83 protein-coding genes are annotated in these 98,932 nt (G+C 71.1%); 35 read left to right on the top strand and 48 right to left on the bottom strand.

Going from position 1 to position 98,932, the window contains the following annotated elements:
- Positions 1-20: 20 nt before the first annotated feature.
- Positions 21-245: a hypothetical protein gene (locus GVN67_RS01370; protein ID WP_159992464.1), complete on the bottom strand. Its 225-nt coding sequence runs from the start codon at positions 243-245 to the stop codon at positions 21-23.
- Between the two features lie 180 nt (positions 246-425).
- Between GVN67_RS01370 and GVN67_RS01365 the strand changes: the two genes are divergently transcribed.
- Complete coding sequence (locus GVN67_RS01365; RefSeq protein ID WP_159992463.1) at positions 426-1,394, top strand: tripartite tricarboxylate transporter substrate binding protein; 969 nt, start codon at positions 426-428, stop codon at positions 1,392-1,394.
- A gap of 7 nt (positions 1,395-1,401) precedes the next feature.
- Here the strand turns inward: GVN67_RS01365 and GVN67_RS01360 are convergent, their stop codons facing one another.
- The 7 genes from GVN67_RS01360 to GVN67_RS01330 form a co-directional block, all read right to left on the bottom strand.
- On the bottom strand, positions 1,402-2,154 hold the full coding sequence (locus GVN67_RS01360; RefSeq protein ID WP_159992462.1) for an HpcH/HpaI aldolase/citrate lyase family protein: 753 nt from the start codon (positions 2,152-2,154) through the stop codon (positions 1,402-1,404).
- Between the two features lie 107 nt (positions 2,155-2,261).
- A complete protein-coding gene (locus GVN67_RS01355) occupies positions 2,262-3,203 on the bottom strand; it encodes a 3-keto-5-aminohexanoate cleavage protein (protein WP_159992461.1) in 942 nt (313 codons plus the stop codon).
- A 73-nt stretch (positions 3,204-3,276) separates the two neighbouring features.
- Positions 3,277-4,221 carry a LysR substrate-binding domain-containing protein gene (locus GVN67_RS01350; RefSeq protein WP_159992460.1) on the bottom strand — a complete coding sequence of 315 codons (945 nt, stop codon included), beginning with the start codon at positions 4,219-4,221 and terminating at the stop codon, positions 3,277-3,279.
- Between the two features lie 13 nt (positions 4,222-4,234).
- Entirely contained in the window at positions 4,235-4,852 is a 618-nt protein-coding gene (locus tag GVN67_RS01345) for a glutathione S-transferase family protein (protein ID WP_200845072.1), read from the bottom strand.
- On the bottom strand, positions 4,845-5,951 hold the full coding sequence (locus tag GVN67_RS01340; RefSeq protein WP_159992459.1) for an ABC transporter ATP-binding protein: 1,107 nt from the start codon (positions 5,949-5,951) through the stop codon (positions 4,845-4,847). The genes GVN67_RS01345 and GVN67_RS01340 overlap by 8 nt, the downstream gene beginning before the upstream one ends.
- 11 nt (positions 5,952-5,962) lie before the next feature.
- On the bottom strand, positions 5,963-7,741 hold the full coding sequence (locus tag GVN67_RS01335; protein WP_159992458.1) for an iron ABC transporter permease: 1,779 nt from the start codon (positions 7,739-7,741) through the stop codon (positions 5,963-5,965).
- Positions 7,741-8,781 (bottom strand): ABC transporter substrate-binding protein, encoded by a 1,041-nt coding sequence (locus GVN67_RS01330; RefSeq protein ID WP_159992457.1) that lies wholly within the window; start codon positions 8,779-8,781, stop codon positions 7,741-7,743. Before GVN67_RS01330 ends, GVN67_RS01335 begins: the two co-directional genes overlap by 1 nt.
- 230 nt (positions 8,782-9,011) lie before the next feature.
- Here GVN67_RS01330 and GVN67_RS01325 point away from each other — a divergent pair, with 230 nt between their 5' ends.
- The 4 genes from GVN67_RS01325 (at position 9,012) to GVN67_RS01310 (ending at position 13,174) form a co-directional block, all read left to right on the top strand.
- Positions 9,012-10,022, top strand: coding sequence for a tripartite tricarboxylate transporter substrate binding protein (locus GVN67_RS01325; protein ID WP_159992456.1), 1,011 nt, complete (start codon positions 9,012-9,014; stop codon positions 10,020-10,022).
- Positions 10,023-10,038: 16 nt separating this feature from the next.
- Positions 10,039-10,818 carry an alpha/beta fold hydrolase gene (locus tag GVN67_RS01320; protein ID WP_159992455.1) on the top strand — a complete coding sequence of 260 codons (780 nt, stop codon included), beginning with the start codon at positions 10,039-10,041 and terminating at the stop codon, positions 10,816-10,818.
- A 29-nt stretch (positions 10,819-10,847) separates the two neighbouring features.
- Complete coding sequence (locus tag GVN67_RS01315) at positions 10,848-11,912, top strand: ABC transporter substrate-binding protein (protein ID WP_159992454.1); 1,065 nt, start codon at positions 10,848-10,850, stop codon at positions 11,910-11,912.
- A 62-nt stretch (positions 11,913-11,974) separates the two neighbouring features.
- Positions 11,975-13,174 carry an MFS transporter gene (locus GVN67_RS01310; protein WP_159992453.1) on the top strand — a complete coding sequence of 400 codons (1,200 nt, stop codon included), beginning with the start codon at positions 11,975-11,977 and terminating at the stop codon, positions 13,172-13,174.
- A gap of 7 nt (positions 13,175-13,181) precedes the next feature.
- On the opposite strand, the gene GVN67_RS01305 is transcribed toward GVN67_RS01310, so the two are convergent.
- Complete coding sequence (locus GVN67_RS01305) at positions 13,182-13,892, bottom strand: DJ-1/PfpI family protein (protein WP_200845071.1); 711 nt, start codon at positions 13,890-13,892, stop codon at positions 13,182-13,184.
- A gap of 295 nt (positions 13,893-14,187) precedes the next feature.
- On the opposite strand from GVN67_RS01305, the gene paoA reads away from it, so the two are divergent.
- From paoA to GVN67_RS01285, 4 genes are all read left to right on the top strand, one after another.
- Positions 14,188-14,838, top strand: a complete 651-nt coding sequence (gene paoA, locus GVN67_RS01300; protein WP_159992452.1) for an aldehyde dehydrogenase iron-sulfur subunit PaoA — start codon at positions 14,188-14,190, stop codon at positions 14,836-14,838.
- Complete coding sequence (locus tag GVN67_RS01295; protein ID WP_159992451.1) at positions 14,835-15,785, top strand: xanthine dehydrogenase family protein subunit M; 951 nt, start codon at positions 14,835-14,837, stop codon at positions 15,783-15,785. The genes paoA and GVN67_RS01295 overlap by 4 nt, the downstream gene beginning before the upstream one ends.
- Before the next feature lie 4 nt (positions 15,786-15,789).
- Positions 15,790-17,982 (top strand): aldehyde oxidoreductase molybdenum-binding subunit PaoC, encoded by a 2,193-nt coding sequence (gene paoC / locus GVN67_RS01290; RefSeq protein ID WP_159992450.1) that lies wholly within the window; start codon positions 15,790-15,792, stop codon positions 17,980-17,982.
- 138 nt (positions 17,983-18,120) lie between these two features.
- Positions 18,121-19,695, top strand: coding sequence for an ABC transporter substrate-binding protein (locus GVN67_RS01285; RefSeq protein ID WP_159992449.1), 1,575 nt, complete (start codon positions 18,121-18,123; stop codon positions 19,693-19,695).
- Positions 19,696-19,738: 43 nt separating this feature from the next.
- Here the strand turns inward: GVN67_RS01285 and GVN67_RS01280 are convergent, their stop codons facing one another.
- Positions 19,739-22,066, bottom strand: a complete 2,328-nt coding sequence (locus GVN67_RS01280; protein WP_159992448.1) for a molybdopterin guanine dinucleotide-containing S/N-oxide reductase — start codon at positions 22,064-22,066, stop codon at positions 19,739-19,741.
- A 98-nt stretch (positions 22,067-22,164) separates the two neighbouring features.
- Positions 22,165-23,052 carry a LysR family transcriptional regulator gene (locus GVN67_RS01275; RefSeq protein WP_159992447.1) on the bottom strand — a complete coding sequence of 296 codons (888 nt, stop codon included), beginning with the start codon at positions 23,050-23,052 and terminating at the stop codon, positions 22,165-22,167.
- A 97-nt stretch (positions 23,053-23,149) separates the two neighbouring features.
- Between GVN67_RS01275 and GVN67_RS01270 the strand changes: the two genes are divergently transcribed.
- Positions 23,150-24,253 (top strand): aldo/keto reductase, encoded by a 1,104-nt coding sequence (locus GVN67_RS01270; protein ID WP_159992446.1) that lies wholly within the window; start codon positions 23,150-23,152, stop codon positions 24,251-24,253.
- Positions 24,254-24,270: 17 nt separating this feature from the next.
- Here the strand turns inward: GVN67_RS01270 and GVN67_RS01265 are convergent, their stop codons facing one another.
- Together GVN67_RS01265 and GVN67_RS01260 are read right to left on the bottom strand one after the other, a co-directional pair.
- Entirely contained in the window at positions 24,271-24,876 is a 606-nt protein-coding gene (locus GVN67_RS01265; protein ID WP_159992445.1) for an FMN-binding negative transcriptional regulator, read from the bottom strand.
- Between the two features lie 83 nt (positions 24,877-24,959).
- Positions 24,960-26,144: an MFS transporter gene (locus tag GVN67_RS01260; RefSeq protein WP_159992444.1), complete on the bottom strand. Its 1,185-nt coding sequence runs from the start codon at positions 26,142-26,144 to the stop codon at positions 24,960-24,962.
- 285 nt (positions 26,145-26,429) lie between these two features.
- Between GVN67_RS01260 and GVN67_RS01255 the strand changes: the two genes are divergently transcribed.
- Complete coding sequence (locus tag GVN67_RS01255) at positions 26,430-26,579, top strand: hypothetical protein (RefSeq protein ID WP_159992443.1); 150 nt, start codon at positions 26,430-26,432, stop codon at positions 26,577-26,579.
- Positions 26,580-26,682: 103 nt separating this feature from the next.
- Here the strand turns inward: GVN67_RS01255 and GVN67_RS01250 are convergent, their stop codons facing one another.
- The 12 genes from GVN67_RS01250 to GVN67_RS01195 all read right to left on the bottom strand — a co-directional run bounded on the left by GVN67_RS01250 (position 26,683) and on the right by GVN67_RS01195 (position 40,082).
- Entirely contained in the window at positions 26,683-27,090 is a 408-nt protein-coding gene (locus tag GVN67_RS01250) for a hypothetical protein (protein ID WP_159992442.1), read from the bottom strand.
- Positions 27,091-27,210: 120 nt separating this feature from the next.
- Complete coding sequence (locus GVN67_RS01245; protein WP_159992441.1) at positions 27,211-28,167, bottom strand: PLP-dependent cysteine synthase family protein; 957 nt, start codon at positions 28,165-28,167, stop codon at positions 27,211-27,213.
- A 28-nt stretch (positions 28,168-28,195) separates the two neighbouring features.
- On the bottom strand, positions 28,196-29,788 hold the full coding sequence (locus tag GVN67_RS01240) for an ABC transporter ATP-binding protein (RefSeq protein ID WP_159992440.1): 1,593 nt from the start codon (positions 29,786-29,788) through the stop codon (positions 28,196-28,198).
- Complete coding sequence (locus tag GVN67_RS01235; RefSeq protein ID WP_159992439.1) at positions 29,788-30,642, bottom strand: ABC transporter permease; 855 nt, start codon at positions 30,640-30,642, stop codon at positions 29,788-29,790. Before GVN67_RS01235 ends, GVN67_RS01240 begins: the two co-directional genes overlap by 1 nt.
- A gap of 1 nt (position 30,643) precedes the next feature.
- Positions 30,644-31,612 carry an ABC transporter permease gene (locus GVN67_RS01230; protein WP_159992438.1) on the bottom strand — a complete coding sequence of 323 codons (969 nt, stop codon included), beginning with the start codon at positions 31,610-31,612 and terminating at the stop codon, positions 30,644-30,646.
- A gap of 5 nt (positions 31,613-31,617) precedes the next feature.
- The gene (locus GVN67_RS01225) at positions 31,618-33,186 is read right to left on the bottom strand and encodes an ABC transporter substrate-binding protein (protein WP_159992437.1); all 1,569 of its coding nucleotides are present in this window, start codon (positions 33,184-33,186) and stop codon (positions 31,618-31,620) included.
- Positions 33,187-33,300: 114 nt separating this feature from the next.
- Complete coding sequence (locus tag GVN67_RS01220) at positions 33,301-34,647, bottom strand: LLM class flavin-dependent oxidoreductase (RefSeq protein WP_159992436.1); 1,347 nt, start codon at positions 34,645-34,647, stop codon at positions 33,301-33,303.
- A 24-nt stretch (positions 34,648-34,671) separates the two neighbouring features.
- Positions 34,672-35,550 (bottom strand): ABC transporter ATP-binding protein, encoded by an 879-nt coding sequence (locus tag GVN67_RS01215; RefSeq protein ID WP_159992435.1) that lies wholly within the window; start codon positions 35,548-35,550, stop codon positions 34,672-34,674.
- On the bottom strand, positions 35,547-36,578 hold the full coding sequence (locus GVN67_RS01210) for an ABC transporter ATP-binding protein (RefSeq protein ID WP_159992434.1): 1,032 nt from the start codon (positions 36,576-36,578) through the stop codon (positions 35,547-35,549). Before GVN67_RS01210 ends, GVN67_RS01215 begins: the two co-directional genes overlap by 4 nt.
- On the bottom strand, positions 36,578-37,444 hold the full coding sequence (locus GVN67_RS01205; RefSeq protein ID WP_159992433.1) for an ABC transporter permease: 867 nt from the start codon (positions 37,442-37,444) through the stop codon (positions 36,578-36,580). Before GVN67_RS01205 ends, GVN67_RS01210 begins: the two co-directional genes overlap by 1 nt.
- Positions 37,441-38,409 (bottom strand): ABC transporter permease, encoded by a 969-nt coding sequence (locus GVN67_RS01200; RefSeq protein WP_235034894.1) that lies wholly within the window; start codon positions 38,407-38,409, stop codon positions 37,441-37,443. The genes GVN67_RS01205 and GVN67_RS01200 overlap by 4 nt, the downstream gene beginning before the upstream one ends.
- Positions 38,391-40,082: a peptide ABC transporter substrate-binding protein gene (locus GVN67_RS01195; RefSeq protein ID WP_159992432.1), complete on the bottom strand. Its 1,692-nt coding sequence runs from the start codon at positions 40,080-40,082 to the stop codon at positions 38,391-38,393. Before GVN67_RS01195 ends, GVN67_RS01200 begins: the two co-directional genes overlap by 19 nt.
- Positions 40,083-40,599: 517 nt before the next feature.
- On the opposite strand from GVN67_RS01195, the gene GVN67_RS01190 reads away from it, so the two are divergent.
- The 3 genes from GVN67_RS01190 to GVN67_RS01180 are packed head-to-tail and all read left to right on the top strand — an operon-like array spanning position 40,600 to position 44,802.
- On the top strand, positions 40,600-41,766 hold the full coding sequence (locus GVN67_RS01190) for an aminotransferase class V-fold PLP-dependent enzyme (RefSeq protein ID WP_159992431.1): 1,167 nt from the start codon (positions 40,600-40,602) through the stop codon (positions 41,764-41,766).
- A gap of 2 nt (positions 41,767-41,768) precedes the next feature.
- Positions 41,769-42,806, top strand: coding sequence for an amino acid ABC transporter substrate-binding protein (locus tag GVN67_RS01185; protein ID WP_159992430.1), 1,038 nt, complete (start codon positions 41,769-41,771; stop codon positions 42,804-42,806).
- A gap of 4 nt (positions 42,807-42,810) precedes the next feature.
- Positions 42,811-44,802 (top strand): ABC transporter permease subunit, encoded by a 1,992-nt coding sequence (locus GVN67_RS01180; protein WP_159992429.1) that lies wholly within the window; start codon positions 42,811-42,813, stop codon positions 44,800-44,802.
- A 46-nt stretch (positions 44,803-44,848) separates the two neighbouring features.
- Here the strand turns inward: GVN67_RS01180 and GVN67_RS01175 are convergent, their stop codons facing one another.
- Complete coding sequence (locus GVN67_RS01175) at positions 44,849-46,141, bottom strand: O-acetylhomoserine aminocarboxypropyltransferase/cysteine synthase family protein (protein WP_159992428.1); 1,293 nt, start codon at positions 46,139-46,141, stop codon at positions 44,849-44,851.
- Between the two features lie 29 nt (positions 46,142-46,170).
- Positions 46,171-47,841, bottom strand: coding sequence for a carboxylesterase/lipase family protein (locus GVN67_RS01170; protein WP_159992427.1), 1,671 nt, complete (start codon positions 47,839-47,841; stop codon positions 46,171-46,173).
- A 454-nt stretch (positions 47,842-48,295) separates the two neighbouring features.
- Here GVN67_RS01170 and GVN67_RS01165 point away from each other — a divergent pair, with 454 nt between their 5' ends.
- From GVN67_RS01165 to GVN67_RS01135, 7 genes are all read left to right on the top strand, one after another.
- On the top strand, positions 48,296-49,255 hold the full coding sequence (locus GVN67_RS01165) for a sulfurtransferase (protein ID WP_159992426.1): 960 nt from the start codon (positions 48,296-48,298) through the stop codon (positions 49,253-49,255).
- On the top strand, positions 49,245-50,420 hold the full coding sequence (locus tag GVN67_RS01160) for a YeeE/YedE family protein (RefSeq protein ID WP_200845070.1): 1,176 nt from the start codon (positions 49,245-49,247) through the stop codon (positions 50,418-50,420). The genes GVN67_RS01165 and GVN67_RS01160 overlap by 11 nt, the downstream gene beginning before the upstream one ends.
- 84 nt (positions 50,421-50,504) lie before the next feature.
- Entirely contained in the window at positions 50,505-51,080 is a 576-nt protein-coding gene (locus GVN67_RS01155) for a DUF1349 domain-containing protein (RefSeq protein ID WP_159992425.1), read from the top strand.
- Between the two features lie 87 nt (positions 51,081-51,167).
- Entirely contained in the window at positions 51,168-52,277 is a 1,110-nt protein-coding gene (locus GVN67_RS01150; RefSeq protein ID WP_159992424.1) for an acyl-CoA dehydrogenase family protein, read from the top strand.
- The gene (locus tag GVN67_RS01145; protein WP_235034893.1) at positions 52,271-52,993 is read left to right on the top strand and encodes a PIG-L deacetylase family protein; all 723 of its coding nucleotides are present in this window, start codon (positions 52,271-52,273) and stop codon (positions 52,991-52,993) included. Before GVN67_RS01150 ends, GVN67_RS01145 begins: the two co-directional genes overlap by 7 nt.
- 142 nt (positions 52,994-53,135) lie before the next feature.
- On the top strand, positions 53,136-53,576 hold the full coding sequence (locus GVN67_RS01140) for a ferritin-like domain-containing protein (protein ID WP_159992423.1): 441 nt from the start codon (positions 53,136-53,138) through the stop codon (positions 53,574-53,576).
- A 58-nt stretch (positions 53,577-53,634) separates the two neighbouring features.
- Positions 53,635-54,558 (top strand): manganese catalase family protein, encoded by a 924-nt coding sequence (locus GVN67_RS01135; RefSeq protein WP_159992422.1) that lies wholly within the window; start codon positions 53,635-53,637, stop codon positions 54,556-54,558.
- 7 nt (positions 54,559-54,565) lie between these two features.
- Here the strand turns inward: GVN67_RS01135 and GVN67_RS01130 are convergent, their stop codons facing one another.
- The 10 genes from GVN67_RS01130 to GVN67_RS01085 form a co-directional block, all read right to left on the bottom strand.
- Entirely contained in the window at positions 54,566-56,041 is a 1,476-nt protein-coding gene (locus tag GVN67_RS01130) for an AMP nucleosidase (RefSeq protein ID WP_159992421.1), read from the bottom strand.
- Between the two features lie 53 nt (positions 56,042-56,094).
- Positions 56,095-57,399, bottom strand: a complete 1,305-nt coding sequence (locus tag GVN67_RS01125; RefSeq protein ID WP_159992420.1) for an NtaA/DmoA family FMN-dependent monooxygenase — start codon at positions 57,397-57,399, stop codon at positions 56,095-56,097.
- Complete coding sequence (locus GVN67_RS01120; RefSeq protein WP_159992419.1) at positions 57,399-59,039, bottom strand: ABC transporter ATP-binding protein; 1,641 nt, start codon at positions 59,037-59,039, stop codon at positions 57,399-57,401. Before GVN67_RS01120 ends, GVN67_RS01125 begins: the two co-directional genes overlap by 1 nt.
- 16 nt (positions 59,040-59,055) lie before the next feature.
- Entirely contained in the window at positions 59,056-59,889 is an 834-nt protein-coding gene (locus tag GVN67_RS01115; protein ID WP_159992418.1) for an ABC transporter permease, read from the bottom strand.
- Positions 59,886-60,869, bottom strand: a complete 984-nt coding sequence (locus GVN67_RS01110; RefSeq protein WP_159992417.1) for an ABC transporter permease — start codon at positions 60,867-60,869, stop codon at positions 59,886-59,888. The genes GVN67_RS01115 and GVN67_RS01110 overlap by 4 nt, the downstream gene beginning before the upstream one ends.
- Positions 60,870-60,882: 13 nt before the next feature.
- Complete coding sequence (locus tag GVN67_RS01105) at positions 60,883-62,499, bottom strand: ABC transporter substrate-binding protein (RefSeq protein ID WP_159992416.1); 1,617 nt, start codon at positions 62,497-62,499, stop codon at positions 60,883-60,885.
- Positions 62,500-62,650: 151 nt separating this feature from the next.
- Positions 62,651-63,496, bottom strand: coding sequence for an ABC transporter permease (locus GVN67_RS01100; protein WP_235034892.1), 846 nt, complete (start codon positions 63,494-63,496; stop codon positions 62,651-62,653).
- Positions 63,493-64,512 carry an ABC transporter permease gene (locus GVN67_RS01095; RefSeq protein WP_235034891.1) on the bottom strand — a complete coding sequence of 340 codons (1,020 nt, stop codon included), beginning with the start codon at positions 64,510-64,512 and terminating at the stop codon, positions 63,493-63,495. The genes GVN67_RS01100 and GVN67_RS01095 overlap by 4 nt, the downstream gene beginning before the upstream one ends.
- On the bottom strand, positions 64,491-66,095 hold the full coding sequence (locus GVN67_RS01090; RefSeq protein ID WP_159992415.1) for an ABC transporter substrate-binding protein: 1,605 nt from the start codon (positions 66,093-66,095) through the stop codon (positions 64,491-64,493). Before GVN67_RS01090 ends, GVN67_RS01095 begins: the two co-directional genes overlap by 22 nt.
- A gap of 66 nt (positions 66,096-66,161) precedes the next feature.
- On the bottom strand, positions 66,162-66,707 hold the full coding sequence (locus GVN67_RS01085; RefSeq protein ID WP_159992414.1) for an OsmC family protein: 546 nt from the start codon (positions 66,705-66,707) through the stop codon (positions 66,162-66,164).
- Positions 66,708-67,129: 422 nt separating this feature from the next.
- Between GVN67_RS01085 and GVN67_RS01080 the strand changes: the two genes are divergently transcribed.
- The 8 genes from GVN67_RS01080 to cysE all read left to right on the top strand — a co-directional run bounded on the left by GVN67_RS01080 (position 67,130) and on the right by cysE (position 76,379).
- Positions 67,130-68,116: an MsnO8 family LLM class oxidoreductase gene (locus tag GVN67_RS01080; protein ID WP_159992413.1), complete on the top strand. Its 987-nt coding sequence runs from the start codon at positions 67,130-67,132 to the stop codon at positions 68,114-68,116.
- 16 nt (positions 68,117-68,132) lie between these two features.
- Positions 68,133-69,473, top strand: a complete 1,341-nt coding sequence (locus GVN67_RS01075) for an LLM class flavin-dependent oxidoreductase (protein WP_159992412.1) — start codon at positions 68,133-68,135, stop codon at positions 69,471-69,473.
- Entirely contained in the window at positions 69,470-70,651 is a 1,182-nt protein-coding gene (locus GVN67_RS01070; protein WP_159992411.1) for a M20 aminoacylase family protein, read from the top strand. The genes GVN67_RS01075 and GVN67_RS01070 overlap by 4 nt, the downstream gene beginning before the upstream one ends.
- Positions 70,652-70,665: 14 nt before the next feature.
- Positions 70,666-71,172, top strand: coding sequence for a GNAT family N-acetyltransferase (locus GVN67_RS01065; protein WP_159992410.1), 507 nt, complete (start codon positions 70,666-70,668; stop codon positions 71,170-71,172).
- 80 nt (positions 71,173-71,252) lie between these two features.
- On the top strand, positions 71,253-72,854 hold the full coding sequence (locus tag GVN67_RS01060) for an ABC transporter substrate-binding protein (RefSeq protein ID WP_159992409.1): 1,602 nt from the start codon (positions 71,253-71,255) through the stop codon (positions 72,852-72,854).
- Positions 72,855-73,042: 188 nt separating this feature from the next.
- A complete protein-coding gene (locus tag GVN67_RS01055; RefSeq protein WP_159992408.1) occupies positions 73,043-74,599 on the top strand; it encodes an ABC transporter substrate-binding protein in 1,557 nt (518 codons plus the stop codon).
- 114 nt (positions 74,600-74,713) lie between these two features.
- Positions 74,714-75,529 carry an ABC transporter substrate-binding protein gene (locus tag GVN67_RS29855; protein WP_159992407.1) on the top strand — a complete coding sequence of 272 codons (816 nt, stop codon included), beginning with the start codon at positions 74,714-74,716 and terminating at the stop codon, positions 75,527-75,529.
- 10 nt (positions 75,530-75,539) lie between these two features.
- Positions 75,540-76,379: a serine O-acetyltransferase gene (gene cysE / locus GVN67_RS01045; protein WP_200845069.1), complete on the top strand. Its 840-nt coding sequence runs from the start codon at positions 75,540-75,542 to the stop codon at positions 76,377-76,379.
- Between the two features lie 9 nt (positions 76,380-76,388).
- Here cysE and cysK read toward each other — a convergent pair whose 3' ends face one another.
- From cysK to GVN67_RS01020, 5 genes are all read right to left on the bottom strand, one after another.
- Positions 76,389-77,303 (bottom strand): cysteine synthase A, encoded by a 915-nt coding sequence (gene cysK, locus GVN67_RS01040; RefSeq protein ID WP_159992405.1) that lies wholly within the window; start codon positions 77,301-77,303, stop codon positions 76,389-76,391.
- Positions 77,304-77,453: 150 nt separating this feature from the next.
- Entirely contained in the window at positions 77,454-78,602 is a 1,149-nt protein-coding gene (locus tag GVN67_RS01035; protein WP_159992404.1) for an alpha/beta fold hydrolase, read from the bottom strand.
- A 175-nt stretch (positions 78,603-78,777) separates the two neighbouring features.
- The gene (locus tag GVN67_RS01030; protein WP_159992403.1) at positions 78,778-80,964 is read right to left on the bottom strand and encodes a N,N-dimethylformamidase beta subunit family domain-containing protein; all 2,187 of its coding nucleotides are present in this window, start codon (positions 80,962-80,964) and stop codon (positions 78,778-78,780) included.
- A gap of 12 nt (positions 80,965-80,976) precedes the next feature.
- Entirely contained in the window at positions 80,977-82,584 is a 1,608-nt protein-coding gene (locus GVN67_RS01025; protein ID WP_159992402.1) for an ABC transporter substrate-binding protein, read from the bottom strand.
- A 62-nt stretch (positions 82,585-82,646) separates the two neighbouring features.
- Entirely contained in the window at positions 82,647-84,041 is a 1,395-nt protein-coding gene (locus tag GVN67_RS01020) for an aminotransferase (protein WP_159992401.1), read from the bottom strand.
- A gap of 120 nt (positions 84,042-84,161) precedes the next feature.
- On the opposite strand from GVN67_RS01020, the gene GVN67_RS01015 reads away from it, so the two are divergent.
- The 4 genes from GVN67_RS01015 (at position 84,162) to GVN67_RS01000 (ending at position 88,338) form a co-directional block, all read left to right on the top strand.
- Entirely contained in the window at positions 84,162-84,884 is a 723-nt protein-coding gene (locus tag GVN67_RS01015; RefSeq protein ID WP_159992400.1) for a FadR/GntR family transcriptional regulator, read from the top strand.
- Positions 84,885-84,967: 83 nt separating this feature from the next.
- Entirely contained in the window at positions 84,968-86,557 is a 1,590-nt protein-coding gene (locus GVN67_RS01010) for an ABC transporter substrate-binding protein (RefSeq protein ID WP_235034890.1), read from the top strand.
- A complete protein-coding gene (locus GVN67_RS01005) occupies positions 86,554-87,546 on the top strand; it encodes a hypothetical protein (protein WP_159992399.1) in 993 nt (330 codons plus the stop codon). Before GVN67_RS01010 ends, GVN67_RS01005 begins: the two co-directional genes overlap by 4 nt.
- A 12-nt stretch (positions 87,547-87,558) precedes the next feature.
- Positions 87,559-88,338 carry an SDR family NAD(P)-dependent oxidoreductase gene (locus GVN67_RS01000; protein ID WP_159992398.1) on the top strand — a complete coding sequence of 260 codons (780 nt, stop codon included), beginning with the start codon at positions 87,559-87,561 and terminating at the stop codon, positions 88,336-88,338.
- Positions 88,339-88,507: 169 nt separating this feature from the next.
- Here GVN67_RS01000 and GVN67_RS00995 read toward each other — a convergent pair whose 3' ends face one another.
- Positions 88,508-89,353: an HpcH/HpaI aldolase/citrate lyase family protein gene (locus GVN67_RS00995; RefSeq protein ID WP_159992397.1), complete on the bottom strand. Its 846-nt coding sequence runs from the start codon at positions 89,351-89,353 to the stop codon at positions 88,508-88,510.
- Positions 89,354-89,722: 369 nt separating this feature from the next.
- Between GVN67_RS00995 and GVN67_RS00990 the strand changes: the two genes are divergently transcribed.
- Positions 89,723-92,146, top strand: coding sequence for a membrane-bound PQQ-dependent dehydrogenase, glucose/quinate/shikimate family (locus GVN67_RS00990; RefSeq protein WP_159992396.1), 2,424 nt, complete (start codon positions 89,723-89,725; stop codon positions 92,144-92,146).
- A gap of 132 nt (positions 92,147-92,278) precedes the next feature.
- On the top strand, positions 92,279-93,340 hold the full coding sequence (locus GVN67_RS00985; RefSeq protein WP_159992395.1) for an LLM class flavin-dependent oxidoreductase: 1,062 nt from the start codon (positions 92,279-92,281) through the stop codon (positions 93,338-93,340).
- 3 nt (positions 93,341-93,343) lie between these two features.
- On the opposite strand, the gene GVN67_RS00980 is transcribed toward GVN67_RS00985, so the two are convergent.
- From GVN67_RS00980 to GVN67_RS00960, 5 genes are read right to left on the bottom strand one after another with little or no spacing between them, the layout of a single operon-like run.
- Positions 93,344-94,141 (bottom strand): ABC transporter permease, encoded by a 798-nt coding sequence (locus tag GVN67_RS00980; RefSeq protein WP_235034889.1) that lies wholly within the window; start codon positions 94,139-94,141, stop codon positions 93,344-93,346.
- Entirely contained in the window at positions 94,138-95,043 is a 906-nt protein-coding gene (locus tag GVN67_RS00975) for an ABC transporter permease (RefSeq protein ID WP_200845068.1), read from the bottom strand. The genes GVN67_RS00980 and GVN67_RS00975 overlap by 4 nt, the downstream gene beginning before the upstream one ends.
- Positions 95,036-96,139 (bottom strand): ABC transporter ATP-binding protein, encoded by a 1,104-nt coding sequence (locus GVN67_RS00970; RefSeq protein ID WP_159992394.1) that lies wholly within the window; start codon positions 96,137-96,139, stop codon positions 95,036-95,038. Before GVN67_RS00970 ends, GVN67_RS00975 begins: the two co-directional genes overlap by 8 nt.
- Positions 96,140-96,144: 5 nt before the next feature.
- Complete coding sequence (locus GVN67_RS00965; protein WP_159992393.1) at positions 96,145-97,284, bottom strand: ABC transporter substrate-binding protein; 1,140 nt, start codon at positions 97,282-97,284, stop codon at positions 96,145-96,147.
- A gap of 40 nt (positions 97,285-97,324) precedes the next feature.
- Positions 97,325-98,638, bottom strand: coding sequence for an NtaA/DmoA family FMN-dependent monooxygenase (locus GVN67_RS00960; protein ID WP_159992392.1), 1,314 nt, complete (start codon positions 98,636-98,638; stop codon positions 97,325-97,327).
- Positions 98,639-98,932 lie beyond the last annotated feature (294 nt).

The raw sequence follows: 98,932 nt of genomic DNA, 5'->3' as shown, positions 1-98,932 counted from the left end.
GCGCTGGGGCGGGGCATGGCTCAGCCCGGCGTCGGCGGCAGGGGCGCGGTGGCCAGGTCGGCCGCGAAGACCGAGAGCAGCTGGTTGACCTGGCGGATGGTGGCGTCGGGCACCTCCTGCCCGGCGGTCAGCAGGAAGGTCATGAAGCTGCTGGTGGCGCGCAGGTCGTCGAGGAAGCGGGCATCGGCGGCGAGATCGGCCTCGCTCACCAGCGCCGCGTCCGACAGCTCGAATTCCTCGCCCATTTCCGCACCCTCCACCGGCAGACTAGGACAAAACATTCCAGGCGCGACCGCATATCCCTGTGAGCCGCGGCATCGGCGCGGCGCTTGCCGGCCGCGCGGGCTTCGTGATCTGCTGGCGGCAAGCCGGGACCCCGCCTGCCTGCCGCGGGACAGCACCGGAAAGAACGAGAGGAACCGACCATGCGCATTCCCTTCGGCCGCCGCCTGCTGCTCGGCGGGCTGCCGCTGGCCGCCCTGCCGTCGCAGGCCCAGGAAAGCTTCCCCGCGCGCGCCATCACCATCGTCAACGCCTATGCCGCCGGCGGCCAGACCGACATCGCCACGCGGCTGACCGCCGACCGGCTGGGCGCCGCCATCGGCCAGCGCGTGGTGGTGGAGAACCGTGTCGGCGGCGCGACCTCGATCGCGTCGACCGCCGTCGCCCAGGCGCGGCCGGATGGCTACACGCTGCTGGCCGGCACCAGCTCGCTGGCGATCAACCCGACGCTGCAGCCGAAGCTGACGCCGCGCGACCCGCAGGCGGAGCTGGCGCCGGTCGGCATGATCTACAGCGGCGCCTTCGTGCTGCATGTCTATCCGGGCCTGCCGGCGCGCACGCTCGCCGAGTTCATCGCCTATGCCAAGGCGCATCCGGGCCAGCTGAACTATGGCGGCGTCGCCGGCACGGTGGTGCATCTGGCGACCGAGATGCTGTGCCAGCGCGCCGGCATCGAGATGACGGCGGTGCCCAATCGCGGCGGGGTGGAAGGGCTGCTGGACCTGCAGGCCGGCCGCATCCACTGCAACTTCCAGTCGCCCGTGGAGGCGATGCCGTCGCTGCAGGAGGGCAAGACCCGGGCGCTGGCGATTTCCGCGCGCCAGCGCCTGGCCAACCTGCCGGATGTGCCGACCGTCGCCGAGACCCTGCCGGGCTTCGAGGCGGTGCTGTGGATGGCGCTGTTCGCGCCGGTCGGCACGCCGGCCCCGGCGATCGCCCGCATCGCCGAGGCGCTGGCCCGGGTGACGGGCGATGCCGACTACCAGGCGCGCATGGCGCAGATCGGGCTGACGGCGCAGGCCGGGGGCGCGCCAGAGGTGCGCGCCCTGCTCGCCGCCGACACGATCAACTGGCGCCGCGTCATCACCGAGGCCGGCATCCCGACGAACTGAGCGAGGATCAGGAAAGTTCCGCCTTCAGCGCCAGCATCGCGCCGGCCAGCATGGCGCTGGTGTTGAAGCAGACCATGCCGATGCCCGCCGCCTGCAGCCGGCGGACATCGGCGGCCGTGCGCCCGACGGTCGCGACGGGGAGGCCGGCGCGGCGCGCGGCGGCGGCGATGTCGCTGACCGCCGCCTGCACCGACGGATGCTCCGGCGCGCCCGGATGGCCGAGCGAGGCGGAGAGGTCGCCCGGGCCGATGAAGACCGCGTCGATGCCGGGCACGGCGAGGATTTCATCCAATACCGGCAGCGCCTCGGCATCCTCGATCATGACGATGACCACGGTGTGCTGGTTGCGCGTGGCGTAATAGGCCTTGGCGTCGCCGACGCCATAGGCGGAGGAGCGCGCCAGCGCCACGCCGCGCCGCCCCTGCGGCGTGAACAGCGCGCGGTCGACGACGTCGCGGGCGATGGCGGCGCTGGCGACATGCGGCACCAGGATGCCGTCGGCCCCGGCATCGAGCACGCGCTGGATGCTGGCGACGCTGCTGTCGGGCACGCGCACCAGGCCTGCCATGCCGTGCATCGCCGCGGCCCGCAGCATGTTCTCCACCGTCTCGAGGCCCGCCGGGCCATGCTCGGTGTCGATGATGGCGAAGTCGTAGCCGCAGAAGCCGGCGATCTCGACCGTGGCGGCGGAGGGCGTGCCGATGAAGAAGCCGAGCAGCCGCTCGGCCGCCCGCAACCGGCGCTTGAAGTCCTGCGTCACTTTCTTGCTGTCCCTGGACGTGGCGCAGCCGAGCATGCGCCGATGCGCGCGCCGGCGCCATCGCCGATCGCCGCGGGGGGCGCGCGCCCCCCCCCCGCGGCGCCGGATCAGGCCGCCTTGGCCGCCGCCGGCCGCGGCAGGCCGAGGCGCTGGCGCGCTTCCTCGGCGGTCGCGATGCCGATGTCGAACTCCTCCAGGATGCGGCGGATCTTGCGCACCTGCTCGGCATTCGATTCGAACAGCCGGCCGGGGCGCTCGGTGACATTGTCCTCCTGGCCGACGCGGATGCTGGTGCCCATCATGCCGCCATAGGCCGCGGCCTTCATGTTCTGCGTGCCGGTGCCGTGGATGAACAGCTCCATCTGGTCGCCGAACAGCCGCTCGGCGGTCTGCTTCATGTGCAGCAGATGCTCGATGCTCGACGGGATGCCGCCCAGGATGCCGGTCAGGAACTGCAGGATGATCGGCCGCTTGATGCCGGGCTTGCGGTTCAGGTGGTAGTCGAGGATGTAGAGATGGCCGACATCGTAGCACTCGAACTCCATCAGCATGTCCTGCTCGATCAGGATGTCGATCATGCGGTCGATCTTGGCGAAGGTGTTCTGCGTCACCAGGCCGTAGGAGCCGGGGCCGAAGAACTCGCGCTCCCATTCATGGGTGAACTCGCTGACGCCCTGGTCCTGCGCCTTGCGGAAGCGGCCGTAATTCATCGAGCCGACGATGACGGTCGCGATCTCCGGCCGCAGCACCATCGCCGCCGACAGGCGTTCCTCCGCCGTGGCACCCATCGAGCAGGACATGTTGATCACCGCGTCGCAGCGCGCGCGGATCTGCGGCAGGAAGCTCTGCCACACCGAGACCTCGTTGGTCGGGCGGCCATCCTTCGGGTCGCGGGCGTGGAAATGCAGGATCGAGGCGCCGGCCTCGGCGGCCTCCACCGACTGGGCGATCATCTGCTCGGCGGTCACCGGCAGATGCGGCGACATCGACGGCGTCAGCGTCGATCCGGTGACGGCGCAGGTGATCATCACGTTCTTGGACTTCGCCATGGATTTCCTCCGTTGGAATCTTCTGTTTTGCTGACAGCGAGACTGGACGATGCGCAGGCGGCGTCAAACGAGTTTACGACGCGGCGGCTTGAGCATTCCTCACAGCGCGCGGCGCCGGTCGCGCCGGCGCGTGCTGGCGCAGGATCCAGTCGCGGAATTCCTTCAGCCGCGCGGTCGGCTGCGGCTGCCGCTGGTAGATCAGGTAATAGGCCTCGGGCTGCAGCTGGCTGAAGGCGATCGGCGTCACCAGCCGGCCGCGCCGCACATCGTCGCCGATCAGCTCGCGCTCGCCCAGCGCCACGCCCAGCCCCTCCACCGCCGCCTCATAGGCCAGCGCGGAGCTCTCGAATTTCTGCGCCTGGCCGAGGTCGATCTGCGCGCAGCCGCCGGCCGCCTCCATCCAGCGGCCCCAGGCATGCGGGCGGATCTCGGAATAGAGCAGCGTGTGGCGGGCGAGATCGGCGGGCTGGCGCAGGGGCGGGCCTTCCTGCAGCAGCTTCGGGCTGCAGATCGGCACCAGCTCGCTGTCGAACAGCCGGTGGGCGACGATGTTGGAGGGCCAGGGCTCGTTGCCCAGGCGGATCACCAGGTCGGTGATGTCGGAATCGAAGGCGTCGGTGGTCGAGGTCAGCGACGTCGTCAGCATCACATGCCGCTGCGGATGGCCGGTGTGGAACATGCGCAGCTGCGGGAACAGCCAGCGGCTGGCGACATTGCCCGAGCACATGATGCGCAGCGGCCGCTCGCGCCGCGTGTCGGCCAGCCGGGCGGTGGCCGATTCCATCCGCTTGAAGGCGTCGCTGAGGGCGGCGAGATACAGCGCGCTCTCCGCCGTCAGCCGCACCTCGCGATGGCCGCGGGCGAAAAGCTGGATGCCGAGGCAGGCCTCCAGCGACTTGATTTGCCGGCTGATGGCGCCGGGGGTGACATGCAGCTCCTCCGCCGCCAGGGTGAAGCTGCAGAGCCGGCCGGCGGCCTCGAAGGCCCGCAGCGCGTTCAGCGGAGGAAGGGGCGCCATGCATGCTCTCCGGTCAATAGACGTCCTGGAAGGCGGTCGCGCGCATCGAGGGCCGCGCGCTGAAGCCGGAATGCCAGGCGGCCAGCGCCGGCCGCGTGGCGGACCATGCCTCCGGCGCGAAGCGGAAGTCGAGATAGGCCAGCGCGCAGGCGACCGCGATGCTGCCCAGCGTCGTCGGCGCCAGATCCTCCACGTGCTGCTCGAGAAAGTCGAGCGTCGCCGCCACCTTGGCCGCGCTCGCCGCCTCGCGCTCGATCGAGCGTGCCTCGCCCCGCGCCGCCTCGGCCAGGCGTTGGAGGGAAAGCTCCATCAGCCCGTCGCCCAGCGCCTGCAGCCGCAGCGTCGACCAGCGCGCGGGCCCTTCCGGCAGCAGCGCGCCGCCGGCCCGGTCCGACAGATACTCGACGATCACACGCGAATCGAACAGCGCAGCACCTTCCGGCAGCAGCAGCGTCGGGATGCGGTTCAGCGGGTTCAGCGCCATCACCTCGGGCGTGGTGCTGGCGCCGCTGACCACGACGCGGCGCAGCGCCAGGCTGTCGGCCAGGCCCAGCTCATGCGCCACCACCATGACCTTGCGCACGAAGGGCGAGCGGGTCGACCACAGCAGCGTCATCGCGGGCTCAGCCATCCAGCGCCACCGTGTCGGCGACGGGGAAGTCGAGCGCCACCCGCTCGCCGACGGTGAAGGCGGCGTCGGCCGCGTCGTAGACCTGCATGGTGCTGCCGCCGATATCGACCTGGTAGCGGTTCATGGTGCCGAGGAAGCCGGCGAAGACCACCGTGCCGTCCAGCCGGTTATGCGCGGCCGCCGCCGGCGCGCCGTCGCGGCGCAGCACCACCTTCTCCGGCCGCACCGAGATGCGCGCGCCGCCCGTCGTCTGCTGGTTGCCCAGGATGCATTGCAGGCTGCGGCCATCGCCCAGGCGGAACTGGCGGATGCCGGGGCCGCAGGCCTCGCCCATGGCGCCGTCCAGCCAGTTGGTGGTGCCGACGAAGCCGGCGACGAAGGCGTTGGCGGGGCGGAAATAGATGTCGCGCGGCGCGCCGATCTGCACGATGCGGCCGCGCTCCATCACCGCGATCTGGTCCGACATCTCCAGCGCCTCGGTCTGGTCATGCGTGACATAGACGGTGGTGATGCCGATCTGCTGCTGCAGCCGGCGCAGCTCGTTGCGCATCTCGTCGCGCAGCGCGGCGTCGAGGTTGGACAGCGGCTCGTCCAGCAGCAGCAGGCGCGGGCGCAGCACGATGGCGCGGGCCAGCGCCACGCGCTGCTGCTGGCCGCCCGACAGGCGGGTCGCCGACCGACCGCCGAAGCCCTGCAGGCTGACGCGCTCCAGCGCCTCCTCGACCCGGCGGCCGATCTCGGCGCCGGTCAGCTTCTCGCCCTTGGTGACGCGCAGCGGGAAGGCGACATTCTCGAAGACCGTCATATGCGGCCAGATGGCGTAAGACTGGAAGACCATGCCGATGCGCCGCAGGTTCATCGGCACCGAGACGCCCTGGGCGCTGTCGAAGAAGGTGGTGTCGGCGACGCGGATGCTGCCGGCATCGGGTGTCTCCAGCCCGGCGATGCAGCGCAGCGTGGTGGTCTTGCCGCAGCCGCTCGGGCCCAGCAGGGTGAAGAAGGTGGCCGGCTGCAGGTCGAAGCTCGCCTCCTGCACGCCGCCCGAGGGGCCGTCGCCCTTGTTGGCATAGACCTTGGTCAGTCCTCGAACGTTCAGCATCGTCCTGCTCCTCAGTGCCCGAAGGTCTTGGCCGCGTGGCGCCGCATGATGGCGTAGAAGCCGCTGGCGAAGAGCGTCATCAGCGCCGCCCAGAGCAGCCCGAGCGCCGCCACCTCGCCGCCCTGGCCATTCGACCAGAGGTCGAACATGGCGACCGAGATTGTCTGCGAATCCGGGCCCGCCAGCAGCAGCGGCAGCGACATCTCCTTGGCGCAGATCAGGAAGATGAACAGCCAGCCGGAGGCGATCGAGGGCCAGAGCAGCGGCACGACGATGCGGCGCAGCGTGGTGCCGGTGGTGGCGCCGGCGACGCCCGCCGCCTGCTCCAGCTCGGGATGGATCTGCAGCACGCCGGCATAGGCGTAGCGCATGCCATAGGGCATGTAGCGGATGGTGAAGGCCAGCATGATCAGCCAGGTGGTGCCGTAGAGCGGCAGCGGCGATTTCAGCGACAGCTCCAGCAGCGCGACACCCAGAACCAGGCCGGGGAAGACCAGCGGCACTGTCACCAGCTGGTCGATGACGCCGCCGGCCACCTGCCGCCGCGCCGCCAGCCAGCCGGCCAGCACGGTCAGCGCCATGGCGATGGTCGCGGTGCAGACCGCGATCACCAGCGTGTTGACGCCGAGGCTGAGGTAATGCGGCGAGGACAGCACGGCGTCGAACTGCTTCGTCGTCAGGAACTTCACCGCCGACCAGCGCATCGGCCGCATGAAGGGCATGAAGGCGACCCAGAGCAGCGCGCAGAGCGGCAGCGCCAGCACGACGAGGAAGTTGAACAGGATGACGCAGCCCGCCAGCCAGCGGGCGCGGCCCAGGCGGAAGGGCCGCGGACGATAGCCCTTGCCGGTGATGCTGGCATAGCGCTCCGCATGGCGCGAGATGCGGCCATAGGCGAAGAGCAGCACGCCCACCATCAGCAGCATCACCACCGAATAGGCGCTGGCATAGCCGAGCCGCGGCGGCATTTCCTTGATGCTGCGATAGATCTCGGTGGTCAGCACGTCGACGCGGCCGGGCATGCCGACCAGCGCCGGCACCTCGAAGGATTCCAGGTTGCGGATGAAGACGAACAGCGCCAGCGCCAGGATCGCCGGCCAGGCCAGCCGCATCGAGATGCGCCAGACCGTCTGCGGGATCGAGGCGCCGGACATGCGCGCCGCCTCCTCCATCTCGGCATTCGCCGCGCGGAAGGTCGCCGACAGCATCAGGAAGACCAGCGGCGACCAGAGGAAGCCCTCGATCAGCACCATGCCGCCCAGGCTGTTGACGTTGAAGGGCATCGCCTCCGCGTCGATCCAGGAACGGTAGAAGTCGTTGAACGGCCCGGCGCGGCCCAGCAGGTAGAGCCAGGCGGTGACGTAGAGGATATAGGGCGTGCCGAGCGAGATGATGGTGGTGACATAGGCCAGCCCCTTCATCGGCACGTCGGTGCGCTCCACCAGCCAGGCCAGCACGCCGCCGAAGCAGAGCGAGACCAGCGTCGCCAGCAGCGCGAAGGTGACCGAGTTCAGCGCGGCATTGCCGAGGTTCCGGCCCTGGATCAGGCTGCGATAATGCTCGAGCGTCAGCCCGCCATAGGACAGGTCGGTCTGCGTCGCCGAGAAGCTGGTCTGCAGCAGCGTCCAGACCGGCGGCAGCACCAGCAGCGCCATGATGGTGGCGACCAGCAGCCCCAGCCAGCCGCGCTTCAGCCAGGCCCGCAGCGGGCGCTGCCAGCCGATCGCCGGCGCCGGCAGGCTTCCCGCGGGGGAGGGCAGGCTGCTGCCCTCCGCGCCGATGCCCGGCATCAGGTGAAGAGCCGGCGATAGATCGCCGTCCATTCGCCCTGGCGCTCGTTGAACAGGCCGGGCGACAGCACCGTCGCCGGGTAGTTGCCGTCATCCGGGCGCAGGCCGGGGATTTTCGACGGCACCTTGGGATGCACCGGCACATAGCCGGCGCGGGCATAGATGCCCTGGCCTTCTTCCGACAGCGAGAATTCGACGAAGAGCCGCGCCGCGTTGGGATGCGGGCTGTTCTTCACCAGGCAGAGCGAGCCGAAGCTGACGATGGTGGGGTCGAGCTTCAGCCATTCCACCGGCGCGCCCTGCGAGGCGCTGATGGCGGCGTGGTAATTGTAGATCTGCAGCACCAGCGGATACTGGCCGGAAATGTTCTGGTCGAGCACGACGCGCTGGTTGCTGGGCACGTTGGCGATCTGCTGCTTCGCCAGCTTCTCCAGGAACTCCATGCCGCGGTCATTGCCCATGGCCATCAGGATATTGCCGATGAAGCCGGAGGGGCCGCCGGCGCTGGGCGTGTCCGGCCAGGCCATGCGGCCCTTCCAGCGCGGATGCAGCAGGTCGTCGTAGCGCTGTGGGATCTCGGCGCGGCGCACCAGGTCGGTGTTCACCGAGGGCGAGCTCGGCTGGATGATGTTCGCCGTCCACAGCCCGGTCGGATCCTTGTAGTCGGCCGGATAATCCACCGCCGACTGCACCTGATAGGCCTCGACCAGCCCGGCAGCATGCAGCGGGTAGAAAGTGATGCCGCCATCGAAGAGGTCGCCGCGCGGCTGCCCGGCGCGGCCCTCATTGGCGATGCGCAGCGCCGTCTCCTGCCAGGGGGCGGCGACATAGCTCACCTTCACGCCCGGATATTTCTGCTCGAAGCGCTCGATCAGCGGGCGGACGATCTGGCCGACCACCAGCGTCGTGTACCAGACCAGCTGGCCTTCCTTGCGCGCGCCGGCCAGCAGCTCCGCCTCGGCCGCCAGCGCCGGGAAGCGGCTGCCGAGGGCGGCCAGCGCCACGCCGCCCAGGCTCCGCCGGGTCCATGCCTGCATCATGACGTTCCCTTCTCCTCCTGCCGGCGGCTTGGTGCCGCCCTCTTTGCCGGGGATCAGAGCGCCATGTCGGCCAGGGGGTCAAACCAATTAGCCTCAGCCTCACTTGAGTTTTCCTCAAGGATGCGGAAGCGGATTCGCTTGTCTTTGCAGCGCAGCATGGCCGAGGCTGCCCGCGCTTGGTTAGCCCTGGCGCAAGCAAGACGCCGACGGGACCATGACAGGAGGACGCCTTGCCGAGATCACGAGGGCAGCCGGGACCCGGCCGGCCATGGCGTCGCCGCGCGACCCTGGCCCTGCTGCCGGCCCTGCTCGCCGCGCCCGCCTTGGCGCAGCCGCCGCGCTGGCCGCAGCGGCCGATCACCCTGGTCAATCCCTTCGCCCCCGGCGGCTCCACCGACCTGACGGCGCGCGCCGTGGCCGAGCTGCTGGGCGAGGCGCTGGGCGTGCCGGTGGTGGTGGAGAACCGCCCCGGCGGCGGCACCAGCATCGCGGCGACGATGGTCGCGGGGGCGAAGCCCGACGGCTACACGCTGCTGGCCGGCTCGCCCAGCCTGGCGATCAACCCGGCGCTGCAGCCGGGCCTGACCCCGCGCGACCCGCAGCGCGAGCTGGCGCCGATCGGCACCACCTATGCCAGCGCCTATGTGCTGGTGGTGGGCAGCGCGCTGCCAATCCACGACCTGGACGGGCTGCTGGCCGCGGCGAAAGCCGAGCCGGGCGCTATGAACTTCGCCAGCAGCGGCATCGGCGCCACCAACCACCTGGCGCTGGAACTGTTCTGCCACCTGGCCGGGGTGGAGATCACCCATATCCCCTATCGCGGCGCCGCGCCCGCGCTGCTCGACCTGCGCTCCGGCCGGGTGCAGGGCATGTTCGCCGGGGCCACCGAGATCGGCGCGCTGGTGCGCGAGGGCGTGCTGCGGCCGCTGGCGGTGACCTCGCTGCAGCCGGTGCCGCAATTCCCCGAGGTGCCCACCATCGCCGCGCGGCTGCCCGGCTTCGATGTCACCGTCTGGCAGGGGATCTTCGCCCCTGCCGCGACGCCGCCCGAGGTGCTGGCGGTGCTGGAGGCGGCGCTGCTGCGGGTGACCCGCGGCGAGACCCTGTCGGCCCGGCTGCGCGAGCAGGGCGTGCGCGTCACCCCGGGCGGCGCCGGGGACCTGCGCCGGCTGCTGGCGGAGGAGACCGCCCGCTGGGGCCAGGTCATCCGCACCGCCGGCATCCGCCTGGAACAGCCCTGAGGGGGAAGGAGGGCCGATGCCCTGGATCGATGTGAACGGCGTGGCGCTGCGCTACCAGGACAGCGGCGCCGGCGAGATCCCGCTGGTGCTGCTGCACGAGATGGGCGGCACGCTGGAAAGCTGGGATTTCCTGGTGCCCCTGCTGCCGCCGCGCCTGCGCGTGCTGCGGCTGGACCTGCGCGGCGCCGGGCTGTCGGAAAAGCCGGTCGCGCCCTTCACCATGGAGGATCTCGGCCAGGACGTGCTGGCGCTGTGCGACGCGCTGGGCCTCGTGGCGCCGATCGTGCCGATGGGCTGCGCGGTGGGCGGCGCCCTGGCGCTGCACCTGGCGGCGCGGCACCCGGCGCGGATGCGGGCGGTGATCGCCACCTCGCCGGCGACGAGCGTCGTGGCCGAGCGCAAGGAGGCCCTGCGCGCCCGCGCCGACGAGCTGGAGCGGCGCGGCGCCCGCGCTTTGACCGATGCCGGGCTGGAGCGCGGCTATCCGACAGTGCTGCGCGACGACGCGGCGCGCTTCGCGCTGACCCGGGCGCAGCGCATGGCGGCCGATCCGCAGGGCTTCGCTGGCACCATGCGGATGCTGGCCGATCTGGACATGGAGGCCGAGCTCGGCCGCATCGCCTGCCCGGCGCTGCTGCTGGCCGGCACGCATGACCAGGACCGGCCGCCGGAGGGCGTGCGCGCCGTCGCCGCCCGCATCCCCGGCGCCGAATTCCGGGAATTGCCGAGCGGCCATTTCATGGCGATCCAGACGCCGGCGCTGGTGGCGGAGGCGATGCTTCGTTTCCTGGGCTGAGCTGAAGCGAAACAAGGGAGGAAAAACCCATGTCCCCACAGGACAGGATCGGCCGCCGCGGCGCCATGGCCACGGGGGCGGCGCTGGCCGGCCTGCTGGACGGCCTGCTGGCGCGACCCGCGCTGGCGCAGCCCGAGGCCGCGCTGCTGCGCGCCGCCGAGCAGGAGGGCGAGGTGGTCTGGTACACCACCTATATCGTCAACCTGGCGGTGCGCCCGCTGGCCGCGGCGTTTGAAAAAAAATATCCAAAAATCCGGCTGCGCTATGTCCCGGCGCCGCCGGTCGAGGGCGTCACCCGGCTGCTGAACGAGAACCGCAACGGCAGCGTCCAGGCCGATGTCTTCGACAGCGGCACCGTCTTCGTCCCCGCCCATGCCGCGGGCATGGTGGCCCCCTACAAGCCGCGCGCGGCGGAAAGCTTCGCCGCCGACTACAAGGACCCGGAGGGCTTCTGGACCGGCGTGAACCTGCAGGTGGCCACCGCCTCGGTCAACACCGAGCTGGTGAAGCCCGCCGATATCCCGGTCAGCTACGACGACCTGCTGCATCCGCGCTGGAAGGGCCGCATGGCCTGGAGCGACAACCACAGCTCGACCGGGGCCACCGGCTTCATCGGCAATATCCTGCTGACCCGCGGGCCGGAGCAGGGGATGGCCTATCTGCGGGCGCTCGCCCAGCAGCGGGTGGCGACCGTCGCCGCGGTGCAGCGCGTGGTGCTGGACCAGAACATCGCCGGGCAATATCCGCTGGTGCTGTCGATCTACAACTACCACGCCCAGATCAGCATGGCCGAGGGCGCGCCGATCCGCTGGCTGAAGATGGAGCCGGTGGTCTCCTCCTTCGGCACCGTGTCGGTGCTGAAGCAGGCGCGGCACCCGAACGCGGCGCGGCTGTTCATCGAGTTCCTGCTGTCGGAGGAAGGCCAGGCGGTGCTGCGCGACGCCAACTACCTGCCGATCCACCCGAAGGTGCCGCCCAAGGTGCCGGCGCTGATGCCCGAGGCGGGCGGCTTCGCCACCACCATCATCTCGCCGATGCTCTATGCGCAGCACGAGCAGGCCTGGCTCAAGCTGTTCCGCGATCTGTTCCTCTAGCGGGCGCGGCCATAGGATCGGCGCCCGTCTCGCCGAGACTCGCAACCGATGAAAGCCGCCGCATGAGTACCGCCGCATCGCCGCCAGCCCGGGCCCAAACCCATCTGGCGGTGCTTCTCGTCCTGGGCGTCACGCATCTGCTGAACGACCTGATGCAGTCGCTGATCCCGGCGATCTACCCGATCATCCGCGATTCCTACGCGCTGGACTTCGTGCAGATCGGCCTGATCACCATGACCTTCCAGATCGCCGGCTCGCTGTTCCAGCCGGTGATCGGCTACTACACCGACCACCGCCCGGCGCCCTATTCGCCGGTGATCGGCATGGTCTTCACCCTGTCGGGCATCCTGACGCTGGCCTTCGCCTCCAGCTACACGCTGATCCTGGTGGCCGTGGCGCTGATCGGCACCGGCTCCTCGATCTTCCACCCGGAGGCGACGCGCATGGCGCGCTACGCCGCCGGCGGCCGGCAGGGGCTGGCGCAGGGCATCTTCCAGGTCGGCGGCCAGGCCGGCGGCGCGCTGGGGCCGGTCTTCGCCGCCTTCGTCATCGTCCCCTGGGGCCAGCCGAGCCTGGCCTGGTTCTCGGTGGCCGCGCTGGCCGCCATGCTGCTGCTGGTCTGGATCGGCGGGCAGCAGGCGCGGATCAGCGCGCAATTCGCGGCGCTGCGCTCCTCCATCGCCAAGGCGCGGGCGGGCAAGCCCGCGCACAGCACGGCCACCATCGCGGTCGGGCTGGTGGTGCTGACGCTGCTGATGTTCTCGAAGAACGCCTATGGCGAGAGCTTCCGCTCCTTCTACACCTTCTACCTGATGGACCGCTTCGGCCTGTCCATCCCGTCGGCGCAGATGATGCTCTTCATCTTCCTGCTGGCCTCGGCGGTGGGCGCGCTGGTCGGCGGCATCATCGGCGACCGGGTCGGGCGCTACCGGATGATCTGGTTCTCGGTGCTGGGGCCGCTGCCGCTGACCCTGATCCTGCCCTATGCCGACCTGTTCTGGACCGGGGTGCTGACCGTCTCGATCAACCTGATCATGGCCAGCGCCTTCGCCTCGATCCTGATCTACGCGATGGAGCTGCTGCCGAACCGCATCGGGCTGGTCGGCGGCCTGTTCTACGGGCTGAACTTCGGCATGGGCGGCATCGCGGCGGCCATCCTGGGCGCGGTGGCCGAAAGCCATGGCATCGAGACGGTCTACCGCCTCTGCTCTTTCCTGCCGCTGATGGGGCTGCTGGCCTGGTTCCTGCCGAAAGCGGAATAGCGCTGCCTCAGCCGGCGCGGCCCAGCCGGGCCGCGGCGCGCTCCGTCGCCGCCCGCCGCCGGGCGATGAAGGGGGCGATCTTCTCCCGCGCCGCGGCGACGAGCGCTGCCGGCGCGGAGCGCGGCGAGCCGGCCGGCCAGGGCGGCTCGGGGTCGTATTCCAGCTGCAGCTGGATGCCCTGGGCCACCGCTTCGCCGGCGAGCTCGGCCACCACCTGCAGCGCGAAGTCGATGCCGGAGGTGACGCCGGCGCCGGTGATGCGGTCGCGGTCGCGCACCACCCGCTCGGCCACCGGCTGGGCGCCGAGCAGCGCCAGTTGGTCGATCGACGACCAGTGGCTGGTGGCGCGATAGCCCGCCAGCAGCCCCGCCGCCCCCAGCACCAGCGAGCCGGTGCAGACCGAGGTGACCAGGCGGCAGCCCGGCGCCACGCGGCGCAGGAAGTCCAGCGTCTCGTCATCCTCCATCAGCGCGATCTGGCCCGGGCCGCCGGGCACGCAGATGACGTCGAGCGCGCCGCATTCGGCGAAGCTGGCGCTGGGCAGCAGCCGCAGCCCGCGGTCGGAGGCGACCGGGTCCAGCGTCTTCCACAGGAACAGCACCTCGGCGCCGGGCATGCGGGCGAACACCTCGGCCGGGCCGGTCAGGTCCAGCTGCGTCAGCTCGGGGAACAGCACCAGGCCGATGCGCAAGGGGGGGCGGAGGGGGATGGATGTCATGACCTGCTCCAGGAGAACGGCGACCGGCCGCCATCATAGCCAACCGCCGGCGCCCGGTCATGCGGCGCCCGGTCATGCGGCGCCTGGCCATGCGGCGCGCGGCCACGCGGCCGCGGTGACGCTCGCGGCAGGGCTTCTGTGTTTCACCGGCAGATCGACCTGTCACTTTTCGGCGCCGGCGTCGTTTGCAGGGGTGGACGACAAGGACGGGCAGGCGGCGGCAGCCGCGGCCCGCCATGCGCGTGGTGTGCGGATCGCGCGGCATGGCTCGAGCAAGGACCCTGTGGAGAATGCCATGCGAACCCCTGACTTCGCAGCCACCCGGCGCGACCTGGTGATGGGCGCGACGCTGACGACCGCGGCCGTGGCCACGCCGCGCCGCCCGGGCGCCCGGGCGGCGGCGGCCGATACCCCTGCAACCGGCCCGGGAGCCCCGGTCATGAAAATCGCCTTCACCGTGAATGGCGCGGCGCGCACGCTCGACGTCGACACGCGCACCACCCTGCTCGACGCGCTGCGCGAGCATCTGGACCTGACCGGCAGCAAGAAGGGCTGCGACCACGGCCAATGCGGCGCCTGCACCGTCCTCGTCGGCGGGCGGCGCATCAATGCCTGCCTGACGCTCGCGGTGATGCACCAGGGCGACGAGATCACCACCGTCGAGGGGCTGGGCACGCCGGACCGGCTGCACGCCATGCAGGCCGCCTTCATCAAGCATGACGGCTATCAGTGCGGCTATTGCACGCCCGGGCAGATCTGCTCCTCGGTCGCCGTGCTGGAGGAGATCCGGGCCGGCATTCCGAGCCATGTCTCGGCCGAGCTCGAGGCCCGGCCGCAGGTCACCCCGGCGGAGATCCGCGAGCGGATGAGCGGCAATATCTGTCGCTGCGGCGCCTATTCCAACATCGTCGACGCCATCACCGAGGTTGCGGAGCGGCCGGCATGAAGCCCTTCACCTATGAGCGCCCGGCCTCGCCGGCCGAGGCCGCCGCGGCCGCCGCCCGCCATCCGGCGGCGAAATTCATCGCCGGCGGCACCAACCTGCTCGACCTGATGAAGCTGCAGATCGAGGCGCCGCCGCATCTGATCGATGTCAACGGCCTCGGGCTTGACGGCATCGAGCCCATGGCCGGGGGCGGCCTGCGCATCGGCGCGCTGGTGCGCAACACCGACCTCGCCGCCGATGCGCGGGTGCGGCGCGACTACGCCCTGCTGTCGCGCGCCCTGCTGGCCGGGGCCTCGGGCCAGCTGCGCAACAAGGCGACCACGGCGGGCAACCTGCTGCAGCGCACCCGCTGCCCCTATTTCTACGACACCAACATGGCCTGCAACAAACGCCAGCCCGGCAGCGGCTGCGCGGCCATCGGCGGCGTCAGCCGGCAGCTGGCGGTGATCGGCCACAGCGAGGCCTGCATCGCCACCAACCCGTCCGACATGGCGGTGGCCTTGCGCGCGCTGGATGCGGCGGTCGAGACCATCGCCGCCGACGGCGCCACGCGCAGCATCCCCATGGCCGATTTCCACCGCCTGCCCGGCGACACGCCGCAGCGGGAGACGGCGCTGCGGCCGGGCGAGCTGATCACCGCGGTGACGCTGCCGGCGCCGGTCGGCGGCCGGCAGATCTACCGCAAGGTGCGCGACCGCGCCTCCTACGCCTTCGCGCTGGTCTCGGTCGCCGCGATCGTGCAGCGCGACGGCTCGGCCCGGGTGGCGCTGGGCGGCGTGGCGCCCCGGCCCTGGCGGGTCGAGGCGGCGGAGCCCGAGGTCGCGCGCGGCGCCGGGCCGGCGATGCGGGCGATCCTCGATGGCGCCCGGCCGACCCATGAGAATGCGTTCAAGGTGACGCTGGCGGAGCGCACGCTCGGCGCCGTGCTGGCCGAGGCGAGGGGCTGAGGCGATGAAATTCGACACACCGGCCACCACCAACCCGATCGACCGGATGACGCTGGTCGGCCAGCCGCTCGACCGCATCGACGGGCGGCTGAAGACCACCGGCAAGGCCGCCTATGCCTATGAGCACCAGGATGCGGTGCGCCGGCATGCCTATGGCTATGTGCTGGGCGCCGCCATCGCCAAGGGCCGCATCACCGCCATGGACCTGGCCGCCGCCCGCGCGGCGCCCGGGGTGCTGGCGGTGGTGACGGCGGCGAATGCCGGGCCGCTCGACAAGGGCGAGATGAACACCGCGCCGCTGCTGGGCGGGCCCCAGGTCGACCACTACCACCAGGCCATCGCCCTGGTGGTGGCGGAAAGCTTCGAGCAGGCGCGCGACGCGGCCCTCGCCATCCGCGTCGACTACGCCCGGGCCGAGGGCGCCTATGACCTGGCCGCCGCCCGCGACACGGCTGAGAAGGTCAAGCAGTCGGCCTCGGCCACCGGCGATTTCGAGCGCGCCTTCGCCGCCGCGCCGGTGACGCTGGAGGCGACCTACACCACCCCCGACCAGAGCCATGCGATGATGGAGCCGCATGCCTCCATCGCCGCCTGGGACGGCGACGCGCTGGTGGTCTGGACCTCCAACCAGATGATCGCCTGGGGCGCCGGCGAGCTGGCCAAGACCCTGCGCATGCCGCGGGAGAAGGTGCGGCTGATCTCGCCCTTCATCGGCGGCGGCTTCGGCGGCAAGCTGTTCCTGCGCGCCGACGCGCTGCTGGCCGCCCTCGGCGCGCGGGCGGCGGGGCGGCCGGTCAAGGTGGCCTTGCAGCGGCCGCTGGTGGCCAACAACACCACGCACCGCCCGGCCACCATCCAGCGCATCCGCCTGGGCGCCGGCCAGGACGGCCGCATCACCGCCATCGGCCATGAAAGCTGGTCGGGCGACCAGAAGGGCGGCCAGCCGGAGACGGCGGTCGACCAGACGCGGCTGCTCTATGCCGGGGCCAACCGGCTGACCCAGCTGCGCCTGGCGGTGCTGGACCTGCCGGAGGGCAATGCGATGCGCGCCCCCGGCGAGGCGCCGGGGCTGATGGCGCTGGAGATCGCCATGGACGAGATGGCGGAGAAGCTGGGGCTGGACCCGGTGGAATTCCGCATCCTCAACGACACCCAGGTCGATCCGAACGACCCGAAGCGACCCTTCTCGCAGCGGCAGCTGGTCGAATGCCTGCGGCTCGGCGCCGAGCGCTTCGGCTGGCGCCAGCGCAACCCGCGGCCCGGCCAGGCGCGCGACGGGCGCTGGCTGACCGGCCTCGGCGTGGCGGCGGCCTTCCGCAACAACCTGGTGATGAAGTCGGGCGCCCGCATCCGGCTGAACAGCCGCGGCGGCATCACGGTCGAGACCGACATGACCGATATCGGCACCGGCAGCTACACCATCATCGCGCAGACCGCGGCGGAGATGATGGGCGTCGGGATGGACCAGGTCACCGTCCGGCTCGGCGATTCCTCCTTCCCGGCCTCGGCCGGCTCGGGCGGGCAATGGGGCGCCAACAGTGCCACGGCCGGCGTCTATGCCGCCTGCGTCAAGCTGCGCGAGGCGGTGGCCCAGGCGCTCGGCTTCAACTCGGCCGACGCGGTCTTCGAGGGCGGCGAGATCCGCGCCGGCAACCGCCGCGTGGCCCTCGGCCAGGCGGCCGGCGCGGCGGAGCTGGTGGTCGAGGACAGCATCGAGTTCGGCGACCTCGACAAGCGCTACCAGCAATCCACCTTCGGCGCGCATTTCGTCGAGGTGGCGGTGGACAGCGCGACCGGCGAGGCGCGCATCCGCCGCATGCTGGCGGTCTGCGCGGCGGGGCGCATCCTGAATCCGAAGACGGCGCGCAGCCAGGTGATCGGCGCCATGACCATGGGGGTGGGCGGCGCGCTGATGGAGGAGCTGGCGGTGGACCGCCGCCACGGCTTCTTCGTCAACCACGACCTGGCCGGCTACGAGGTGCCGGTGCATGCCGATATCCCGCACCAGGAGGTGATCTTCCTCGACGAGACCGACCCGGTCTCCTCGCCGATGAAGGCCAAGGGGGTGGGCGAGCTCGGCCTGTGCGGCGTCGCGGCGGCGATCGCCAATGCGGTGCACAATGCCACCGGCGTGCGGCTGCGCGACTATCCGATCACGCTGGACAAATACCTCGACCGGCTGCCGGAACTGGCCTGAGGCAGGCGCGCGGGGGCCCCTGGCCGGGCTTCCCGCGCGCCGGCTTCCGCGCCAAGCTGCCCCCCGGTCCGGCGGCAGGAAGCCCTGGCTTGAACGGGGGCTTTGCTGTCCGGCGAACACCGCAGGGGAGTGAAGACGATGCAACGAAGAACCATGCTGCAGGCCGCGGGGGCGGCGCTGCTGCCGATCCCCTCGGTCGCGCGGGCCGCCGAGCGGAAAGTGCTGAAATTCGTGCCGCAGGCCAATCTGAGCACCCTCGACCCGGTGTTCAGCACGGCCGCCGTCTCCATCACCCATGGCTTCTGCGTCTTCGACACGCTGTATGGCGTCGACGGGAAGCAGGCGCCGAAGCCGCAGATGGCCGAGGGCGCCACCGTCTCCGACGACGGGCGGACCTGGCTGATCCGCCTGCGCGAGGGCCTGCGCTTCCATGACGGCGAGCCGGTGCGCGCCCAGGACTGCGCCGCCAGCCTCGACCGCTGGAGCCAGACCGACACCTTCGGCACCACGCTGCGCCGCGCGGTGGAGGCCTTCGAGGCGGCCGACGACCGCACCATCCGCATCCGCCTGACCCGGCCCTTCCCGCGGCTGCTGGAGGCGATCGGCAAGCCGCATTCCTCGCCCGCCTTCATCATGCCGGAGCGGCTGGCGAAGACCGAGCGGACCAGGATCGTCACCGAGATGGTCGGCTCCGGCCCGTTCCGCTTCAAGGCCGACGAATACATTTCCGGCGCGCGGGCGGTCTATGAGCGCTTCGACGGCTATCAGCCGCGCGCCGAGCCGGCCGACTGGACCTCGGGCGGCAAGCGGGTGCTGATCGACCGGCTGGAATGGCATGTGATGCCGGACGCCGCGACGGCGACGGCGGCGCTGCAGCGCGGCGAGGTCGACTGGGTCGAGCAGCCGGCCACCGACCTGCTGCCGCTGCTGCAGCGCGCCCGCAACATCAAGCTGCAGGTGCAGGACCCCTTCGGGTTTCTTTCTGTCGCCCGCTTCAACCACACCATCGCGCCCTTCAACAACCCGGCGCTGCGGCGCATCGTGCTGGGCGCGCTGGACCAGGCCGACTACATGGTCTCGATCATGGGCGAGGATAAATCCGGCTGGCGGACCTGCTACTCCGCCTTCCCGATGGGCATGCCCGGGGTGCGCGAGGTGGGCGCGGCGGCGATGACCCCGCCGCACGACCTGGAGAAAGCGCGCGAGGCGGTGAAGCGCGCCGGCTACCAGGGCGAGACGGTGGCCATCCTGCAGCCCACCGACCAGCCGACCATCGCGCCGCATGGCCAGGTGACGGCGGCGCTGCTGCAGTCGCTGGGCTTCAAGGTCGACCTGCAGGCGATGGACTGGGGCAGCCTGATGGCGCGGCGCCTGGCGCGCCAGCCGGTGGAGAAGGGCGGCTGGAGCATCTACCACACCAACTGGCCCAGCGTGTCGATCGCCAACCCGGCGCTGAACACCAATATCCGCGGCGACGGCATCGCCGCCGGCTGGTACGACGACCCGGAGATGGAGCGGCTGGTGGGGCAATGGGTGGCCGAGGCCGATCCGGCGAAGGCCCAAGCCGTCTTCGACCAAGTGCAGCAGCGCTGCATCGACGAGGCGCCGGCGCTGTCGCTCGGCCAGTTCTTCCAGAAGACCGCCTTCTCGACCGCGCTGAAAGGCGTGTCGCCGGGCTCGGTCTGCTATTTCTGGGGGGTCGAGCGCGGCTGACGCCGCCGCGCCGCGGGTTCCTGAGCCCGCGGCGCGCGGCGCCTCACTCGGCGGCCAAGGCGGGCTGCGCGATCGGCGGGTCGAAGGCGCGGATCGGCGGCAGGTTGCCGGTGAACTTCTCCATCTCGACGACGGTCAGCTGCCCGGTGCAGCCCTGGGCCAGCGACGAGGTGCCGATATCCCGCGTCAGCACGTTCGGATTGCCGTGCACGCAGAGCGGCGCATCTTCCGAAGGATCCTCCGGGTCGTACCAGGCGCCGGTCGGCAGCTGCACCACGCCGGGGCGGATATCCTCGGCGACGCGGGCGGCGGCCAGGCAGGCGCCGCGCTGGTTGAACAGCCGGATGATGTCGCCATCCTCGATGCCACGCGCGGCGGCGTCGAGGGGATGGATGGTCGCCACCTCGCGCTCGCGATGCTTGGCCGCCGCGCTGTGGCCGCCGAAGTCGAGCTGGCTGTGCAGCCGCGTCGCCGGCTGGTTGGCCACCAGATGCAGCGGCGTGGCGCCGCCGGGCGCCTCCTCGGGCGGCAGCCAGGCGGGGTGGCCGGGGCAGCTGGCCTCGCCGAAGCTGGCGACGGTGGCCGAGAAGATCTCGACCTTGCCGCTCGGCGTGGCCAGCGGGTTGGCGTCGGGGTCCTCGCGGAAGGCGCGCCAGGGGCCGCCATCATCCGGCTCCTGCGGCAGCACCAGGCTGCCCGCCGCCCAGAACTCTTCGAAATCCGGCGCGGGCAGGCCCTTGTCTTCCAGGCCCTGGCGGGTGCGCTCGTAGAGGTGGCTCAGCCATTCGCGGCTGGTGCGGCCCTCGGTGAAGGCTTCCTCGGTGCCGAGGCGCCGCGAGAGCTCGGCGAAGATGTCGTAGTCGTCGCGCGCCTCGGCGAAGGGGGCGGCGATGCGCTGCATCGCCACCATCAGCGGATCGTGCGAGCTGTAGCCGATATCCTCGCGCTCCAGCGTCATGGTCGCCGGCAGCACGATATCGGCGTGGCGCGCCGTCGCGGTCCAGGCCAGCTCATGCACCACCAGCGTGTCGACGCGGGCGAAGGCCTGGCGCAGCCGGTTGAGGTCCTGGTGGTGGTGGAAGGGATTGCCGCCCGCCCAATAGACCAGCCGGATATCCGGGTATTTCCGCGTCTGCCCGTTGTAGCGGTAGTCCTGCCCCGGGTTCAGCAGCATGTCGGCGATGCGCGCCACGGGGATATAGTTGCCGTGGCGGTTGCGGCCCTGCGACAGCGTCGGGCTCGGCACCGCATTGGCCCGCCGCCCGTAATAGCCGATGGCGCCCAGCGCATAGCCATAGCCGCCGCCGGGCAGGCCGATCTGGCCCAGGGCGGCGGCCAGCACCGCGCCCATCCAGACCGGCTGCTCGCCATGCTCGGCGCGCTGCAGCGCATGGGCGACGGTGATCAGCACCCGCTTGCCGTGCAGCCGGCGCGCCAGGGCCACGATGTCCTCCGCGGCGACGCCGGTGATCGGCGCGGCCCAGGCGGCGTCCTTGGCCTGGCCGTCGGCCTCGCCCATCAGGTATTTCTGGAATTCATCCCAGCCCTCGGTGAAGCGGGCGATGAAGCCGCGGTCGTGCAGGCCTTCCGCCACCAGCGTGTGGACGAGCGCCAGCATCAGCGCCGTGTCGGTGCCGGGGATATTGGCGATCCATTCGGCGCCGGCCTCGGCCGGCAGGTCGCTGCGCAGGGGCCCGACCAGGATGAAGTCGCAGCCCCGCTCGCGGGCGGCCTGCATCGAGGGGCGCTCGACATGCTCGCTGATGCCGCCGCCGGCGACCATCGCGTTCTTCAGCGCCATGCCGCCGAAGGCCAGCACCACCTCGGTATGCTGCGCCAGCTGGTCCCAGGTGACGTTGTGCTTGGTCAGCGCCTCGTAATTGCCCAGCACATGCGGCACGATCACCGAGGCCGCGCCCGAGCTGTAGCTGTTGACCGAGGCGACATAGCCGCCGATCGCCGTGTTCAGGAAGCGGTGGATCTGGCTCTGCGCATGGTGGAAGCGCCCGGCGCTGGCCCAGCCATAGGAGCCGCCATAGACCGCCTTGGGGCCATGCGTCTCGCCGACGCGGCGGACCTCGCCGGCCAGCAGGTCCAAGGCTCGCTCCCAGGAAACCGGAACAAACTCGTCGCGGCCGCGCTGGGGGTCGGGGCCGGGGCCGCGCTCCAGCCAGCCGCGGCGGACCATCGGCTGGGCGATGCGGGCCTTGTGGCGCAGCGCCGCCGGGAAATTGTCGAGGATGCCGTTCGGGTCGGGGTCGCCGGGATGGGCGCGCACCACCAGCTCGTCCCCGCGCATCGCCGCCGAGAAGACGCCCCAATGCGAGCTGTGCTGGCGGAACTGCGCCGCATCCTCGACCGTCTTGCTCATCCCCGGGCGTCCCTGTGCCATGCCATCCAGGCCGCCAGCCTAGGCGCGGCGCCGCTGTCGGGCAAAGCGGTGATTTTCGCGGGCCGGCGCCCGGCCGCTCACCCCCGCATCACCTCGAGGAAGGCGCGGAAGGCCGCGCTCGGCTGCCGCCGGCTCGGATAGTACAGGAAATTGGCGGCGAGCCGCGGCGCCCAGCCGGGCAGCACCTCGACCAGCCGGCCGGCGGCCAGGTGCGGCGCCGCCTGGACCTGCAGCAGGCAGACGATGCCGAGGCCCGCCAGCGCCGCGTCGCGCATCAGGTCGACATCGTTGGTGATGAAGCTGCCCGGCACCGCGCGGTCGAACAGCTGCCCGTCCTGCATGAAGTCCCAGCGATGCAGCGTGCCGGAGGAGGTGTGGCGGTAGCTGATGCAGCGATGCGCGCCGAGGTCGTCGGGCGTCGCCGGCGCGCCGTGCTCCGCCAGGTAGCCGGGCGATGCGGCATAGACCAGCGCCATCGGCTCGCTGATGCGCAGCGCGATCATGTCGCCCTGCAGCCCGCCCTCGTGCCGGACGCCGCAGTCGAAGCGCTCGGCGACGATGTCGACCAGCCCGTCATTGACCACCAGCTCGACCGCGACCTCCGGGCAGCGCTGGGCCAGCACCGCCAGGCGCGGCAGCACCAGATGCACCGCCCCCGGCCGGTGGGCGTTGACCCGCACCCGCCCGGCCGGGCGGTCGCGCGCCTGGTCGAGCTCCGCGATGCCCTCCTGCACCGCCGCCATCGCCGGGCGCAGCCGCAGCAGCAGCTGCTCGCCGGCCGGGGTCGGCGCCAGCGAGCGGGTGGTGCGGTCGAGCAGGCGGATGCCCAGCTTGGCCTCCAGGCTGCGCATCGCATGGCTCAGCGCCGAGGCCGACAGCCCCAGCCGCGTCGCCGCCCGGGCGAAGCTGCCGGCCTCCATGATGGCGGCGAAGACCGCCAGGCCCGACCAGAGGTCCCGCTCCATTGGTGAAAATCCTTCAGCAACCCATGCGCCCTGGGCAGGCTAATCGCCGCCGGCGGATCGGGCCATATCGGCCGGGTCCACCCAGGGGGAAGCGCCGATGAACCTCGAGACCTATCGCTCGCTCGGCCGGTCGGGGCTGCTGGTCAGCCCGCTGGCGCTCGGCACCATGACCTTCGGCACGCCGCGCTGGGGGGCGGATGCCGCCGGCAGCCAGGCGATCTTCGACCGCTATGTCGAGCTCGGCGGCAATTTCGTCGACACCGCCGATGTCTATGCCGGCGGCCGCTCGGAGGCGATGGTGGGCGAGTTCGTCGCCGCCCGGGGCCTGCGCGACCGCATGGTGATCGCCACCAAGGCCGGCTTCGCCACCGGCCAGGGCAAGCTGCAGGGCGGCCATGGCGCGCGCCACCTGCGGGCCGCGGTCGAGCGCTCGCTGAAGCGGCTGCGCACCGACTTCATCGACCTCTACTGGATCCATGTCTGGGACGGCGTCACCCCGGCGGAGGAGCTGCTGCAGACCATGGCCGCGCTGATCCAGGCGGGGAAGATCCGCTACTGGGGCCTGTCGAACATGCCGGCCTGGTATGCGGCGCAGCTGGCCACCCTGGCGCAGGCGCGCGGCCTGCCCGCCCCGATCGGCCTGCAGTATTTCTACTCCCTGGTCGAGCGCGGGGTGGAGAGCGAGCATGTCCCGCTCGGCCGGGCGCTGGGCCTCGGCCTGGTGCCCTGGAGCCCGCTGGCCTATGGGCTGCTGACCGGCAAATACGACCGCGCCACGGTCGAGGCGGCGGCGCCGCGCCAGGGCGGCGTGCCGAACCAAGGCGCCGGCGACGCCGCCGCGCGCCCCGAGGGCGACAAGCGGCTGGATGGCGACAATCCCTTCGGCGACCAGCTGTTCACCCCGCGCAACTGGGCGATCGTCGAGGCGCTGCGGCAGGTCGCCGCCGAGGCCGGCGAGAGCCCGGCCCGCATCGCCCTGGCCTGGGTGGTGGGGCGGCCGGGCGTCGCCTCGACGCTGATGGGGGTCAGCCGGCCGCAGCAGGTGGTCGACAATGCGGCGGCGCTGGCGCTGACCCTGGCGCCCGAGCACCAGGCCGCGCTGGACCAGGCCAGCGGCGGGGCGCAGGGCTTTCTCTATGGCCTGTTCCAGCCGGCGGTGCGCAACCAGATCGTCTTCGGCGGCGCCGACCTGCCCGTCTGAGGCCGGCGGCGGCGGCCTCAGCCCGGCAGATAGGCCGCGATCGCCTCCGCCACCTGGCGCTGCCGCGTGCTGCCGGCTTCCAGCGCGGCGCGGACCCGGCCGCGATCGTCGTCGTTGTTCTGCTGCGACAGGCGCAGCTGGGTCTCGACCCCGGTCACCGCGATGGTGAAGCCCAGGATGCCCGGCACCAGCTTGTCGACATAGGCTGTGTCCGGCTGCCAGGCGCTGCCTGCCGGCTCCATCTCCCTGCTCAGCCGCAGCACCATGGCGCGGATGGCGGCCGCGTCCTCGACCAGGGTGGCGCGGCCCTGCACCTGCACGGCGACATAGTTCCAGGTCGGCGCGCGCGGCGCCGTGCCGTACCAGCTGGGCGAGACATGCGTGTTGGCGCCGAGGAAGTTGACCAGCACCCCGGCGCCGTCCAGCCGCGCCGCCTGCGCGTTGCCGCGCGCCAGATGGCCGGTCAGCACGACGCCGCCATCATCCGCCTGGTCGACCAGGAAGGGCAAATGCGAGGCCAGCAGCCCATCCTGGCCGGTGATCAGGCAGCCCAGGCGGATGTCTTCCACGAGGCGCCAGGCCAGGGCGGCCTCCTCGGCGCGGAACGGGGCGGGTGCGTACATGCCGGTGCTTTCCTTGGCGTTTCCTTGCAGCGGCGGAAGGTGACGCCCGGGACCGGTCCTGTCCATGCCCGCCGGGGCGGGGGTCAGCGCGGCCGCGAGGCGATGGCCACGGTGACCGCCGCGACCAGCATCAGCCCGGTGACGGCGACCAGCGTCGCCGAGAGCGACACCGTGGTCAGCACCGCGCTGGCCAGGATGACGCCCACCGCATTGGCGGTGCGCAGCAGGGCGAAGACCTCGGCCCGCCGCGGCGGCGGCGCCAGCCCGTCGAGCACCAGCGAGTAGTAGGTGCCGAGCGGCGCCAGCACGAGCCCGACCACGACCGCGCCCAGGATGGTGGCGGCGACCGAGTGCTGCAGGGCCACCAGCCCGGCGCCCAGCGCCATGACGAAAAGCTGCGCCACCACCGCGCCGCGGCTGGCCATGCGCGCCCGCAGGCTGACCCAGAGCCCGCCGGCGACCGAGGCCAGGCACAGCGGCACGGTGAACAGGAAGGCCAGCGCCGGCGCATAGCCGAAGCGCAGCGCCAGGGCGACGGCGCCGATCTCGATCGCCGCGACCGTCGCCCCGCCTGCCGTCGAGCACAGCAGCCAGAGCAGGATCGGCCGGCTGAGCACCCGCCCCCCGGCCGGCAGCGGCCCGCCGCCCTGGCCGGCCGCGCGCAGGTTCGGCACCAGCAGGATCGGCGCGGCGCCCAGCGCGGTCAGCGCCAGCATGGCGAAGACCGGCGAGATGGTGCCCAGGCCGGAGGCGGCGACCGGCGCCAGCACGAAGGTCAGCTCGTTGAGGGTGGCGGCGATGCCCAGCGCCCGCGGCAGCCGCGAGGCCGGCGCCAGCTGGTTCAGCACGGCGCGCAGATAGCCATGCGCGGCGCCGTTGACGCAGCCCCCCAGCGCCGCCAGCAGGACCAGCCAGGCGAAGGGCGCCTGCCAGGCCGCCAGCAGCGCGATCAGCGCCAGCGCCAGGCTGCGCAGGCCGACCAGCAGCTTCAGGAACAGCACCGCCGGGAAGCGGCGGCCCAGCCGGGCGATGGGGATGGCGCCCAGCACCTGGGCCAGGGTCATGGCCAGGACGATCGCCGCGCCCTGGCTGGCATCCCCGGTCAGGCTGAGCGCGATCAGCGAGAAGACGATGGGCCCGGCCGCCTGCGGCACGCCAAAGGTGGCGGAGGCGGCGAACCAGCGCAGCAGCGGCCATCGGCGGCCGGGATCGGCGGCGTCAGGGGGAGCATGAGGGGCGGCCGCAGCGGGGGCGGCAGGCGGCGGCATCGGCAGCGTCTCCCCGGTTTTTGGGACGCTGTCTATGCCGGGTCCAGGGCCGCGGCAAGCTGGCGAGGCGGCTCAGCCCCCCCCAGGTGGCCGCGATCCTGCCGCGCCTCAGCCCTTGCCGCTGCTTCCAGAACAGCGGGTAGCGCCTTTCAGCCGACGCTGATGGCGCGACAGGCGGTGCGCGGCAGCACCTGGCCGAGCGGCAGATAGGGCAGGTCGCGCAGCGCCTGGCGTTGCAGCTCGGCCGCCGGTGCGCCCCGCCGCGCCATTGCCGCGCAGAGACTGGTGCATGCCCGGATTGAGCTGGCCGGCGCCGGCCCAGGGGGTGTGGAAGAAGCTCCCGCCGCCCTGCGCCACTGGGTCGCGTTGCGCCAGCCGCAGCTGGCGCTCGACGTCTCGGTGCAGGCGGACATCCTCAATCTGCCGCGCGGCTGACCACGATCTCCGTCAGCCACGACCGCCCTGTGCTGCGCCACATGCGCGCGCGTGGCGGTGATGGCGGAGCGGCGGATCCCCGGCTTCGAGGGCTGCGCCCGGCTCAGGCCATCAGCAGCAGATCTTCCGGCGTGGCGGCGGCGTCGCGCGCGGCCAGCAGCATCTGCAGGGCGCGGCGCAGCCGGGGCGGCGTCAGCGGCCCGGCCAGCCGCTGCGCGCTGTCGGGGATGCTGCTGGCCGCCAGCTTCGCCTCGCTGCCGAAGACCAGCAGCCCGGCCTCGCCCGCCAGCAGCGGCGGCACGGCGTGCTGCTGCAGCAGCGCGGCATTGACCAGCACGGCGTCGATCGAGAAGACATCCAGCATGCCCTGCAGCGAGGCGGCATCCGGCACCGGGCCGATCACATGCATCCCCGCCTCGGTCAGCGCGCCGCGCAGGAATTCGCGGCGCGCGGCGCCGGGTTCGCCCACCAGCACGGTGCGGCCCTGCAGGCGGGCATTGTCATTGGACACGAGGATCTCCTGGGACGATCAAGAACGGCCGACAAAATCAACCATCCTCCCAGAATATTTTCCAGTATTAAAAATGGAAGGAATATCATTTCTTGTCCGGATTGAGGGGCCGCTGCAACCTCACCCCGGCACCACCGGCGGCGAGAGGTAGCGCTCGCCGCTGTCGGGGATGACGATGACGAAGGTCTTGCCGGCATGTTCCGGGCGGCGGGCCACCGCCAGCGCCGCGGCCAGCACGGCGCCGCCCGAGGTGCCGGCCAGCAGCCCTTCCTCCCGCGCCAGGGCCTGCGCCGTGGCGCGCGCCTCGGCGACGCTGATGGCGACCGTCGCATCGACCACGCCGGCGTCGTAATTGGCCGGCAGGCCCTGCGGGTCGACCTCGGTCACCTTGTGCACGCCCTCGATGGTCTCGGCATAGGGATGCTCGGCGGAGGGGACGGAATCCGGGCTGGGCTCGGCCACCACCACCTGCAGCCCAGGCTTCAGCCCCTTCAGGTAGCGGCCGGTGCCGGAGATGGTGCCGCCGGTGCCGACGGCGCCGACCAGCACGTCGACCGCGCCGTCGGTGTCGCGCCAGATCTCGGGCCCCGTGGTCTCGGCATGGATCGCGGCATTGGCCGGGTTGGCGCGCTGGTCGGTGAAATAGGCCCCCGGATTCTCGTCCTGGATGCGCTGCAGGATGATGTCCAGCGCGCCGGGCACGAGGAACTCGTTGTTGTCGATCAGCACCACCTCGGCGCCGTATTGGCGCAGGATGTTGATCTTGTCGGCGCTGATCACGTTGCGCAGGTAGAACTTGCTGCGATAGCCGCGCGAGGCGGCGATGGCGGCCAGGCCGATGCCGGTGTTGCCGCTGGTGACATCGACCAGCAGGTCGCCCGGCTGCAGCCGGCCGCTGCGCTCGGCCTCGCGGATGATGCCCCAGGCGGTGCGGTCCTTGATGCTGCCGGCCGGGCTCAGATACTCGATCTTGGCGATCAGCCGGGCCTCGACCTGCCACTTGCGGCGGATGCGGTGCAGCTCCAGCAGCGGCGTGTCGCCCACCAGCTCGGAGAGGGTGCCGTGGATCCTGGCCATGCTGTTTCTCCTGGAAGGGATGTGTGGTTCAGGCCGGCGCCAGCGCCAGGCGGCGCGCGGCGCGCTGGCCCGGGGCGTCGCCGAGCAGCGCCCGGGTATAGGGCTCGGCCGGGCGCTCGAAGAGCGCCTCCGCCGGGCCCTGCTCGACCACGCGGCCGCGATGCAGCACCACGACATGGTCGGCGACCTCCCGCACCACGGCGAGGTCGTGCGAGATCAGCAGGTAGCTGACGCCGAGCTGCCGCTGCAGGTCGCGCAGCAGCGCCAGGATCTGCGCCTGCACCGCGGCGTCCAGCGCCGAGACCGGCTCGTCCAGCACCACGAGCTCCGGCCCGATGGCCAGCGCGCGGGCGATGGCGACGCGCTGCCGCTGGCCGCCCGACAGCGCCGCGGGACGATTGCCCGCCAGCCGCGCCGGCAGGCCGACGCTGTCCATCAGCGCCGCGACGCGGACCCGGCGCGCCGCGCGGTCGCCGAGGCCGAAGGCGCGCAGCGGCTCGGCGATGGTCTGCTCCACCGTGAAGCGCGGGTCGAGCGAGGCGTAGGGGTTCTGGTAGACCACCTGGACGCGGCGGCGGAAGCCGCGCAGCGCGGCGCCGCGCAGCCCCGCGACATCGGCGCCGTCGAAGCGGACGCGGCCGGCCGAGGGCGTCTCCAGCCCCAGCATGATGCGCGCCGTGGTGGTCTTGCCGGAGCCGCTCTCGCCGACGATGGCGGTGGTGCCGCCGCGCGGCACGGCGAAGGAGACGCCGTCCAGCGCCGTCGCCGCGCCAAACCGCTTGGCCAGGCCTTCGACGATCATCAGCGGGAGGCCGGGCGGCATCGGCCGCGGTGCCGGCGCGGATGGCCGCGCGGCCGCCAGCAGCGCCGCGGTATAGGGGTGGCGCGGATTGGCGAAGACGTCGCGCACCGGGCCGGCCTCGACCACGCGGCCGCCGCGCATCACCAGCAGCCGGTCGGCGCGGTCGGCGGCCATGCCCAGGTCATGGGTGATCAGCAGCACGGCGACGCGGCGGCGCTGGATCAGCCCCTCCAGGTGGTCCAGCACCTGGCGCTGCACCGAGACGTCGAGGCCGCTGGTCGGCTCGTCGGCGATCAGCAGCGGCGGGTCGTTGGCCAGGCCGATGCCGATCAGCACGCGCTGGCGCATGCCGCCCGACAATTCATGCGGGAATTTCTGCGCGATCCCTTCAGGGTCCGGCAGCCCGACCTCGGCGAGGATTTCCGGCACGCGGCGCCAGGCCTCGGCGGCGGCGACGCCATGCACGGTCAGCGCCTCCGCCAGCTGCGCGCCGATGCGCTGGATCGGGTCGAGCGACAGCCCCGGCTCCTGCGGCACATAGCCGATGCGGCGGCCGCGCAGGGCGCGCCAGTCGCGCTCGGCGAGGCCGGTGACGGGACGGCCGTCGAGCAGGATGCGGCCCTCCAGCCGGGCGCCCGCCGGGGTCAGCCCGGCGATGGCGGCGGCCAGCGTCGACTTGCCGGAGCCGCTCTCGCCGACGATCGCCAGCACCTCGCCCGCATGCAGCGCCAGGCTGACGCCCTCCAGCGCCGCGACCGGCGCCTGGCCGCGCGGGCGGTAGGTGACGCGCAGATCCTCGACCTGCAGCAGCGGCGGCATCAGCGCGGCCCCCCGCGATCCTGCCCGCGATCCTGGGCATGGCGCGCCAGCTGGTTGGCCGCCAGCACCACCAGCAGCACCACCAGCCCGGGCAGCGTCGTGTACCACCAGGCGACGGCCAGGTAGTTGCGGCCCTCGGCGATCAGCAGCCCCCATTCGGGCTGCGGCGGCGGCGCGCCGAAGCCCAGGAAGCTCAGCGACGAGACCGCCAGCACCGCCGAGCCGAATTCCAGCGCCGCCAGCGCCAGCACCGGCCCCGCCGCGTGCGGCAGCACATGGCGCAGGATGGTGGCGGGGATGCCGACGCCGGCGGCGAGCCCGGCCTCGACGAAGACGGCGTGGCGCCAGCGCAGCGCCTCGCCGCGCGCCAGCCGGGCGAAGGCGGCCACCGCGGAGAGGCCGACGGCGACGGCGATCTCCACCGTGCCGAAGCCGAGGACGGTGACGATGGCCATCGACAGCAGCAGCGAGGGGATGGCCATCAGCACGTCGACGGCGCGCATCAGCACGGCATCCAGCCGGCCGCCGAAGAAGCCCGCCAGCAGCCCGATCGGCGCGCCGCCGAGGAGGGCCACCAGCACCGCGAGCCCGGTCGCCTGCAGCGAGGTCGCCGATCCATGGATGGTGCGCGCCAGGATGTCGCGGCCCAGATGGTCGGTGCCGAACCAATGCGCGGCCGAGGGCGGCTGCAGCGCCTGCAGCGGCACGCCGCGCAGCGGGTCGGTCGCGGTGAACAGCCAGGGCGCCAGGCCCCAGCCGAGGACGAGGGCCAGCAGCGCCGCGCTGGCGAGCGCCAGCCAGGGCAGCGGGCGGCGCGGCGCGGCGATCGCCGCCAGGGTCAGCGGATCGGCCATCTCAGCCGGCCTGGCGCTGCTGCAGGATGCGCGGGTCGAGCAGCGGATACAGCAGGTCGACCAGCAGGTTGACCAGCACGAAGCTGGCCGCCGCCAGCAGCACGACGCCCTGCACCACGGGGATGTCCTTGACCGCGACGGCGCCCTGCGCCAGCCGGCCGACGCCCTCGCGCGAGAACACCGTCTCGGTGACGACGGAGCCGGCCAGCAGGTTGCCGGTGATGATGCCGGCCATGGTCAGCAGCGGCACCGCCGCATTGGGCAGCACATGGGTCAGCAGCAGCCGCGGGCGGGAGACTCCCTTGGCACGGATCGCCTCGGCGAAGGGCTGGCCCCAGGCGGCGGCGAGCGAGCGGCCCAGCACCTGGGCGATGGCCGCCGAGGTGGGCACGGCGAGCGTCAGCGCCGGCAGCACCAGCGACTGCCAGCCCTCGTTCCCCATCGCCGGGAACAGGAAGAAATGGAAGGACAGCGCCTGCAGCAGCAGCAGCCCGATCCAGAAGGTGGGCAGCGAGACGCCGAGCGCGGGCGCCGCCAGCAGCGCCGCGCGCAGCCAGCCCGCCTGGGCCAGGCTGCCGGCCAGGGCCAGGCCGATGCCGCCCACCAGGGCGAGCGCCAGCGCCGCGGCGGCCAGCGTGGCGGTGGCCGGGATCGCCTGCGCCAGCAGCGCCGCGACCGGCTGCCCGGTCTGGATCGAGCGGCCGAGGTCGAGATGCAGCGCCCGCCACAGCGCGATGCCGTATTGCACCACCAGCGGTTGATCCAGGTTGTACTCGGCGCGCAGCGCCGCGACCTGCGCCGCATCCGCCAGGCTCTGCTCGGCCTGGTTCAGCATGATGCTGACCGGGTCGCTGGGCAGGATGTAGAGGATGGCGAAGGCCAGGGTGAAGGCGGCCCAGAGCACCAGCGCCGACTGCCCCAGGCGGCGGGCGACATAGCCGGGCGGCGGCAGGCGGGTCTGGCGCGGCATCGCCCTCAGCGCCCGAGCCAGGTGTCGTAGAGCTGCAGCCGCGACGAGGCCTCGTAGTCCAGCCCGTGCACGTTCTTGCCCGTGGCGATGACAGTGGACAGCTCGACCAGCGGGATGACATGGCCGGCCTCGATCAGCGCGCGCTCGGCCTGCGCCACCAGGTCGCGGCGCCTGGTCGGATCGAGCTCGGCGCTGGAGGCCTGCAGCAGCGCGTCGACCGGGGCGGCGGCGCGGTTGTTGACGTTGCGGCCGCTGCTGCCGAAGACGGCGCGCAGGATGTCGGGATCGGCCCGCGTCAGGTTGAAGAATTGCAGCTGGTAGCTGCCGCTGTCGCGGAGGGCGGTGACCTGGCTGATCGTCGTGCGGTTCAGCTGCAGGTCGATGCCGACGGCGCGCAGCTGCTGCTGCACCAGCTCGAGGAAGGGCGTCGACTGCCAGTAGGACAGGCGGATCACCAGGCGCTGGCCGTCGCGCTCGCGGATGCCGCCCTGGCCTGGCCGCCAGCCGGCTTCCTCCAGCAGCTGCCGGCTGCCATCCGGGTCATGCGCCAGCAGCGCCGAGAGATCGCTGTAGAGCGGCGTGGTCTTCGCCAGCACCGCCGAGGCCGGCGCCTGGAAGCGCGAGATGATCGATTGCAGCTCGGCCCGGTTCACCGCCTTGACGATCGCCTGGCGCAGCAGCGGATCGCGCAGCAGCGGGTCGGCCTCGTTCGGGAAGAAGCTGTAGACCAGGCCGGGATTGGCCCGCGCCAGCACCGGCAATTGCTGCGCCAGCAGCAGCCGCTCGTCCTGCGGCGGCACGCTGGCATTCACGTCGATCTGGCGCGACACCAGGCTGCCGGTGCGCACGCCGGATTCCGGGATGACGCGATACTCGATGCCCTCCAGATGCGCGCGCCCCTGGTGCCGCGCCAGCGCGGAAGGCCAGGCGTAGTCGTCGCGCCGGTTCAGCCGCACCTGCTGGTTGTGGACGAAGCGGGCGACGGTGAAGGGGCCGGAGCCGACCAGCTGGCCCTGGCAGCGTTCCTCGGCGCTGCGCGCCAGCGTCGCCGGCGCCAGCAGGCCCAGGCTCATCGTCGAGGTGGCCTGCAGGAACTGGATGTTCGGCGCGGCGAAGGCGACGGTGACGGTCCGGCTGTCGGGGATGCGCACCTCGCGCAGCCCGGCCAGGTAGCCCGCGCCGAGGCTGGCGCGGGCGCCGAGCTTGACGATGCCTTCCAGATTGGCCTTCACCGCCGCCGCGTCGACGGGAGTGCCGTCGCTGAAGCTCGCGTCATCACGCAATTGGAACGTGAATTCAAGATTGTCCGCGCTGACGCTCCAGCTGGCGGCAAGCCAGGGCACCAGCGCGCCGGTGTCGGGCCGCTGGTCGGTCAGCGAGTCGGTGATCTGCCGCCCGACATTCAGCGAGTTGTTGTTGCCTGCCTGCTGCGGATCGAGGCATTGCGGGTCGGTGTCGATAGCGATGCGCAGCACGCCGCCCGGCTGCGGCGCCGGCTGGGCGCCGGCGGGAAGGGTCGCGAGCGCCAGGACCGCGAGGGCGGCGGGCGCGAGGCGGAAGGGGCGGAGAGGCACGGCATCACCTCATGCGATGGCGTTGATGGCGGGGACGCCCACCACCCCCGCACGGGGCGAGGCATTATGGCGACGTATGATCGTGAATTAGGAGAACATGCGAATATAAGTGAGTCAATTGCCCGTCGCCTGCTTCCGGCGCGCCGCGTGCCGATTGGCCGGGGCGGCCAGGCCCAGATTTTCCCGCAGGGTGCGGCCGGCATAGGCGGTCTGCGCCAGGCCACGCGCCTGCAGCCGCGGCACCAGCTCGGCGGCGACCGCGTCGAAGCCGCCGGGCAGGTAGGGTGGCATGATGTTGAAGCCATCCGCCGCGCCGCTGTCGAACCATTCGGCCATGCGGTCGGCGACCTGGTCGGCGGTTCCCACCAGGATGCAATGGCCGCGCGCCCCGGCGGCGCGCAGCGCCAGCTGGCGCAAGGTCAGCCCCTCGCGCGCGGCGATGCCGGCGAGCAATTCGGCGCGGCTCTTGATGCCCTCGGTGGGCGGCAGCGGCGGCAGCGGCGCGTCCAGCGGCCAGCCGGTGACGTCGTGGCCGAGCTCCAGCGACAAGCCCTGCAGCGCCAGCGGCAGCGAGACCGCCTCCTGCAGGTCGCGATACAGCGCCGCCGCCGCTTCCGGCGTGGCGCCGATGATCGGCTGCACGCCGGGCATGATGGCGATGGCGTCGGGATCGCGCCCGGCGGCGGCGATGCGCGCCTTCAGCCCGCGATAGAAATCCTGCGCGGCGTCGAGGCTTTCCTGCGCGGTGAAGATGACCTCGCCGACGGTGGCCGCCAGGTCCTGCCCGGCCTTGGAGGAGCCGGCCTGGATCAGCACCGGATGGCCCTGCGGCATGCGCGACAGGTTCAGCGGCCCGCGCACCGAGAAATGCGGCCCGTCATGGTTCAGCGCATGCAGCCGGTCGGCATCGAGGAAACGGCCGCTGGCCTGGTCGCGCAGCAGCGCGCCGTCTTCCCAGCTGTCCCAGAGCCCGCGTGCGACCTCGACGAATTCGGCGGCGCGGTCGTAGCGCGCCTGATGGTCGGCGCGCCCGTCGCGGCCGTAATTATACGGCGCCGTGGCGTTGGAGCTGGTGACGATGTTCCAGGCGGCGCGCCCGCCGCTGATATGGTCGAGCGAGGCGAATTGCCGGGCGAGGGTATAGGGGTCGCCATAGCTGGTGGTGGCGGTGCCGGCCAGGCCGATATGCCGCGTCACCGCCGCCAGCGCCGAGAGCAGGGTCAGCGGCTCGAACCGCGCCGCGACCGAGGGCGTCGAGCTCGGCCCCACCGAGAGCGAGTCGCCGAGGAAAAAAAGGTCGAAGCAGGCGGCCTCGGCCTGCTGCGCGATGCGCAGCATGACGGAAAAATCCTCGCCGCCGGGATGCGCGCCGGGCAGGCGCCAGCCGCCGATATGGTGGCCGGCCATGGGGGCGAAGACGCCGAGCCGGAGGCGGCGCGGCGGCAAGGTGGCAGCAGGCATGCGGGTTCTTTCGAAGCGGGGAGGCTAGCCTAGCACCCAGTGGCCCGGCGTCACCTCGCGCAGCGCGGCATCGGGCGCGAAGGGCGCGGCCGTGTAGGTCAGGCGCTGCCGCGCCGCCTCCAGGTCGGGATCGGGCAGCGGCATGGCGCTGAGCAGGGCGCGGGTATAGGGGTGGCGCGCATCCTCGAAGACCGCGGCGGTGGGCCCGGTCTCGACGATGCGGCCGCGCAGCATGACGGCGACGCGATGGCTGAGATGGCGCACCATGCCGAGGTCATGCGCGATGAACAGATAGGACAATCCGCTGTCCTGCTGCAGCTCCAGGAAGAGATTGATGATCTGCGCCTGGATCGAGACGTCGAGGGCGGTGATCGGCTCGTCGGCGACGATCAGCCGCGGCTTCAGCGCCAGCGCCCGCGCGATGCCGATGCGCTGCCGCTGGCCGCCGGAGAATTCATGCGGATGCCGGTCGAGATGGCCGGGATCGAGGCCGACGCGGCGGAATAGCGCCGCCACCTGCTCGCGCAGCGCGGCGGCATCGGGGGCCAGCCCATGCGCGCGCAGCCCCGCGGCCACGCTGTCGCCGACGCGGCGGCGCGGGTTGAGCGAGGCGAAGGGGTCCTGGAACACCATCTGCAGGCGCGGTCGCAGCTGGCGCAGCGCCTCGCCGCGCAGCGCGCCGATCTCCTGCCCGTCGAAGCGGATGCGGCCGCGATCGGCCTGCTCCAGCCGCAGCACCAGCCGGCCGATGGTGCTCTTGCCGGAGCCGGATTCGCCGACCAGCCCCAGCGTCTCGCCCGCGCCGATGCGGAAGGAGACGCCGTCGACGGCGTGCACGACATGGCCGTCGCCGCCGCGATAGCTTCGCGCCAGGTCATCGACCTCGAGCAGCGGCGGGCTCATGCCGCGGCCTCGGCGGCCAGCGCTGCGCGCAGGTCGTACCAGGCGGCGACCAGGTGGCCGGGCGCGCCGTCCGGCACCTGCGCCAGCGGCGGCACCTCCTCGAAGCAGCGCGGCGTGGCGAAGCGGTTGCGCGGCGCGAAGGGATCGCCCGGCGGCGGTCGCGTCATGTCCGGCGGCTGGCCGGGGATCGAGGTCAGCCGGCTGCGATGCGCCGCCCCCGCGGCGCCGGGCAGCGATTGCAGCAGGCCGAGCGTGTAGGCGTTGCGGGTGTCGTGGAACACCGCGCGCACCGGGCCACGCTCCAGGATGCGGCCGCCATACATCACCTGCACCGTCTCGGCGATGCCGGCGACGACGCCCATGTCATGCGTGATCCAGATCATCGCCATGCCAAGTTTCTTGCGAAGATCCCGCATCAGGTCGAGCACCTGCGCCTGCACCGTGACGTCGAGCGCCGTGGTCGGCTCGTCGGCGATCAGCAACTTCGGCTCGCAGGCGATGCCGATGGCGATCATCACCCGCTGCCGCATGCCGCCGGAAAACTGGTGCGGGTAGTCGCGGGCGCGGCGCTGCGGCTCGCGGATGCCGACCAACTCCAGCAGCTCCAGCGCGCGGCGCGTGGCGGCGGCGCGGCCGAGGCCATGGCTGGTCAGCGCCTCGGCGATCTGCTCGCCCACGGTCAGCACCGGGTTGAGCGAGCTCATCGGGTCCTGGAACACCACGCCGATGCGGCGGCCGCGCAGGGCGCGCAGGGCCGGCTCGTCGCGGCCGATCAGCTCCTGCCCTTCGAAGCGGACGCTGCCGGAGACGATGGCGCCGGCGCCGCCGCGCGCCGCCAGCAGGCCGAGCAGCGCCAGCACATGCACGCTCTTGCCCGAGCCGCTCTCGCCGACGATGCCCAGCGTCTCGCCGGCCCGCAGCGTGTAGCTAACGCCATTGACCGCGCGCACCGCGCCGCCCGGCGTCGGGAAGTGCACGGCGAGGTCGCGGATCTCCAGCAGCGGCGCTGTCGTGTCTTTGGTTGTCATCAGCGGGTCCCCCGCGGGTCGAGCGCGTCGCGCAGCCCGTCGCCGATGGCGTTGAAGCCGGTGACGGCCAGCGTGATCATCAGCCCCGGCAGGATCGCCAGCCAGGGCGAGGAGACGAAATACTGCTGCGCCTTCTGCAGCATGTTGCCCCAGCTGGCGACCGGCGGCTGGATGCCGTAGCCCAGGTAGCTGACATAGGATTCGAGCAGGATGGCGCGCGCCACGATCAGGGTGGCGGCGACGCAGAGCGGGGCGGCGATATTGGGCAGCAGCTCGTCCAGCAGGATGCGGCTGTCACGCAGGCCGAGCGCGCGGGCGGCGGTGACGAAGTCGCGCTCGCACAGCGCGCGCACCTCGGCCTGGATCAGCCGTGCGACGCCCATCCAGGCGGTCAGCCCGATGATCAGCGTGGTGGTGGCGATGCCCGGGCTGGTCAGCGCCGCCAGCGTCAGCAGCAGGAAGATCGAGGGGAAGCAGAGCATGCCGTCGACGAAGCGCATCAGCACGGCGCCGATGCGGCCCTGGTAGAAGCCGGCGACCAGCCCGACCGTGCCGCCGACCAGCAGGCTGAGCAGCATCGCCAGGCATCCGATGGCCAGGGAATAGCGCCCGGCGCTGAGCACGCGCGCCAGCAGGTCGCGGCCGAGCTCGTCGGTGCCGAGCCAGTGCGGACCGGAGAAGGGCAGCAGGAAGCGCGCGCGCATGTTGATGCGCAAAGGATCGAAGGGCAGCAGCGCCGGGCCCAGCAGGCAGGCCAGCACCAGCAGCAGCACCAGGGCGGCGCCGGCCGCGGCCATGCGCCGGCGCAGGAAGCGCGCCAGCAGGCCGGTGCCGGGCAGCGCCGGTTGAAGGATGGTGGCGCTCATCGCCGGCGCAGCCGCGGATCGGCCAGGCCGTAGAGCAGGTCGGCCAGGAGATTGCCGAGGATGACGAGGATGGCGGAGAAGGTCAGCATGCCGAGGATCACCGGATAGTCGCGGTTGGCGATGGAATCGTAGAAGAGGCGGCCCATGCCGGGCCAGGTGAAGACCGTCTCGGTGACCAGCGCGCCGCCGAGCAGCGAGGGCAGCTCCAGCCCCAGCAGCGCGATCATCGGCAGCCAGGCGTTGCGCAGCACGTGGCGCACCACGACGCGCCAGGGCGCGACGCCCTTGGCGCGCGCGGTGCGCACATAGTCCTGGCCCAGGCATTCCAGCACGGCGCTGCGCATGTAGCGGCTCCACACCGCGGTATTAACCAGGCCGAGCACGAAGGCCGGGCCCAGCAGATGGTGCAGCGCTACCAGCCAGCCGCTATCGCCGACCGGCGCGGCATTGCCCGCCGGGATCCAGCCCAGCCGCTGCGAGAAGACGTAGATCACCAGCAGGCCGAACCAGAAGGTCGGGATCGACAGGATGACCATGGTGGCGAGCGTCGCGCCGCGGTCGAAGCGGCCGTGCTGGCGCAGCGCGCCGAAGACGCCGAGCAGCAGGCCCAGCGTCATGGCGATCAGGCTGGCCGCCAGCATCAGCTTGAAGGTCTGCCCCATGCGGCCGGCGATCACCGACAGCACCGGTGCGTCGTCGCGATAGGAGCGGCCCCAGTCGCCGACGACAAGATTGCCGGCCCAGCGCAGATACTGCAGCGGCAGCGGCTGGTCGAGGCCGAGCTGGCGCTCGATCCGCTCGATATCCGCCTGGGTCATGCCGGGGGAATCGGTGAATTGCGACAGCGGCCCGCCCGGCGTCAGGTGCAGCAGGGAGAAGCCCACCATCGAGACGATGCCGAGCAGCACGAGGCTTTGCGCCAGCCGCGACCAGATCCGCCGCAGCATCAGCTGCGCCAGCGCCATTCGCGCAGGTTCCAGAGATTGACGCGATAGCTGAGGTTCGGCTTGTAGCCTTCCAGCCGCGTCTTGACACCCTCGAAGACGACGCCCTGGCTGAGCGGCAGGAAGGGCAGGTCGCGGCGGATGATGTCCTGGATCTGGAAGTAGCGCTGCTTGCGCGCGTCGCGGTCGAGCACGGCGACACCCTCGCGCAGCAGCCTGTCCACCTCCGGATTGTCGTATTGGAAGGTGTTGATGCCGACGCCGCCGCGTGCCTGGATCGCCCAGCTGCCGAAGCGGTTGCTCGGGCTGGGGTCGGAGGCGATCGGCACGATCATGCCGACGATGATCGACTGGAACTGGCTGAGCCGCCAGAAATCGCCCCAGAGCGTCGCCGAGGGCGCGTTGCGGATGGTCATGTCGACGCCGATGTCGCGCCAGTCCTGCTGCAGCAGCTGCTGGAACTGCTCGCGCAGATGGTCGCCGGCGATGGTCGAGTTGGTGAAGGCCAGGCGCACGCCGTTCTTCTGGCGGATGCCGTCGGCGCCGGGCTTCCAGCCGGCCTCGTCGAGCAGCGCGCGCGCCGCGTCGGGGGCGTAGCGATGCGGCGTCAGGTCGGGCTTGTAGGCCCAGGACTGCTTCGGCAGGAAGGATTCCGTCGGCTGCCGCACGCCGTTCGGATAGATGTCGCGATAGATGGTCTGCTTGTCGAGCGACAGGTACAGCGCCTGGCGCACCGCGAGCTCGGCGAATTGCGGCAGGGCGTTGTTCAGCGCGATCATGTCGACGAACTGCGTGTCGGTGCGGTTCAGCGTCAGGCCCGGCGTGCGCGCCACCTCCTCGGCCAGGTCGGGCGCGATGCCGGGGATCATCGCGGCGTCGATGGCGCCGGTGATGAACTGCGTCTTCACGCTGATCTGGTCGGGGATGTACTTGATGATGACCCGCTCGAGGAACGGGCCCTCGCGGTAGTAGCGATCATTGGCGACCAGCGCGACATAGTCGCCCGGGCGGCGCTCGTGAAAGCGGAACGGGCCGGTGCCGACGGGGCGGTTGTTGAAGGCCGGGTCGGTCGGGTCGGTCACCTGCGCCAGGATGTGGCGCGGGCCGATGGTCATCCAGGCCAGCAGCGCCAGATAGGGGGCGAAGGGCGTCTCCAGCCGCCAGCGGATCTCGTGCTTGCCCACCACCTCGATGTCGCGCACCAGCTCATGCCCGTGCCGGCTGGAGGCAGGGTAGTTCGGATCCTTGATGGTCTCCAGCGTGAACTTCACGTCCTCGGCGGTGAAGGGCGCGCCGTCGTGCCAGAGCACGTCGCTGCGCAGCTTGACGCGCCAGGTCAGGCCGTCGGCGGAGAGGCCGCCATTCTCGACGCTGGGCACCTCCGTCGCCAGGTCAGGCGTCAGCCCGCCCTCGGGGTCGAGGCCCCAGAGCGTGCTGAAGATGTTCAGGTGGACGCTGTCATCCACCTCGGTGCGGCGCTGCAGCGGGTGGAAGCGTGTCGGCTCCTGCGCGACGCCGATCACCACCTGGCCGCGGCGCGCGCCGGCGGCGGCGGGCGTCTGCGCCAGCGACAGGCCGGGCAGGGTGCCGGCGCCGGCCAGCGCCGCGGCGGCGGCGGACCAGCGCAGCAGGCTGCGGCGGCCGGGTTGCGGCGCGGGGCCAGCAGGGTCGGAGGGCGGGCGGGACAGCGTCATGGATCGGCTCCGGATGCAGCGGCCCTGCGCGCGAGCCAGTGGCTTGCGGCGGGCAGCGCCGAATGGGCGGAAAGGGTGCGCGCGCGCTCGCGGCCGGGTGGCCCTGAAGGGCTGCCAGGCGGCCGACGTCACGCGGCGCGACGGGGAAGGGGAGGGGCGCCTAGCGGCGCGCGTGGCAGGGCCCGGATGGGCGACAGCAAGGCTTCATCGAGACTCCGAACCCGGCGGACGTCGCCGCCGGCTTGGCCGTCAGCTTATTAAGCGGTTTAAAATAGGGCAATGACGATTCAACGACATTGAACGCAATAATTGGATTGGCGACTTCCGCCGCATCCTGAACCGCTGACCAGCGGTGGCCCGTTCACCGAGGGGCAAGGCTGTTTGGCACGACCAGCTTCGGGCATATTAATCACATTATAGAATCGCATTATCAGAATTATGCCTTGCTAACCACGTCCGAAAATGCGCTGTTCGGGCTTGGGCGCGGCCGGCTGCCGTGCGCCTGAAAGTCGGGACCGTGACCACCGCTGCCGTGACCGCCGATTGGCGTGCGCTGTTCGACCTGCCGGAAGGCCGCATCTATGCCGATGCCGCCTTCATGACGCCCATTCCGCATGCCGTGCGCCAGGCCGGCGAGATCGGGCTGGCGCGCAAGTCGCGCCCCTGGGAATTGTCTCGCGCCAGCTTCTACGACGAGGTCGAGGCCTTGCGCGCCGAGGCCGCCGCCTTGATCGGCGCGACGCCTGGCGACATCGCGCTGGTCGCCGCCACCAGCTACGGCATCGCGACGGCGGCGGCGAACCTGCCGCTGCAGGCGGGCGAGGCGGTGCTGACCTTGCAGGAAGAGCATCCGTCGCAGCTCTTCGCCTGGATCCGCGCGGCAGAAGATGCCGGCGCCATGCACGAGGAATTGCCGCGTCCGGCCGATGGCGACTGGAGCGCGGCGCTGCTGCGCCGGCTCGACGCGGCCGGCCCGCGCATCGCCGTGCTGGCGCTGACGCCGGTGCATTGGACCGATGGTGCCACGCTCGACCTCGAGGCGATCGGTGCCGCGGCGCGCGCCCGCGGCATCGCGCTGGTGCTGGACGGCACGCAATCGGTGGGCGTCCGGCCGCTCGATGTTCGCCGCGTGCAGCCCGACTTTCTGACCTTCGCCACCTACAAGTGGCTGCTCGGCCCCTATGGCTTGGCGCTGCTCTATGCCGCGCCGCATCGCCAGGAAGGCCGGCCGTTGGAAGAGCATGCCTTCAGCCGGCGCGGCGCCGACACGCTGAGCAACCGCTATGGGCGGGAGCTGCGCTTCATGGCCGGCGCGCGCCGCTACGACATGGGCGAGCGCGCCAATTTCATGACCGTGCCGATGACCACAGCCGGCATCGCCCTGCTGCGCGGCATCGGCGTGGATGTGATCGAGGCGCGGCTGCGGCAGCTGACCGACCGCCTGGCCGAAGGTGCTGCACGGATCGGCCTGCGCGCCGCGCCGCATCGGGCAGCGCATCTGATCGGGCTGGGTGGCGAGGGCTTCGACGCCGCCGCCGCCGTCGCCACGCTGCGCGCCCGGAACATCCATGTCAGCGCGCGCGAGGACCGGCTGCGCATCGGCCTGCACATCTACAACGACGAGCGCGATGTCGACGCGCTGCTGCAGGCGCTGGCCGAGATCCGCGCCGCAACCCCGAGGTGATCATGCGTCTTCCCTCTCTTCGTCGCGCGGCCCTGGCGCTGCTCGGCGCCACCTTGCTGCAGGCCGCCACGACGGTCGCCGAGGCGAGCCCCACCATCGAGCGGATCCGTGCCCGCGGAGAGCTGGTCTGCGGCGTCAGCCAGGGCTCGGCCGGGCTGTCGCTGCCGGATGGCCAGGGTGTCTGGCGCGGGCTGGATGCCGATTACTGCCGCGCGCTGGCCGCCGCCGTGCTGGGCGACGCGGCCAAGGTGCGCTTCCAGCCGCTGAGCTCGGCGCAGCGCTTCCCGGTGCTGCAGGCCGGCGAAATCGACGTGCTGTCGCGCAACACCACCTGGACCTCGGGCCGCGACGGGCCGCTCTCCCTGTTGTTCGTCGGCACCATCTTCTATGACGGCCAGGCCTTCATGGTGCCGGCGCGGCTTGGCGTGAAAACAGCCCGGGAGCTCGGCGGCGCCACGGTCTGCGTGCAGCCGGGCACGGTGAACGAGCAGAATCTCGCTGACTATTTTGCCGCCAACAAGCTGGCCTATCGCTCGGTGGTGATCGAAAGCCTGCCGGAGCTGGAAGCCGCCTTCTATGCCGGGCGCTGCGACGTCTATCTGTCGGATGCCTCGACGCTGGCCGCCAGCCGCGCCGCCCGCGCGCCGCGTCCGGCCGATTTTGTCATCCTGCCCGAGCGCATCAACAAGTCGCCGTTGTCGCCGGTGGTGCGCGCCGATGATGTCGCTTTCTTCCAGGTCGCGCGCTGGACGCTGAACGTGCTGGTCAATGCCGAGGAGCTCGGCGTCAGCAGCGCGTCCGTCCAGGCCGATCGCGCCTCGGCCAATCCGGAGGTGAAGCGGCTGCTCGGCGTCACCCCCGGCATCGGCAAGGCCTTTGGCCTGAACGAGGAGTGGGCGGCGCACGTCATCGCCCAGGTCGGCAATTACGGCGAAATCTTCGCGCGCAACCTGGGGCCGACGACGCCGCTGGCCCTGGAGCGCGGGCAGAATGCGCTGTGGCGGGATGGGGGGCTGCTCTACGCGCCGCCGATCCAGTGAGGCCATGACGCCGCGGCAGACGCGCCGCGACGCCTGGCTGGGGGCGGGCATCGGGCTGCTGCTGCTCGGCCTGCTCTGGTGGCTGCTGCAGGCGGCGCTCGACCGTCGCGGCTTGCGGCTGGATTTCTCGGCCCTGGGCGCGCGCGCCGGCTTCGCCATGGCCGAGGGGCTGCTGGAGGTGACCCCCGACAGCAGCGCCTGGCGCGCCATCCTGGCCGGCCTTCTCAATACCCTGCGCGTCGCGCTTTGCGGCGTGGCGCTGGCGCTGCTGCTCAGCCTGCCGCTGGCATTGGCGCGGCTGTCGCGCGCCCCGCTGCCGCGCCAGCTCGCGGCCTGGGTGATCGAGCCGCTGCGCAACACGCCGCTGCCGCTGCAGCTGTTCCTCTGGTACGGGCTGCTGCTGAACCTGCCCGGGCCGCGCCTGGCCTGGAATCCGCTTCCCGGCCTGTTCCTCAGCAATCGCGGCCTGGCGCTGCCCTGGTGGGAAGCCGGTGCGCTGCGATTTCCTGCCTTGCAGGGCTTCAACATCGAGGGCGGGCTGCTGCTCAGCCCGGAATTCTGCGCCCTCGCCTTCGGCCTCGGCGTCTTCCACGCCGCCTATCTGGCGGAGGTGCTGCGCGCGGGAATCGCAGCCGTCCCACCGGTTCAGGCGGAAGCGGCGGCGGCGCTCGGCCTGCCGCGCCGGATCAGCCTGCGCCGCGTCATCCTGCCGCAGGCGCTGGGCTTCAGCCTGGCGCCGGGCAGCTGGCAAGTGCTGCAGCTCGTCAAGAACGCTTCGCTGGGCTTGCTGATCGGCTATCAGGACCTGGTCGGCGTCACCGGAATCGCCGTCAACCAGACCGGCCGCGGGCTTGAGGGGCTGCTGCTCGTCGTCCTCGCCTATCTCGCGCTGAATTATTTTCTGGCGACGCTGCTGAAGCTGGCGGGTCATGAAGGACGCAGCGCTCTGCAGCCGGCGATGCCAGCGCCGCTGCCGCGCGACACTGGATGGCGCCGCGCGGTTGGCTTTCTTCCTGGCGTGCTGCTGCTGCTCGCGCTTGGATATTGGGGCGTGGCGCAGGCGGCCTTCACCGGCGGTGCGCAGGCCTGCGCGGCCGCTTCCGGCGCCTGCTGGGCGTTGCTCGCCGAGAAGTTCCGGCTGATCCTTTTCGGCAGCTATCCGCTGGCCGAGCAATGGCGCCCGGCTCTGGCCACGCTGCTGCTGGGCCTCGGCCTCGTGGCGACCGGCTGGGTGGCCCTGCGCGGTCGCTGGCGGCTGCTGCTGGGCTGGGTCGCGCTGCTACCGCTCTGGATCTGGCTGATGCGCGGCGGCGGGGTCCTGCGGCTGGTGTCGGATGCCGATTGGGGCGGGCTGCCGCTGACGCTCGGCCTGGCGGCGCTGGCCCTGGCGCTGGGGGCGGTGGCCGCGCTGCCGCTGGCGCTCGCCCAGCGGTCACGCCACCTGCCGCTGCGCGTCGCCGCCGGCCTGTTCATCGCGCTGTTCCGCAGCGTGCCGGTGGTGGCGCTTCTGCTCGCCGCCAGCCTGCTGGTGCCGCTGCTGCTGCCGCCTGGCGCGGGGGGCAGCCGGCTGGCGCGCGCGCTGGTGGCGCTGGCCGGCGTCACCGCGGCGCAGCTCGCCGTCGTGCTCGGCGCCGCGTTGCAGGCGCTGCCGCCGGGCCAGCCGGAGGCGGCGCGCAGCCTCGGCCTGTCGGCGCCGGCGACGCTGCTGCTGATCGAGCTGCCGCAAGCGCTGCGCATCGGCTTCCCGGCCACCGTCAACGTCTTCGTCTCGACGGTGAAGGACACCTCGCTGGTGCTGGTGGTCGGGCTGCTCGACCTGACCGCGACGCTGCGGCTGGCGGTGCAGGAGCCGCAATGGCGCGCCGCCGCGCCCGAGGCCTATCTGCTGCTGGCCGCCGCCTATTTCTGCCTGTGTTTTCCCCTGGCCCGGCTGGCCGAGGCGCTGCGGCATGGCCCGGCGCGGCCGGCCGGCGCTGACGATCTTCCAAGACACTGACGGAGGAGAAGCCGCGCCGCCTTGACCCAGCCGGCGCGGCCGGGTGTCAGGCGGCGGCGGCCTTCAGCGCCTGGTCGAGATCGGCCAGGATGTCGTCGGCATGCTCGAGCCCGATCGACAGCCGCACATAGCCCGGCGTCACGCCGGTCGCCTGCTGCTCGGCCTCGGTCAGCTGCGAATGCGTGGTGCTGGCGGGGTGGATCGCCAGGCTGCGCGCATCGCCGATATTGGCGACATGGTAGAACAGCTTCAGCGCGTCGATGAAGCGCGCCCCGGCCTCGCGCCCGCCGGCCAGCTCGAAGCCGACCAGCCCGCCCTGGCCCTGGGTGAGATACTTGGCGCTGCGCGCCGCCGCCTCGCCCTGGTGATGGCCGGGATGGATGACGCGGGCGACTTCGCCGCGCTGGGCGAGGAAGTCGGCGACCAGCGTGGCGTTGCGGCTGTGCTCGCGGATGCGCAGCGCCAGCGTCTCCACCCCTTGCAGGATCAGGAAGGCGTTGAAGGGGCTGAGGGCGGCGCCAAGGTCGCGCAGCAGCGTGGTGCGCGCCTTCAGCACATAGGCGATGGGGCCGAGGGGCTTGGCCGCCTCCACCCATTTCGCGCCGTGATAGGACGGGTCGGGCTGGTGCAGCGCCGGTTGCCGCGCCGGGTGGTCTTCCCAGGGGAAATTGCCGCCATCGACGATGATGCCGCCGATGCTGTTGCCATGGCCGCCGATGAATTTCGTCAGCGAATGCACGACGATGGCCGCGCCATGGTCGAACGGGCGGATCAGCAGCGGGGCCGCGGTGTTGTCGACGATCAGCGGGATGCCGAGCGGCCGGCCGATCGCCGCCACCTCGGCGATCGGGAAGACCTCCAGCTTCGGGTTCGGCAGCGATTCGGCGTAGTAGGCGCGGGTGCGGTCATCAGTCGCGCGGCGGAAATTCTCTGGGTCGCGCGGGTCGACGAAGCGCACCTCGACGCCCTGGTCCTTCAGCGTGTTGGCGAAAAGATTCCATGTGCCGCCATAGAGATCGGTGGAGGCCACGACATTGTCGCCGACCCGCGCCAGGTTCTGCACGGCGAAGGCCGAGGCCGCCTGGCCGGAGGCGACGGCTAGCGCCGCGGCGCCGCCTTCCAACGCCGCGATGCGCTGCTCCAGCACATCCGTCGTCGGATTGCCGATGCGCGTGTAGATATTGCCCAGCTCCTGCAAGGCGAAAAGCCGCGCCGCCTGGCCGGCATCGTCGAACTGGTAGGAGGTGGTCTGGTAGATCGGCACCGCGACCGCCTTGCTGGCGGGGTCGCGTCGCCAGCCGGCATGCAGCGCCAGCGTCTCCGGATTGCGATAGGTCATGGCGTTCTCCTGTTGCGGCTTGGTCGCGCTCAGTCGCGGGTGAAGGTCACCGGCACGCTGTATTCATAGGATGGCAGGTCGCCGAGCGCGGTCCGCGCCGTGGCCAGCAGGTCGCCCTGCGGGCGCCAGTCCTGGCCGATACCCTGGACCCATCGCTGCGTCGGCGTATAGGCCTGCCAGTCGGGCGTGGCGGCGCCGCGCGGATGGCCGTCGCGGGCGAAGCCGGCCCAGATGCCGCTGATCTTGTCGCGCAGCGTCTCCAGCCCGCGATCCTCGCCGACCAGGGCGCGCGCGGCCTCCAGCGTGCCGAAGATGAAAGGCACCTCGCCGGTATGCGGGGCGCCGAGCACGCCGCCGCGCGCCGGCGCGGTCCAGTTGAAGGAATAGGCATGCACCGGCGCGCTGGCCTGCAACGCCTGGCGGTCGGCCAGCAGCGCGGTCGGCAGGCGATAGTTGTAGTCGCCGGCGATGGCGATCAGCAGCTGGCTCGGCGTGGCGGCAGGCGTGACGCGGCGATAGGCCGCGATCACCGCCTGGGTCCGCGCCGCGTCGATGCGCAGGAAGCGCTGCAGCCGGGCGGCGAGCTGCGCCTCGGTCAGCGCGAAATTGCGCGGGTCGCTGGCCAGGAAGAAGGTGGCCTCATGGGTGGTGGTGCCGATCAGCAGCGGGATGTCGCGGCTGAAATCGCTGGCTGCCGGATCGAAGGGATGCTGGGGGAAGACGACGCCATCCAGCGTCGGGCGAATTTCGGCAATGCCACCGTTTGCCGCAAGGACCTTGCCATAGGCCGCCAGCAGCTTATCGACCGGCACCTCGCGCAGCCGCGCCGCGTCGCGCGCCGACCAGCCGAATTCCTGCAGCAGCGCGTGTGCCGAGCGCGCCGCGTTCTCGGGTGTCGCCAGCCGCCAGGCACCGGAAGCGCTCTGGATCGCCGCGCGGTGGAACAGCCCGCGCGCCGCCGGCGCCGCCAGCAGCGTCGCGACCTTCGCCGCGCCCCCTGACTGGCCAAAGATCGTCACGTTCCCTGGATCGCCGCCAAATGAGAGAATATTATCGCGGACCCAGCGGAGGGCGGCGATCTGGTCGAGCACCGCCAGGTTGCCGCTGCCCTCCGGCAGGCCGTCCTGCGCCTCGCCAGTGAAGAAGCTGCCGAACAGGTTCAGCCGGTGGTTGATGCTGACCACGACGACATCCTGTCGCCGGGCCAGCCAGCTGCCGTCGAAGCCGGCCGAGGTCCCGGCGCCGGAGGAGAAGGCGCCGCCATGCAGCCAGAGCAGCACCGGCCGCTTGCGCGCCGTGCTGGCATCGGGCGTGTAGACGGCCAGCGTCAGCGCATCCTCGCTCTGCGGGGCGCTTGACCAGTACCAGGCGAATTCGGCGGGCGGCGCCGCGCCGGCCAGCTGCGGCGCCGAGGCGCCATGCGTGGTCGCATCACGGATGCCGCGCCAGGGCGCCGGCGGCTCGGGCGGCGCGAAGCGGCGGGCGCCGCCGGTTGCCGCGCCATAGGGGATGCCGCGGAAGGCGAAGGCCTCGCCGCTGGCCACGCCGCGCAGCCGGCCGGCGGTGGTGGCGACGACAGGGGCGGCGGCCTGGGCGCGGGCCGAGCCTGCGCCTGCGATCAGCGCGGCGGCGGAGAGCGTCGCGCCGGCGCGCAGCAGGTCGCGCCGGCCGTGGCGCGCCACGGGGTTCTGGTGAGACATGGTCATCTCCTGAAGCGGAGCGGAAGGAGGCAGGAAGGACGGCGAGACCCGGTCAGCGACAGCGCCGACACGGCGCCGGCGGGCGGCCATGCTCAGGCGGGCAATCCAACGGGGCGTGACGCGGCATGCTGCCGATCTCCGATGCGCTTCTCGTGCAGCGGCATCATGGCCGATTTCCACGCATTGTCCATGGCGCCTTTCCAATAACAACGATCCTAAGTCGCGTTTATAGCGCGTTCGGCGGGGTGTCAGAAAAATTCAGCGACACGAATCTGCATTTTACCGTTTCCACAAACATTAAAGTCGTGAAAGAATTCGGCCGGAGGGCCCGCGGCGGCGCGGCGAGGCGCAGGAACCCGGGCGAGGCGCCCGACCGGGTCGCTGCCCCCGCCCCGGCGCCACGCGGGAAAACCCTCCCCCAACGAGAAACCAGCTTCTGACGAGGATCCCTTTCATGCGCAGCATCCTTCTCGCGACGGCGGCGGCCCTGGCGCTGCAGCTGGGCGCCCCGGCCGGCGCCCTGGCCCAGGCGCCGACACCGGCCGTCGCCCCGCAATCCCGCCCCAGCCCCGTCGTCGACAGCGCCTGGCTGGCCGAGCGGCTGCAGGACCCCAAGGTGCGGGTGCTCGAGGTCAGCGTGAATCCCGGCCTGTTCGAGCGCGGCCATATTCCCGGCGCCGTCAACCTGTCCTGGCATCGCGACCTGGTCGACACCGTGCGCCGCGACATCGCCAGCCGCGAGCAGATCCAGGAGCTGCTGCGCCGCGCCGGCGTCGAGCAGGACAGCACCGTCGTGCTCTATGGCGACAACAACAACTGGTTCGCCGCCTGGGGCGCCTGGGTGCTCGATATCTATCGCGTGCGCGACGTGCGCATCCTCGATGGCGGCCGCGCCAAATGGGAGGCCGAGGGCCGCCAGGTCAGCACCCGCGCTGCCTCGCCGCGCGCCGGCAGCGTGACGCTCGCCGCTGAGCCGAACAGCCGCCTGCGCGCGCGCCTGGCGGACGCCGTCGCCATCGCCGAGAAGCGCAGCAGCGAGGCGCTGCTCGACATCCGCTCGCCGGACGAATTCTCGGGCAAGATCTTCGCGCCGCCGGGCGTGCCGGAGCTCGCCATCCGCGCCGGCCATATCCCGGGCGCGGTGAACGTGCCCTGGGTGCAGGCCGTGCGGCCGGACGGCACCTTCAAGAGCGTCGAGGAGCTGCGCGCCCTCTATGCCGCCGTCGGCATCGATGGCAGCAAGCCGATCGTCGTCTATTGCCGCATCGGCGAGCGCAGCAGCCATTCCTGGTTCGTGCTGTCCAAGCTGCTGGGCTACGAGGTTCGCCAGTATGACGGATCCTGGACCGAATACGGCAATGCCGTCGGCGTGCCGGTGAACAACCTGGCCGGCACGGTCTGGGGTGCGCGCTGACGCCTTCGGCGGATGGAGCCCCCGCCTGCTCGGCCTCACGGCCGGGCTGGCGGGGTTGGTCGCCATCTGGTGGTTCCTGGTGCGCGGCGGCACCGGGCCGCTGATGGCGCTGATCCTGGGCGGCCTGGTCGGCCTCGCCATGCAGCGCGGCCGCTTTTGCCTGCTGTGCCTGACACGGGATTTCGTCCATGGCGGCGATCCGCGTGGATTGCTCGCGGTGCTGGCGGCGCTGGCCACGGGGCTGCTCGGCTATCTCGTGGTGCTGACCAACTGGCTGCCCAATCCGGCGGTGCCGGGCCTGCCGCCGGATGCGCATGTCGGGCCGGTCTCCTGGGTGCTGGTGGTCGCGGGCCTGTCCTTCGGCCTCGGCATGGTGCTGTCGGGCGCCTGCATCGCCGGCCATCTCTACCGGCTGGGCGAAGGATCGTCGCGCGCGCCGGTCTCGCTGCTGGGTGCTGCGATCGGCTTCGGGCTCGGCTTCCTGAGCTGGCCTTCGTTGTACGAGACGACGCTGCGCGATGCGCCGGTGGTCTGGCTGCCGCATCACCTGGGCTATGCCGGCAGCGCGGCGCTGGCGCTGGCCGTGCTGGGTGTCGCCGCCTGGCCGTTGCTGCGCCGCCTGCCGGCCCGTCCCGCCCGAGCCGCCGCGCCGGATGCGGCGAGCCTGCTGCGCGCGATCTTCGTCACCCGCTGGCCGGCCTGGAGCGGCGGCGTGCTGGTCGGGCTGCTCGGCGCCGTCGCCTATCTGCGCGACGAGCCGCTGGGCGTCACCGCGGCGCTGGGCGGCGGCGCGCGCGGGCTCGGCACGGCGCAGGGCTGGCTGCCGGCGCGCATCGGCGGGCTGGACGGCTTCGCCGGCTGCGCCACGGCGCCCGACGCGGTCGGCGGCAACCTGGTCTTCGTGCTGGGGCTGGTCGCGGCCTCGCTGGCGGCGGCGGGCCTGGCCGGGCAGTTTTCCATCGCCCGCAGCAGCGCACGGCAACAGGCGCAAAGCCTGCTGGGCGGGGTGCTGATGGGGTGGGGGGCGATGACGGCGCTGGGCTGCACCATTGGCGTGCTGCTCTCCGGCATCATGGCCGGGGCGCTGTCGGGCTGGGTCTTCGGCGCCGCGGTGCTGGCGGCGGTCTGGGGCGGGCTGTGGCTGACCCGCCCCAAGGCTGTCTGACGCCGGCGCCGCGCTGCCTTGAGTCATGGCGCCGGTTCGGGAAGAGTCCTCCCGGCCATCCCGGGCCCGGAGGAACCGAAAGAGATGTTCGAGGAATGCGCCTGGTTGAACCCGCCGCCGGCCTGGTCGGTGACCGCCGAGGGGCTGCGCGTCACCACCGCCCCCGGCAGCGATTTCTGGCGGGAGACGCATTACGGCTTCACCCGCGACAGCGGGCATTTCTTCGGCCGCGCAATGGAGGGTGATTTCACCGCCACGCTGCGCATCCGCGGCCGCTATGCGGCGCTCTACGACCAGGCGGGCATCATGCTGCGCCGGGGGCCGACAGCCTGGATCAAGGCAGGGATCGAGCTGTCGGATGGCGAGGCGTTGCTGGGCAGCGTGCTGACGCTGGGCCGCTCCGACTGGGCCACCGGCGCCTTCCGCGGCGATGCCGGCGAGCTCTGGCTGCGCGCCACGCTGGCGGGTGGCGTGCTGCGGCTGCAGGCCTCGGCCGACGGGCGCCGCTGGCCGCTGCTGCGGCTCTGCGGCTTCCCGGGCGAGGGCCCCTGCGCGGTCGGGCCGATGGCCTGCAGCCCGGAAGGGAGGGGGCTGGAGGTGCTGTTCTCCGACTTCACGGTGACGCCTCCGCTGAGCCGGGACCTGCACGACCTGGCCTGAGGACGCAACGTCCGCAGGCCGCGCGGCATTACCCCGCTGGGGCGCCCGGCAGGCGGGCGCGGCCAGGCTGCAGGAAAATGCTCCCCGATGGATGTACTGCTGGATCTGCCGGCCGCGGCGGAAGCCGTCCGCCTGCTCAAAGGCGCCCAGGCGGTGGCCGCCGGGGCCGCGCTGCAGGCCGGCGCGCTCGACACGCCGGGGGCCTTTCCGAGCGCCGATGTCGCGGCGCTGGCGCAGGCCGGCCTGCTGGTGGCGCCGCTGCCGCCGGAGCTCGGCGGCGCCGGGCTCGGCGAGGGCGTCGATGGAAACCTGCTGCTGGCGGAAGTGCTGATGGCGATCGGCGAGGGCAGCCTGCCGCTCGGCCGGCTCTACGAAGGGCATGTCAATGCGCTGCAGCTGGTGCTGGGCCATGGCAGCACGGCGCAGCAGCGCCAGGCCGCGGCGGCGGCGGCGGCCGGCGAGCTGTTCGGCGTCTGGAACACCGACGATCGCCAGGACCCGTTGCGGCTGCTGCAGGATCGGCTGCAGGGCGCGAAAATTCTCGCCTCCGGCGCCGGGCATGTGACGCGGCCGCTGGTGACGGCGGCGACGCCGGCGGGGGCGGTCATGCTGATCCCGCCGATGGCGCCGGGGCAGGGCGCCGACCTGTCCGGCTGGACGGCGCAGGGCATGCAGGCCTCGGCCACCGGCCGCGTCGATTTCAGCGGCATGCCGGCGCCGCCGCCGATCGGCGGGCCGGGCGATTACCTGCGCGAGCCCGCCTTCTCCACCGGCGCCTGGCGCTGCCTGGCGGTGCAGGGCGGCGGCATGGCGGCGCTGCTGGCGTTGCTGCGGCAGCATTTGCTGGAGACGACACGCGACGAGGACCGCGCCCAGCGCCAGCGTTTCGGCGAGGCTGCCATCGCGGTGCAGACGGCGCGGCTGTGGATCCTGCAATCGGCCCGGCTCTGCGCCATGCCGCATGACGTCGCCGGCGTGGTCGCCGCGGTGAACCTGGCGCGCCGCGCCGTCGAGCAGGCCGCGCTGACGCTGCTGGAGCTGGTGCACCGCTCGATCGGGCTGATGGCCTTCCTGCGCCCGGCGCCGGTCGAGCGCATCGCCCGCGACCTGGCCACCTATCTGCGCCAGCCGGCGCCGGACCGCGCGCTGGAGCTCGGCGCCGCCACGCTGCTGCGGCAGGACCGGCTGCCGTGGTGATCCGCGCCGACGGTTTCTGGGCGCAGGCGGAGGCCTTGCCGTCGCGGTCGCTGGACGAGATCCTGGCGCCGGGCGGCGTGCTGGTGCTGGCGCCGCATCCGGATGACGAAAGCCTGGGCTGCGGCGGGCTGATCGCGGCGGCGGTCGCGGCGGCGCGGCGGGTGCGGGTGGTCTTCATCTCCGATGGCGCGGCCTCGCATCCTGCGCATCGCGCCGTCGGGCTGCCGGCCCGGCGCGAGACGGAGGCGCGGCAGGCGCTGCGCCGCCTCGGCGTCGCCGATGGCGCGGTGTTCCTCGGCCTGCCCGACAGCCGCGTGCCCGGCGCCGGCCCGGCCTTTGCCGAAGCGGTCGCGCGCATCGCGGCCGAGGCGACGGCGATCGATGCGGGCACGGTGCTGGCGACCTGGGCGCATGATCCGCATGGCGACCATCAGGCCTGCGCGGCGATGCAGGCGGCGCTGCCACCCGGGCGACGCCACCTGGCCTATGCGGTCTGGGGCCATGCGCTGCCGCCCGAGACGCCGCTGCCCGGGCCGCCGCGCGGCGCCTGGCTGGATATCGCGCCCTGGCTGCCGGCCAAGACCCAGGCGATCCAGGCGCATCGTTCGCAGCTGGGCGACCTGCCCGAAGGCTTCGCGCTGGATGCCGCGATGCTGGCCCGCGCCGCCCGCCCGGCCGAGCTGTACCTGGAAGCCCAGGCCAGCCCGTCGCGCTAAGCTGAGGTATATTCTACGGAAAATCGCAACTCCGCCGGTCTATTTCTTTCGCCGCGTGGAACTGGCGGCGGCCGCGCTGGTTCCTTGACAGCACGCGCCCTTCCATCCGGTAGGTCAGCACGTCGCATCGGGGATCGACGCCATGGCCATCATGGTCGGCACTGAAGCAGGCCTGCCCTGCCTCGTCGAAAGCCTTTTGCTGCTCGAGCAGGATGCCATCGCCGCCTATGACCAAGGCATGGCCCGGCTCGACAATCCGGTGGCCCGTGCGGCCGTGGCAAGCTTCCGCACCGATCATGACCGGCACCTGGCCGCGCTGACGCTGCTGGCCGACCGGCTGCCGCGGCAGCCGCTGCCGGAGGGAAGCGCCACGATGCCGCTGACGGCGCGCCAGGCGTCGCTTTCTGCGCTGGCCGGCGATGGCGCCATCCTCACGGCCATGCGCGGCAAGGAGGATGACACCGCCATCGCCTATGAGCGCGCGGCGCAGCATCCGGCGGCGACGCCCGAGGCGCAGGCGGTGTTTCGCCGCGCCCAGGCCGATGCGCTGCGCCATCGCGACTGGATGGCCTATCCGGGCTGATACGTCCGGCGTGCCGCGCGACCCGTTTCCGCTGCAATGCCAGGAGGCAACCGAGCCCATGTTTATGCGCATCGACAAGCTGCAGACCGAGCTGCCCGCGCCCCGCCGTGCCGACCCCAATGCCGCCGCCGCCCTGCAGGAGCTGCTGGGCGGCAAGTATGGCGAGATGTCGACGCTGGGAAACTACCTGTTCCAGAGCTTCAACTTCCGCAGCAAGAGCAAGCTGCGCCCCTTCTACAGCCTGGTCGCCAGCATCACCGCCGAGGAGATGGGCCATGTCGAGCTGGTCAGCCATGCCGTCGCCATGCTGGCCAATGGGCCCGACAACGACGATGACGAGGTGAATGGCGGCGATATCTCCGGCGCGCCCTTCGAGGCGATGAAGGACATCCGTTCCTTCGCCAGCTTCGCCTCGGCCGGCGGCGGCGCCTTGCCGGTCAACAGCAATTCGATGTCGTGGAATGCCGACATGGTGACGACCACCGGCAATGTGGTGGTCGACCTGCTGCATAATTTCCACCTGGAATGCGGCGCGCGGCTGCACAAGCTGCGGGTCTACGAGACGCTGACCGATCCCACCGGCCGCGAGGTCTGCGGCTATCTGCTGGTGCGCGGCTCCGTGCATGCGCATGCCTATGCGCTGGCGCTGAAGCAGATCACCGGGGTCGAGCTGGAAAAGTTCCTGCCGACGCCGAACATTCCGCTCGACAAGATTCCCGAATGCCAGAAATACCTGCAGGAAGGCTCGCATCGCCGGCTCTATACCTGGAGCCCCGCCGACTACAAGGAGATCGCCGGCATCTGGGGCCAGGGCGAGCAGGCGCTGCCGGGCGATCCGCCGGGCGCGCTGGAAGTGGTCGACGGCCTGCCGGAAGGCGGCAAGATCCATCAGCTCAGCGGCATTCCCTCCGCTTTCACCCCGGATTACGCGCCGGAGGAGATGATGGAAATCGCCAGCAAGCTGTACAAGGCGTCGCGCTGATCCGCGCTCAGCGGAACGGCGGCTCGTCGAAAGCGCGCAGCTTGCGGGAATGCAGCGCCGTCAGTTGCTGCCGCAGGATGCCGAAGGTGGCGATGCCGATCGCCAGGTGCTCGCTGACCGCGCGCTGATAGAATGCGGTGGCAGCACCCGGCAGCTTGATCTCGCCGTGCAGCGGCTTGTCGGAAACGCAAAGCAGCGTGCCGTAGGGCACCCGCAGCCGATAGCCCTGCGCGGCGAGCGTGCCGCTTTCCATGTCCACGGCGATGGCGCGGGAGAGGTTGATGCGCAACCGCTCCTGCGACCAGCGCAGCTCCCAGTTGCGATCGTCGTAGGAAACGACCGTGCCGGTGCGCAGGCGCCGCTTCAGCGCCTCGCCCGCCTCGCCGGTGACCTCGGCCGCGGCCTGCTGAAGTGCCACCTGCACCTCGGCCAGGGCCGGCACCGGGATTTCCGGCGGCAGCAGGTCGTCGAGGATGCGGTCGCGGCGCAGATAGCCATGCGCCAGCACGTAGTCGCCGATCTCCTGGCTCTGCCGCAGCCCGCCGCAATGGCCGATCATCAGCCAGCAATGCGGCCGCGTCACCGCCAGATGGTCGCTGATCGTCTTGGCATTCGACGGGCCGACGCCGATATTGACGATGGTCAATCCGTCGCGGCCCTCGCCGCGCAGCAGGTGATAGGCCGGCATCTGGAAGCGCTGCCACGGCGCCTCGGCGACCAGCGTGGCGGCGGTCGCCGCGTCATGCTCGTGGGTGATGCTGGCGCCGCCGGGCAGCACCAGCCGGGTATAGTCGGTGCCGGGTCGCTTCAATTCGACCAAGGCCCAGTCGACGAACTGGCCGATATAGCGCTGGTAGTTGGTCAGCAGGATCCAGGGCTGCACGCTGCGCCAGTCGGTGCCGGTGTAGTGCTGCAGCCGGCGCAGCGAGTAGTCCACCCGTGCCGCGTCGAACAGCGCCATGGGCCGTGGCGCGCCGTCGCGGAACCGCCATAGCCCGTCGGCCACCTCGTCGCCCACCGCCGAGAGCATCGGCACCGGAAAATGCCGCGCAAGCTCCGCCGCCGAGACGCCGCCGCGCGCCAGCTCGTCACCGCCCTCGAGCACATAGGGGTAGGGGATCTCCTGGTCGCTCGGCCCGACCTCGAGCGTCGCGCCGTATTCCTCCACCAGCGGGCGCAACTGCTCGAGCAGATAGGCGCGGAAGGCGGCGGGCTGGGTGATGGTGGTCGCATAGTCGCCGGAAACCTGCAGCTTGGCCCAGGCCCGGCGGGTCTGCGGCGGCGGCCCTTCCGGCGCCCAGCGCAGCCACAGCCCGGGATAGCGGAAGCGCGCCCGTTCCTCGGGCGTGGGCGGGATGCGCTGGTCGATGAAACGGTCCAGCGCGGCGCGCTCGGCGGCGATAGCGGCCTCATAGAGGGCCTCCAGCCGGTCGACGGCGGCCTCGGCGGAGGCGCAGGGCAGGGCGGCAGGGTCTCGGCTCATGCCGCCGATCATAGGCCGCGCCCGCCGGGCAGCCTACCACCTGCGCGCAATCTTCACGCGGCTGCGTCGTCGAACAGCGCCTCGCGGAAGGTGAGACCGGCAGCCGGCGGCCGCAGCACGTCTTTCTCGCGCAGGATCGGCAGGATCTCCTGCGCGACGCGGGGGAAGGAATTGCCACCCTTCAGCACGAAGCCATCGGCCGCGCGCGCCTCGAACCAGGCGGCCATCTCGCCGGCGATGTGCGAGGGCGTGCCGATCAGCGTCAGATGGCCGAATTCGAAGACATCGGAGAGGAAGCGGCGCAGCGTCTGGTCCGGGCGGCTGAGATATTTGCGCAGCAGTAGGCCGCGGCTGCGGCGACGCTCCACCTGGCGCAGCGCGGCTTCCCCGGGGATGGCCTCGGCCGGGATGCGCTCGTCGAGCTCCAGCGTGTCGATGCGGAACAGCGGCGCCTCGCGCACCAGCTTGTCGCGATAGGCGAGCAGCGCGCGGTCGGTGAACTGCGCCTGGTAGAGATCCTCGGCCTCGGCCTGGCTGTCGGCGACGAAGATGTTCAGCCCAGGCAGGATCTTCAGCTGCGCGGCGGGGCGTCCGGCGGCGACGGTGCGACGCTTGAGCTCGGCATAGAAATCGGCGCCGGTCTCATGGTCGGGGGCGGCGGCGAAGACGATCTCGGCATGGCGGGCGGCGAAGTCCAGCCCTTCGTCGGAGGCGCCGGCCTGGACGATCACCGGCCGCCCCTGCGGCCCCGGGGGAATGTCCAGCGGCTCCTTCACCTTGAAGAACTCGCCGGCGAAGTTGGTGTCGCGGATCTGCTTCGCATCGAAGAGCGGGCCCTGCGCGCCATAGCTGACCGACCCCGGCAGCCAGCCATCCCACAAGCGATAGGCGACCTGCATGAACTCCTCGGCCTTGCGGTAGCGCTCGGCCAGCGGCAGCAGCGTGCCGTCGCCGAAATTGCCCTCGCCGTAATAGGAGGTCACGACATTCCAGCTGGCGCGGCCGTCGCTGATATTGTCGAGCGAGGTGAAGTAGCGCGCGACGTTGTAGGGCTCGTTGAAGGAGGTCGATTCGGTGATGATCAGCCCGAGCCGGCTGGTGTGCTGCGACAGCGCGCTGAGCAACGTCAGCGGCTCGAAGCCGGGGCGTGGCCGCACGCTGCCCTTGGAGATGTCGAAGCCGAGAAAGTCCGGCTTGAAGATGGCGTCGAAGCCGGCGCTTTCGGCGAGCTTGGCATGGGCGATGAAATTGGCCAGGCCCAGCCGCCGCGGGTCGCGCTGGCGCTCCGGATTGCTCTGGTACAGCGCGTTCGGGTCAGCGAAGGCGACCAGGATCATGCGGTCTTGACGGCGGGACATCAGTTCTCTGTCTCCTGATCAACCAGGAAGGATTCGCGGGATGCCGCGGCGGGGCGCGGAATGGAATCGAGCAGCAGCCGGGTATAGGCCTCGCGCGGCCGGCTGAAAATCTGCGCGACCGGGCCCTGCTCGACCACTTGGCCGTGGCGCAGCACGGTGACGCTGTCGGCCAGCTGGCGGATCAGCGCCAGGTCGTGCGAGACGAAGAGATAGGTCAGGCCGAGCTGCGCCTGCAGGCGGAACAGCACCTCGACGATGCCGGCCTGCACGGTGACGTCGAGCGCTGAGGTCGGCTCGTCCAGCACCAGCACCTTCGGCCGCAGGATCAGCGCGCGGGCGATGGCGACGCGCTGGCGCTGGCCGCCGGACAGCGCGCCGGGGCGGCGGCGCAGCACCTGCTCGGGCAGGTCGACGGCGCGCAGGGCCTCGATGACCTGCGCCTGGCGGTCGCCGCGATGGCCGACATCGTAGCGCTGCAAAGGCTCGGCGATGATGCCGCCGACGCTCCAGGTGGGATCGAGCGAGGTGAAGGGGTTCTGATAGACCAGCTGCAGCTCGCGCCGCAGGCCGCGCAGCCGGTCGGGCGCATCGGTCGCGACCGGCGTGCCGGCGACGGCGATATGGCCGCGATCCGGCCGTTCCAGCCCGAGCAGCAGCCGCACCAGCGTGGTCTTGCCGGAGCCCGATTCGCCGACCAGCGCATGCGTCGTGCCGGCCGGCACGCCGAAGGAGACATCCTGCACCGCGCGGACGCTGCGGCCCTCCGCCTGGAAAGTCTTCGAGACGCCGTCGACATGGATCGCCTCGCCGGCGCCGGGCTGTCGCGCTGTCGCAGCGCGGAACCGCTCCGGATTCAGCGCCGGCACATCCGCCTGCAGCCGCCGCGCATAGGCCGAGCGGGGCTGGCGGAAGACCTGGTCCGCGGTGCCCCGCTCCTGCACCTGCCCGTCCTTCAGCACCACCACGTCATGCGCGCGCTCGGCGGCGATGGCCAGGTCATGGGTGATCAGCAGCAGGCTGATGCCGAGCTCCGCCTGCAGCGCGCCGAGCAGGTCGAGGATGCGTTTCTGGATGGTGACGTCGAGCGCCGAGGTCGGCTCGTCGGCGACGATCAAGGCTGGGCCTGGCAGGATGGCCAGGCCGATCAGAACCCGCTGCAGCATGCCGCCGGAAAGCTGGTGCGGATAGGCGTCGTAGAGTCGCGCCGGATCGGCCAGGCCGATGCGGGCGAAGGTCTGCAGGATGCGCGCGCGCCGCGCCGCGACATCGGGCAGGTCGAGCAGCCGCGCCGCCTCCTGCGCCTGGGCGCCGATGCTGCGCACCGGGTTCAGCGCGTTCTGCGGGTCCTGCGGCACGAAGCCGATGGCGCGGCCACGCAGGGCGCGCAGCCGTGCCTCGGGCAGCGCCAGCAGGTCCTGGCCCTGGAACAGGATGCGGCCGCGCGCCGTGCCGCTGGCGGGCAGCAGGCCGCAGAGCGCGCGGGCGATGGTCGACTTGCCGGAGCCCGATTCGCCGATCAGCGCCAGGCTGCGGCCGGCGTGCAGCGTGAGATCGACGTCGTGCACGGCGGGCTTGTTGCCATAGGCGATGGACAGGCCGCGGATGGCGAGCAGATCGGCCGGCGGGGAGACAGCGTTCATCGGGGCGTCCCAGGCATCAGGCCGCGTGGCGGATCCAGCGGCTGATGCGGTTGATGGCCAGCACCGTGACGACGATGACCGTGGCGGGGGCGAAGACCAGCCAGGGCGAGCTGGGATAGTCCTTGCCATTGGCGACGAGCAGCCCCCAATCGGCCGCCGGCGGCGGGTCGCCATAGCCGAGGAAGGCGAGGCCGGCGATGGTCAGGATCGAGGTGCCGAATTGCAGCACCGCCAGCGCGACGACGGAGCGATAGGCGTTGGGCAGCACATGGCGCAGCAGCACATGCGCGGCGCGGCCGCCGACCAGCACCGAGGCCTCGACGAAGACGGCGGTGGAGGTCTTCATCACCTCCGAGCGCATCAGCCGCGCGAAGACGGCGACGGAGGCGACGCCGGTCGCGACGGCGACATTGATGGTCTGGAAGCCGAAGGCGCTGACGATGACGACGGCGAGCAGAAAATTCGGGATGGCCAGCAGCATGTCGATCAGCCGGCCGATCACGGTGTCGACCCAGCCGCCGAGGAAGCCGCTGGCAAGGCCCAGCAGCCCGCCGATGGCCAGCCCGATCAGCGTCGCGATCAGCGCGCTGGTCACCGAAGACCAGGTGCCCTGCACCACGCGGGCATAAAGGTCGCGCCCCAGGTGATCGGTGCCGAACCAGTTTGTCGCTGAGGGTGGCAGCAGCTTCTGCGCGGTGAGGCCGAGGAAGGGGTCGTGGCTGCTGAACAGCGACGGCGCCGCCGACCAGGAGACGACGAGGGCCAACACGGCGAAGGCCAGCAGCACGGCGAGCGGCTGCGCGCCGATCCAGGCGAGCGGGCGCGGCGGAGACAGCGTCGTGGCGCTCATGCCAGCCGCTCCGCCGTGTCGTCGCGGGCTGCCGTGTCGCGCCGGCGCAGCCGCGGGTCGAGCAGCGGGTAGAGCAGGTCGGCCAGCAGATTGACCAGGACGAAGACCACGGCGGCGAGCGAGACCACTGATTGCAGCACGGGGAAATCCTGCGTCACCACGGCGCTCTGCACCAGGGAGCCGACGCCCTTGCGGCCGAAGATGGTCTCGGTGATCAGCGAGCCGCCCAGCAGCTCGCCGATGCTCAGCGCGATCATCGTCACCACCGGCAGCGCGGAAGGCCGCAGCTGGTGCCGCAGGAAAAGCTGCGAGCGGCGCAGCCCGCGCGCCTGGGCGACAGCGAAATATTCCTGGCCGGCCTCGTGGTCGAGATTGGCGATCAGCACCTCGGCGATCTGCGCCGAGACCGGGATGCCGAGCGCCAGCGCCGCGAAGAAGGTCGCGGCCAGGCTGTTCGGCTGGGTGATGCGGAACAGGCCGAGCTGGAAGGCGAAGACCTGGATCAGCACCAGGCCGATGACGAAGCTGGGCACCGAGAGCGACAGCGCCGGCAGCACCCGCGCCACGCCCTGACCCCAGCGCCGTGGCAGGTTCTGCGAGGCATAGGCGATCAGCAGCGCCAGCAGCAGCGCCACCAGCATGGCCGACCCCGCCAGCAGCAGGGTGGAGGGCAGCGCCTCCAGCAGCATGCTGGAGACCGGGCGGTTGGAGCGCAGCGAGATGCCGAGATCGCCGAGCGCGAAACGCGAGATCGCCATCCACCATTGCTCGAGCACCGGGCGGTCCAGCCCGTAATGGGCGATGATCGGCGCGATCTCCTCCTCGGTGAAGCCGTTCTCCGGATCGAGCAGCATGTTGCTGATCGGATCGCCCGGCAGCACCGAGATGATCAGGAAGGTGAAGCTGTAGGCCAGCAGGATGACGACCAGCGCCTGGCCGATGCGCCGCGCCGCCTGCGAGAGGGAGGTGTTGCGGGTCACGGCGCGGCGGCCTTCAGCCCTCGAGCCAGGCGCCGTAGTAGAGCGCGTAGCCGGCGCCGCTATAGGCCTCGCCCTTCACCTTGGCGGCCTGGACGTAGAGGCGCTGGTTCAGCTGCGCGGTCGGGATGAACAGCCCCTGCTCCAGCACATAGCGCTGCGCTTCCTTCAAGGTCTCAGCGCGGGCCCTGCGGTCGACGGCATGGGCGATGTCGCGGGCCAGCCGGTTCAGCGTCTCGTTGCTCTGGCCCAGCTTGAACCAGTTGTCGCCCTTGTCGGCATCGGTCAGCACATTGCCGACCACGCCGGCATCGAGGAAGCTGCGGCTGACCTCGCGCAGCGGCACGCTGTCATTGTTGCGCACCCTGGCGTTGAAGGTGGCGATGTCGACCACCTGCAGCCGCGCGGCGATGCCGACCTTCTGCAGCTGCTGCACGATGACCTCGTCGACCTGCTTCGAGGTATTGACCCAGGGGCTGGCGAAGAGGTTGAAGCGCAGCTTGTCGGCGCCCTTGGCACGAATGCCGTCGGCGCCGCGCTGCCAGCCGGCCTCGTCCAGCAGCCGGTTCGACTTCGCCGGATCATAGGCCAGCAGCGCGCTGAGATCGGCGGCCTCCGGCACATTCGGCTGCAGCAGGGTGGTGACCGGCTTCCAATCCTCGGTGAAGACGGTGTCGAGGATCTCCTGCCGGTCGATCGCGTGCTGCAGCGCCTGGCGGACGCGGACATCGTCGAAATGCGGGGCGCAGGTGTTGACGCTGAAGCCGCTGACGAAACCGAGGCTATCCGGCGCCACCACGCGGATGCCGCGCGCCTTCAGCGGCCGCAGCTCATGCGGCGCGATGTTCAGCGCGATCTCGGCCTGGCCGGATTGCAGCGCGGCGGCGCGGATGGCGGCGTCCTTGACCACCTTGAAGGTGATGCGCTCCAGGCTGGCCGGGCCGGAATGGGCGATGGCCTGCGGGCCCCAGCGATAGTCCTGGCGGCGGCGCAGCACGACATTGTCGCCCTCCAGCCAGGATTCGACGACGAAGGGGCCGCTGCCGAGCTGCTTGTCGAGATTGCCGAGCTCCTCGGCCTTCAGGTTCAGGCTGGCCACCGAGCGCAGCAGCGTCTTGTGGTAGCCCAGCGTCGGGATGAAGCTGAGCGTCGGCCCGGTGAAGCTGACCTTCACCCGGCGGTCGTCCAGTGCCTCGACGCCCTTGTAGGTGGTGGAAGGGAACAGCCCGAGGCGGCCGACGCCGCGGCTGGTGTCGCCGCGCGCCCAGAGCTCGATATTCGCGGCCACCGCCTGGGCGTTCAGCGGCGATCCGTCGGAGAAGGTCACGCCGTCGCGCAGATGCAGGATGAATTCCGTCTGGCTGGCATTCTCTTCCCAGCGCTCGGCGATCCAGGGGGTGGCATCGCCTTTCTCGTCGACATGCACGAGCTTGTCGGCGATCTGGCCCCAGACGATGCCGGTATAGGTGTCGACCTTCTCGTTCAGGCCCCAGCCGCTGTCGAGCGAGCTGATCAGGAAGGTCAGCTCGCCACCCGCGCGACGCTGCGCGGCGCCCTGGGCGAAGGCGGGCGCGGCCAGCATGCCGGCGGAGCCGGAGAGCAGCTGGAGCAGCGCGCGGCGGTCGATGGGCATGGTGGTTCTCCTGGCGAGGTCCGTCCGGTCGCCGCTGCCCGCCAGAGGGGGAGGGCAGCGGCGCAGGCGACCATAATGCACGATTTCATTAAGCGCTATAAGTGGAATGCACATTTCTGCACTAACATCAGAAGTGTTATTGTGCCGCCGATCAGCGGCTGCGCAGATGCGGGTTGAGGCAGTCGTTCAGCCCTTCGCCCAGAAGGTTGAAGGCCAGCACTGTGACGATCAGCGCGATGCCGGGCAGGCCGCAGACATACCAGGCCTCGATCAGCTGCTCGCGGCCGCCGCCGATGATGGTGCCCCAGCTCATCACATTCGGATCGCCGAGGCCCAGGAAGGCCAGCGCCGCCTCGGTCTGGATCGCATGGGCGATGGTCAGGCTGGAGATGGCGATGACCGGCGGCAGGGCGTTCGGCAGGATCTGCGTCCAGAGCAGCCGCAGCGTGCCAATGCCATAGGCCTCGGCCGCGAGGATGAAGTCGCGGCCGCGCAGCGACAGCACCTGCGCCCGCACCAGCCGCGCCGTCGCCGGCCAGGAGACGATGCCGATGGCCAGCACCGCGGTCGCGACCGAAGGACGGAAAACCGCGACCAGCACCACCGCCAGCACGAAGGTCGGCACCGTCTGGAACAGCTCCGTCAGCCGCATCAGCGCCGCGTCGATGCGCCCGCCATAGAAGCCGCCCAGCGCGCCGACCAGCGTGCCGAGCACCGTCGCGATCAGCGTGCTGACCAGGCCGACCATCAGCGAGACCCGCGCGCCGGAGACCAGCCCGGTCAGCATGTCGCGCCCCATCACGTCGGAGCCGAGCGGATTGGCCGGGTCCTCGCCGGGCCAGAGCATGGGCGGCGCCGCCATCTCCCACGGGTCGCCGGGCCAGAGCAGCGGGCCCGCTGCTGCCAGCAGCAGGATGGCGATGAGCAGCAGCAGGCCGAGGGCGCCCTGGCGGTGCATCAGCAGCCGGCGCAGCAGGCCGGGATGGCGCGCGCTCATGCCCGGCTCGCGCCCGGCGCCACGCGCGGATCGACCAGGCCGTAGAGCCGGTCGATGGCGATGTTGACGATGACGACAAGGATCGAGCTGAAGAAAAGGATGCCGAGCAGCAGGTTCAGGTCGCGCGTGCGGATCGCCTCATAGGCCAGGCGGCCGAGGCCGGGCCAGGAGAAGACGGTCTCCACCAGCACCGCGCCGCTGAGCAGCGAGGCGGCCTGGTAGCCCGCCATGGTGACCATCGGCAGCAGCGCGTTGCGGAAGGCGTGGTTGATGGTGATGCGCCATTCGCCGGCGCCCTTGGCGCGGGCGGTGCGGATGAAGTCGGCGCCGTGCAGCTCCAGCATGGCGCTGCGCACCAGCCGCGCATAGACGGCGAGGTAGAAGGTGCTGAGCGTCACCGCCGGCAGCACCAGATGCGCCGCGATGTCGCGCAGCAGCGCCCAGCCGCTGTGCCCGGCGCCGATGGTCAGCATGCCGCCCGAGGGCAACCAGCCGAGCCGCGCCGAGAACAGCACGATGGCCATCAGCCCGAGCCAGAAGGTCGGCACCGCGTAGCTGAGCAGCGTGACGCCGGAGACCACGGTGTCGAGCCAGCCGCCGACACGCCGCGCCGAGAGGATGCCGGCCAGCGAGCCCAACAGGATCGCCAGCAGCAGCGCCGAGACCATCAGCAGCAGCGTCGGCGGCAGCCGGGTCAGGATCAGCTCCCGCACCGGCAGGTTGAGGCGGTAGGAATGGCCGAGATCGAGGCTGGCGAGCTGTCCGAGGTAGCGCAGGTATTGCAGCCAGACCGGCTGGTCCAGGCCGAAGCTGCGGCGCAGCTCGGCCATGGTCTCGGGCGTCGCGGCGCCGGCCTCGCCGGCCAGGACGTCGACGACATCGCCAGGTGCCAGCTGCAGGATCAGGAAGTTCAGCGTGGCGATGCCGAACAGCACCGGCACCACCTGCAGCAGCCGGCGGAGCAGCGGCGGCATGCCGCCGCTGGCCTCGGCCTTCAGCGCGCCGGCGCCAGCCATGCATCCTCCAGGCCGGCGAACATGCCATCGCCTTGCGGGCGTTCCTTGCGGAAGCGCGCGGTGGAGACGGTGGTCCAGGTCAGCTCCACCAGGTCGAGGATCGGCGCGTCCTCCTGCACGATCTCCTGCCAGCGGGTGACGAGGGCACGGCGCTTCCCGAGATCGCCTTCGGCGGCGGCGGCTTCCATGATGCGGTCGAGCTCGGGGTTGGAATAGCCGGAGCCGTTGGTCCAGGGCGCGCCCTTCACGATGTTCTTCGTCCAGTAAAGGCGCTGCACGCCGAGCGTCGGATCGGGCAGCTTGTGCAGGCTGGAGGTCATGATGTCGTAGTCGCCATCGGTGTAGACGCGGCGCAGATAGGCGGCCGAGTCCTCGATGATCAGCTCCAGCTCAATGCCGATGCGGGCCAGCGCCTGCTTGATGAACTCGCCGGCGCGGTTGGATTCCAGGCTGTCGCCGCTGCCGGAGACCAGGTTGATGCGGAAGCGCTTGCCATCGGCGCCACGCTTGAAGCCGGCGGCGTCGAGCAGCTCCTCGGCGCGTTTCGGGTCGAAGCCCTGCGGATTGCCGCGCGCATAATACTGGCTGACGGAAGACGGGATCGGTCCCGTCGCCGGCTTGCCATAGCCCTGCCAGACCAGCCGCACCAGCGCCGCACGGTCGATCGCATGCGACAGCGCCTGGCGCACCCGCTTGTTGCTGACATAGGGGCGCCGCACATTGATCTGCGCCAGGAAGATCGAGGCGAGGAAGCGGCCGTCATCGGTGTTGATCGTGTACTTCGCCGCATCCGAGAAGCGGCGCAGGCTGGTCACCGGGATCAGCGAGCCGATGGTGACGTCGATCTCGCCCGCCTCCAGCGCGACGCTGCGCGCCACCGGATCGGGGATGAAGCGGAACAGCACGCCGTCGAGATAGGGCTTGCCCGGCTGCCAGTAGTCGGCGTTGCGCTCCAGCGCGACATGGCTGCCGCGCACCCATTCCTTGAACTTGAAGGGCCCGGTGCCGATCGGCGCGACATTCGCCGGGTTCTGCAGGACGTCGGTGCCCTCATAGACATGGCGCGGCAGGATCTGCGCGCCATAGGTGTTGATGTAGTTGAACAGATAGGGCGCCGGCGCCGAGAGGCGGATGGTCACCGTGTGATCGTCCGGCGCCTCCACCGCCGTCACATTGGCGAAAACGGCGCGGCCGAAGGGATGCAGCTTCTTCCAGACTTCCAGCAGGGTGAAGCGGACATCGGCGCTGGTGAAGGGCTTGCCGTCATGCCAGCGGACATTGCGGCGCAGGTTGAAGGTGACGCTGAGCCCATCCTCCGCCGTGTCCCAGGATTCGGCCAGCGCCGGCACCGGCTTCAGCTCCAGATCGTAGCTGACCAGGCCTTCGAGGATCTTCGACGAGACCATGCCGATGTTCATCGTGGTGATGAAGGCGGAGGTCAGGATCGGCGGCTCGGCCACCACGATGCGCGCGGTGCCGCCGCGCGTCGGCGTGGCGGCATGCGCGGCATGGCCCTGCGCCAGGGCCATGCCCGGCAATCCAGCAAGGCCGAGGCCGGCCAGCATCAGGTCGCGTCGGTTCATCGGAGGGTGCTTTCGCGAAAGGGCTGCGCGCCGCGGCGGGCGCGGGAAGGGGGGTGGGCCATGCGGCTATCCGGCCGCCTGCGCCGCGGCGGGCAGGCGGGCCAGCGCGCCCTCGATCGGCTGCGGGTCGCGCAGCAGGTGCAGGATCGGACAGTTCTGCTGGACCGCGGCATGCAGCCGGGCCAGGTCGGCCTCCGGGGCGGGCGAGTCCAGCGCGACGGTGTAGCGCAGCGCATGCGGGTTGCGCGGCACCTGCTCGAAGCCCGGCTGGCCGCTGCGCGGGTCGATCTGGCCATCGACCTGCACCTCGACCCGGTTCAGCGGGATCTGCAGCAGCGCCGCCTGGATCAGGAAGGTATGGGTCAGGCAGCTGCCCAGCACGCCCAGCTGCAGCTCCGGCGAGCTCGGGCCCAGGTCATAGCCGGCGAAGCTCTCGGGGCTGTCGCTGATCAGCTGGAAGTCGCGGATGCGGATGCGGCGGATGCCGCTGCGGCCCTCGGCGCGGACCTGGGCGCGCAGCGGCTGCGGCGCGGCATCCGGCCGGGCCGCGCGGTCGCGCAGGCGGAACAGCGCGTCGCGCTTCTGGGCGAGGTAGTCGATCAGGCTGGACATGGCGGGCTCCGGGGCAAGGGCTGCGCGGCCTTGGCCCAGACCAATCAATTAGCGGTCCATAAAAGTCAATATCGTAAATACCTTCACCAAACCGTATGATAGCGCGAGTGTCGCCCGCCCGGCCGGGACGCAGGTGCCGCTCCGTTGAAAGATAAGCCGTCCAAACAGCATCTTGCTGTCCCTCGACCCGTTGGCAGGCAGGGCCGGGGCGCGCCGGCGGCCAGCCCCCGGGGTCCTGCCAAGGGGTCAGGGCACACGTGGACGTGGCCATTAAGCACGAATCATTGTCGCTAGAACGTTGACGCACGAAATCATAGGGTGATTAATAGCCGCCCCGGTGCCGGCTTGGCGCCCGTTGCCGACCCCACCCTGTCCGACACGGCGGCACCGCCGCCGCGCGCCCTGAGCCGGAGTTCCGCGCCATGCGCTACCGCCTGAGCCTGCTCGACAAGAGCCCGATCCCCGCCGGCGCCAGCGCCGCCGAGGCGCTGCAGAACACCCTGGCCCTGGCGCAGCGGGCGGAGCAGCTCGGCTATCACCGCTTCTGGGTGGCCGAGCATCATGGCAGCCCGGGCCTCGCCAGCGTCGCGCCCGAGGTGCTTTCCGCCTTCATCCTGGCGCGCACCAGCCGCATCCGCGTGGGCTCCGGCGGCGTCATGCTGCAGCACTACGCCCCCTACAAGGTCGCCGAGACGTTTTCGCTGCTGGCGACGCTGGCGCCGGGCCGCGTCGATCTCGGCGTCGGCAAGGCGCCGGGCGGGCTGCCCTTCTCCACCCGCGCGCTGCGCGGCGACGCGCAGGATTTCGCCGCGCGCTTCGCCGAGCTCGAAGGCTTCCTGGCGCGCAGCCTGCCGCCCGAGCATCCGCATGCCGCGGCGCAGCTGACGCCGTCGCCGCCCGAGGCGCCGCAAAAGATCCTGCTGGGCGCCAGCGCCGACAGCGCGGCGCTGGCGACGCGGCATGGCTGGCTGTTCTGCTATGCCGGGCATCTGAATGGCGACGATGCCAAGCTGCGCGACAGCCTGGCGCGCTACCGCGCCGACAGCGGCCAGGCGCCGCTGCTGGCGCTGCATGTGCTGGCCGATGCCAGCCGCGCCGAGGCCGAGCGCCGCGCGGCGAGCTTGCGCACCTACAAGGTGCATCTGCCGAACGGCCAGAGCTTCAACCTCGGCACCCGCGCGGCGGCCGAGGAATATGCGCGCCAGGCGGGTGCCACGAGCTGGCGCATCGAGGAGGTGCGGCCCAGCCTGCTGGCCGGCAATCCGGACGATATCCATGCCGCGCTCGGCGCGCTGCAGCGCGAGCACGGCATCGCCGAGTTCATCCTCGACACGCCGGCCACCGCCTTCGCCGAGCGCGCCGGCATGCTCGACCTGCTGGCCCCCGCGCGCCAGCCCGTCGCCGCCTGAGCAAGGACATCCTGCCATGACCGACAAGAAGATTCCGCTGGGCGTCATGCTGCATGGCGCCGGTGGCCATATGAACGCCTGGAAGCATCCCGCCGGCCCGGCCGATGCCAGCGTCAACCTGCGCTTCTACATCGACAGCGCGAAGAAGGCCGAGGCTGCCGGCATCGCCTTCGCCTTCGTCGCCGACGGCCTCTACATCAACGAGAAGTCGATCCCGCATTTTCTCAACCGCTTCGAGCCGATCTCCATCCTGTCGGCGCTGGCGACGGTGACCGACAAGATCGGCCTGGCGGGCACGGTCTCCACCTCCTACAGCGACCCTTTCACCGTGGCGCGCCAATTCGCCTCGCTCGACCTGATCAGCGGCGGCCGCGCCGGCTGGAACGTGGTGACCTCGCCGCTGGAGGGCTCGTCGCGCAACTACGGCCGGCCGCATCCCGAGCATGCGCTGCGCTACAAGATCGCCGACGAATATCTGCAGGTGGCGCAGGGGCTTTGGGATTCCTGGGAGGATGGCGCCTTCCCGCGCAACCGGGAGACCGGGCAGTTCTTCGATCGGACGAAGTTCCGCCGCCTGGACCATGATGGAAAATACTTCCGCGTCGAGGGGCCGCTGAACATCCAGCGCTCGCCGCAGGGCCAGCCGGTGATCTTCCAGGCCGGCTCGTCGGAGGATGGCATCGACCTGGCCGGCAAGTATGCCGATGCCGTCTTCACCAACGCGCCCTCCTTCGCCGAGACGCATCGCTTCCGCCAGGCGGTGCGCGCCAGCGCCGCGAAGCATGGCCGCGATCCCGGCCAGACGAAGATCATGCCCGGCATCGGCCCGATCACCGGCACGACGCGGGCCGAGGCCGAGCAGAAATACGCGGCTATCCGCGACCTGCTCAGCATCGACGAGGCGCTCGCCTATCTCGGCCGCTTCTTCGATCATCATGATTTCTCGGTCTATCCGCTGGACGCGCCCTTTCCCGAATTGGGAGAAATCGGCGCCAACAGCTTCCGCTCCACCACCGACCGCATCAAGCGCGACGCGCGGGAGAAGGGGCTGACGCTGCGCCAGGTGGCGCTGGCCTCGGCGACGCCGAAGCCGCATTTCATCGGCAGCGGCGAGGAGGTCGCCGACGAGATGATCCGCTGGATCGAGGAAGGCGCCGCCGACGGCTTCATCCTGGGCTTCCCGGTTGTCGCCCAGGGGCTGGACGACTTCATCCGGCATGTGCTGCCGGTGCTCGAGGCGCGCGGCCGGCACGACCCGGTGCTGCGCGGCGCCACGCTGCGCGAGAATCTCGGCCTGCCCTATCGCGCCATCCGCGCCGCCGCGCCGGCCGAGCCCGCGCTGGCGGAGGTGTCGTGAGCGCCACGCTGCTGCGACCCGGGCCGCTGGCGCGCATCGCCGAGGGCATCGCGCCCTTCGTCGCGCTGCGCCGCGACCTGCACCGCCATCCGGAGCTCGCCTTCGCCGAGCACCGCACCGCCGAGACCGTGGCGCGGCTGCTCGCCGGCTGGGGCTATCGTGTCGACACCGGCATCGCCGGCACCGGCGTGGTGGCCACGCTGCAGCGGGGCGAGGGGCGCCGCAGCCTGGGCCTGCGCGCCGACATGGATGCGCTGCCCATCGCCGAGCAGACCGGCCTGGCGCATGCAAGCCGCAATCCGGGAGCGATGCATGCCTGCGGCCATGACGGGCATGTCGCCATCCTGCTCGCCGCGGCGCAGGACCTGGCGCAGCATGGCGATTTCGATGGCCGCCTGACGCTGATCTTCCAGCCGGCGGAAGAGACCGGCTCCGGCGCCAAACGCATGATCGCCGAGGGGTTGTTCGACCGCTTCCCCTGCGACGCCGTCTTCGCCCTGCATTCCTGGCCCGGCGAGGCCGAGGGCCGCTTCGGCTTCGTCGAAGGCCCCGCCATGGCCGCGGTCGACCTGGCGCTGATCAGCATCCGCGGCCGCGGCGGCCATGGCGCGTCGCCGCAGGAGACGGTGGACCCCGTTGTCGTCGCCGCGCATGTCATCACCGCGCTGCAGACGGTGGTGTCGCGCAACCTCGATCCGCTGGACATGGCGGTGGTCACTGTCGGCGCCATCCATGGCGGCGAGGCGGCCAATGTCATCCCCGACAGCGTCGCGCTGAAGCTCACCGCACGCAGCTATCGCGAAGCCGCCCGCGCCTTGCTGGAACGGCGCATCCCCGCTATCACCCGCGCCCAGGCGGAAAGCTTCGGCGCCACGGCCGAGGTCGAGTATCGCCGCGGCTTCCCGGCGCTGGTCAACCACGCGGCCGAGACCGCTTTCGCCCGCGACGTCGCGCGCCGCCTGCTTTGCGACGACGCGCTGCTGCCCGGCTTCCGCCCGCGCACCGCCAGCGAGGATTTTTCCCACATGCTGGAAGTGCGGCCTGGCAGCTACATCTTTCTCGGCGCGGGCGAGGGGCCGTCCCTGCACAATCCGCGCTTCGATTTCAACGACGCTCTCCTGCTGCCCGGCGCCGCGCTGTGGTCCGGCCTGGCCGAGGCGTTCCTCTCCCCCGCCTGACGAGAAGGCATCCCATGCGCGACCGCATCGTCTCCACCACGCCGACCGATCCGCGCGCGCAGCCGCTGGTCGCGGCGCTGATCGAGGAATGTGACAGCCGCTACGGCGATTTCTTCGAACCTGCCGGCGCCGTGGTCGAGCTGAACCGCTACCCGCCCGAGGCCTTCGCCCCGCCGCATGGCCATTTCCTGCTGCTGCTGCGCGATGGCGAGACCATCGGCGGCGGCGCCTTCATGCGCTACGACGACGAGACCGCCGAGTTCAAGCGGGTCTGGACGCGGCACGACCTGCGCCGCCAGGGCCTGGCCAGCACCGTGCTGGCGGCGCTGGAGGCGGCGGCCCGCGCCCAGGGCTATGCGCGGATCTACCTGACCACTGGCTTCCGCCAGCCGGAAGCGGTGGGGCTGTACCGGCGCCGCGGCTATACCGCGCTCTACGACCCGACGGCCGACCTGCAGGCGCTGCGCAAGCTGCCTTTCGAGAAGCGGCTGACCGTCGCGGCCGAGCCCGCCCTGGCCTGAGGGCCGCGTTTTCCCCATTGCCGCCGGGGCCTGAAATCACCTATCGGGAATGTGTAAAACATTCCTGATGGATGGCGTGGATGCTGAATTCGGCGATTTCCCGGCGCGGCCTCGGCGGACTCCTGGCGCTCGGCGCCCTGCCGGCCAGCGCGGTGGCCCAGCCGGCGGCAGCGGTGAAGACCGTGCTGACCATCGCCACGGCCACCACGCCGAGCTCGGCCGACCCGCATTTCTACGCCTTCCAGCCGAACTTCAATCTGGCGCTGCATGTCTTCAGCCGGCTGGTCGAGCGCGACGCCCGGCTGCGCCCGATCCCCGGCCTGGCGCTCAGCTGGACGCCGGTCGAGGACAAGGTCTGGGAGTTCAAGCTGCGCCCGGGCGTGAAATGGCATGACGGGCGGGACTTCACCGCCGACGACGTGGCCTTCACCATCGCCCGCATCCCGACGGTCACCGGCAGCCCGGGCAGCCTCGCCGGCTATGTCCGCCCGATCATCCGCGTCGAGGTGGTCGATCCGCTGACGGTGCGGCTGCACACCGCCGGGCCGCATCCCTCGCTGCCCAACGACCTGACCTTCGTCGCCATCGTCTCGCGCCATGCCGGCGAGGGCGCGGCGACCGAGGACTACAACAGCCGCCGCGCGGCGATCGGCACCGGCCCCTACAAGCTCGCGGCCTTCCAGCCCGGCAGCACGGTGGAGCTGGTGCGCAACGACGCCTATTTCGGCGGCGCCGAGCCCTGGGAACGCGTGGTCTTCCGCATCATCCCGCAGGCCGGCGCGCGCAGCGCCGCGCTGCTGGCCGGCGATGTCGACCTGATCGACGAGGTCTCCTCCAACGACGCCCAGGCGCTGGCGCGCGATTCCCGCGTGCAGGTGGTGGAGACGCAGAGCACCCGCCTGACCTTCATGCAGCCGAGCTTCGCCCGCCCCGGCGAGCTGCCCGACATCACCGATGCCGACGGCAAGTCGCTGGCGAAGAACCCGCTGTTGGACTTGAAGGTTCGCCAGGCGCTGTCGCTCGGAATCGACCGCGCCGCGCTGGTGGAGCGGGTGATGGAGGGCCGCGGCACGCCGAGCGGGCAGTGGCTGCCGGCCGGCTTCTACTCGGCCAATCCGGCGGTCGGCGTGCCGGCCTTCGACGCCGAGCAGGCGCGCCGCCTGCTGGCCGAGGCCGGCTTCCCGCGCGGCTTCCGCCTGGTGCTGCACACGCCGAACGACCGCTTCGCCAATGACAGCCGCATCGCCCAGGCGGTGGCCCAGATGTGGACGCGGATCGGCGTGACGACGGTGGTCGACGCGCTGCCCTATGCCGCCTTCAGCGCCCGCGCCAGCCGCCAGGAATACGGCGTCTGGCTGCACAGCTGGGCGAGCTCGACCGGCGAGGCTTCCTATTTCCTCAGCAATGTCGTCAGCACCGTCGACCGCGCCAAGCGTGCCGGCGCCAACAATTGGAGCCTCTATTCCAATGCGGCGCTCGACGCGCTGACGGAAAAGTCCTTCACCATCCTCGAGCCCGGCGCGCGGGAGAAGGTGCTGCAGGAGGCCGTGCAGGCGGTGGCCGACGACCTGCCGATTATCCCGCTGTTCCACCTGTCGCTGGTCTGGGGCCTGCGGCCGGGGCTGCGCTTCGAGCCGAATATGAGCGGCTACACCGCGGCGACCATGGTGCGCCGCGGCTGACGGCCGGCGCGCACCCATCGCGGCGCGCCTTCTGCACGAATCAGGATGGCTGTTTATATATTTAACGCATAGGAAAATGTGAATAAGGTTCACCGTTCCGGCGCCGTCATGCCGGCGGAAGGAGCTATTCCATGCCCCTGCCCATTCCCCCATCCAGGCCAGCGCGCCGAAGCAGGGCCACGGCGCCGTTGCTGGCGGCGGCGCTGCTGCTGCTGCCCGGAATCGCCGCGGCGCAGAGCCTGAGCTTTGCGCTGAAATCGGCGCCCTCCACCAGCGATCCGCTGTTCCACAACCGCGTGGTCAACAACAGCCTCGCCGCGAATATCTTCGACCGGCTGGTGCACCAGGACGAGCGGCAGCAGCTGGTGCCGGGCCTGGCCACCGCCTGGCGCGCTATCGGCGACAACGCCTGGGAATTCACCCTGCGCCCGGGCGTCCGCTTCCAGGATGGCAGCCCCTTCGGCGCCGAGGATGTGGCGGCGACCCTGGCGCGCATCCCGCGCGTGCCGAACTCGCCCTCGGCCTTCACCATCTCCACCCGCGCCATCCGCCAGGTCGAGATCGTCGATGCCCACACGATCCGCTTGCACACCGAGGGTCCGGCGCCGCTGCTGCCGAACGATCTGGCCATCGTCAATATCATCTCGCGCCAGGCGCTGGCGGCCAGCACGGCCGACTTCAACAACGCGGCCCCCGCCACCATCGGCACCGGCCCGTTCCGCCTGATCCGCTTCACCCCGAATGAGGGCGTGGTGCTGCAGCGCTTCGACGGGCATTGGGGCGAGGCGCCGGCCTGGCGCGATGTCCGCTTCCGCTTCATCGCCAACGACGCCGCCCGCGTCGCCGCGCTGCTGGCCGGCGATGTCGACGCCATCGAGAATGTGCCGACCGAGGAGCTGGCGCGGCTGTCCGGCAATCCGGCCTTTCGCGTCAGCAGCGCGGTCAGCAACCGCATCCTGTTCCTGGCGCTCGACCATGCGCGGGCCGAGAGCCCGCAGGTCACCGATGCCGCCGGGCGGCCGTTGCCCGCGAACCCGCTGCGCGACCTGCGGGTGCGCCAGGCGATCTCCAAGGCGATCGACCGCCAGGGCATCGCCGAGCGCATCTTCCTGGGCGAGGCCGAGCCCGCCGGCGGGCTGATCGCCGAGGGCTTCGGCGGCGCCAGTCCCGAGCTGCGGCCGGAACCTTTCGATCCCGAGGCCGCCCGCGCCCTGCTGCGCCAGGCCGGCTATCCGGAGGGCTTCACCCTGGTGCTGCACGGCTCGCACGACCAGTATCCCAATGCCGGCCGCGTGCTGCAGGCGATCGGCGCCATGCTGACGCGCGTCGGCATCCGCGCCAGGGTCGAGCTGCTGCCGGCGGCGATCTTCAACGCGCGCTCGGCGGCGCCGCATCACGACTACGGCGTCATGCTGCTGGGCTGGGGCGCCGGCACCGGCGAGGTCTCCTCGCCGCTGCGCGCGCTGCTGGCCAGCGTCGATCCGGCGCGCGGCCTCGGCTCGGCCAATCGCGGCCGCTACGCCAATCCGGCGCTGGACGCGCTGCTGCAGCAGGCGCTGCGCAGCCTCGACGGCGGCGCGCGCGAGGGGTTGCTGCGCCAGGCCAGCGCCCTGGCGGTGCGCGACCTCGGCGTCGTGCCGCTCTACTACCAGCGCAATGCCTGGGCGACGCGGGCGCCGCTGCGCTACGCGGCGCGGGCCGATGAATACTCCCTGGCCCGCAGCGTCCGCCCGGCCGCCGATTAGGCCGGGGCTGCGGTTCGTCGTTTACACATCAAGAATGCTTAAATACAATTTACCACGAACCGTGAACGCATATGGGCGCCCGGCGCCCTTCGACCAGGATGAGGGCCGCGCCGCATGTCGCTTCCCACGCTGTCCAAGGTCCTTGCCGGCGTCCTGCTGCTCGGCGCGCCGGCGCTGGCCGCCGAGACGCCGGTGCCGGGCGGCCACCTGACCTGGGGCGTGACCACCGAGCCGGTCTGCTTCGACCCGCACCGCTCCTCGCAGCAGAACGCCTTCATCGCCATCTGCCACTATATCGATTCCCTGGTCGGCAAGCGCGCCGATGGCAGCTATTCGCCCTGGCTGGCACGCAGCTGGACGGTGTCGCCCGATGGCCGCGAATACAGCTTCGCCCTGCGCGAGGATGTCCGTTTCCACGACGGCGAGGTCTTCGACGCCGCCGCGGTGAAGGCCAATTTCGACCATGTTCGCGACCCGAGGAACACCACCAACACCGCCCGGCCGCTGCTGTCGCTGGACCGGGTCGAGGTGGTCTCGCCGTATGTCGTGAAGTTCGTGCTGAACCGGCGCGATTCCGGCTTCCTCGAGGCCACATCGAGCGTGAAGCTCGGGCTGATCTCGCCGAAGCGGCTGGCCAGCGGCGAAGGCCTTTGCAGCGGCGGCGCGCGGCGGGCCGGCACCGGCCCCTTATCGAGCCGGCTGATCGTCTGCGACGAGCCGGTCTCGGCGCTGGATATCGGTGTGCAGGCGCGGCGCGGCACGGCGCTGCTGCTCATCTCGCATGACCTGGCGGTGGTGAATGACCTGGCCGATCGCGTGCTGGTCTTCCAGGCGGGCAAGCTGGTCGAGCAGGGCGCCGCCGAGACGGTCTTCGCCACGCCGCGCCACGCCTATACGCGGGAACTTCCCGCGGCGCTGCCACGGATCTAGGGGAAGGGTCGTGACGCTGACGCCCATCACCCGCCCGATCGAGGCCGCCGCCGCGCTCTGGCGGCGGCTGCGCGACGAGGCGGAGCAGGCCTGCGCGGAATCGCCGCTGCTGGCGCCGCTGTTCCTCGGCAGCGTGCTGCACCAGCCCGACCTGGCCTCGGCGATCTTCCACCGCGTGGCGGTGCGGCTGGACGCGCCCGCGCTGCCAAGGCCGGTGCTGGAGCGCGCCTTCCGCCGCGCCGCGATCGCCACGCCGGTGATCGAGGCCGGCTTCTGCGCCGATCTTCTCGCTGTCGTCGAGCGCGATCCCGCCTGCCTGCGCATCCTCGAGCCGGTGCTCTACTTCAAGGGCTTCCACGCGCTGCAGACGCATCGCCTGGCGCATTGGCTGTGGCATTGCGGCGAGCGCGACTTCGCGCTGTATCTGCAGAGCCGCGCCTCGGAGGTGCTGCAGACCGACATCCACCCGGCGGCGCGCATCGGATCGGGCATCCTGCTCGACCATGCCACCGGGCTGGTGATCGGCGCGACGACGGTGATCGAGGATGCGGTGTCGCTGCTGCAGGGCGTGACGTTGGGCGGCACCGGGCATGATGGCGGCGACCGGCATCCGAAGATCCGCCGCGGCGTCATCATCGGCGCCGGCGCCACCATCCTCGGCCCGATCGAGGTGGGGGCAGGGGCCCGCGTCGCCGCCGGTTCCGTGGTGCTGGCGCCGGTGCCGCCGCGGACGACGGTGGCCGGGGTGCCGGCCCGCATCGTCCGCCGCGCAGCACCCGGCGCCGAGGCGCTCAGCGGCGACGAGATCCTGCGCGAGGTCGGCTACAACGCCTTCGACTACAACATCTGAGCGCCCGCCTCAGCCCGGCAGGAAATCGGCCACCGAGAAATAGCGCTCGCCGGTGTCGTAGTTGAAGCCGAGCACGCGCGCGCCGGCCGGCAGTCCGGGCAGCTTCTGCGCGATCGCCGCCAGCGTGGCGCCGGAGGAGATGCCGACCAGCAGCCCCTCCTCCCGCGCCGAGCGCCGCGCATATTCCTTGGCGTCGTCCGCGGCGACTTGGATCACGCCGTCGAGCAGCGCCGTGTCCAGCACCGCCGGGATGAAACCGGCGCCGATGCCCTGGATCGGATGCGGCGCCGGCGCGCCGCCGGAGATCACCGGCGACAGCACCGGCTCCACCGCGAAGACCTGCAGCGACGGCCAGGCCTGCTTCAGCACGCGGGCGCAGCCGGTGATATGGCCGCCGGTGCCGACGCCGGTGATCAGCGCGTCGAGCCCTTCCGGAAAGTCCGCCAGGATCTCCTGCGCCGTGGTGCGGGCATGCACTTCGGCATTCGCCGGATTCTCGAATTGCTGCGGGATCCAGGCGCCGGGGATCTCGGCCTGCAGTTCCTTGGCGCGCTCGATGGCGCCCTTCATGCCGCGCTCGCGCGGCGTCAGCTCGAAGCGCGCGCCATAGGCCTGCATCAGCCGGCGCCGCTCGATCGACATGGAATCGGGCATGACCAGCAGCAGCGCATAGCCTTTGACGGCGGCGACCATCGCCAGGCCGATGCCGGTATTGCCCGAGGTCGGCTCGATGATGGTGGCCCCGGGCTTGAGCGCGCCGCTGGCCTCGGCCGCCTCGATCATGGCCAGCGCGATGCGGTCCTTGATCGAGCCGCCGGGATTGCTGCGCTCCGACTTGACCCAGACCTCGGCGCCGGGGAACAGCCGGGCCAGGCGGATATGCGGCGTGCGGCCGATGGTCTGCAGGACGTTGTCGGCTTTCATCGGGGTCTCCTCGGTCTGGTGGGCAGGCGGGGCATGCAAGCCGAGGCGGCGGGTCCATGCAACGTGCAATCGCGTTGAACCTCAAAATCTACGATCCTGTCCAGCGATTAAAGTCGGGCTCAAGCCGCGGCGACATGCCCTGTCGCCGCGCTAGTTCGGGCAGCGGTCCTCCCGGCTCCAGTGGCGCGGGATACGCGGGCCGTTGAAGCCCGGCCGTCCGTCGGCGACGCGCTGCAGCAGGTCGCGGATCTCGGCGGCCACCAGCGTCACGCTGCGCGGGGTGGAATTGCCGCTGTGGCCGGCGATGTCGTCCAGGTCGACGATCCTGGCGTCCGGGGCATGGGCGGCGACCTCCATCACGCCGCTTGCGCCGGGGCTCAGCAGCTGGTCGAAGCAGTTCGGCATCAGCAGCAGCCGCGCCTTGATCGAGCGGGCGGCGGCGCGCAGATCGCCGTTGAAGGGCGGCGTCTTCGCGATGTCGTGGTCGACGATGGCCCAGGTGCGATAGACCCAGTCCCGCGCATCGGTGGCATTGCCCAGCTGCTCCGTCGTCGTCGCGTAGAACCGCTCGACCGAAGCGCGATCTTGGAACATCGCCGCGAAGGCATCGGAGGAGAAGCCGAAGGCGTTCTGGATATTGACGCCGATGCCGGTGCCGCGTCGCGGCGGGTCATTCGCCGGATAGGCGCCATCCTGCCACTTCGGATCCAGCATGATCGCCTGGCGCGCGGCTTCCCAGACGAAGTTGGTCTGCCGCGTCGCATGCGCCTGCGGCACGATGGGGATCACCGCATCCATGAAATCCGGATAGCTGACGGCCCATTGCAGGCTGCCGATGCCGCCCATCGAGATGCCGGTCACCGCGACCAGGTGGCGGATGTTCAGGCATTCCGTCAGCATCCGGTGCTCGGCCTGCACCATGTCGCGGATGGAGAAGCGCGGGAAGCGCATGTTCAGCCCCGAGCGGGTCGGCGAGGTCGTCGCATTCGGATCGGTCGAGGCGACGCCGAGCGTGTCGGGCTGGATGACGTAGTAGCGGTCGGTGTCGAGCGCGCGGCCGGGCCCGGCCAGGAAGCTCTGCGCGTCGCGATTGCCGCGCAGCCCGTGGATCGACAGGATGGCGTTGCTGCGCTCGGCATTCAGCGTGCCATGCGCGATGAAGGTCATCCGGACATTCGGGATGACGGCGCCGCTCTCGAGCTTGAGCTCGCCAAGCTCGCAAGTCTGCACCGGCGGCGCCTGCGCGGCCGCCAGGCCGGGGGCCGTCGCCGCGGCCAGGGCCAGCAGGCCGAAAGTCATGCGCCGCAGCCATGGATGTCGCGCGCCGCGCCGATGCGGATCGTGCCAATCTTGCATGTTGTCGTCCTCCCCAGGGTCTTCTGACGGCCCCGGGAAGGACCCTAGGATCAGCCCCGCCGCGCATCAATCGAAGACGCAACGACCAGGGCTGGAATCCGGCGACGGCTGCGGCGGCTCAGCTTGGCGGCGGCGCCGGGAAAGGCGCCGGGTCGGCGAAGCGGCGGATGATGTTGGTGACCAGCTTCGCCGCGACATTCTCGTAGCCATCGATCGGCAGGGCGCCGATGAAGTTCATCGAGCCGACCGAGAAGACCGCGCCGCCGCCCGGCGTCTCGAAGAAGGTGAGGTCGGAGCGGATGATGTCCTCCCGCGCCGCCGGCCAGGTGTGGTCGCGCCGCTCTTCGTTGACCGGCTGATAGGTTGGGTCGGTCAGCACGGCGCGGCCGATGATCAGCGCATGGCGCGGCGTGCCCAGCGAGACATCGGCGCGGTCGAGCTCATGCCCGGCAGCGCCGCCGCCCATCAGCCCGCGCTCGCCGAGCGGCGCGCCGGGCTCGGAGATTTCCTCGATGCCATCGCGCATGAAGGCGACACGCGGGTCGCGGATGGCGTCGAGGAAGGCGTAGGGGTAGCCGATATATTCGCCCTGGGTGCTGAAGCCGACGCCGACCAGCTGCTGCGGCGGCCGGCCCAGCCGGCGCCACAACCCGCCATAGCTGCCATCCTGCGCATGGTAGCTTTCGCCGGGCAGGGTTTCCCACAGCCGGATGCCGCCCTCGGCGCGGCGCAGCTCGAAGCTCCAGGGGCCGGTGCCATGCGGCACGACCTTCCAGTAGAAGCCGTTGCCGCCGAGATACATGAAGCGCCCGCCCTGGCCGAGATAGGCCTCCAGCGCGTCGAGCGTCTCCACCGTGTGGTATTCGGGATGCTGCCCGGTCAGCACGACATTGTAGTTGGCGAGCAGGCCTGCGCCTTCGGCATGCACGTCGTGGTCGGTGATCACCTCGAAGTCGATGCCCTTGCGGGTCAGCAGGTCGGTGACGTAGCTGTCGGCGGAAATCCAGTACAGGCCGGAGCCATCCTCGCTCGGATCGACCAGGTGGATCTGGTTGACGCGCTTGTCGATCATCGGCCGGCGCATGCTGGACATCACCACGCCGCTGCCGTCGGAATGGAAGTTGTAGGGCGAGACGCCATATTCCGGATGCCCGTCCGGCGCCTGCGGCAGCGCGCCCCATTCCAGCGAGCGTGGCGTGATGCGCGCCTGCCGCCCGGCCTTCTGGTACTGGCTGTAGACGGTGTAGCTGAAGGTGGGCGCCAGGAAGGCGACCTTGGCCTGGCTGCCCGGCACCTTGGCGCGCACATGGAAGACGATGTTGTCGCGCACCGTCCTGCCGTCGCGCTCGATCTCGAGATGCAGGGCGTAGACGCCGCTTTTCCAGTCCTCCGGCACGACGAAGGACAGCGAGGGCTGCCACGCCGCGTCGCCGATATCGTCGTCGTGGAAATGGATCGCGCCGTATTGCGACGGGTCCTCGGTCCAGCGATGCACGTCGCCGCGCCAGGTCGAGCCGGTCATCGCCCGGGTCGGCAGGTTGTGCAGCACGCCATGCGCGGCCTGCGCGCCGATATCCTCGATGCGATCCGTCTGCATCGCCCGCGACAGATCCCATTCGGCGATCGTCGGCCCGGCATCACCGGCAAGAATCCGCGGCCGCTCGACCTTGCCATTGAAATGCGCGCGCGCCGGGCCGTCGCGGCGCCCGGCGGCGATGGAGGCGGCGCCGTCGCCGCCGGGGAAAGCCGAGGCGGCGACAGAAACCTCGGCCGCCTCCACCCGATCCAGCCGCGGCTTCAGCGGGCGCTGCCGCAGCTGCAGCCGTCCCGAAGCGTCGATGGTGCAGGACAGCTCATGCCAGGCACGCTCGGTCAGCGGCACGGCGCTGCGCAGCAGCGTCTCGCCGCCGGGCGTGGTCACGCGGCACCAGGCGCCGTCCTCGCCGATGCCGAGCGCCAGCGCATGGCCGCCGCCGGCCCAGGCCAGCGCGACCTGGTCGCCGGCGGCCAGCCGCGTCGGCCAGACGGTGGCCGCCAGCGTGACCGGCCCGGCCGGCAGCGCCAGCCTCGGCACCTCGCCCCAGGACCCCAGGAAGACGTCCTGCTGCGTGCCCTGGTGCTCGCCTTCCAGCGGCCAGGCGGCGGGCACCTCGCGATAGCCGGGGCCACGCGGATTGGGGTCGCCGCAGAGCACGCGCGCGACGCGGGCCCGATAGGCGCCGCCGCCCTGCAGCGAGATCATGACGTTGATGGTCTCGCCGGGGCGCACGCTCCAGCGGTCGACATAGCCGGTGATGGCAAGCATGGTGCAGGGGCCTCAGGCGCGTCGCATGTTCCAGAACAGCGGCAGACCCTTCAGGATGCCGCTGAGCTCTTTCTTGTAGACGGTCGGCTGGTAGAACAGGCCGAGCGGCACATAGGGCACGTCGATCAGCGCCTGGCGCTGGGCGCGGATGCCGATCGCGCGCTGCGCCTCGGCATCGGGGGCGGCGAACCAGGCGTCGCGCAGCGCTTCCAGCTGCGGGCTGGTCGGCCAGCCGAAGGTGGCGCGCTCGCCGCTGCCGCGCAGGAAGTTATGCGCCGCCGGGTTGAGATGCGTGACGCCGGGCGAATAGGTGCAGAACAGGTTGTAGCCGCCCTTGTCGATGGTGTTCTTGTTGGCCATGCGCGTCAGCATGCTGCCCCAGTCCATCACCTGGTAGTCGAGCGTGATGCCCAGGCGCTTGAACAGGTCGGCGGTGACGTCGCTGGTCGCCTTGATCGAGGGGAAGTCGGAGGGCGCCATCAGCAGCACCCGCTCGCCCTTGTAGCCGGCATCCTTCAGCGCCTGGCGCGACTGCTCGATGCTGCGGCTGCCATCCAGCGCCTCCAGCCCTTCGCTGTTGGCCATGACGCCGCCGGGGGCGAAGAAGCCGATGCCGTCCTTCCACAGCGTGCGGTCCTCGCCGGCCACCGCGATCATGAAGTCGCTCTGCTTCACCGCGCCCAGGATAGCGCGGCGGATCGCCGGATTGTCGAAAGGCGGGATCATGGAATTGAAGCGCATCACCGCGATGGCGCCGTAGGGGTCGAGCACCTCGACATTCAGCCGCGGATTGCGCTTCAGCCCCGGCAGCAGGTCGTAGATCGGCTGTTCCCACCAGTCGATCTCGCCCTGCTGCAGCGCGCCGGCGGCGGTGCTGGCATCGGGCATCACCTGCCATTCGATGCGGTCGAAATTCACCGCCTTCGGCCCGGCCAGCAGGCTGGCCTCGCCATCCTTGCGCGGCACATAGCCGTCGAACCTGTCATAGACGAGCTTCGAGCCCGAGACATGCAGGTCGGCGCGGAAGCGGAAGGGGCCGCTGCCCACCAGCTCCTTCACCGGCGGCACCGGGTTGTCGGCCGCCGCCAGCCGCTCCGGCATGATGAAGGCGACGATGGCGCCGACCTTGCCGAGCGCCGTGGGCAGCAGCGGGAAGGGCGCCTTCAGCCGCCAGCGCACGGTGCGGTCGTCGGGCGCCGACAGCTCCTCGACGATGGCCATCAGCGACACGCCGAAGGCGTCGCGATGCGCCCAGCGGCGCAGGCTGGCCACCACGTCGCGGCCGCGCACCGGCTCGCCGTCATGGAAGCGCAGGCCCTCGCGCAGCCGCATGGTGACGAGCTTGCCGTCGTCCTCGATGGTGTGGCCTTCCACCATCTGCGGCCGCACCACGCCCTCGGCATCGATGCCATAGAGCGTGTCATAGACCAGAAAACCGTGGTTGCGGTTGACCAGGCCGGTGGTGATGGTGGGGTCGAGGATGGCGGCATCGGCCTGCGGCACGAAGATCAGCGTCTTCGCCCGCGCCACGCCCTGGGCGCGGGCCAGTCCGGGCACGGCAAGCGGGGAGGCGGCAGCACCGAAGGCCAGCGTGCTGCGGAACAGGTCACGACGATGCATGGCAGGTCTCTCCAGGGATGGTGGCGAGTCTGGCTGTTCCCGAGCGGCGATTCGGATTCTTGTTATTCGGCGGCGAGGCGCGACGTCGACAGGTCCTTCTCGACCTCGGACAGGGTGCGCTCGAACAGGGACAGGGTTTCGTCGATGCCGGCCTCGTCGATGATCAGCGGCGGGCAGAAGCCGATGGTGTCGCCCATCGCGCGGATCACCAGCCCGTTCGCCAGCGCCGCGGCATCGAAGCGCGCGCCGATCTTCAGCGCCGGGTCGAAGGCGGTCCTGGTCGCCGGATCGGCCACCAGCTCGACGCCGATCATCAGCCCGGCGCCGCGCACCTGGCCGACGATGCCCGAGCCGGCGGCGATGGCATCGAGCCCGTCGCGCAGCCGCGCGCCCATGGCGCGGACATGGCCGACGACATCCATCTCCTGGTAGATGGCCAGCGTCTCCAGCGCGACGGCGACACCGACCGGATGGCCGGAATTGGTGAAGCCGTGGCCGAAGATCTCGCCGCCCTCGTTCATCCTGGCCAGCGCGTCCTGGATCGGCTTGCCGAGCAGCACCGCCGATATCGGGAAGTAGGAGGAGGAAATTCCCTTGGCCATGGCAGCCATGTCGGGCGTCATGCCGACGGTGATGCTGCCCCACATCTCGCCGGTGCGGCCGAAGCCGCAGACGACCTCGTCGGCCAGCACCAGGATGTCGTGCCGGCGCAGCACCGCCTGGATCGCCGGGAAATAGCCGGCGGGCGGCACGATGATGCCGCCGCCGGCATTGATCGGCTCGGCGATGAAGGCGGCGATGGTGTCGGCACCCTCCTCCAGGATCATCGCCTCCAGGCTGTCGGCCAGGCGCGCGACGAAGGCCGCCTCGTCCTCGCCTTCCCGCATGCCGTGGTACGGATCGGGGCAGAGCGTGTGCAGGAAGCCCGGCAGCGGCAGGCCGAATTCGCGATGCATGCGCGGCAGGCCGCACATCGAGGCGGCGACGATGGTCGAGCCATGGAAGCCGCGATCGCGCGAGATGATCTTGCGTTTCGCCGGCTTGCCGTGGACCGCGTGATAGACCCAGGCCAGCTTGACCATGGTCTCCGTCGCCTCGGAGCCGGAGGTCGCGAAATAGGCCTGCGCCTCGGGGATCGGGCCCATCGCCACCAGCCGCTCGGCCAGGTCGATCGTGGCCGCCGGCGTCTTGTGGTTGAAGGTGTGGTAGAAGCCGAACTTGTCATAGGCCTCGGCCGCCGCGCGCTTCAGCCGCGCATTGGAAAAGCCGAGCGAGGTGCACCACAGCCCGGCCATCGCCTCGACATAGCGCTTGCCATGGCTGTCGAAGACATGGATGCCCTCGCCGCGCTCCATGATCAGCGGCCCGCGCTCGGCATGCGCCTGGGCGTTGGTCTGCGAATGCAGGTGGTACAGCACATCCCGCGCTTCGGCGGAATTGGGCAGCGGCATCGGCATGCGGGCGCTCCTGGGGGCAGCGGCGGCGGTCGGTAAATTGGCCTGACCAATTTGGCCTGGGCACTTTCCGCGCCCCGGTTCCGCTTGTCAAACCCTTAAAGCGGGTGCTTCAAGCCGCGCATGCCCCCCGAGATACTCCCCGGCACCGTCCTGCGCAGCTTCGAGACCATCGCCCGGCAGATCGCCGCGCTGGTGCAGACCGACCATCCCGTGGGCAGCCGCCTGCCGGCCGAGCGGGAGCTCGCGAGACGCTTCGGCGTGTCGCGCCCGACCATCCGCGAGGCGATCCTGTCGTTGCAGATGGCCGGCATGCTGGAGGTGCGCAAGAACAGCGGCGCCTATGTCGTCAGCCGGCAGGAGACGCCGGAGGTCCGCGCGCTGTCCGGCTTCGGCCCCTTCGAGAATCTGCAGGCGCGGCGCATGATCGAGCCGCAGATCGCGGCGCTGGCCGCGCAGCATGCGACGCCGCTGCAGCTGGCCGCCATGGCCGCGACCCTCGCAGAGATGCGCGGCGACCATGCCCGCGGGCTGGAGGCCGATGCCGCCGACCACCGCTTCCACATCCTGCTGGCCGAGGCGACCGGCAATGGCGTGCTGGCGCAGATGGCCGACCAGCTGTGGCGTGGCCAGATCGACAGCGGCATCTGGCAGGAAATCCACCGCTACATGCCGATGGAGCAGTATCGGAAGACCTGGCTGCGCGACCACGAGGCGATTTTCCGCGCGGTGGAAGAGCGCAAGGCCCGCGCCGCCTCGCTCGCCATGGCGCGGCACCTGGCCAATATCCACGACGCGCTGATGACGACGACCAATGCGCGCGGCAGGGCGCCGCTCGCGGATTAACTCGCCGCCATCCGCGGCCGATCCGGCTGGGGCTGGCCCGGATGTTGCTGCATGCTGCGCGACATCACTGGGAGAATGGGTGGATGCGAATGAAGACGCCGCCGCTGCGCCGCGTGCTTGCCGGCGCCGCGGTCATGCTGGCGCTGAATGCGGCGGCGCCGGCGCGGGCGCGGGATCTGACGATCGGCGTGACCTCGGCCGTCACCGCGCTCGACCCGCATTATCACAACCTCTCCTCCAACTTTAACGTCGCCCTGAACATCTTCGACCGGCTGATCGACCAGGATGCGCAGCAGCGGCTGGTGCCGGGGCTGGCGAGCGCCTGGACCGCGATCGACGACACCACCTGGGAATTCACGCTGCGCCCCGGCATCAGCTTCCACGATGGCAGCCCCTTCGGCGCCGAGGATGTCGCCGCCTCGCTGCGCCGCGTGCCCGCCGTGCCGAACAGCCCGGGCTCCTACGAAGTCTATACCCGCGCCATCACCGAGATCATCGTCGTCGATCCGCTGACGCTGCGGCTGAAGACGGCCCAGCCGGCGCCGCTGCTGCCGGTCGACCTGTCCTCGGTCGACATCATCTCCCGCGCGCATGAGAAGGCCTCGACCGCCGATTTCAACAGCGGCGTGGCGACCATCGGCACCGGCCCCTATCGCTTCGTCGCCTATGCCGCCGGCGATCGCCTCCAGCTGCGCCGCAACGACGCCTATTGGGGCCGGGCGCCGGCCTGGGAGAACGCCACCATCCGCATCATCCCCGGCAGCGGCGTGCGCATCGCCGCGCTGCTGTCGGGCGACGTGCAGGCCATCGACAACGTGCCGCCGACCGATGCGCGGCACCTGGCGGCGAACAGCGCGGTGCGGGTGGAGAGCACGCGCTCCAACAGCGTGCTGTTCCTGCACATGGACCAGTTCCGCGACCAGACGCCGATGGTGACCGACCGCGCCGGCCAGCCGTTGCCGCAGAACCCGTTCAAGGACATTCGCGTGCGCCGCGCGCTGTCGCTGGCGATCGACCGGCGCACGCTGACGGAACGGCTGATGGAAGGCGCGGCGGCGCCGGCCAGCCAGCTGCTGGCGGATGGCTTCTTCGGTGTCAGCCCGCGGCTGCAGCCCGATCGCCACGATCCGGAGGCAGCGAAGAAGCTGCTGGCCGAGGCCGGCTATCCGAACGGCTTCTCGCTGACCATCGCCGGGTCGAACAACCGCTACCTGAACGACGCCAAGGTGGTGCAGGCCATCGCGCCGATGCTGATCCGCGTCGGCATCGAGGCCAAGGTCGCGACCTTCCCCTGGTCGGTCTTCATCACCCAGGCCGGCGCGCCGCATTACGCCTACAGCCTGTTCCTGGCGGGCAACAGCGCGACCACCGGCGAGGCCTCCTTCCCGCTGCGGGCGCAATTCGCGACCGTCAATCGCGAGACCGGCATGGGCTCCTCCAACCGCGCCCGCTATTCCAACCCCGAGGTCGACCGTGTGCTGGCCGAGGCGATGCGCACGGTGGACGACCGGCAGCGCGAGGCGCTGCTGCAGAAGGTCGCCGAGATCGCCATGGCCGATCAGGCGGTGATCCCGCTGTTCTACCAGAACAACGTCTTCGCCACCCGCGTCGGCTATCGCTACACGCCGCGCTCGGACGGCTTTCTCTCCGCAGCCATGGTGACACCGGAATGAGTGCCGAGACGACAATCAAGGTCGCGCTGACCTGCGCCGATTACGCGCGGCTGCTGCCGCTGGCGCGCGGCGAGGTTCGCCCCGAGGGCATCGAGCTGACGCTGACGCTCGGCCAGCGCGGCTCCTGGGCCGATCGCAACCTGATGCTGCGCCGCGCGCTGAACGATCCGACGGTGCAGGGCGGAGAGTCTTCGTTCTGCCGGCATGCGATGCGCATCGCCCAGGGCGATCGCAGCCATGTGGCGCTGCCGGTGTTTCCGCTGCGCGGCTTCACCATCCGCGACCTCTATGCGGCCCAGGGCAGCCCGATCACCCGCATCGCGCAGCTGGCCGGCAAGCGCATCGGCATGTATGGCTGGGCCAATAGCGGCGCGGTCTGGTACCGGCACCTGCTGGCGCTGCACGGCGTCGACATCGCCGCCGTGCAGTGGTGCATCGGCCCGGTCGACGACCCGATGCCCGCCACCAGCCCCGAGATCCTGCCGCCCGGCGTCACCACGCCGCCCGAGGGTGGGTCGCTGTCGGCAATGCTGCTGGCCGGCGAGCTCGACGCCGTCTTCAGCCCGCCGAAGCCGCGCGCCTATCACCGCAGCCGCGGACCCATCGTGCGCCTGGTGGCCGACTGGCGCGCCGCCGAGATCGACTATTTCGAACGGACAAACATCTTCCCGACCTCGCATCTGGTGGTGATCCGCCGCGCGCTGTGGGAGGCGCATCCCTGGGTGGCGCCCGCGCTGACCCAGGCCTTCATCGCCGGCAACGACGCCTTCACCGCGGCGCAGCGCAATTTTCCCTATGCGACGCCCTGGCTGGAAGATGAGCTGGAACAGGTGGAAGCGCTGCTCGGCGAGGATTTCCATCCCTATGGCTTCGAGACGAACCGGCATCCGATCGCGGCCTTCGCCGACCAGGCCTATGATGCCGGCATCATCGGCAAGCGGCTGTCGCCGGAAGAGCTCTTCGCCGAATATCTCGACAGCGCGGCCTGAGGAGGGACGCTCATGGATCTGGGACTGAACGGGAAATGCGCCCTGGTGACCGGCGGCGCGCGCGGCATCGGCCGGGCGATCGCCGTCAACCTGCTGGCCGAGGGCGCCCGCGTCGCCTTCTGCAGCCGCTCGGCCGAGCCGGTGCGCGAGGCGGAGCGGCAATTGCGCGAGGCCGCCGGCGCCGACCGCGTCTTCGGCTTCGCCGCCGATGTGGCGACGCCGGAGGGGGCGGCGGGCTTCGTCGCCGACAGCGCCGCGGCGCTGGGCGGCATCGACCTGCTGGTGGCCAATGTCGGCGGCAATGCCGGCGGCTATCTGGAGGAAAGCAGCCACGCCGACTGGCAGCGCACCTTCGCGCTGAACCTGTTCCATGCGGTGGACAGCATCCGCGCCGTGGTGCCCTTCATGCGCCAGCGTGGCGGCGGCAGCATCGTCGTGGTGGCCTCGATCTCCGGCTGGAAGCCCGGCGGCAAGGCGCAATATGCCACGGCCAAGGCGGCGGAAATCCAGCTGGCCGCGTCGCTGGCGCCGGAGCTCGCTGCCGACAGGATCCGCATCAACACCGTCAGCCCCGGCTCGATCCTCTATGAGGGCGGCGGCTGGGACCGGCGGATGCAGCGCGAGCCGGCGGTGATCGAGGATTTCATCGCCCGCGAATTCCCTGAAGGCCGCATGGGCAGCGCCGAGGAAATCGCCGATGTGGTGACCTTCGCGCTGTCGCGCCGGGCGAGCTGGATGAACGGGGCGCATATCCCGGTCGACGGCGCGCAGGGGCGGCCGTCGATCGGCTGACGCGAGCGGGCTGGCCGGGTCAGGCCAGCGCGTCGCCGCGGGTCCATGGGATCGGCAGACCCGCGGCATGGCCGGCCGATCGCTGAATTACATAATACATATTATGGGCAGCGGAGCGGCCGGCCGGGGCCCGGCGGCGGCGCAAGACCGCCGCCGCCGGGCCGCGCCCTCAATACAGCCGGGCAGCGCCGGTGGGCGCGGCCTCGGCGGCGCCCTTCTCCAGGATCTCCCGCATGGCGCGGCCATTGGCGTCCCACCACTTCGCCAGGATGCCGACATCCCAGCCGATGCAGAAATGTTGCACGCCCATGGCGAGATACCGGCCGGCATGGCTCGGATCCTGCAGTTCGACCCGCGGATGCAGGCCGAGCTTCAGCGCGGTCTCGATGGTCCGGCGCTCGGCCGCCTGCACCTCCGGATCGTCGCCCTGGCCGGGCTTGCCGATGCTCATCGAATAGTCGGAGGGGCCGAACTGCACCATGTCGATGCCGGGCACCGCCAGGATGGCGTCGAGCTCGTCGAGGCAGGATTTCTTCTCGACCATGATGGCGATGACGACGTCGTTCAGCGCCTCGACATAGCTCGGCTTGCCGACCTCGAGGATCGAGCCGACGTCGCGCCGCATCCCCACGCCGAGCCGCCCGACGCCGCGCGAGCCAACCCTTTCGGGCGTCTCGGCGCGCACCGCGGCGACGGCGGCCACGGCATCCTCGACGCTGCGGATATCGGCGAAGAGCACGCTCTGGAAGCCCGAGCCGATCGCCCGCATCGCCTGGTGCGTGTATTGCGTCTGCTCGATCTTGATCATGCCGCCCAGATTGGCGAGCTCGAAGGCGCGGCCGAGATTGTCCAGGTCGTGCAGGTCGAAGGGCGCGTATTCGGCGGTGAACTCGATGTAGTCGTATTGCTGCGACTGGCCGACCAGCTCGACCAGCGTCGGCCAGGTCGACAGCAGATGGGTGCCCACCGTGGGCTGCCCGGCATTCAGCTTTTCACGCAGCAGGTTGCGACGCATTCGACGACCTCCCCTTATGTCTCTCTTGGCCATGAGCGGCGACAGCAGGCTCGCGGATGTCCGATCCGACGGCAAGCCAGGATCGCCCGTCACCCCTCCTCCATCGCCCGTCGCCCCTTCAGGGGCGCGGATCGGCTGGCATGCGGCGGGCGCATGGATTGGTTCCGGTTTTCGGCCCTGGCGCGATTGCCTCGCCACGATCGCGGGCGGTATATTCCACCAGATGGATGCACGGGGCTCGGTCCCCGCCGTCATCCGCCGCGCCCGCGCGTGGCAGGCGGCCAACAATGGGGAACGTTCCAACAGATCCCTCCTTGTTGTGAGACCCGCATCTTGAAACATTCCCTCGCAGGGCCGGCCAATCCAGGCATGGCGCACCGTCCCGGCCTCGCCGGCCGGCTCTGGCTGCTGGTCCTGGGCGTGGTCATCCTGCTCGCCGGCCTGGCCTTCGCGGTCGGCGGCGGCAAGCTCGTGCTGCTCGGCGGCAGCTGGTACTTCCTGCTGGCCGGGCTCGGCCTGCTGGCCGCGGGCGGGCTGGTCGCCCTGCGCAAGCCGGCCGGCGGCCTGCTTTTCGGCCTGGTCTTCCTGGCCACCATCCCCTGGGCGCTGTGGGATGCCGGGCTGCACTACTGGCCGCTGGTCTCGCGGCTGCTGGCGATCGGCGTGGGCGCCACCGTCGTCGCCCTCTCCTTCCCGCTGCTGCGCCGCGCGGCGGGCCGCAGCCCGGCCTATGCCGCCTCCTTCGGCCTGGCCGCGGTGCTGGCCGTGGCCTCGGGCCTGGCGATGGCCGCCATGTTCGTGCCGCATCCGACGGTGGTCGCGACCCGCGCGCCGGGCCTGACGCCGGTCGCCCCGGGCACCGAGCAGCGCGACTGGGCGCATTACGGCAACACCGCCGGCGGCAGCCGCTTCGCGGCGCTGGACCAGATCAACCGCGACACCGTCTCGCGGCTGCAGGTGGCCTGGACCTACCACACCGGCGACACCCCGATCAGCCCGGGCGCCAATGGCGCCGAGGACCAGCAGACACCGCTGCAGGTCGGCGACCGCGTCTTCCTCTGCACGCCGCACAACAACGTCATCGCGCTCGACGCCGACACCGGCCGCCAGCTCTGGAAGGCGGAGATCAACGCCACCTCCTCGGTCTGGATGCGCTGCCGGGGCCTCGCCTATTTCGACGCGACCGCGGCGCTGCAGCAGCCGACGGCGCCGGGCTCGACCCCGGTGACGGCCGTCACGGTCGCCGCCGGCGCGCTGTGCGAGCGCCGCATCCTGATGAACACCATCCGCGCCGAGCTGATCGCGCTGGATGCCGATACCGGCGCCTTCTGCCCCGATTTCGGCACCAATGGCCGGGTCGACCTGAAGCTCGGCATGGGGGCGGCGGCCGATCCCAGCTACGTGCTGACCTCGGCGCCGACGCTGGCGGGCACCACCGTGGTGGTCGGCGGCCGCGTCGCCGACAATGTCAGCATGGACATGCCGGGCGGCGTGATGCGCGGCTTCGACGTGGTGACCGGCGCGCTGCGCTGGGCCTTCGACCCCGGCAACCCGGCCATCACCGGCCTGCCGCCGGAGGGGCAGAGCTACACCCGCTCGACGCCCAATGTCTGGGCGCCGATGTCTTACGACCCGGCGCTGAACACGGTGTTCATGCCGGTGGGCAGCCCCTCGGTCGATCTGTGGGGCGCGCGGCGCACGGCGCTCGACCATCGCTACGGCGCCTCGATGCTGGCGCTCGACGCCACCACAGGCCAGGAAAAGTGGGTCTACCAGACGGTCCATAACGACCTCTGGGACTTCGACGTGCCGATGCAGCCGAGCTTCATCGACTTCCCGAAGCCCGGCGGCGGCAGCGTGCCGGCGCTGGTCTTCGGCACCAAGGCCGGGCAGCTCTATGTGCTGGACCGCGCCACGGGCCAACCGCTGACCGAGGTGCGCGAGGTCCCCGTCAAGCCCGGCACCATCCCGAACGAGCCCTATGCGCCGACGCAGCCGCGCTCGGTCGGCATGCCGCAGATCGGCGCGCAGACGCTGACCGAGGCCGATATGTGGGGGGCCACCCCCTTCGACCAGCTGCTGTGCCGCATCGCCTTCAAGTCGATGCGCTATGACGGGCTCTACACCGTGCCCGACACCGACCTGTCGCTCAGCTTCCCGGGCTCGCTCGGCGGCATGAACTGGGGCGGGCTGTCGGTCGATCCGAACAGCAACTACATCTTCGTCAACGACATGCGGTTGGGCCTGTGGATCCGCATGACGCGGGCCGAGGCGACGCCGGACGGCGCCGTCAACACCGGCGGCGAGAGCGTCAACACCGGCATGGGCCTGGTGCCGATGCAGGGCACGCCCTATGCCGTGGACAAGAACCGCTTCCTGTCGCCGCTGGGCATTCCCTGCCAGGCGCCGCCCTACGGCACCATGACGGCGATCGACATGAAGACGCAGCAGATCGCCTGGCAGGTGCCGGTCGGCACGGTCGAGGATACCGGGCCGCTGGGCATCAAGGTCGGCCTGCCGATCCCGATCGGCATGCCGACGCTGGGCGGCACGCTGGCCACCCAGGGCGGGCTGGTCTTCATCGCCGGCACCCAGGACTTCTACCTGCGCGCCTTCAGCAGCGCGACCGGCGAGGAGGTCTGGAAGGCCCGCCTGCCGGTGGGCAGCCAGGGCGGGCCGATGACCTACCGCTCGCCGCGCACCGGCAAGCAGTATGTGATGATCTCGGCCGGCGGCGCCCGCCAGTCCGACCAGCGCGGCGACTACGTCATCGCCTACGCCCTGCCGGATTGACACGGACGGGGCGGGATCGGCGCCGTGACGGGCGCCGATCCCACCTGCCCTCTTGACGGCGGCCCCCTCGCCGTCGTCCCTCTCTGCCGCATCGCAGCATCCTTCCCTTGCCGAAGCCGGAGACCGACCGCCATGGACATCGCCCTGTTCAACCTGATGTCGCAGAATCGCGCCGACGAGACGCCGGCCGAGATCCTTGGCATGACGGTCGAGAAGGTGCGCATGGCCGAGCGCCTGGGCTTCGACGCCGCCTGGTTCGCCGAGCACCATTTCACCAGTCACTCGGTCTGCCCTTCGCCGCTGATGATGGTCGCCCACTGCGCGGCGGTGACGAAGACCCTGCGCCTGGGCCCGGCCGTCGTCGTGCTGCCGCTGCACCACCCGCTGCGCGTGGTGCAGGAGGTCGGCATGCTGCAGGCGCTGACCGGCGGCCGCGTCAATCTCGGCCTCGGCACCGGCCACCAGCCGCATGAATTTCTCACCTATGCCATCCCGATGGCGGAGCGGACCGCCATCCTCGAGGAAGGCTGGGACCTGATCGAGCGGGGGCTGACCACCGGCCGGGTCGCGCTCGATGGCGCGCATTACCAGGTGCCCGACGCCCCCATCGCCGCCTATCCGGGCAAGATGCCGCCGCTGTTCCTGGCGGGCGGCGAGCCGCGCCTGCTGGCGCGGGCCGCCCGCGCCGGCGCCTCGCTGTTCATCAGCCAGGGGCATCGCCGCGCCTCGGCGGCGCTGGGCATGCGGGAGAAGCTGCTGGTGGCGCTGCGCCAGCACGGCCTGCCCGATTCCGCGCTGAAGCTCGCCATCCAGCGCTATGTCTTCGTCACCGACGACCCGGCCGAGAAGCGCCGCGCCGCCGAGGGCATGCTGCGCTTCATGCGCACGACGCTCTCGCTGCGCGACGCCGTGCCGCCGCGCGACGGCGCCTTCATGCGCGAGCTGCCCTTCGAGGGCGAGCCCAGCATCGACTGGCTGCTGGAGAACGCCCCGATCGGCTCGGCTGAGCAGGTGACGGCGCGACTGGTCGAGGATTTCCACGCGCTGCAGCCCGTGCATTGGAGCCTCTACATGGGCTTCTCCGGCCTGCCGGCGCCGCGCGTCCTGGCCTCGCTGGAGCGCTTTGGCCGCGAGGTGCTGCCGGTGCTGCGCCAGCTGGCGCCGGCGACGGTGGAAGAGCCCGTCGCCGGCTGAGGATCAGCCCTTCCGCCGCAGCCGGTGGGCGCAGCCCATCAGCACGGCGGTCAGCAGGATGGTCAGGGTCGAGACCGCGGCGATGGTGGGGTCGATGGCGAAGCGCAGATCGTCCCACATCCGCCGCGGCAGGGTGACCGCGCCGGTGCCCGACAGGAACAGCGCCACCAGCAGCTCGTCGAACGACGTGATGAAGGCGAAGAGCGCGCCGACGATCACGCCGGGGCGGATCAGCGGCAGCGTCACCTGCCAGAAGCTGCCCCAGGGCGTGGCGCCGAGGCTGAGCGCCGCCTGCTCCAGCCGCGGGTCCAGGCCGGAGAGGCTGGCGGTGACGCTGGTGACGACGAAGGGCATGGCCAGGCAGGCATGCGCCAGGATCAGCCCGATCGGCGAGCCGACCAGCCCGTAGCGGGCGAAGGCGTAGTAGACGCCGATGGCGATGACGATGCTGGGCACGATCATCGGCGACAGGATCAGCCCGGTCACCACCCCGCGCGCCGCCTTGGGCAGCCGGGCCAGGGCCAGCGCCGCCAGCGTGCCGAGGCTGGTCGAGATCACCACCACCACCGTCGCGACCCACAGGCTGAGCCAGCTGGCCGCCAGCCAGGAATCGCTGCCGAGGAAGGCGCGGTACCAGCGCAGCCCGAGCGCCGGCGGCGGGAAGGTGAGGTAGGCGGCGGAGGAGAAGGAGACCACCGTCACCAGCAGGATCGGCGCCGCCAGGAACAGCAGCACCAGCCAGCCGAGGGTGCCGGAGAACAGCCCGCCGGTCAGCAGGCGCATGAAGGCCGCGCGCCTCATCGCGCGCTCATCCGGAAGGCGCCGCCGCCGAGGCCGCAGATCTTGGCGAAGACGCCGATGATGACCAAAGCGGTGGCCAGCAGCACCGCCGACAGGCAGGCGGCATAGGCCCAGTTCAGCTGGTCGACCTGCTGCGAGATCAGCATCGACAGCGTGGTGTCGCGCGGCCCGCCGACGAGGGCCGGCGTGATGTAGAAGCCGAGCGAGAGGACGAAGACCAGCAGCGTCCCCGCCGCCACCCCGGGCAGCGACAGCGGCAGCACCACCTGGCGGAAGGTGCTCCAGGGGCTGGCGCCGAGCCCGGCCGCGGCGCGCAGCAGCGAATGGTCGATCTGCCGCAGCGTGTTGGCGATGGGCAGGATCATATAGGGCAGCAGGATATGGATCATGGCGATCTGCGTCGCCAGCGGCGTGTTGAGGATGCGCAAGGGCCGGTCGAGCAGGCCCAGCGCCAGCATCGCCTCGTTGACCAGCCCGTGCCGGCCCAGCAGCACCATCCAGGCATAGGAGCGCACCAGCACGCTGGTCCAGAAGGGCAGCAGGATCAGCAGCAGGATCAGCGGCGCCATCCGCCGCGCCCGCACCAGCAGCAGCGCCACCGGATAGCCCAGCAGCAGCGTGCCCAGCGTCACCAGCACCGCCAGATACAGCGTGTTCCACAGCACGCGCTGGAACACCGGATCGTCGCCCAGCGCCTGGAAATGCACCAGCGTCCAGCCCGGATCGAGCACCGCGCGGCTGAGCATGCCCAGCACCGGCAGGGCGTAGAAGGCCAGCATGAAGGCGACCGGCGGCAGCGCCAGCAGCCAGGGCGCCAGCGGGCCCAGGCGCAGGCGGGCCGGGCGCGTCGCGGCCAGCGGGGGTGAGGCAGCCCCGGCGTCGGACAAGGATGCGTCAGACAAGGATGGTGTCCTCCGCCGCCCAGCCGATCTCCGCGGTCTCGCCGGCGGCGCGGCGGCGGATGGCGGCGCCCGAGGCCTCCTTCAGCACCAGCCGCGTGCCGCCCGCGGCCTCCAGCAGGTAGCGGCAGCGCTCGCCGGCGAAGATCGCCTCGCGCACGGTGACGGACAGGCGGTTCTCGCCGGGCGCGGGCGGCGCGCCATCGACGAAGCGCAACCGCTCGGGCCGCGTCGTCAGCATGATCTCCGCGCCCGCGGCCGGCAGGCTGCCCGCCAGCGCCTGCAGCCGCGTGGCGCCGAACTCGGCGACGACGCGCCCCTGCTCGATGCCGCGCATCACCGCCGGGAAGAAATTGGACTCGCCGATGAAGGAGGCGACGAAGCGGTTGGCCGGGCGGTCGTAGAGGTCCTCCGGCGTGCCGATCTGCGCCACCTGCCCGTTCTCCATCACCGCGATGCGGTCGGACATGGTCAGCGCCTCCTCCTGGTCATGCGTGACATAGACGAAGGTGATGCCGAGCTCGGCATGCAGCCGCCGCATCTCCAGCTGCAGCGTCTCGCGCAGCTGCTTGTCCAACGCGCCCAGCGGCTCGTCCATCAGCAGCAGCCGGGGTCGGAAGACGATGGCGCGGGCAAGCGCCACGCGCTGCTGCTGCCCGCCCGACAGCTGGCGCGGATTGCGCCCGCCCAGGCCGGGCAGCTGCACCAGCCGCAGCGCCTCCTCGACCTGCCGCATCCGCTCGGCCTTGGGCACGCCGCGCTGCTTCAGCGGGAAGCCGATATTCTCGGCGACCGTCAGATGCGGGAACAGCGCGTAGCTCTGGAACACCATGCCCAGGTTGCGCCGGTGCGGCGGCACGCCGAGCATCGACTGGCCATCGATCAGCAACTCGCCGGCGCTGGGCTGCTCGAAGCCGGCGATCATCATCAGCGTCGTGGTCTTGCCGGAGCCGCTCGGCCCCAGCAGGGTCAGGAACTCGCCCGAGCGGATGTCGATGGACACGCCGCGCACCGCGCCGTGTCCACCATAGTTCTTCTCCAGGCCGCGCAGGGTGACGGCTGCGCCCGCCCCGGCCAGCACCGTTGCCACGCCGTCCATCGGCGTCAGGTCAGCAGCCAGCGGTTGAAGCGCGCCAGCACCGCGTCGCGGTTGTCGACCCACCAGCCGTAGTCATAGGGCACCAGCTGCGACTTGATCTCCGGCGCGCTGGGCAGGATGGCCAGGCGCTCGGCCGGGACATATTCGACCGACTTGCTGTTGACGAAGCCATACGGAATTTGCAGGGAAACGCGCGCCTGCGGCACCGCCATGGTGGAGAAGGCGATGAACTTCATGGCGTTCGCCGCGTTGCGCGCGCCCTTCGGCACCGCCCAGCAATCGCGCTTCAGCAGGCCCTGGCTCCAGCTGATGGCGGCGGGGACGCCGGCCGCCTGCAGCGCCGCCATGCGGCCGTTCCAGACGCTGGTCATGGTGACCTCGCGGTCGGTCAGCATCTGCACCGGCAGGGCGCCGGTGTCCCACCACTTCACGACCTCCGACTTGATCTTGTCGTAGCTGGCGAAGGCGGTGTCGACATTGATCGGATAGATCTTGTCGGCGGGCACGCCCGCGGCCAGCAGCGCGAATTCCAGCTCCGGCGTCTGGCCGCTGGTATGGCCGCCCAGCGCCCGCTCGCCGCCGAACTTGCGGGTGTCCCAGAAGTCCTTCCAGCCCACCGGCACGGCGCCCTTGAAGGCGTCGGTGCGATAGGCCATCACCTGGGCCCAGACCAGCATCTCCAGCCCGTATTCGAAGCGGTACTGGCTCTCGACGCCGCCATCGACGATGTCGTAGTCGACCGGCTCGAAATAGTCGCCACGCTTCTGCAGGTTCAGCACCGTGCCGCGGCTGAGCTGGCACAGGTCCCATTCGACATTCTTGGTCTCGACCATGGCGCGGACCTTGCCGCTGTCCGAGCCGCTGACGTCGCGCACCTGGATGCCGCAGAGCCGCTCGAAGGGCTCGAAATAGGCGAGGCGCTGGGTCTCCTGCATGGTGCCGCCGAAGGTGGCGACGCGCACCTCGCCGCGGCCCTTCAGGATGTCGGGCACGTTGGTCACGTCGGGCAGCGCCGCCTGGGCCTCGGCGCGGCCGGGCAGCAGGAAGGGCGCCGCCAGCCCGGCGGCGAGGCCCAGCGCCGCGCGACGGCCGATGGTGGTGGTGGGCGGAAGCTGGACGCGGGCACGGTCCTTGGGGACGGTCATGTCACACCTGCCTTCTCGCAACGGGGAAAGTCGGAAGCCTTCAGTAAGCCAGCAGATTGTCGCGGAACTGCGCGTGCTCGTAGGCCTTGCGCACCAGCCCGCGATCCTGCAGCGCCGGCACCAGCCCGTCCTCGATCTCGGCCAGGGTCCGCCGGCTGACATTGGGCATTGACAGCAGGAAGCCGTCGCCGCCCACCTCCTGCATCACCTCGGCCATGCGGCCGGCCACCGCATCCGGCGTGCCGACCAGCTCGACCGACAGGTCGACCGGGTTCCAGTCGGCCATGGTGGCGCGGATCGAGCGGCCGGCGGCGCGCTTGCGGAACTGGTCCAGCGTCTGCTGATGCCCGTTGGTCGAGACATCGTCGGGCAGCGGCTGGTCGAGATCGAAGCGGCCGAAATCGATGTTGGTCACCTTGCCCAGATGCGCCAGCCGTTCCGGGATCATGCCCAGCGCCCGGGTCAGCTGCATCTGCTTGCGCTCGCGCGCGATCTCCTCGGTCTCGCCGAGGATCGGATTGACCAGGTAGAGCACCTTGCAGCTGTCCGGGTCGCGGCCGACCAGGCGCATCTGCGCCCGCACGTCGTCGCGATATTCCTTCATCGCCGCAGGGCCTTTGGCATTGGCGACGATGGTGTCGGCATGGGCGGCGGCAAAGCGGCGGCCGCGCGCGGAGCCGCCGGCCTGGGCGATCACCGGCTGTCCCTGCGGCGCCGGCCCCGAATTCAGCGGGCCGCGGGTCTTGAAGAATTTGCCTTCATAATGGACGCCATGCACCTTGCTGTGCTCAATCAATACGCCGCTCTTGCGATCGGCGATGATCGCGCCCGGCTCCCAGGAGCCCCAGAGCTGCTTCACGACGTCCATGTATTCATCGGCCATGTCGTAGCGCAGGTCGTGCTCCGGCATGCCCGGCAGGCCGAAGTTCATCGCGGCGAAATCGGAGGATCCGGTCACCGCGTTCCAGCCGCCGCGCCCCGCCGAGACCTGGTCCAGCGTCGCCACCAGCCGCGCCAGCAGATAGGGCGGATAGGCGAAGGTGCCGAAGGTCGGCACGATGCCGATGCGCGACGTCACCTGCGTCATCAGCGCCGCGACCACCGACGGGTCCTGCCGCGGCACGGCGATGCCGGCCTTCAGGTAGATCTCGGTGGAGCCCTGGAAGCTCTCGCCGACATAGGAGCTGTCCTCGAGCAGGATATAGTCGAAGCAGGCGCGCTCCAGGCTGCGCGCCATGTCCAGGAACAGCTCGGGCTGCATCCAGGTCTCGCCGATGCGTCCGGTCCAGGGCTCGCCCCAGGCCTGGACGCTCGATCCCTGCAGGAACCAGGCGAGGTGGAAAGGCTTGGTCATCGCGACACTCCGGCGCCTGGTGGATCCAGTCTTCGGGACGGGCAGCGAACCATGGCCGGCGCGGGACCACGGGGCACGCCCCGGCGAGCAACCGTCGCGCGGAGGCGGCGGCGATATCGATTTCCAGCAGGTGCAGCCAAGCAATAACGGTGCCAGGGATTTTTCGCGCGCGGCGATGGCCCCCTAGGTCGCGCCGCACGGGCGTGGTCTGATGCGGCCCCGCCCCTCCAGCCACGCCAGGGTCCCGTGAAGCCGCCCCATCCGCGTCCCGGCCAGGAGCCCGGACCCTCCCTC

This window comes from Roseomonas sp. 18066 (assembly GCF_902706185.1).
Lineage (GTDB): Bacteria > Pseudomonadota > Alphaproteobacteria > Acetobacterales > Acetobacteraceae > Pseudoroseomonas.
Note: the sequence above shows the minus strand (reverse complement) of the source record. Positions and strands in the feature narration are given on the sequence as shown.

Coding starts and splice junctions, on each gene's coding strand:
- GVN67_RS01370 (WP_159992464.1), bottom strand. CDS start 245: ATGGGCGAGGAATTCGAGCTGTCGGACGCGGCGCTGGTGAGCGAGGCC.
- GVN67_RS01365 (WP_159992463.1), top strand. CDS start 426: ATGCGCATTCCCTTCGGCCGCCGCCTGCTGCTCGGCGGGCTGCCGCTG.
- GVN67_RS01355 (WP_159992461.1), bottom strand. CDS start 3,203: ATGGCGAAGTCCAAGAACGTGATGATCACCTGCGCCGTCACCGGATCG.
- GVN67_RS01350 (WP_159992460.1), bottom strand. CDS start 4,221: ATGGCGCCCCTTCCTCCGCTGAACGCGCTGCGGGCCTTCGAGGCCGCC.
- GVN67_RS01345 (WP_200845072.1), bottom strand. CDS start 4,852: ATGGCTGAGCCCGCGATGACGCTGCTGTGGTCGACCCGCTCGCCCTTC.
- GVN67_RS01340 (WP_159992459.1), bottom strand. CDS start 5,951: ATGCTGAACGTTCGAGGACTGACCAAGGTCTATGCCAACAAGGGCGAC.
- GVN67_RS01335 (WP_159992458.1), bottom strand. CDS start 7,741: ATGCCGGGCATCGGCGCGGAGGGCAGCAGCCTGCCCTCCCCCGCGGGA.
- GVN67_RS01330 (WP_159992457.1), bottom strand. CDS start 8,781: ATGATGCAGGCATGGACCCGGCGGAGCCTGGGCGGCGTGGCGCTGGCC.
- GVN67_RS01320 (WP_159992455.1), top strand. CDS start 10,039: ATGCCCTGGATCGATGTGAACGGCGTGGCGCTGCGCTACCAGGACAGC.
- GVN67_RS01315 (WP_159992454.1), top strand. CDS start 10,848: ATGTCCCCACAGGACAGGATCGGCCGCCGCGGCGCCATGGCCACGGGG.
- GVN67_RS01310 (WP_159992453.1), top strand. CDS start 11,975: ATGAGTACCGCCGCATCGCCGCCAGCCCGGGCCCAAACCCATCTGGCG.
- GVN67_RS01305 (WP_200845071.1), bottom strand. CDS start 13,892: ATGACATCCATCCCCCTCCGCCCCCCCTTGCGCATCGGCCTGGTGCTG.
- paoA (WP_159992452.1), top strand. CDS start 14,188: ATGCGAACCCCTGACTTCGCAGCCACCCGGCGCGACCTGGTGATGGGC.
- GVN67_RS01295 (WP_159992451.1), top strand. CDS start 14,835: ATGAAGCCCTTCACCTATGAGCGCCCGGCCTCGCCGGCCGAGGCCGCC.
- paoC (WP_159992450.1), top strand. CDS start 15,790: ATGAAATTCGACACACCGGCCACCACCAACCCGATCGACCGGATGACG.
- GVN67_RS01285 (WP_159992449.1), top strand. CDS start 18,121: ATGCAACGAAGAACCATGCTGCAGGCCGCGGGGGCGGCGCTGCTGCCG.
- GVN67_RS01280 (WP_159992448.1), bottom strand. CDS start 22,066: ATGAGCAAGACGGTCGAGGATGCGGCGCAGTTCCGCCAGCACAGCTCG.
- GVN67_RS01275 (WP_159992447.1), bottom strand. CDS start 23,052: ATGGAGCGGGACCTCTGGTCGGGCCTGGCGGTCTTCGCCGCCATCATG.
- GVN67_RS01270 (WP_159992446.1), top strand. CDS start 23,150: ATGAACCTCGAGACCTATCGCTCGCTCGGCCGGTCGGGGCTGCTGGTC.
- GVN67_RS01265 (WP_159992445.1), bottom strand. CDS start 24,876: ATGTACGCACCCGCCCCGTTCCGCGCCGAGGAGGCCGCCCTGGCCTGG.
- GVN67_RS01260 (WP_159992444.1), bottom strand. CDS start 26,144: ATGCCGCCGCCTGCCGCCCCCGCTGCGGCCGCCCCTCATGCTCCCCCT.
- GVN67_RS01245 (WP_159992441.1), bottom strand. CDS start 28,167: ATGGCCAGGATCCACGGCACCCTCTCCGAGCTGGTGGGCGACACGCCG.
- GVN67_RS01240 (WP_159992440.1), bottom strand. CDS start 29,788: ATGCCGCCGCTGCTGCAGGTCGAGGATCTGCGCGTCACCTACCGCCCG.
- GVN67_RS01235 (WP_159992439.1), bottom strand. CDS start 30,642: ATGGCCGATCCGCTGACCCTGGCGGCGATCGCCGCGCCGCGCCGCCCG.
- GVN67_RS01230 (WP_159992438.1), bottom strand. CDS start 31,612: ATGCCGCGCCAGACCCGCCTGCCGCCGCCCGGCTATGTCGCCCGCCGC.
- GVN67_RS01220 (WP_159992436.1), bottom strand. CDS start 34,647: ATGCCTGCTGCCACCTTGCCGCCGCGCCGCCTCCGGCTCGGCGTCTTC.
- GVN67_RS01215 (WP_159992435.1), bottom strand. CDS start 35,550: ATGAGCCCGCCGCTGCTCGAGGTCGATGACCTGGCGCGAAGCTATCGC.
- GVN67_RS01210 (WP_159992434.1), bottom strand. CDS start 36,578: ATGACAACCAAAGACACGACAGCGCCGCTGCTGGAGATCCGCGACCTC.
- GVN67_RS01205 (WP_159992433.1), bottom strand. CDS start 37,444: ATGAGCGCCACCATCCTTCAACCGGCGCTGCCCGGCACCGGCCTGCTG.
- GVN67_RS01200 (WP_235034894.1), bottom strand. CDS start 38,409: ATGGCGCTGGCGCAGCTGATGCTGCGGCGGATCTGGTCGCGGCTGGCG.
- GVN67_RS01195 (WP_159992432.1), bottom strand. CDS start 40,082: ATGACGCTGTCCCGCCCGCCCTCCGACCCTGCTGGCCCCGCGCCGCAA.
- GVN67_RS01185 (WP_159992430.1), top strand. CDS start 41,769: ATGCGTCTTCCCTCTCTTCGTCGCGCGGCCCTGGCGCTGCTCGGCGCC.
- GVN67_RS01180 (WP_159992429.1), top strand. CDS start 42,811: ATGACGCCGCGGCAGACGCGCCGCGACGCCTGGCTGGGGGCGGGCATC.
- GVN67_RS01175 (WP_159992428.1), bottom strand. CDS start 46,141: ATGACCTATCGCAATCCGGAGACGCTGGCGCTGCATGCCGGCTGGCGA.
- GVN67_RS01170 (WP_159992427.1), bottom strand. CDS start 47,841: ATGTCTCACCAGAACCCCGTGGCGCGCCACGGCCGGCGCGACCTGCTG.
- GVN67_RS01165 (WP_159992426.1), top strand. CDS start 48,296: ATGCGCAGCATCCTTCTCGCGACGGCGGCGGCCCTGGCGCTGCAGCTG.
- GVN67_RS01155 (WP_159992425.1), top strand. CDS start 50,505: ATGTTCGAGGAATGCGCCTGGTTGAACCCGCCGCCGGCCTGGTCGGTG.
- GVN67_RS01150 (WP_159992424.1), top strand. CDS start 51,168: ATGGATGTACTGCTGGATCTGCCGGCCGCGGCGGAAGCCGTCCGCCTG.
- GVN67_RS01140 (WP_159992423.1), top strand. CDS start 53,136: ATGGCCATCATGGTCGGCACTGAAGCAGGCCTGCCCTGCCTCGTCGAA.
- GVN67_RS01135 (WP_159992422.1), top strand. CDS start 53,635: ATGTTTATGCGCATCGACAAGCTGCAGACCGAGCTGCCCGCGCCCCGC.
- GVN67_RS01130 (WP_159992421.1), bottom strand. CDS start 56,041: ATGAGCCGAGACCCTGCCGCCCTGCCCTGCGCCTCCGCCGAGGCCGCC.
- GVN67_RS01125 (WP_159992420.1), bottom strand. CDS start 57,399: ATGTCCCGCCGTCAAGACCGCATGATCCTGGTCGCCTTCGCTGACCCG.
- GVN67_RS01120 (WP_159992419.1), bottom strand. CDS start 59,039: ATGAACGCTGTCTCCCCGCCGGCCGATCTGCTCGCCATCCGCGGCCTG.
- GVN67_RS01115 (WP_159992418.1), bottom strand. CDS start 59,889: ATGAGCGCCACGACGCTGTCTCCGCCGCGCCCGCTCGCCTGGATCGGC.
- GVN67_RS01105 (WP_159992416.1), bottom strand. CDS start 62,499: ATGCCCATCGACCGCCGCGCGCTGCTCCAGCTGCTCTCCGGCTCCGCC.
- GVN67_RS01100 (WP_235034892.1), bottom strand. CDS start 63,496: ATGAGCGCGCGCCATCCCGGCCTGCTGCGCCGGCTGCTGATGCACCGC.
- GVN67_RS01095 (WP_235034891.1), bottom strand. CDS start 64,512: ATGGCTGGCGCCGGCGCGCTGAAGGCCGAGGCCAGCGGCGGCATGCCG.
- GVN67_RS01090 (WP_159992415.1), bottom strand. CDS start 66,095: ATGAACCGACGCGACCTGATGCTGGCCGGCCTCGGCCTTGCTGGATTG.
- GVN67_RS01085 (WP_159992414.1), bottom strand. CDS start 66,707: ATGTCCAGCCTGATCGACTACCTCGCCCAGAAGCGCGACGCGCTGTTC.
- GVN67_RS01080 (WP_159992413.1), top strand. CDS start 67,130: ATGCGCTACCGCCTGAGCCTGCTCGACAAGAGCCCGATCCCCGCCGGC.
- GVN67_RS01075 (WP_159992412.1), top strand. CDS start 68,133: ATGACCGACAAGAAGATTCCGCTGGGCGTCATGCTGCATGGCGCCGGT.
- GVN67_RS01065 (WP_159992410.1), top strand. CDS start 70,666: ATGCGCGACCGCATCGTCTCCACCACGCCGACCGATCCGCGCGCGCAG.
- GVN67_RS01060 (WP_159992409.1), top strand. CDS start 71,253: ATGCTGAATTCGGCGATTTCCCGGCGCGGCCTCGGCGGACTCCTGGCG.
- GVN67_RS29855 (WP_159992407.1), top strand. CDS start 74,714: ATGTCGCTTCCCACGCTGTCCAAGGTCCTTGCCGGCGTCCTGCTGCTC.
- cysK (WP_159992405.1), bottom strand. CDS start 77,303: ATGAAAGCCGACAACGTCCTGCAGACCATCGGCCGCACGCCGCATATC.
- GVN67_RS01035 (WP_159992404.1), bottom strand. CDS start 78,602: ATGACTTTCGGCCTGCTGGCCCTGGCCGCGGCGACGGCCCCCGGCCTG.
- GVN67_RS01030 (WP_159992403.1), bottom strand. CDS start 80,964: ATGCTTGCCATCACCGGCTATGTCGACCGCTGGAGCGTGCGCCCCGGC.
- GVN67_RS01025 (WP_159992402.1), bottom strand. CDS start 82,584: ATGCATCGTCGTGACCTGTTCCGCAGCACGCTGGCCTTCGGTGCTGCC.
- GVN67_RS01020 (WP_159992401.1), bottom strand. CDS start 84,041: ATGCCGATGCCGCTGCCCAATTCCGCCGAAGCGCGGGATGTGCTGTAC.
- GVN67_RS01015 (WP_159992400.1), top strand. CDS start 84,162: ATGCCCCCCGAGATACTCCCCGGCACCGTCCTGCGCAGCTTCGAGACC.
- GVN67_RS01010 (WP_235034890.1), top strand. CDS start 84,968: ATGCGAATGAAGACGCCGCCGCTGCGCCGCGTGCTTGCCGGCGCCGCG.
- GVN67_RS01005 (WP_159992399.1), top strand. CDS start 86,554: ATGAGTGCCGAGACGACAATCAAGGTCGCGCTGACCTGCGCCGATTAC.
- GVN67_RS01000 (WP_159992398.1), top strand. CDS start 87,559: ATGGATCTGGGACTGAACGGGAAATGCGCCCTGGTGACCGGCGGCGCG.
- GVN67_RS00995 (WP_159992397.1), bottom strand. CDS start 89,353: ATGCGTCGCAACCTGCTGCGTGAAAAGCTGAATGCCGGGCAGCCCACG.
- GVN67_RS00990 (WP_159992396.1), top strand. CDS start 89,723: ATGGCGCACCGTCCCGGCCTCGCCGGCCGGCTCTGGCTGCTGGTCCTG.
- GVN67_RS00985 (WP_159992395.1), top strand. CDS start 92,279: ATGGACATCGCCCTGTTCAACCTGATGTCGCAGAATCGCGCCGACGAG.
- GVN67_RS00980 (WP_235034889.1), bottom strand. CDS start 94,141: ATGAGGCGCGCGGCCTTCATGCGCCTGCTGACCGGCGGGCTGTTCTCC.
- GVN67_RS00970 (WP_159992394.1), bottom strand. CDS start 96,139: ATGGACGGCGTGGCAACGGTGCTGGCCGGGGCGGGCGCAGCCGTCACC.
- GVN67_RS00965 (WP_159992393.1), bottom strand. CDS start 97,284: ATGACCGTCCCCAAGGACCGTGCCCGCGTCCAGCTTCCGCCCACCACC.
- GVN67_RS00960 (WP_159992392.1), bottom strand. CDS start 98,638: ATGACCAAGCCTTTCCACCTCGCCTGGTTCCTGCAGGGATCGAGCGTC.